At 69.1% G+C, this 114,180-nt stretch carries 103 protein-coding genes and 2 pseudogenes (2 of these 105 cut by a window edge); 50 read left to right on the top strand and 55 right to left on the bottom strand.

Annotated features, from left to right (window positions below; translation table 11 throughout):
• The 4 genes from T333_RS21315 to T333_RS21330 all read right to left on the bottom strand — a co-directional run.
• On the bottom strand, positions 1–836 hold the 5' portion of the coding sequence (locus T333_RS21315; RefSeq protein WP_496425773.1) for a DUF1254 domain-containing protein. Its footprint begins 556 nt before the window's first position; only the first 836 of its 1,392 coding nucleotides appear in the window; its start codon is at positions 834–836; the stop codon falls past the left edge of the window.
• 253 nt (positions 837–1,089) lie between these two features.
• On the bottom strand, positions 1,090–2,043 hold the full coding sequence (locus T333_RS21320) for a 3-hydroxyacyl-CoA dehydrogenase (protein WP_496425585.1): 954 nt from the start codon (positions 2,041–2,043) through the stop codon (positions 1,090–1,092).
• Between the two features lie 82 nt (positions 2,044–2,125).
• Positions 2,126–2,977, bottom strand: coding sequence for an alpha/beta fold hydrolase (locus T333_RS21325; protein ID WP_496425586.1), 852 nt, complete (start codon positions 2,975–2,977; stop codon positions 2,126–2,128).
• Positions 2,974–4,494: a flavin-containing monooxygenase gene (locus T333_RS21330; protein WP_496425587.1), complete on the bottom strand. Its 1,521-nt coding sequence runs from the start codon at positions 4,492–4,494 to the stop codon at positions 2,974–2,976. Before T333_RS21330 ends, T333_RS21325 begins: the two co-directional genes overlap by 4 nt.
• A 141-nt stretch (positions 4,495–4,635) precedes the next feature.
• Here T333_RS21330 and T333_RS21335 point away from each other — a divergent pair, with 141 nt between their 5' ends.
• The 7 genes from T333_RS21335 to T333_RS21365 all read left to right on the top strand — a co-directional run bounded on the left by T333_RS21335 (position 4,636) and on the right by T333_RS21365 (position 10,450).
• Entirely contained in the window at positions 4,636–5,862 is a 1,227-nt protein-coding gene (locus T333_RS21335; RefSeq protein WP_496425588.1) for a PucR family transcriptional regulator, read from the top strand.
• Positions 5,863–5,975: 113 nt separating this feature from the next.
• Entirely contained in the window at positions 5,976–6,623 is a 648-nt protein-coding gene (locus T333_RS21340; RefSeq protein ID WP_355002908.1) for a response regulator, read from the top strand.
• Positions 6,624–6,913: 290 nt separating this feature from the next.
• Complete coding sequence (locus tag T333_RS21345) at positions 6,914–7,384, top strand: CBS domain-containing protein (RefSeq protein WP_355002907.1); 471 nt, start codon at positions 6,914–6,916, stop codon at positions 7,382–7,384.
• A gap of 263 nt (positions 7,385–7,647) precedes the next feature.
• Positions 7,648–8,292, top strand: a complete 645-nt coding sequence (yczE, locus tag T333_RS21350; protein ID WP_355002906.1) for a membrane protein YczE — start codon at positions 7,648–7,650, stop codon at positions 8,290–8,292.
• A gap of 139 nt (positions 8,293–8,431) precedes the next feature.
• Positions 8,432–8,644: a hypothetical protein gene (locus T333_RS21355; RefSeq protein WP_355002905.1), complete on the top strand. Its 213-nt coding sequence runs from the start codon at positions 8,432–8,434 to the stop codon at positions 8,642–8,644.
• 60 nt (positions 8,645–8,704) lie between these two features.
• Positions 8,705–9,652, top strand: a complete 948-nt coding sequence (locus T333_RS21360; protein WP_355002904.1) for a GlxA family transcriptional regulator — start codon at positions 8,705–8,707, stop codon at positions 9,650–9,652.
• A gap of 63 nt (positions 9,653–9,715) precedes the next feature.
• On the top strand, positions 9,716–10,450 hold the full coding sequence (locus T333_RS21365) for an HD domain-containing protein (RefSeq protein ID WP_357249875.1): 735 nt from the start codon (positions 9,716–9,718) through the stop codon (positions 10,448–10,450).
• Here T333_RS21365 and T333_RS21370 read toward each other — a convergent pair.
• Complete coding sequence (locus tag T333_RS21370; protein WP_496425589.1) at positions 10,447–11,211, bottom strand: siderophore-interacting protein; 765 nt, start codon at positions 11,209–11,211, stop codon at positions 10,447–10,449. The genes T333_RS21365 and T333_RS21370 overlap by 4 nt on opposite strands.
• Positions 11,212–11,345: 134 nt before the next feature.
• Between T333_RS21370 and T333_RS21375 the strand changes: the two genes are divergently transcribed.
• Entirely contained in the window at positions 11,346–12,173 is an 828-nt protein-coding gene (locus T333_RS21375; protein ID WP_496425590.1) for an NADPH-dependent oxidoreductase, read from the top strand.
• Between the two features lie 6 nt (positions 12,174–12,179).
• Here T333_RS21375 and T333_RS21380 read toward each other — a convergent pair whose 3' ends face one another.
• From T333_RS21380 to T333_RS21390, 3 genes are all read right to left on the bottom strand, one after another.
• Complete coding sequence (locus T333_RS21380; protein ID WP_496425591.1) at positions 12,180–13,172, bottom strand: LLM class flavin-dependent oxidoreductase; 993 nt, start codon at positions 13,170–13,172, stop codon at positions 12,180–12,182.
• A 65-nt stretch (positions 13,173–13,237) separates the two neighbouring features.
• Positions 13,238–14,422 carry a serine hydrolase domain-containing protein gene (locus tag T333_RS21385; protein WP_496425592.1) on the bottom strand — a complete coding sequence of 395 codons (1,185 nt, stop codon included), beginning with the start codon at positions 14,420–14,422 and terminating at the stop codon, positions 13,238–13,240.
• Complete coding sequence (locus T333_RS21390; protein ID WP_496425593.1) at positions 14,415–15,107, bottom strand: TetR/AcrR family transcriptional regulator; 693 nt, start codon at positions 15,105–15,107, stop codon at positions 14,415–14,417. Before T333_RS21390 ends, T333_RS21385 begins: the two co-directional genes overlap by 8 nt.
• A gap of 165 nt (positions 15,108–15,272) precedes the next feature.
• On the opposite strand from T333_RS21390, the gene T333_RS21395 reads away from it, so the two are divergent.
• From T333_RS21395 to T333_RS21405, 3 genes are all read left to right on the top strand, one after another.
• A complete protein-coding gene (locus T333_RS21395) occupies positions 15,273–16,712 on the top strand; it encodes an amino acid permease (protein ID WP_496425594.1) in 1,440 nt (479 codons plus the stop codon).
• Between the two features lie 132 nt (positions 16,713–16,844).
• Complete coding sequence (locus T333_RS21400) at positions 16,845–17,054, top strand: hypothetical protein (RefSeq protein WP_355002896.1); 210 nt, start codon at positions 16,845–16,847, stop codon at positions 17,052–17,054.
• A 123-nt stretch (positions 17,055–17,177) separates the two neighbouring features.
• Positions 17,178–17,804, top strand: coding sequence for a hypothetical protein (locus tag T333_RS21405; RefSeq protein ID WP_496425595.1), 627 nt, complete (start codon positions 17,178–17,180; stop codon positions 17,802–17,804).
• A gap of 10 nt (positions 17,805–17,814) precedes the next feature.
• Here the strand turns inward: T333_RS21405 and T333_RS21410 are convergent, their stop codons facing one another.
• Positions 17,815–19,230 (bottom strand): MDR family MFS transporter, encoded by a 1,416-nt coding sequence (locus tag T333_RS21410; protein ID WP_496425596.1) that lies wholly within the window; start codon positions 19,228–19,230, stop codon positions 17,815–17,817.
• 165 nt (positions 19,231–19,395) lie between these two features.
• On the opposite strand from T333_RS21410, the gene T333_RS21415 reads away from it, so the two are divergent.
• The 4 genes from T333_RS21415 (at position 19,396) to T333_RS21430 (ending at position 22,758) form a co-directional block, all read left to right on the top strand.
• Positions 19,396–19,698 carry a hypothetical protein gene (locus tag T333_RS21415; protein WP_355002893.1) on the top strand — a complete coding sequence of 101 codons (303 nt, stop codon included), beginning with the start codon at positions 19,396–19,398 and terminating at the stop codon, positions 19,696–19,698.
• A 309-nt stretch (positions 19,699–20,007) separates the two neighbouring features.
• Positions 20,008–20,331, top strand: coding sequence for a hypothetical protein (locus T333_RS21420; RefSeq protein WP_355002892.1), 324 nt, complete (start codon positions 20,008–20,010; stop codon positions 20,329–20,331).
• Positions 20,328–21,632 (top strand): hypothetical protein, encoded by a 1,305-nt coding sequence (locus T333_RS21425; protein WP_496425597.1) that lies wholly within the window; start codon positions 20,328–20,330, stop codon positions 21,630–21,632. The genes T333_RS21420 and T333_RS21425 overlap by 4 nt, the downstream gene beginning before the upstream one ends.
• Complete coding sequence (locus T333_RS21430) at positions 21,619–22,758, top strand: DUF8176 domain-containing protein (protein WP_496425598.1); 1,140 nt, start codon at positions 21,619–21,621, stop codon at positions 22,756–22,758. Before T333_RS21425 ends, T333_RS21430 begins: the two co-directional genes overlap by 14 nt.
• Positions 22,759–22,764: 6 nt before the next feature.
• On the opposite strand, the gene T333_RS21435 is transcribed toward T333_RS21430, so the two are convergent.
• Both T333_RS21435 and aztA read right to left on the bottom strand, forming a co-directional pair.
• Entirely contained in the window at positions 22,765–23,562 is a 798-nt protein-coding gene (locus T333_RS21435; RefSeq protein WP_496425774.1) for an APH(3'') family aminoglycoside O-phosphotransferase, read from the bottom strand.
• Positions 23,563–23,584: 22 nt separating this feature from the next.
• Positions 23,585–24,295, bottom strand: a complete 711-nt coding sequence (gene aztA / locus T333_RS21440; RefSeq protein ID WP_496425599.1) for a zinc ABC transporter ATP-binding protein AztA — start codon at positions 24,293–24,295, stop codon at positions 23,585–23,587.
• A 39-nt stretch (positions 24,296–24,334) separates the two neighbouring features.
• On the opposite strand from aztA, the gene aztB reads away from it, so the two are divergent.
• Genes aztB through aztD form a run of 3 tightly spaced genes read left to right on the top strand, consistent with a single transcriptional unit; the run spans position 24,335 to position 28,415 of the window.
• Positions 24,335–26,314: a zinc ABC transporter permease AztB gene (aztB, locus tag T333_RS21445; protein ID WP_496425600.1), complete on the top strand. Its 1,980-nt coding sequence runs from the start codon at positions 24,335–24,337 to the stop codon at positions 26,312–26,314.
• Positions 26,311–27,222 carry a zinc ABC transporter substrate-binding protein AztC gene (gene aztC / locus T333_RS21450; RefSeq protein ID WP_496425601.1) on the top strand — a complete coding sequence of 304 codons (912 nt, stop codon included), beginning with the start codon at positions 26,311–26,313 and terminating at the stop codon, positions 27,220–27,222. The genes aztB and aztC overlap by 4 nt, the downstream gene beginning before the upstream one ends.
• A 32-nt stretch (positions 27,223–27,254) precedes the next feature.
• On the top strand, positions 27,255–28,415 hold the full coding sequence (aztD, locus tag T333_RS21455) for a zinc metallochaperone AztD (protein WP_496425602.1): 1,161 nt from the start codon (positions 27,255–27,257) through the stop codon (positions 28,413–28,415).
• 92 nt (positions 28,416–28,507) lie between these two features.
• Here aztD and T333_RS21460 read toward each other — a convergent pair whose 3' ends face one another.
• A complete protein-coding gene (locus tag T333_RS21460) occupies positions 28,508–29,011 on the bottom strand; it encodes an ArsI/CadI family heavy metal resistance metalloenzyme (RefSeq protein ID WP_355002884.1) in 504 nt (167 codons plus the stop codon).
• A 100-nt stretch (positions 29,012–29,111) separates the two neighbouring features.
• Here T333_RS21460 and T333_RS21465 point away from each other — a divergent pair, with 100 nt between their 5' ends.
• Together T333_RS21465 and T333_RS21470 are read left to right on the top strand one after the other, a co-directional pair.
• Positions 29,112–29,471, top strand: coding sequence for an Rv2640c family ArsR-like transcriptional regulator (locus T333_RS21465; protein WP_355002883.1), 360 nt, complete (start codon positions 29,112–29,114; stop codon positions 29,469–29,471).
• Positions 29,472–29,653: 182 nt separating this feature from the next.
• Positions 29,654–29,980, top strand: coding sequence for a CU044_2847 family protein (locus T333_RS21470; protein WP_357249827.1), 327 nt, complete (start codon positions 29,654–29,656; stop codon positions 29,978–29,980).
• On the opposite strand, the gene T333_RS21475 is transcribed toward T333_RS21470, so the two are convergent.
• From T333_RS21475 to T333_RS21495, 5 genes are all read right to left on the bottom strand, one after another.
• Positions 29,954–31,954: a glycosyltransferase gene (locus T333_RS21475; protein ID WP_357249824.1), complete on the bottom strand. Its 2,001-nt coding sequence runs from the start codon at positions 31,952–31,954 to the stop codon at positions 29,954–29,956. The genes T333_RS21470 and T333_RS21475 overlap by 27 nt on opposite strands.
• The gene (locus T333_RS21480; protein ID WP_496425603.1) at positions 31,954–34,998 is read right to left on the bottom strand and encodes a trypsin-like peptidase domain-containing protein; all 3,045 of its coding nucleotides are present in this window, start codon (positions 34,996–34,998) and stop codon (positions 31,954–31,956) included. The genes T333_RS21475 and T333_RS21480 overlap by 1 nt, the downstream gene beginning before the upstream one ends.
• Positions 34,995–36,008 carry a glycosyltransferase gene (locus tag T333_RS21485; RefSeq protein WP_496425604.1) on the bottom strand — a complete coding sequence of 338 codons (1,014 nt, stop codon included), beginning with the start codon at positions 36,006–36,008 and terminating at the stop codon, positions 34,995–34,997. The genes T333_RS21480 and T333_RS21485 overlap by 4 nt, the downstream gene beginning before the upstream one ends.
• A 115-nt stretch (positions 36,009–36,123) precedes the next feature.
• Positions 36,124–36,873 (bottom strand): LGFP repeat-containing protein, encoded by a 750-nt coding sequence (locus T333_RS21490; RefSeq protein ID WP_496425605.1) that lies wholly within the window; start codon positions 36,871–36,873, stop codon positions 36,124–36,126.
• Between the two features lie 370 nt (positions 36,874–37,243).
• Positions 37,244–38,245, bottom strand: coding sequence for an Acg family FMN-binding oxidoreductase (locus tag T333_RS21495; RefSeq protein ID WP_496425606.1), 1,002 nt, complete (start codon positions 38,243–38,245; stop codon positions 37,244–37,246).
• Between the two features lie 139 nt (positions 38,246–38,384).
• Here T333_RS21495 and T333_RS21500 point away from each other — a divergent pair, with 139 nt between their 5' ends.
• The gene (locus T333_RS21500; protein WP_496425607.1) at positions 38,385–39,791 is read left to right on the top strand and encodes an amidohydrolase family protein; all 1,407 of its coding nucleotides are present in this window, start codon (positions 38,385–38,387) and stop codon (positions 39,789–39,791) included.
• A 10-nt stretch (positions 39,792–39,801) separates the two neighbouring features.
• Complete coding sequence (locus T333_RS21505; RefSeq protein WP_496425608.1) at positions 39,802–40,749, top strand: antibiotic biosynthesis monooxygenase; 948 nt, start codon at positions 39,802–39,804, stop codon at positions 40,747–40,749.
• A 13-nt stretch (positions 40,750–40,762) separates the two neighbouring features.
• Here T333_RS21505 and T333_RS21510 read toward each other — a convergent pair whose 3' ends face one another.
• Both T333_RS21510 and T333_RS21515 read right to left on the bottom strand, forming a co-directional pair.
• Positions 40,763–41,116 (bottom strand): hypothetical protein, encoded by a 354-nt coding sequence (locus T333_RS21510; RefSeq protein WP_355002875.1) that lies wholly within the window; start codon positions 41,114–41,116, stop codon positions 40,763–40,765.
• Positions 41,117–41,200: 84 nt separating this feature from the next.
• Positions 41,201–41,347: a hypothetical protein gene (locus T333_RS21515; protein ID WP_355002874.1), complete on the bottom strand. Its 147-nt coding sequence runs from the start codon at positions 41,345–41,347 to the stop codon at positions 41,201–41,203.
• 286 nt (positions 41,348–41,633) lie between these two features.
• On the opposite strand from T333_RS21515, the gene T333_RS21520 reads away from it, so the two are divergent.
• The 10 genes and pseudogenes from T333_RS21520 to T333_RS21565 all read left to right on the top strand — a co-directional run bounded on the left by T333_RS21520 (position 41,634) and on the right by T333_RS21565 (position 50,289).
• The gene (locus T333_RS21520) at positions 41,634–41,915 is read left to right on the top strand and encodes a hypothetical protein (protein ID WP_355002873.1); all 282 of its coding nucleotides are present in this window, start codon (positions 41,634–41,636) and stop codon (positions 41,913–41,915) included.
• A 142-nt stretch (positions 41,916–42,057) separates the two neighbouring features.
• Entirely contained in the window at positions 42,058–42,474 is a 417-nt protein-coding gene (locus tag T333_RS21525; RefSeq protein WP_496425609.1) for an organic hydroperoxide resistance protein, read from the top strand.
• A 118-nt stretch (positions 42,475–42,592) separates the two neighbouring features.
• The gene (locus T333_RS21530) at positions 42,593–43,012 is read left to right on the top strand and encodes a VOC family protein (protein WP_355002872.1); all 420 of its coding nucleotides are present in this window, start codon (positions 42,593–42,595) and stop codon (positions 43,010–43,012) included.
• Between the two features lie 44 nt (positions 43,013–43,056).
• On the top strand, positions 43,057–43,854 hold the full coding sequence (locus T333_RS21535) for an SDR family NAD(P)-dependent oxidoreductase (protein WP_355002871.1): 798 nt from the start codon (positions 43,057–43,059) through the stop codon (positions 43,852–43,854).
• 7 nt (positions 43,855–43,861) lie between these two features.
• Positions 43,862–45,184 (top strand): APC family permease, encoded by a 1,323-nt coding sequence (locus T333_RS21540; RefSeq protein ID WP_496425610.1) that lies wholly within the window; start codon positions 43,862–43,864, stop codon positions 45,182–45,184.
• A 159-nt stretch (positions 45,185–45,343) separates the two neighbouring features.
• A complete protein-coding gene (gene gnd, locus T333_RS21545; RefSeq protein ID WP_355002869.1) occupies positions 45,344–46,789 on the top strand; it encodes an NADP-dependent phosphogluconate dehydrogenase in 1,446 nt (481 codons plus the stop codon).
• A 107-nt stretch (positions 46,790–46,896) separates the two neighbouring features.
• Positions 46,897–47,817 (top strand): NAD-dependent epimerase/dehydratase family protein, encoded by a 921-nt coding sequence (locus T333_RS21550; protein ID WP_496425611.1) that lies wholly within the window; start codon positions 46,897–46,899, stop codon positions 47,815–47,817.
• Positions 47,818–47,976: 159 nt separating this feature from the next.
• A pseudogene (locus tag T333_RS21555) lies at positions 47,977–48,234 on the top strand (phosphotransferase family protein); the annotation flags it as partial.
• Positions 48,235–48,242: 8 nt separating this feature from the next.
• The gene (locus T333_RS21560) at positions 48,243–49,514 is read left to right on the top strand and encodes an acyl-CoA dehydrogenase family protein (protein ID WP_355002866.1); all 1,272 of its coding nucleotides are present in this window, start codon (positions 48,243–48,245) and stop codon (positions 49,512–49,514) included.
• Between the two features lie 274 nt (positions 49,515–49,788).
• On the top strand, positions 49,789–50,289 hold the full coding sequence (locus T333_RS21565; RefSeq protein WP_355002865.1) for a MarR family winged helix-turn-helix transcriptional regulator: 501 nt from the start codon (positions 49,789–49,791) through the stop codon (positions 50,287–50,289).
• 303 nt (positions 50,290–50,592) lie between these two features.
• On the opposite strand, the gene T333_RS21570 is transcribed toward T333_RS21565, so the two are convergent.
• From T333_RS21570 to T333_RS21620, 11 genes and pseudogenes are all read right to left on the bottom strand, one after another.
• Positions 50,593–53,307 carry a fumarate reductase/succinate dehydrogenase flavoprotein subunit gene (locus tag T333_RS21570; RefSeq protein ID WP_496425612.1) on the bottom strand — a complete coding sequence of 905 codons (2,715 nt, stop codon included), beginning with the start codon at positions 53,305–53,307 and terminating at the stop codon, positions 50,593–50,595.
• On the bottom strand, positions 53,304–54,068 hold the full coding sequence (locus T333_RS21575) for an ABC transporter ATP-binding protein (protein WP_496425613.1): 765 nt from the start codon (positions 54,066–54,068) through the stop codon (positions 53,304–53,306). Before T333_RS21575 ends, T333_RS21570 begins: the two co-directional genes overlap by 4 nt.
• Entirely contained in the window at positions 54,065–54,898 is an 834-nt protein-coding gene (locus T333_RS21580) for an ABC transporter permease (RefSeq protein ID WP_496425614.1), read from the bottom strand. Before T333_RS21580 ends, T333_RS21575 begins: the two co-directional genes overlap by 4 nt.
• Positions 54,895–56,322 carry an ABC transporter substrate-binding protein gene (locus tag T333_RS21585; RefSeq protein WP_496425615.1) on the bottom strand — a complete coding sequence of 476 codons (1,428 nt, stop codon included), beginning with the start codon at positions 56,320–56,322 and terminating at the stop codon, positions 54,895–54,897. Before T333_RS21585 ends, T333_RS21580 begins: the two co-directional genes overlap by 4 nt.
• Before the next feature lie 13 nt (positions 56,323–56,335).
• Positions 56,336–56,563 (bottom strand): 4Fe-4S dicluster domain-containing protein, encoded by a 228-nt coding sequence (locus T333_RS21590; RefSeq protein ID WP_355002860.1) that lies wholly within the window; start codon positions 56,561–56,563, stop codon positions 56,336–56,338.
• A complete protein-coding gene (locus T333_RS21595; protein WP_496425616.1) occupies positions 56,564–57,319 on the bottom strand; it encodes a GntR family transcriptional regulator in 756 nt (251 codons plus the stop codon).
• A 220-nt stretch (positions 57,320–57,539) separates the two neighbouring features.
• Complete coding sequence (locus T333_RS21600) at positions 57,540–59,336, bottom strand: acyl-CoA dehydrogenase (RefSeq protein WP_496425617.1); 1,797 nt, start codon at positions 59,334–59,336, stop codon at positions 57,540–57,542.
• Positions 59,337–59,443: 107 nt separating this feature from the next.
• Positions 59,444–60,163, bottom strand: a pseudogene (locus T333_RS21605) (3'(2'),5'-bisphosphate nucleotidase CysQ); the annotation flags it as partial.
• Entirely contained in the window at positions 60,160–62,001 is a 1,842-nt protein-coding gene (gene cysC / locus T333_RS21610) for an adenylyl-sulfate kinase (protein ID WP_496425618.1), read from the bottom strand. The pseudogene T333_RS21605 and the gene cysC, both read right to left, overlap by 4 nt.
• Positions 62,001–62,933 (bottom strand): sulfate adenylyltransferase subunit CysD, encoded by a 933-nt coding sequence (gene cysD / locus T333_RS21615; RefSeq protein ID WP_496425619.1) that lies wholly within the window; start codon positions 62,931–62,933, stop codon positions 62,001–62,003. The genes cysC and cysD overlap by 1 nt, the downstream gene beginning before the upstream one ends.
• 32 nt (positions 62,934–62,965) lie before the next feature.
• Positions 62,966–63,874 (bottom strand): helix-turn-helix domain-containing protein, encoded by a 909-nt coding sequence (locus T333_RS21620; RefSeq protein WP_496425620.1) that lies wholly within the window; start codon positions 63,872–63,874, stop codon positions 62,966–62,968.
• Positions 63,875–63,958: 84 nt separating this feature from the next.
• On the opposite strand from T333_RS21620, the gene T333_RS21625 reads away from it, so the two are divergent.
• From T333_RS21625 to T333_RS21645, 5 genes are all read left to right on the top strand, one after another.
• Positions 63,959–65,122, top strand: coding sequence for a hypothetical protein (locus T333_RS21625; RefSeq protein ID WP_357249767.1), 1,164 nt, complete (start codon positions 63,959–63,961; stop codon positions 65,120–65,122).
• Positions 65,122–65,898: an SDR family oxidoreductase gene (locus T333_RS21630; RefSeq protein ID WP_496425621.1), complete on the top strand. Its 777-nt coding sequence runs from the start codon at positions 65,122–65,124 to the stop codon at positions 65,896–65,898. Before T333_RS21625 ends, T333_RS21630 begins: the two co-directional genes overlap by 1 nt.
• A 17-nt stretch (positions 65,899–65,915) precedes the next feature.
• The gene (locus T333_RS21635) at positions 65,916–67,079 is read left to right on the top strand and encodes a sulfotransferase family protein (RefSeq protein WP_496425622.1); all 1,164 of its coding nucleotides are present in this window, start codon (positions 65,916–65,918) and stop codon (positions 67,077–67,079) included.
• Positions 67,080–67,468: 389 nt separating this feature from the next.
• Positions 67,469–67,981: a DUF2199 domain-containing protein gene (locus T333_RS21640; protein WP_496425623.1), complete on the top strand. Its 513-nt coding sequence runs from the start codon at positions 67,469–67,471 to the stop codon at positions 67,979–67,981.
• 171 nt (positions 67,982–68,152) lie between these two features.
• A complete protein-coding gene (locus tag T333_RS21645) occupies positions 68,153–69,616 on the top strand; it encodes a flavin-containing monooxygenase (RefSeq protein ID WP_496425624.1) in 1,464 nt (487 codons plus the stop codon).
• A gap of 7 nt (positions 69,617–69,623) precedes the next feature.
• On the opposite strand, the gene T333_RS21650 is transcribed toward T333_RS21645, so the two are convergent.
• A complete protein-coding gene (locus T333_RS21650) occupies positions 69,624–70,331 on the bottom strand; it encodes a PaaI family thioesterase (RefSeq protein WP_496425625.1) in 708 nt (235 codons plus the stop codon).
• A 220-nt stretch (positions 70,332–70,551) separates the two neighbouring features.
• On the opposite strand from T333_RS21650, the gene T333_RS21655 reads away from it, so the two are divergent.
• Positions 70,552–71,205, top strand: a complete 654-nt coding sequence (locus T333_RS21655) for an HAD family hydrolase (protein ID WP_355002849.1) — start codon at positions 70,552–70,554, stop codon at positions 71,203–71,205.
• Positions 71,206–71,217: 12 nt separating this feature from the next.
• On the opposite strand, the gene T333_RS21660 is transcribed toward T333_RS21655, so the two are convergent.
• Positions 71,218–71,811 (bottom strand): TetR/AcrR family transcriptional regulator, encoded by a 594-nt coding sequence (locus tag T333_RS21660; protein WP_355002848.1) that lies wholly within the window; start codon positions 71,809–71,811, stop codon positions 71,218–71,220.
• A gap of 21 nt (positions 71,812–71,832) precedes the next feature.
• Here T333_RS21660 and T333_RS21665 point away from each other — a divergent pair, with 21 nt between their 5' ends.
• Both T333_RS21665 and T333_RS21670 read left to right on the top strand, forming a co-directional pair.
• Positions 71,833–72,201 (top strand): hypothetical protein, encoded by a 369-nt coding sequence (locus T333_RS21665; RefSeq protein WP_496425626.1) that lies wholly within the window; start codon positions 71,833–71,835, stop codon positions 72,199–72,201.
• Entirely contained in the window at positions 72,198–72,704 is a 507-nt protein-coding gene (locus tag T333_RS21670; RefSeq protein ID WP_357249748.1) for a hypothetical protein, read from the top strand. The genes T333_RS21665 and T333_RS21670 overlap by 4 nt, the downstream gene beginning before the upstream one ends.
• Before the next feature lie 158 nt (positions 72,705–72,862).
• Here T333_RS21670 and T333_RS21675 read toward each other — a convergent pair whose 3' ends face one another.
• Both T333_RS21675 and T333_RS21680 read right to left on the bottom strand, forming a co-directional pair.
• On the bottom strand, positions 72,863–73,666 hold the full coding sequence (locus T333_RS21675; RefSeq protein WP_496425627.1) for an ABC transporter ATP-binding protein: 804 nt from the start codon (positions 73,664–73,666) through the stop codon (positions 72,863–72,865).
• Positions 73,667–73,689: 23 nt separating this feature from the next.
• A complete protein-coding gene (locus tag T333_RS21680) occupies positions 73,690–74,361 on the bottom strand; it encodes a FadR/GntR family transcriptional regulator (RefSeq protein WP_355002844.1) in 672 nt (223 codons plus the stop codon).
• Positions 74,362–74,621: 260 nt separating this feature from the next.
• Between T333_RS21680 and T333_RS21685 the strand changes: the two genes are divergently transcribed.
• Positions 74,622–76,301 (top strand): 2-isopropylmalate synthase, encoded by a 1,680-nt coding sequence (locus T333_RS21685; protein WP_496425775.1) that lies wholly within the window; start codon positions 74,622–74,624, stop codon positions 76,299–76,301.
• A gap of 58 nt (positions 76,302–76,359) precedes the next feature.
• The gene (locus T333_RS21690) at positions 76,360–78,645 is read left to right on the top strand and encodes a LuxR C-terminal-related transcriptional regulator (protein WP_496425628.1); all 2,286 of its coding nucleotides are present in this window, start codon (positions 76,360–76,362) and stop codon (positions 78,643–78,645) included.
• A 93-nt stretch (positions 78,646–78,738) separates the two neighbouring features.
• On the opposite strand, the gene T333_RS21695 is transcribed toward T333_RS21690, so the two are convergent.
• The 4 genes from T333_RS21695 to T333_RS21710 form a co-directional block, all read right to left on the bottom strand.
• Complete coding sequence (locus tag T333_RS21695) at positions 78,739–79,260, bottom strand: DinB family protein (RefSeq protein WP_355002841.1); 522 nt, start codon at positions 79,258–79,260, stop codon at positions 78,739–78,741.
• 85 nt (positions 79,261–79,345) lie between these two features.
• Positions 79,346–80,200 carry an alpha/beta fold hydrolase gene (locus tag T333_RS21700; protein WP_496425629.1) on the bottom strand — a complete coding sequence of 285 codons (855 nt, stop codon included), beginning with the start codon at positions 80,198–80,200 and terminating at the stop codon, positions 79,346–79,348.
• Positions 80,201–80,202: 2 nt separating this feature from the next.
• Positions 80,203–81,369: a 3-hydroxy-9,10-secoandrosta-1,3,5(10)-triene-9,17-dione monooxygenase oxygenase subunit gene (hsaA, locus tag T333_RS21705; RefSeq protein ID WP_357249731.1), complete on the bottom strand. Its 1,167-nt coding sequence runs from the start codon at positions 81,367–81,369 to the stop codon at positions 80,203–80,205.
• 140 nt (positions 81,370–81,509) lie between these two features.
• Positions 81,510–83,003, bottom strand: coding sequence for an FAD-dependent oxidoreductase (locus tag T333_RS21710; RefSeq protein ID WP_496425630.1), 1,494 nt, complete (start codon positions 83,001–83,003; stop codon positions 81,510–81,512).
• 164 nt (positions 83,004–83,167) lie between these two features.
• Between T333_RS21710 and T333_RS21715 the strand changes: the two genes are divergently transcribed.
• Positions 83,168–85,591: a PEP-utilizing enzyme gene (locus tag T333_RS21715; RefSeq protein ID WP_496425631.1), complete on the top strand. Its 2,424-nt coding sequence runs from the start codon at positions 83,168–83,170 to the stop codon at positions 85,589–85,591.
• Between the two features lie 41 nt (positions 85,592–85,632).
• Positions 85,633–86,556 carry a tyrosine-protein phosphatase gene (locus T333_RS21720; protein WP_496425632.1) on the top strand — a complete coding sequence of 308 codons (924 nt, stop codon included), beginning with the start codon at positions 85,633–85,635 and terminating at the stop codon, positions 86,554–86,556.
• Between the two features lie 68 nt (positions 86,557–86,624).
• Here the strand turns inward: T333_RS21720 and T333_RS21725 are convergent, their stop codons facing one another.
• Positions 86,625–86,963, bottom strand: coding sequence for an MmcQ/YjbR family DNA-binding protein (locus tag T333_RS21725; RefSeq protein WP_496425633.1), 339 nt, complete (start codon positions 86,961–86,963; stop codon positions 86,625–86,627).
• 184 nt (positions 86,964–87,147) lie between these two features.
• On the opposite strand from T333_RS21725, the gene T333_RS21730 reads away from it, so the two are divergent.
• Positions 87,148–88,572, top strand: coding sequence for a DUF1254 domain-containing protein (locus T333_RS21730; RefSeq protein WP_357249715.1), 1,425 nt, complete (start codon positions 87,148–87,150; stop codon positions 88,570–88,572).
• Between the two features lie 10 nt (positions 88,573–88,582).
• Here T333_RS21730 and T333_RS21735 read toward each other — a convergent pair whose 3' ends face one another.
• On the bottom strand, positions 88,583–89,173 hold the full coding sequence (locus T333_RS21735) for a TetR/AcrR family transcriptional regulator (RefSeq protein ID WP_496425634.1): 591 nt from the start codon (positions 89,171–89,173) through the stop codon (positions 88,583–88,585).
• A gap of 152 nt (positions 89,174–89,325) precedes the next feature.
• Between T333_RS21735 and T333_RS21740 the strand changes: the two genes are divergently transcribed.
• Complete coding sequence (locus tag T333_RS21740) at positions 89,326–90,117, top strand: hypothetical protein (RefSeq protein WP_496425635.1); 792 nt, start codon at positions 89,326–89,328, stop codon at positions 90,115–90,117.
• Positions 90,118–90,169: 52 nt separating this feature from the next.
• Here T333_RS21740 and T333_RS21745 read toward each other — a convergent pair whose 3' ends face one another.
• From T333_RS21745 to T333_RS21755, 3 genes are all read right to left on the bottom strand, one after another.
• Positions 90,170–90,814, bottom strand: a complete 645-nt coding sequence (locus T333_RS21745) for a hypothetical protein (RefSeq protein WP_496425636.1) — start codon at positions 90,812–90,814, stop codon at positions 90,170–90,172.
• A gap of 1,165 nt (positions 90,815–91,979) precedes the next feature.
• Positions 91,980–92,126: a YxiG-like protein gene (locus T333_RS21750; protein ID WP_496425637.1), complete on the bottom strand. Its 147-nt coding sequence runs from the start codon at positions 92,124–92,126 to the stop codon at positions 91,980–91,982.
• A gap of 40 nt (positions 92,127–92,166) precedes the next feature.
• Positions 92,167–92,808 carry a hypothetical protein gene (locus T333_RS21755; RefSeq protein ID WP_496425638.1) on the bottom strand — a complete coding sequence of 214 codons (642 nt, stop codon included), beginning with the start codon at positions 92,806–92,808 and terminating at the stop codon, positions 92,167–92,169.
• A gap of 339 nt (positions 92,809–93,147) precedes the next feature.
• Here T333_RS21755 and T333_RS21760 point away from each other — a divergent pair, with 339 nt between their 5' ends.
• A complete protein-coding gene (locus tag T333_RS21760) occupies positions 93,148–94,143 on the top strand; it encodes an extracellular catalytic domain type 1 short-chain-length polyhydroxyalkanoate depolymerase (protein ID WP_496425639.1) in 996 nt (331 codons plus the stop codon).
• 84 nt (positions 94,144–94,227) lie between these two features.
• On the opposite strand, the gene T333_RS21765 is transcribed toward T333_RS21760, so the two are convergent.
• The gene (locus T333_RS21765; protein ID WP_496425640.1) at positions 94,228–94,818 is read right to left on the bottom strand and encodes a hypothetical protein; all 591 of its coding nucleotides are present in this window, start codon (positions 94,816–94,818) and stop codon (positions 94,228–94,230) included.
• Between the two features lie 90 nt (positions 94,819–94,908).
• Between T333_RS21765 and T333_RS21770 the strand changes: the two genes are divergently transcribed.
• On the top strand, positions 94,909–95,655 hold the full coding sequence (locus tag T333_RS21770; RefSeq protein WP_496425641.1) for a hypothetical protein: 747 nt from the start codon (positions 94,909–94,911) through the stop codon (positions 95,653–95,655).
• A gap of 104 nt (positions 95,656–95,759) precedes the next feature.
• On the opposite strand, the gene T333_RS21775 is transcribed toward T333_RS21770, so the two are convergent.
• Positions 95,760–97,625 carry a GMC oxidoreductase gene (locus T333_RS21775; protein ID WP_496425642.1) on the bottom strand — a complete coding sequence of 622 codons (1,866 nt, stop codon included), beginning with the start codon at positions 97,623–97,625 and terminating at the stop codon, positions 95,760–95,762.
• Positions 97,626–97,909: 284 nt separating this feature from the next.
• Here T333_RS21775 and T333_RS21780 point away from each other — a divergent pair, with 284 nt between their 5' ends.
• The gene (locus T333_RS21780; RefSeq protein WP_496425643.1) at positions 97,910–100,303 is read left to right on the top strand and encodes a tetratricopeptide repeat protein; all 2,394 of its coding nucleotides are present in this window, start codon (positions 97,910–97,912) and stop codon (positions 100,301–100,303) included.
• A gap of 86 nt (positions 100,304–100,389) precedes the next feature.
• Here T333_RS21780 and xylB read toward each other — a convergent pair whose 3' ends face one another.
• Both xylB and T333_RS21790 read right to left on the bottom strand, forming a co-directional pair.
• Entirely contained in the window at positions 100,390–101,787 is a 1,398-nt protein-coding gene (gene xylB, locus T333_RS21785; RefSeq protein WP_496425644.1) for a xylulokinase, read from the bottom strand.
• A complete protein-coding gene (locus T333_RS21790) occupies positions 101,784–102,788 on the bottom strand; it encodes a zinc-dependent alcohol dehydrogenase family protein (protein WP_496425645.1) in 1,005 nt (334 codons plus the stop codon). The genes xylB and T333_RS21790 overlap by 4 nt, the downstream gene beginning before the upstream one ends.
• A 77-nt stretch (positions 102,789–102,865) precedes the next feature.
• Between T333_RS21790 and T333_RS21795 the strand changes: the two genes are divergently transcribed.
• Positions 102,866–103,318 (top strand): hypothetical protein, encoded by a 453-nt coding sequence (locus T333_RS21795; protein WP_496425646.1) that lies wholly within the window; start codon positions 102,866–102,868, stop codon positions 103,316–103,318.
• On the opposite strand, the gene T333_RS21800 is transcribed toward T333_RS21795, so the two are convergent.
• From T333_RS21800 to T333_RS21835, 8 genes are all read right to left on the bottom strand, one after another.
• Positions 103,309–104,325: a glycoside hydrolase family 172 protein gene (locus tag T333_RS21800; RefSeq protein WP_496425647.1), complete on the bottom strand. Its 1,017-nt coding sequence runs from the start codon at positions 104,323–104,325 to the stop codon at positions 103,309–103,311. The genes T333_RS21795 and T333_RS21800 overlap by 10 nt on opposite strands.
• Entirely contained in the window at positions 104,322–104,774 is a 453-nt protein-coding gene (locus T333_RS21805; protein WP_496425776.1) for a thioredoxin family protein, read from the bottom strand. Before T333_RS21805 ends, T333_RS21800 begins: the two co-directional genes overlap by 4 nt.
• 63 nt (positions 104,775–104,837) lie before the next feature.
• Complete coding sequence (locus T333_RS21810; protein WP_496425648.1) at positions 104,838–106,322, bottom strand: FGGY-family carbohydrate kinase; 1,485 nt, start codon at positions 106,320–106,322, stop codon at positions 104,838–104,840.
• Between the two features lie 25 nt (positions 106,323–106,347).
• On the bottom strand, positions 106,348–107,766 hold the full coding sequence (locus tag T333_RS21815; protein ID WP_496425649.1) for an L-fucose/L-arabinose isomerase family protein: 1,419 nt from the start codon (positions 107,764–107,766) through the stop codon (positions 106,348–106,350).
• Positions 107,767–107,888: 122 nt separating this feature from the next.
• Positions 107,889–108,770 (bottom strand): glycoside hydrolase family protein, encoded by an 882-nt coding sequence (locus T333_RS21820; RefSeq protein ID WP_496425650.1) that lies wholly within the window; start codon positions 108,768–108,770, stop codon positions 107,889–107,891.
• 195 nt (positions 108,771–108,965) lie between these two features.
• Positions 108,966–109,730 (bottom strand): tyrosine-protein phosphatase, encoded by a 765-nt coding sequence (locus tag T333_RS21825; protein WP_496425651.1) that lies wholly within the window; start codon positions 109,728–109,730, stop codon positions 108,966–108,968.
• 5 nt (positions 109,731–109,735) lie between these two features.
• A complete protein-coding gene (locus T333_RS21830) occupies positions 109,736–111,985 on the bottom strand; it encodes a pyruvate, phosphate dikinase (RefSeq protein ID WP_496425652.1) in 2,250 nt (749 codons plus the stop codon).
• 264 nt (positions 111,986–112,249) lie between these two features.
• Positions 112,250–114,180, bottom strand: partial view of an ATP-binding cassette domain-containing protein gene (locus tag T333_RS21835; RefSeq protein ID WP_496425653.1) — the 3' portion only. It continues 349 nt past the right edge of the window; only the last 1,931 of its 2,280 coding nucleotides appear in the window; the start codon falls outside the window, past its right edge — the gene reads right to left on this strand; the stop codon is at positions 112,250–112,252.

Consider the following 114,180-nt stretch of genomic DNA (forward strand, 5'->3'; position numbering starts at 1 on the left):
TGCGGTGCGTCGGCGATGGCTTTGGTCACCGCCGGATCGAGTGTGGTGGCGTCGAAGTCCCGGCCGGGCACGATGCCCAGCTCGCCCAGTGTGGCGAGCATCGCGGCGTCGTCGGAGGACGGCGGGTTGGTCGCGAGCAGGTCGGCGAACAGTTCGAAGAAGGACGTCCCGTCCAGCGCGTTGACTTGATCGCGGACGGCGGTCTTCATGTCGACCGCCGGGTCGACCGTGCCGAGCGGCGGAGTGTACGGCTGCCCATAGGACGACAGCGGCACCGCGGTGATCCGGTCCTGCAACGCATGCACGGCCGCGTAGTCCTCGGGGGTACCGGTGGAGTAGATACGACCGAGTAGCCACACCATGTCGGTCGGCGACTTGTACTCGGTGACACCGGCGGGCAGGGTGCCTTTCCAGTTCGGCCCCGTGATCGCGAAGGTTTGGGCCCTGGTGCCGGTGGTGCGGCTGCCCGGAGAGGCGAACACGTTGGTCCAGCCGTCGAGCATCGGCAACAGGTAGTAACGGTCACCCATATCGGGCACGCTGACGATCCACGGTTCCTTGGCTACATCGAACCATGCCGTGGTGTACAGGGTGTCGGCGTTGGGGGCGGTGACACCCCGGAATTGCGCGTCCGGATATTCGCGTTTGCGGACGAATTGCCCCTGCGGGGCGTGGCTGCCGTCGGGAGACGCGACGTTGGTGAACCCCCGCCGGGTGTACTCCATCGTCACCAGCGGGTACGCGTAGGTGTAGGCATCGACAGCCGCCGCCGCGAGCTCGGCAGCGGAGCGCTCGCCCGTCTCGGTGCTGTCACTCTTGCCGCACGCGGAAAGCATGCCGACGAGCAGAGCGAGGACGGCGACTACACTCGCCAGGTTTCTGCCCGTCACGCCGTTTACCTTCCTCGTGCCGTGCGGCCCACGTTTTCGAGGGACTCGGCGAACCGGATCGGGGCGTACGACGCGCTCACCGGCTGGTGCGAGGGTTGGCACTGTCTTCGTCGACATTGTCGGAGTACCTCTCGATCGAGAATGGGTCGGGACGAGGTGATGGGGTTGGCTGGTCGCCGCAGCCGTCCTGACGTCGCTGCTAGGTGAGCCGAGCGCGAGTGGCGATTTCGACGGCGTCGGAGATGTCGGGGACGGCAAGAAATCCGGGATCGCTGTAGGCGGGGTCGGGGTAGCTGTAGTAACCCCGGCCGGTCTGTATGCCGAGCAGGCCCCGGTCGAGGAAGTTCTGCGCGAGATAGTCGGCGTTGGCGATCATTTGCCGATCCCCGTGTACGCCGCCCCAATAACGCATCACGTCGTGCGCGGTCTTCATGCCGACAACGTCGAGCATCGCCATCGGGCCGCGCGAAGCTCCCGGATTCGCGATCAGGAACGATCGGTCGACGTCTTCCGGGGTGGCGACGCCGTTGGTGACCAACGTTTGTGCGGCGTGCAGCAGTGGCACGAACCAGGTGTTGAGGACGTAGCCGTTCTGTTCCTTGCCGACTGGTATCGGCAGCATCCCGATCTCGATCGCGTATTCGGTGATCGCGACCAGTGTGCTGTCGGCCGTGCCGGGGTGCGCCATGACCTCGGCGACATTGAGTGCCCAGATCAGATTGGCGAAGTGCAGCGCGCAGTACTTGTCGGGACGGCCGGTGGCCTCGGCGAAATCGCGTGGCAGCAGGGTCGAGGAGTTCGTAGCGATGAGCGTGTGCTGATCCAGCAAACCCGCCATATCGCGATACACCTGGGTCTTGACTTCGGGGATCTCGGGGACGGCTTCGATCACCAGATCCTTGGCGGACACCGCCGAGGCGAGGCTGGTCGTGTAGGTCAGCCGCGCGCGAGTGTCGGCGATGTCGCTCTCCGACGCGCCGACCTCGGCGAGGTAGATCGCCGCGTACTGCTCATGAGCGACCAGGCATCGGTCCAGCGCCTCCTGGGAAATGTCGTAGACGACAACGGTTTTCCCTTTGAAGGCCGAGTGCCAGGCTATCTGCCCGCCGAGTACTCCGGCGCCGAGCACCGCGACTTCGTCGAGAACGGACATAGGTATTCCCTTCGGTTGATTGGTTGTGATTTCACTGCGGTGGAGCGGCGCTACCGGGCCTGGTCGGCGGGATCGGGTGCGGTCAGCGATTGGTAGTGCGGGCGAGGAAGTCCAGCACCAGTGCGGCGAACTCGTCCGGGCACTCGATCTGCGGCATGTGGCCGATTCCCTCGAACAGGAAGGTCTCGGCGTGCGGGATCAATCGGCGGGCCGCTGTCAGGTGATGCGCGGGAAGGATCCGATCGCGATCTCCCCAGACGATCATGGTGGGGCGGGGATGCGCGGCCACCTCCGCCATCAGCTCGGCTCGCCACTCGGCTCTGACTCCCCGACCGGTCGCGAGCGCATGCGCTGTCTCGTGCATGACGGTGCCACGGTCGGGTTGGCGGGCTATGGCGAGGGCGTGGTCGATTCGCTCCCTGGTCGCGAACGACGGATCGGCGAAGATGGCGCGTTCGGTCAAGACGGCGGCGGCGCGGGTGGTGCGGCGAGTGGCGATCCTGCCGATGCGCGGCAGGGCCAGAAGTCTGAGCAGGGCGGTGACCTCCGAGCCGAAGGCCGCGCTGTCGACGAGAACCAGGCTCGCCACGCGTTCGGGGCGAGACGCGAGCAGCCGCAACGCGACCGCACCACCGAGCGAATTCCCGATGACGTGCACCGGCCGCCGCTCACCCAAGGTGTCGAGCAGGTCGGCCACCCCGCGTGCGAGCACCGGTAGCGTCATGGGCTCGTGTGGACGGTCGGAGAATCCGAAGCCGGGGAGATCGACCGCGATCACCCGGTGGGCACCGCCCAACCGCTGGAATTGGGGCGCCCAATCCTCCAGACTGCGCCCGATGCCGTGCAGCAAGAGAACGGGCGGGTTGTCGGGATCGCCGTCGACGCGGACGCGGGTGCGCAGGCCGTCGACGGTGAGATAGGCGGGCGTGCTCATGCGATCGCTGCTGCCTCGGTGGCCGGGCCGTCCGCCGCGGCGCGTGCCGTGGTGAAACGCAATGCCGGATGCTCCACCGGAGCGTTGCGCAACCGGGCGCGATCGGCGGCGTAGCTGGGCGCGAGCTTCCACGGTCCGTCCGAGCCGTGCTGTGGGAACAGCCGCACCGAGCGTCGCATGTAGCCGGCGGCCATGTCGAACAGCGGTCGCCGCGGCGTGGCCGGGTCCCCGAGCGGGGTGACGGCGGTGTAGCCGTGGCGATCCATGTGGGCGAGCATCCGGCACAGATGGTCACAGACCAGGTCGACCTTCAGCGTCCACGACGCGTTGGTGTACCCGATGGCGAAGGCGAAGTTCGGGACGCCTGCGAGCATCATGCCCTTGTAGACGAGGCTGTCGTGGATGTCGATCTGTCGTCCGTCGACATGGAGCTCGATCCCGCCGAATGCCAGCAATCGCAGGCCGGTGGCCGTGACGACGACGTCGGCCTCGAGTTCGGTGCCCGACTCGAGCAGAAGTCCCCGCGGGGTGAACCGCGCGATGCGATCGGTGACGACCGACGCCTCGCCCCGCGAGATCGCCGTGAACAGGTCGGAGTCGGGGACCATGCACATCCGCTGATCCCACGGGTCGTAGGTCGGGCTGAAGTGCGTGTCGACCGCGTACCCGGCGGGCAGGGCGCGGGCGTTGAGACCGCGGATCAGGCGCCGGACCAGGGCCGGGTAGCGCCGGCTGCCGTGGTAGATCAGCGACTGGCGGGCGGTGTTCATCCGGCGCGTGATCCGGTAGGCGACGGTGTCCGGAAGCAGGCGTCGCAATGCGTTGGCGATCGGGTCGCGGCGCGGGACCGGCACGACATAGGACGGGGAGCGCTGCAGCATCGTGACGTGGGCGGCGCGGTCCGCCATCGCCGGGACGAGCGTCACGGCTGTCGCGCCGCTACCGATGACGACGACCTTCTTGCCGGAATAGTCGAGATCTCGCGGCCACTGCTGAGGATGAACGATCAGACCGCCGAAGTCCTCGGTGCCCTCGAATCGCGGTGTGTACCCGCCGGAATGGTCGTAGTAACCGGCGGCGCTGAACAAGACGTCGCAGGTGACGTCGAACTGCTCGCCGTCGCTGGTGCGCCGCAGGGTGACCGTCCACCGGGCGTCCTCGGACGCGAAGTCCGCGCGTAACACCTTGTGCCCCAGGTGGATCCGGCGAGCGAGATCGTTCTCGGCGACCGCCTCGTGCAGGTAGTCGAGGATCTCGTCCGCGTCGGCGATCGCGTTGTCGCTGGTCCACGGCTTGAACTCGTATCCGAAGGTGTGCAGATCGGAGTCCGACCGGATGCCCGGATAACGGAACAGGTCCCAGGTCCCACCGATCGCGTCGCGACCGTCGACGATCGCGAACGTCCGCCCCGGTTGCTCGGTCGCCAGATAGCGGCCCATGCCGATGCCGGAGATTCCGGCGCCGACGACCAACACGTCGACGTGGTCGAACTCTGCTGTGACGGGAAAGCGAAGCATCGGTGAACTCCGTGGTTGTTTCGGTAGGTGATCCGTCAAACAGAATCCTGTGACTGGGCTCACTGTCGGAAGGGCGATCAGCACCAGATTCATCGATATGTGGTGCTATCCGCACCATCGACGACGTCGTACGATGGCCGCATGTCCTGGCCAGAACCGTCCGAACGCGTGTGTGAGTTGATCAGCCGATGCGCTCAGGCCGCCCTGAACGCCGCACCGGAGTGGATCACCGACATGGACAACGCGACGCTGTCGGCGGTGAACATGCGAGCGTTCGCCGACGACCCCGAGCTACGTGCCACGGTGAGTCGGCTGAACCGCGCCAACCTCCTGCACTGGGTGACGGCGAACATCCGCGATCCGGGGATGCCGGTGTCGCCCAACCTCGATCCCGAACCCCTGCGTATCGCCCGGGACCTGGTGCGCCGCGGACTCAACGAGTCGACGCTGGACGCCTATCGGATGGGCCAGAACACCGCATGGCGGAAGTGGATGGCCCTCGCTTTCGAAGCGACGTCCGACCACGAGGAGTTGTGCGAACTGCTCGACGTTTCCGCCCGGTCGGTGTTCGGGTTCCTCGACACGACGATCGCCGCCGTTTGGGCACAGATGCGGCTCGAGCGCGAGGAGCTGACCCGCGGCAACCACGCCGAGCGACGCGAGACCGTCGCGCTGATCCTCGACGGCGCCCCCATCACGCGTCAGCGCGCCGAGGCCCGCCTCGGCTACAACCTCGATCAGCACCACACCGCGGCCGTCGTCTGGAACCCCGACCCCACCGCCGATCCGGGTGACCTGGAACGCGCCGCCGAAGCCCTCGCCCGCGCGGCCGGAGCCTCGCGTCCGCTGACCGTGATCGCCAGCGCCGCGACCCTGTGGGTCTGGATTCCCGGCCCCCACGCCCCCGACCCGAGCCGATTACAGGCGGCGATGGAGACGATCCCGGCGGTCCGCGTCGCCATCGGTCCCCTCGGACAAGGGCTCGACGGTTTCCGGCGCAGCCACCTGGACGCGCTGACCACCCAGCGCATGGTGGCGCGCCTGCATTCAGCGCAACGCGTGGTCAGTTTCGAGGCAGTTCAAATGGTTTCCCTGCTCACCCAGGACGCCGACCACGCCGACGAATTCGTCCGGAACACCCTGGGAGACCTCGCCTTCGCCGATCCGGATCTGCGCGCGAGCGTGCTGGTCTTCATCCAGGAACGATGCAACGCCGCACGCGCCGCGGCACGCCTGTACACGCACCGCAACACGCTGTTGCGTCGACTCGCCCGTGCCCAAGAGCTCCTCCCGCGACCACTGGACGACAACGTCGTGTCCGTCGCGGTGGCGCTCGAGGTGCTGAACTGGCGCGGGGCAGGCGTCTGACCCGACGCCCGGCTGGCTCGAGGGCCTTCGGTAACCAGGCCGAGGTCCACCTTCGGCCCGATCCGGCGGATAGCTTCGTACGCTGAGAGCATGGCTGGTGGAGGTGGATGGACATGATCAAGGTGTTCTTGGTGGACGATCACCACATCGTGCGGCGCGGGGTGGCCGATTTGATCGGCGCCGAGTCCGATATGGACGTTGTGGGGGAGGCGGGCAGTATCTCCCAGGCATTGGCGCGGATTCCGGCGTTGCAGCCGGATGTCGCGGTGCTGGATGTGCGGTTGCCCGACGGTAATGGCATCGAGTTGTGTCGTGAGTTGCTCGATCAGCGGCCGGAGTTGCGGTGTTTGATGTTGACCTCGTTCACCGACGAGCAGGCCATGCTGGACGCGATTTTGGCCGGTGCCAGTGGCTATGTGGTCAAGGACATCGGAACGACGGACCTGGTGGATGCGATCCGGGATGTCGGTGCGGGCAAATCGCTGCTGGACAATCGGGCCGCGGCCGCGTTGATGGCGAAGTTGCGTGAGGAGGCCGAGGCCAAGTCGGGTCCGCTGGCGGGGCTGACCGATCAGGAGCGTGTTCTGCTGGGGTTGCTCGGCGAGGGGTTGACCAACCGGCAGATCGCGCAACGAATGTTCTTGGCGGAGAAGACGGTGAAGAACTATGTGTCGCGGCTGCTGACGAAGCTGGGTGTGGAGCGGCGTACCCAGGCCGCTGTGCTGGCGTCGAAGCTGAACCCGCCCGCCAACCGGGACTGAACGCGGACCTATCAGGCCGCTGCGAGCCGACTGCGATGCCAGTCGACCATCATCGGGGATGCTTGCGGATACCAGCCAGCTACGGGCTTCCGATCCGCTCGATGTGAAACGACCATGCGCGCCCCGCACCGGCATACGGGCTGGTCGGCACCGGGGACCGCATGCGCTCCGGAACAACGCCGTCCGCGACCGGTGAGTACCCGATTCGGGGGTATGCCCTATCGAGGTCCTGGGCACCGCGACCTGCGGACTGCCTGTCTACATCTCGAGGCAAAGAAGGGAGACCTGCGATGACGACCGCGCAGATGATCATGCACTCCGAAGTGGCCTGTCTCAACGTGCGCGACACCATGCAGACCGCGGCTCAGCGGATGCACCAACTGGATGTGGGCGCGCTGCCGATCTGCGACGGGGAAGGTCGTCCAGTCGGCATAGTCACGGATCGTGACATCGTCGTGAAGTGCATAGCCCTCGGCCAGACCCCGCGGACCACGACGGCCGGTGAGCTGGCTCAGGGCGCGGAAGCACTGCACACCATCGACGCGGGTGCGGATATCGGCGACGCGCTCGCGCTCATGGAGCGCTACCAGATCCGGCGGCTGCCGGTGACCGAGCGCGGCCGCCTCGTCGGCATCATCACCGAAGCCGACCTGGCGCGCCGCATGCCCGATCAAACGGTCGGCGAGTTCGTCGAAGCGGTGTGCGCGCAGCATCTTCCGGCCGCGACTTCCGACACCACCGACCAACGCGACGCACCGTAGCGACTGGCGTCAACGGTCATCGGCGTGCGTCTCGAGCCGGGCGCCCCGGCTCCGCTGAGTCGATCCCGGAAGTGTCGCGCTGCCCGGCGCATCACACATCCGGGCGACGGCGCGCAGGCTCTGTGCGCGGCCTACACCAACCCGCGGCAGTTCGGGGAGCGCGCGCGGGGTGATTTGGTGGACTGGTAGTACGGGACACATAGTGGGCCAGTTATTGGCGACTGGCTCTGTTTTTCCAGGCCAGTGATCGTCATGCTGAGCCAATGCTTTTTCGGCGGTTGGTCGCGCTCTACAGCGGATTGTGGATGTACGGGTTCTCCATGGCGGTGATGGTGCGCGCCGGGCTCGGGCTCGACCCGTGGGACGTCTTCCATCAGGGCGTCGCCGAGCACGTCCCGCTCAGCTTCGGCGCGGTGACCGCGGTGACCGGCGCGGTGGTTCTGCTCGCCTGGATTCCGTTGCGGCAGCGCCCCGGGCTCGGCACGGTCAGCAACATCGTGGTGATCGGGTTGTCGGTGGACGTCGGGCTGTGGCTGTTGCCCACGTGGGAGTCACTGCCGGTGCGGATCGCCGCCATGCTCGCGGCCGTCGTGCTCAACGCCGCCGCCACCGTCGCCTACATCGGCGCGGGCATGGGCCCCGGCCCGCGCGATGGCCTGATGACTGGCCTGGTTCGCCGCACCGGCTGGTCCGTCCGGACGATCCGCACCACCATCGAGGTGACGGTGCTCGTCACCGGCTGGCTCCTCGGCGGCAGCGTCGGCCTCGGCACCCTCGTCTACGCCTTCGGCATCGGCCCGCTGATCCAACTGATGATCCCCGCCGTCGACCGCCACCTCCCCGGCTTCCGCACCGTCCATCGCCCCGCGCAGAGCCCGATAGGCGAACCCGCCGCAGTGGATCGCTGAGGGTTCGCCGGTCGAACCGATTCGGCGGGTTCGGCCTCGGCCGACGAGTTCAACCCCGGATGGCTGGCGCAGGTGGCGTCGACTTCCTCTGCGCGAGAATCGCTTTCGGCGTGTGGTCACGCGAGGATGGGGTGGCGGCGTGACGGATGCGGTAGTTGTCGATCGGTTCGGCAATGGGCTGGAGACAGCGTGCGCGGACGGGCGGCCGATCGCCTTCGTGTGCGGCGACATCTACCGCGGGGGCTGCGACAAGATCGCCGAACCGCCGGGATGGCTGCACGCCGACGAATGGATCGACTGGCACGGACGCTATCGGGGCCCGCACCTGGAAGCCGAACGAGACAGGGCCTAGGTCCGGATCCGAGGGTTACGTGTCCTTGTGGACAGGCACGCCCCCGCCCAGACTGGCTGTATGGAACAGGACCGGGGCGACGTGGTGGTGGCGATCGCGGAGGGCGTGCTGCTGCTCGACGTCGCCGGACCCGTGCAGGTCCTGCACTGGGCGGGGCATCGGGTCCGATTCGCCTCGCCGGACGGCGCGCCGGTGCGCGCCGATGTCGGCGTGCCGCTCGGAGTCGAGGGCTCGATCGACGAACTCGCCTCGCACGCCGACACCCTGCTCGTGCCGGGCTACGCGGTCGACGGTCCACTGCCACCGGCCCTGGTGCGATCGGTCGGCGCCGCCGCGCCGAGCGCGCGCCGCGTGGCGTCGGTCTGCACCGGCGCCCTCGTGCTCGCCGAGGCGGGTCTGCTGGACGGACGGCGGGCGACCACGCACTGGCTGGCGTGTGCCGAACTGGCGCAACGATTTCCGCGCGTCGCCGTGCAACCGGACGCGATCTACGTGCGCGACGGCCGGATCGTCACCTCCGCGGGTGTGAGCGCGGGCATCGACATGGCGCTGGCGCTGGTCGAGGAGGATCACGGGGCCGAGGCGGCGCGCTCGATCGCCAAGCACCTCGTGGTCTTCCTGCGCCGCCCGGGCGGCCAGTCGCAGTTCAGCCTGCACACCGGCATCGCGACGCCGCGGGCGGGCGGACTGCGCGCGGCGGTGGATTCCGTCGTCGCCGACCCCGCGGCCGACCACAGCCTGGCGGCGCTCGCGGCGCGCGCCGCGGTGAGCGAACGTCACCTGACCAGGCTGTTCCGCAAGGAAATCGGCATGACCCCGGCCCAGTACGTGGAGCGGGCCCGGATCGAGTCGGCCCAGCGCCTGCTGGAGGCGGGCGACGACGGCGTGGCGACCGTCGCACGCCGCAGCGGTCTCGGCTCCGAGGAGACCATGCGACGCACCTTCCTCAAACGGCTCGGCGTCACGCCGACCGACTACCGCAACAGATTCCGCGCCGCAGCGCGCTGAATCCCCATCCGTGCGCCGTATTTCGCGGCGCGACGGCGTATTTCATCGAACCAGGGGAGACCCATGTCCATGTCACGTCGCACCGCCCTCGGCGCCGCTTCGGCGGCCGTCGCGTTCGCGTGGTCCGCCGATCACGCGCTGGCACAGGCGGATCCGCTCGCGCTGCCGTCCACGCCGCTGGCACGCAAGGCGAGCGAGTTGATCGACCGCGAGCTGGCGCCGCACCTGCGCAATCACAGCGTGCGCGGCTTTCTGTTCTCCCGCGCCGTCGCGGCCCAGCACGGTCTCGCGCCCGGTACCGGCTACGACGAGGAGCTGATGTATCTGATCTGCGCGCTGCACGACATCGGCCTCGGTGAGATCGCCAACGGCGACCAGCGTTTCGAGGTCGACGGCGCGGACTACGCCGCCCGCTTCCTGGAGGACAACGGCGTCACCGACGACCGGGTCGACGACGTGTGGGATGCGATCGCCGCGCACACCTCGGGCCTCAGCGATTCGCCCGTCTACCGACGCCGACGCCGACCGGAGATCTGGATCGCGGTGGAGGGCATCGGCCTGGACATCGGCGCAAGTCCGGCCGATTTTCCACCCGGCTACGCCGACCTGGTGCACGCGCGCTACCCCAGGCTCGGCGGCAGCCGGGCACTCGCCGACTCCGTCGAAACACAGGCGCTGGCGAATCCGCGCAAGGCGCCGCCCGGCTCGCTGCCGGGCGAAATCCTCCGGCAGCGGCATCCGGAGCTGCCCTACCTGACTTGGGACGCGATCCTTGCCATGAGCGGTTGGGGAGACTAGGCGCGCGCCGACCCGACCGTCTCCTTGGCGGCCAGATCGGCTTTCCACTCGCGGAAACCCTCTTCGGTCCGGCCCCTGCGCCAGTAGCCCGAGATCGACGCGGCCCACTCCGCGGGCACCTGCCGTTCCCTGCGGATGTAGCGGCGCAGGTCGTGCATCACCGCCTGCGCCTCACCGTGGATGAACACCTGGACCTGGCCGTCCCGCCACGGCGTGGCCCGCACGGTTTCGGCGAGCAGTTCGCCCGCCGGCCGCGCGCCGCGGTGCAGCCAGGTGAGCTCGACGCCCCCGGGCTTGTCCAGCTCGAGCTCGTCGTCCGGTCCCGACACCTCGACGAAGGCGTGGCCGACGGCATCGTCGGCCATCGCCTCCAGCGCGACCGCGATCGCGGGCAAAGCCGCCTCGTCGCCGGCGAGCAGGTGCCAGTCCGCGTCGGCGCGCGGCGAGTACGCCCCGCCGGGGCCGTAGGCGTCGATGGTCTCACCGGGCTGCACCGAGGCCGCCCAGGGGCCCGCGATGCCCTCGGAACCGTGGAAGACGAAGTCCGCGGCGAGCACTCCGGCCTCGACGTCCACCGAACGGACGGTGTAGGTGCGCAGCACCTCGACGCCGTCGCGCGGGAAGATGAACTTGACGTAGGAGTCGGTGCACTCGCTGGGCTGGAACGCGGCGAAGCCCGGTCCACCGAAGTGGACGCGGACCAGATGCGGGGTCAGCCATTCGGTACGCAGCACGGTGAGGGTAGTGCGGGGGCGTGCCAAGGTAACCTCCCGGAGAGTAGGTATTTAGGTATGCCTTACCAACCGTACATGTCCTTCCGGAGTGCCGGAGTGCTGTTCGGCTCACAGTGAGGGTTACCGCAGACGCGCCGCCGATTCGTCGCCAGGATGAGGGCATGACCCAGATCGCGCCGACACCGACCGATGCCCTGCGCCAGCGCTACCGCGACGCGGCCCCGGTCGAACCCGCCCAGTGGAATCCGGTCCTGCGGGTGCTGCACGAACATCGGTCGGTGCGCCGCTACCTGCCCGATCCGGTGTCGGACGACACGCTGCGGCTGCTGATCTCCGCCGCGCAGTCTGCGCCGACCTCGTCCAACCTCCAGGTGTGGAGCGTGATCGCGGTCCGCGACGAAGCGCGCAAGGCCCGCCTTGCCGCGCTGGCGGGCGGGCAGGCGCACATCGAGCAGGCGCCGGTGCTGCTGGTGTGGACCGCCGACTTCGCCAGGCTGCGCCAGCTCGCCGACGACCGCGACGCCCCACTGGACGGCGCGGACTACCTCGAATCCAGCTACGTCGGTTTCATCGATGCCGCACTCGCCGCGCAGAACGCGGTCGTCGCGGCGGAATCGCTCGGGCTCGGCACCGTCTACATCGGTGCGCTGCGCAACAAGCCCGAACAGGTCGCCGCCGAATTGCGCCTGCCGCCACAGGTTTTCGCGGTGTTCGGCTTGGTGGTCGGCCATCCGGACCCGGTCGAGCAGGCCGCGGTGAAGCCGCGCTTGCCGCAGGCCGCGGTGCTGCACCACGAAACCTACGAGCTGGCGGACCAGCGCGAGCACGTCGCGCGGTACGAGGAACGGATCGCCGAGTTCTACGCCGAGCAGGGGCTCGCGCACTCCTGGACCGAGCGCGTGCTGGACCGTCTGGCCTCGGCCCGGAGCTTGAACGGCCGCGACCGGCTGCGCGAGGCGCTGGCCGGTCACGGTTTCCCGTTGCACTGAAAGCCGTCAAACAGCAGCGGCTTTGGCGATCAGCTCGAAGGAGCGGGCGCGGTCCTCGATGTCGTAGACGAGGGTGTTGAGCATCAGCTCGTCGGCTTCGGTGCGCCGCAGCAGATCGTCGAGTTGACCGCGCACCGTCTCCGGCGAGCCCATCACCTGACCGGCGCGACGCTGTTCGATGAAGTGACTTTCCCGCTCGGAGGGACGGAAAGCCGCGGCCTCCTCCGGCGTGGGCAACGCCCGCGGCCGCCCGGACATCAGGGACAGGAAGGCCAGATCGCGCGGACGCGCCATGGCGTCGGCCTGTTCGTCGGTGTCGGCGCAGATCGCCGAGAAGGCCACCATGGCGTACGGCTGCTCGAGATGCTCGGAGGGCCGGAAGCTGTTGCGGTACAGCGCGAGCGCGGCCTCGGTGTTGTTCGGGCTGATGTGGTGGGCGAAGGCGAAACGCACACCGAGCACCGCCGCCACCTGCGCGCTGTACCCGCTGGAACCGAGCAACCAGATCTCCGGCTCCGCGCCGCGGCCCGGCGTCGCGGTGATGCCGCCGGGACCCGCGCCGCGGAAGTACCGCAGCAGATCGGCCAGCTCGCTGGGAAACGATTCCGCCGACAGTCCCTCGCTGGTGCGCCGCAGCGCCAGCGCGGTGGCCTGGTCGGTGCCGGGCGCGCGGCCGATGCCGAGATCGATCCGGCCCGGGTGCAGGGCGTCGAGGGTGCCGAACTGCTCGGCCACCACGAGCGGCGCGTGGTTGGGCAGCATGACCCCGCCCGAACCCACCCGGATCGCCGTTGTCGCCGCCGCCAAGTGCGCGATGACCACGCTCGGCGAGGAGCTGGCGATGCCCGGCATGTTGTGGTGCTCGGCCACCCAGAACCGTCGATAGCCCAAGGCCTCGGTCCGCCGCGCCAGTTCCGTGGTGGCGGCCAGCGCCTCGCCGGGGCTCGCGCCGGTCTGCACGGGCGCGAGGTCCAGGACGGACAGCGGGACGTCGATCATGCGGCTCCTCCGAAGTAGACGGCCAACTGCAGAACGCCCCGCGTCACCGACATATTTCCGGCGCGTCAGCCCGCGGCGGCGAGGGCGCGGAAGACCGCGATCGTCTCCGCTTCGTCCTGGGTGGTGCCGTGGTCGCTGAGCTTGACGATGACCGTGCGGCTCGGCGGGTCGACGTAGATGTACTGGCCATAGACGCCGATGGCCATGAGATCGGGTTCGGCGCCCGTCGGGTGCCACCACTGCGCGCCGTAGCCCCAGTCGATGACGGGCAGCGGCGCGGGCGTGGAGATCCGCTCGATCCACGCCGGCGGGATCACCTGGGTCGCGCCGACCCGGCCGCCGTCGAGCACCAGCTGACCGATCTTGGCGAAGTCGCGAGCGGTGGCGTTGAGGCAGCAGAACGCCTTCTCCTGTCCGCCCGCCCTGTCGAGATTCCACAGCGCGTCGTCCTCGGCGCCGATCGGAGCCCAGATCTGTTGGGCGAGAAGCTCACCGAGCGGCTTGCCTGCGACCTTGGCCAGCGACATGCCGAGCAGCTGGGTGTCCACACTGCGGTAATCGCCGCGGCTACCCGGTGCGAACCGCAGGGCGCGGTGGTCGCTGACGAAATCGGCCAGGTCCTCGGTGAGATACATGCGTGCCGTACCGGTCAGCGGCCAGTACGGGTTGTAGTTCTCGGAGACGTCGACGCCGGAGGCCATGTCCAGCAGCTGACGGATGGTGATGGTGTCGTACTCGGTGCCGTTGGCGAGCTCGGGCAGGATGTCGACGAGCCGGTCCTCCTCGCGCAGCTCGCCCGCTTCGACGGCGCGGCCGATCAGCAGGGACACAACGGATTTCGCCACCGACCAGGAAGACTGCTTGGTCGTCGGCCCGACGCCGGAGCGGTACCACTCGGTGGTCAGCTTGCCGTCACGCACCACCAGGAACGAGTTGGTGCCGGTGGCCGCGAGGAATTCCGCGACCGGAACGCGAGAACCCTTCCACGGCACCGTGTCCGGCAGCGGCGCCGGTGCGGCGGGGAAGGGGCGCGGGGTCGGTGCGGCCGGGACGGTCCGGCTCTCGAACAGGCCGCCCTGCGTGGATGGGGGATCGCTCAGCAATTGCACGAGCGTGGTCGGCCCCGGAATGCGCAGCAGCGGCGTGGCGGCGAAGACGGCGCCGATCGCCACGGCCACGAGCACACCGAGGGCCAGGACGATCCGCGGCGCGTAACGGCGCAGCCGGGAGGGGGTGGGCTGGTCAGTCATGAGAATCGTTCCGCTCGTTGGTGTTCGACAGGGTGCGCGCGTCGACCGCGGTCCAGAAAGCCTCGATCATGGTGTCCAGCACCGCGTCCGGCCCGACGTCGGCCAGCCGCGCGGAGTATTCGGCGATGCCCGGATACTCCTCGGCGCCGAGGGCGAGATACTCACGCGTCCAAGCCCTTTCATCTGCGTCGCGGACCTTCTGCGGCAACACCGCGTAACCCGCGCTGACACCGGCGTAGGACAAGACGCTGACGGCGAGCATGCGCTGGTAGCGGACCACGTCGTCGGGGGAGAGGCCGAGCTCGGCCAACGCCGTGAGCATCATGTCGACCACCGCGAACTCGCCGGGCCCCCTCGTCGTGCGCGAGGCGATCGCCGAGCCGACGTACGGGTGCCCCACGAAGACCGCCACGACCGCCCTGGCCAGCGCCTCCAGCCGAGCCTTGGGATCGAGCCCGGCGGGCACCTGTTCGTAGGCGAGGGTCAGCAGCCGGTCGCCGACGGCGCGCAGGAGCGCGTCTTTGTCCGCGAAGTGCCGCCACACGGCGGAGCGGTCGACGCCGAGTTCCTCGCCGAGCGCGCGGCCGGTGAGCCCGTCGGGACGCCCGCGCGCCGCGATCCGCACCGCCGCCGCCACGATGCGATCCCTGGTCAGCCGGGTCGGTCGAGCGCTGTTGTCCGGCATGGTCACCCTCTCGTCACCGCTGTTGTCATCATTGATGACATCGATGGTGACAGAGGTTGGGCAAGCGGGCAACAGCGACTTCGGGCGGACCGTGCCCGTCGGCGGCTCGGCGGCCGCCGGTACCGTGACGTGCTGATCTTTCGGATGAGGGAAGGACCGCAATTCATGACAGGCTCCGACCGTCGGCTACCAGCGGACGCGGCGGTCTCCGACTCGGCGGCACCGGGCGAGGAGGGCTACTCGCGCGGCCTGAACCCGCGCACGATCCAGATGATCGCGATCGGCGGCGCCATCGGCACCGGCCTGTTCTACGGCGCGGGCGGCGCCATCGAACAGGCGGGCCCGGCGCTGATCCTGGCCTATCTGGCCGCGGGCTTGGCGATCTTCGTGATCATGCGCGCGCTCGGCGAGCTGCTCACCTACCGCCCGGTCTCCGGCAGCTTCGCCGAATACGCGCACGAGTTCCTCGGCCGCTTCGCCGGTTTCGTGACCGGCTGGACCTACTGGGCGGTGTGGGTCGCGACCTGCATGGCCGAGATCACCGTCGCGGGCAAGTACGTGCAGTACTGGTTCGACATCGATCCGTGGATCACCGCGCTGGTGGTGCTGGCGGTGATGTTCGCGGCCAACATGATCTCGGTGCGGCTGTTCGGCGAGGGCGAGTTCTGGTTCTCCGCCATCAAGGTCACCGCGATCCTGGCCATGATCGGCATCGGCATCGGCGTGCTGGTCTTCGGCATCGGCCGCGCGACCGACCCGACGGTGACCAACCTGTGGGCCGACGGCGGCGTGTTCCCGAACGGCTTCGGCCAGTCCCTGCTCGTGCTGCAGATCGTGCTGTTCGCCTACGTCGGCGTCGAGCTGGTCGGCGTGACCGCGGGCGAGGCGCGCGACCCGCGCACCACACTGCGCAAGGCGATCAACACCCTGCCCTTCCGCATCGGCCTGTTCTACGTCGGCGCGCTGCTGGTCATCATGTCGGTGGCGAGCTGGCGGTCCTTCCACGCGGGCAAGAGCCCGTTCGTGGAGGTGTTCGAGCAGATCGGCATCCCGGCCGCCGCGGGCATCATCAACTTCGTGCTGCTCACCGCGGCGCTCTCGTCGTGCAACTCCGGGATCTACTCCACCGGCCGCATGCTGCGCAGCCTGTCGCTGCGCCAGGAAGCGCCCGCCCGGTTCGGCGAGCTGAGCGGACGCTCGGTGCCCTACGTCGGCATCACCGCCTCGGCCGCGGCGATGGTCATCGGCGTGGTGGTCAACGTGATCTCGCCGGACAAGGCATTCGCCTACATCACCTCGGTCTCGACCATCGGCATCATCTTCGTCTGGGGCATGATCCTGGTCTGCCATCTGCTCTACCGCGCGAAGGTCGCCCGCGGCCTGCTGCCCGCCAGCGACTACCGGCTGCCCGGAGCGCCGGTGACCTCGATCGTGGCGCTCGCCTTCCTGGGTCTCGTCGTGGTGCTGCTGTTCTGGACCGAGAGCGGCCGCACCGCGATCGTCGTCGGCGCGGTGTGGGCGGTGCTGGTGTGTGGCGGCTACCTGGTGATGGAGAAGCTCGGCGGCGGCGCCCGCGAGAAGGAAAAGGTCTCGGTCGGCCAGTAGGCACTTTCCGTCCTGAATCGGAACGATCGCTCCGGGCCCGCACCGCGCGGGGCGATCCGCATTTCGGCACCTGTTCGCTACCGTTGATCGAAGGTTCGCAAGTCCGATTCCGTCCGACGCACGGAGGTAGCGATGGCGCAGAAGACGCTGGCCGAACTGATAGACGGTGATCTGCCCCCGGCCATCGCGGCGCTGCCGCCGGACCGTCAGGCGGAGCTGGCCGAGACCGTCGAGCGCGCGGAGCACAAGGAGTTCTACGACCTTCAGGCGGCGGCGAACTCTCTGCTCGATCTGGTGCCGCGGATGCTGCGCGGCGCGGTGAAGAAGGCGGTGCGGATGTGACCGCCGCGGCCACCGACCCGCAGCTGATCAAGCTGGCCAGGACGTTGCGAGTCCCGGTGGACGATCTCGGATATCTGGCCGAGGTGCCCGACGCGGATCTGCGCCTTTTTGCAGGTCGCCGACATGCTCTTCGACCACCAGTCTGTCGGGCTGCGCCGAATCGCGGGCGCCGCCAAGATCATTCCGACGCCCATCCTCGCGAAGCTGGTCGGCCACCACCACAACGCGCTGCTCGCCGCCAAGATGTCGGCGGTGCTCGACCCCGGACACGCGGTGGAGGTGGCCAAACGCCTGCCCGCCGACTTCCTCGCCGACATCGCCGCCCAGCTCGACGCCCGGCGCGCGGCGACCATCATCGCCGGGCTGCCCTCGGCCACGGTCGCGGACGTCGCCGAGGTACTTGCCGAGCGCGCCGACTGGATCACCCTGGGCGACCTGATGGCCTCGGTCTCCGACGACGCGGCGCGCGTCACCGCGGCGGCGCTGGACGGCCTCGCGCTGACCCGCACGGCGTTCCTGGTCGACGAAGTCGCGCAGCTCGAACGCTTCGTCGGCCTGGTGCCGGAGCCGAAACTCGCGGACATGCTGCGCGCCACCGCCGACCACGACCTGTGGGCCGAGTTCCACACCACCTTGACCGCGCTCTCTCCGGACGCCGTCGAGTCCGTGCGCGCGGCGGCGGCCGGTTTGCCCGGGGCGCAGCGTGATCGCGCTCTGGCCGAGATCGAAGGCCGCCGCGCCGCGGAGTGACCGCCGAAGTTCAGATCGTGCCGTCGGCGCGGCGGCTCGGCATCATGGCCGAGGCCACCAGCATGACCGCCGCCATCACCGCCACGGTCACGAAGACCAGATGCACTGCCGGGGCGAGGACGTCCGGTGCGGGGTGGTCGGTCTCGCCGACCCGGGAGTTGACGATCGCGCCGAACACCGCGACGCCCACGGCGCTGCCGATCGAGCGGGCGAACATGTTGGCCGAGGTCACCACCCCGCGCTCATGCCATTCCGCGCTGGTCTGCGCGGCGATCAGGGTCGGCGTCGCGACCAGGCCCATGCCGGTGCCGATCACGAAACAGGACGCGGCGATCTGCCACAGCGTGGAGTGCTCGTCGATGAGCAGAGTGGACGCGGCTCCCAGCGTCGCGAGCCCGCTGCCGATCAGCGCGCTGCCGCGAAAGCCGATGCGCAGGTACACCTTTCCCGCCTGGGAGGCCGCCAGCGGCCAGCCGAGGGTGAGCGCGCCGACGGTGAGTCCCGCGACCAGCGCGCCGGTACCGAGCACGCCCTGGGTGAAGGCCGGCACATAGGAGGTCAGGCCGATCAGCACCGCGCCGATCAGCACCGACACCAGGCTGCTCGCCACCACTACCCGGCGGGTGAAGACCCACAGCGGCAGAATCGGATTCGTCGCGCGTCGCTCCACGAGCGCGAAGAGGACGAGCACCAGCCCGCCGCCCGCGAAGATGCCGATGCTCGCGGGGGAGGACCACGCCCACGCCTGCCCGCCCTCGAGCAGGCCGAGGATGAGAGCGCCCGCGCCCAGCGTCAGCAGTCCCGCGCCGAGATAGTCGATGTCCTGGCTGCGCCGCACCGAGTCCTCGCGGAAGCTGCGCACCAGCATCCAGGCGGCGATCGCGGAGAGCGGCAGGTTGATCAGGAAGATCCAGCGCCAGCTGACGAAGTCGGCGAAGACGCCGCCCAGCAGCGGACCCGCCACCGAGGACATCGCCCACACGCTGGCCAGATAGCCCTGGACCCGCGCCCGCTCGGTGAGCGTGTACAGGTCGCCCGCGATCACCATGGTCATCGGCTGGATGGCGCCCGCGCCGATGCCCTGCACCGCGCGGAAGACGATCAGTGCGACCATGCTGCTCGCCAACCCGCACAGCAGCGAACCCAGCGCGAACACCGCGATGCCGAACATGATCACCGGCTTGCGTCCGACCGTGTCGGCGAGCTTGCCGTAGATCGGCACCGTCACCGCCTGCGCGAGCAGATAGATCGAGAACAGCCAAGGGAACTGGGCGAACCCGCCGAGGCTGTCGGTGATGGACAGCACCGCGGTGGCGATGATGGTCGAATCGAGGGCGACGAGTCCGGTCGCCAGCATCAGCGAGCCGAGGATCGCTCCGCGTTCGGACCGGAGCCCGATGGCCGACTGCGCTGTCTCGGTCGCCACCGGCGGCCCCTTTCGTTCGTTCGACTAACCATCTTCATCGAACGTATCGCCACCTCGGCTATTCCCGCATGGAATTTTCTCGCGCCTTGGGGCGCCTCATCTTCACTAGGCTGGCGGGGCGCTCGGCTTCCGCCGCGGCGCGGGCCACGGAACGAAGGGGCGGAAATGTCACTGCTGGAACAATTCGGCGCGACGCGGCCGGGCGACGCGAGTGCTCTCGTCTATGGAACCCCGCAGGAGACTCCCGATGGGTCGGTCATCGTCACGGTCGCCAGGGCCGGTGGGCTTCTCCGGTCGGCCGCGCGACCGGTCGGCGTGTACGTCGTGAAGGACGGCCAGGCCACCTGGACGCCCGCCGTCGACGCCACTCGGATCGCGCTGTTCGGCCAGGCGATCGGCCTGGTGTCGGCGACGCTCGCCCTGCTCGCCATCGTGCGGCGCCCGCCGTGGCCGGACCTGTCCCGCTGAGACCGCGACCTGCTTCGGGAAAGACCCAGGTCGCCTGTCGTGGAAAGCGTTCCAGCTGTGCGGCATCCGACCCGCCGCGCCGCTGATTGCAAGACAGACCGACGATCTCGGGGCGAGTCGTGCGACTATTGGACGAAGGTCGCGAACCGGGCGGGCGCACATCATCGGTGATGGGCACACCCGCACGGCACGGCCAGGCGGTGCCGCCGGTGTTTCGTGGTGATCCGGCGCAGGTGTCGGACCCGGCCAGTAAGCTCGGCTCAACCGTGATGCGACAGCGAGAGTTTGGTTTTCCGTGAAGGGGGAACGATGGACACGCTGAAGCTCGACCCGGCGGCAATGGCCGCCTACACCGCGATAGCGGAGACCGTGGCGCAGCAGTTGGCGCAGGCCTCGGCCGCCGCGTCCGGTGCGGTGAACCCGCAGAAGCTCGACGCCGATCTCGGCATGGTCGGCGCGGAGTTCGTGGCGCGGTTCACCGCCGCGGTGTCCGAGCACACCCAGGCATTGTCCACCGCGGGCCAGCTGGTGGCCGCCTACGGTCAGGTGCTGCGCGGTTACGATGCCGCCATGCGGACCGGTGACGCGGAGACCGCGGCCGCTCTGGCGAAGACCGGGGAGGAGCTGGCATGAGGCGGCTCAGCGGTCGACGCCGACGGCGACCCACCGAGCAGACCAGCACCGACACGCTGCCGGTCGTCAGCAACGATCCGACCTCGGACCCGCCGATCGTCGCGGCGCTCGTGCAGCCGATGCTCTCGTTGCGCGCCACCCTCGGCACCGGCGCCACCCTGCCCGACCGCGCGATCACCGGCGCGCTGTCCGCGGCGTCCACGCACGCCGCCGATTCCGAAGGCCCGCACCGAGACGGTCTGTACGCGCTGGAGTCCACCTGGACCTCGCGCGGCGCGGACGCCGCCGTGCCCGCGCTGCGCACCACCCAGACCGAGATCGGCGAGATCACCGATCGCGGCCCCGCCTACCTGTCGGTGCTCGGCGACGCCCAGGCCACCAGTGCACGCGCCGCGCGCCGGGTGGATCAGATCATCGCCGACTTCCGCCGGGACGCGCGGGTGATCCTCGGCAACGCGACCGCCGCGCCCGACACCGACGCGGTCATCGAGCGCGCGGCCCAGGCGCTGCGCGACGCGATCGCCACGGTCGGCACCGCGCGCACCGAGATGAACGACCACACCCGCCGTTTGGACGAGATGGGCCCGCTCACCGTCACGCAGCCCGGCGGCATCGGCGGCACGAGTCAGCCGTCCCTCGGCGGCACCGCCACGACCACGGTTCCCGGCACCACGGTGCAGGGCCAGCCGCTGGACCCGCAGCAGGCCGCCCAGCTGCACCTCCAGCAGCAGCTCATCTCGGCGGGCGTGCAGCTCGGGACCGCGGCCATCTCGGCGGGCGTCGACATCGGCACGCACCTCATCGACAAGATCGTCGAGGTCGGCACGCACGCCATGGACACCGTCGCCGCCTCGGCGGACAAGGCGATCGACAAGGCGATCCCGGAGCTGATCAACCCGGGCAGCACCACGAACGGCAACGGCGGCGGCACGTCCGGCACCCCATCGAAGGTGATCGACTTCGGCGGCGGCTCGACGCCGTCGAATCCGGCGCAGAACTCGACCGGACCGAGCGCGAAGCCGGATGCGCCGAAGCCGGAGGCCAGGCCCGCGCCGCCCGCTTCGATCATCCCGCCCACGCCCGCGCCGCAGGACGCGCCGCCGCCCAAGCCGGCGCCGGAACCGACCGGGCCGCCCGGCACGCACGGCGGCGTCGCGATGCCGCCGCCGATCGGCGGCGATCAGGACCGCAGGCCGCGCGACGGCCAGCTCGGAGTCACGGTGCCCGCGGCCGCGATGATCCCCGAATCGGTCACCGTCCCAGCCGCCGTGATCGGCGACTTCGGCGATGACGCGCCCTGACCAGGGCCCGTCGAACAAGGAGCAGGGACAGCCGAATCCGTTCGACACGGGTCTGCCGATGTTGCGCTTGCCCGCGCCTCCCACGGGCAAGCGTCGACGGCGGCGGCCCGCGGGACGTCGACCCGGGTCGACTTACAGCGCGCCGCTGCGCGCACCGGAGCCGCCGCGGATACCCGAGCCGCACGTATCCGAGCCACCGAGCGTTTCCGAACCGCCGCACGTATCCGGACTGCCGCTGGTTTCCGGATCGCCGCGCACACCGGAACAGGCCTACCCGCTGGAGCCGCCCGCCGCGCCGCCGGTACGGAAGCCGCAGCGCCGGATGGGCGAGTGGGCCGAATGGCTCGACCCGCCGACACGCGCCGAGGAATTCCCCGAGCAGCCGACGGTCGAGATCCGGGTACCGGTAGACAACGAGCCGGAACCGGATCGCCGCACCGACGACAGCAACACGTTCGTGCCCGCGATCATCGACCGCACCGGCGGCAATCCCGGTCCCGCGCTGCGCCGTCCGCGTCCGCGTCCGCAGGAACAGCGACCCGAACGGGGCAACAGGATCATCGCTGTGCTGATCGTCCTCGGTCTGCTCGTCGGGGTCGGCTCGATCGTCTGGGCGGTGTTGCCCAGCTCGGGAACGCGCACCGTGACGGCGCCGACCAGCTCCGTCCCCGCGGCCGACGACGCACCGGCGCCCGCGTCACCTACCCCGACGGGACCCGACTCCCCCACGGCGGTAGCGACTCCCGGGTGCGAACAGCGCCGCACCGGTGATGTCGTCTCGGGCACCGGCATCGGCGGCACCACCGACGGACCCTCGGCGATCCTCGCCTTCGAACGCGCCTACTACGTGCAACGTTCGGGTCCGGCGGCGCGCGCCGTCGTCGCCGCGGACGCGACGGTTCCGCCCGCCGAGCAGATCCAGCGCGGCATCGACCAGGTGCCGGTCGGGACCCGTTACTGCGTCCAGATCACCCGCACCGCCGTCGGCGCGGGAGATGGGCAGTCGCACTGGGAAGTCCGGCTCACCCAGCAGTATCCGGGTCAGCAGCCGAAGACCTTCACCCAGATCATCACCACCAAGACCGTCACCGGCCGCACCCTGATCACCGGCATCTCGATGGCCTGATTCGCCTCACCCCCAGGTGAGCGGGTCGAGGTGGAGATAGAAGCGCTGCCGGTCGGCGTCGAGGTCGATGCCGTAGCGCTCGGCGAAGCGCCGATCGGCGTCCAGGGCGCTTCGCTCGTCCGGCCACACTTCCCGTGAATTGGCAAGCAGCAGTGCTATGTCGACGTACGGATCGGCCACGCCGAGACGGCCGAGGTCGAGGAATCCCGTGACCGACAAGGTGTTCGGGTCGAGGACGATGTTCGGCAGACACAGATCCCCGTGGCACACCACGTATTCCGCGGCCTCCTGCGCGATCCGCACGTCCAGCTGAGCGCGTAGCCGCGCCAGGAGGACCCGCGTCGGTATGTCCAGCTGTTCCTCGGGCAGGAATTCCGGATTCACCGCGTCGCGGGCAACCACGTCCTCGGCCTTGGCGAACATCTTGGTGACGCCGCGTTCGAACGGACAAGTGTCCGTGGGTATTTCGTGCAGCGTGCGCACGGTCTCGGTGATCGATGGCCAGGCGGCGGACAGCTCCTCGGCGGACACGCGGGCTGCGGGCACGCCGTATACGGCCGTGGTCACCAGGCAGGCGGCCTCGCCGGTGCGTCGCCACAAGACCGGATGCGGCCCGGGAAGGCCCTGGCCGCTGAACCACTCGACCCGGTCGCACTCCTCGCGCAGTTCGGTCACCAACTCCTCAGCGACGCATTTCGCGTACCGCGAGCCGTCGGCGGCGCGGAACACGGCGGCCCCGGACTCCCCACCCTCGACCGGCTCCCACTCGGTGTCGGTCGGGAGAACGGAGCGGAATCGAGTCAGCGCGTCGGACACTGTATCGACGTTAGCAGCGCGCTCGAGGCGCGGAACCGAGCGCGAGGGCCGACGCCGGATCGCCCTCGGCGAGCAGCCTGCCGTTCTCCAATAGCAGGCAATGGCCGCCGCGCAGCGCCTCGTCGCGCTGGTGGGTGGCGTGCACGACGGTGACGCCGCGGTCGGCGACGTCTTCGAGCAGATCCGTGATCCGTTGCCGCGCTTCGGTATCCAGCCCGCTGGTGGGCTCGTCGAGGAGCAGTAGGTCGGCCTCCTTGGCCAGCGCCTGCGCCAGCAGCGCCCGCTGTCGCTGCCCGCCGGAGAGTGTGTCGAGGCGTCGGTCGGCCAGGTCGGCGATGTCCATGCGCGCCAGGCATTCCGCGACGACCGCGCGATCCGTTCGCCGCAGTCGCCGCCACGGTCCGCGGTGCGCCCACCGTCCCATGGCGACCGTCTCCCGCACCGTGATCGGCAGCGTCGCGGGCACCGCGCTGTGCTGCACGACGAACGCGGTCCGCCGGATGCCCGGTCGCTCGATGGTCCCCGCCAGCGGTTTCAGCACCCCGGCGAGCGCCGCGAGCAGCGTCGACTTGCCGGAGCCGTTGTGCCCCAGCACCACAGTGATCCGGCCCGCCGGGATGGTGGCGGTGACATCCGCCAGTGCGGCCCGGCCGCGGTAGCCCGCCGACAATCCGGCCAGTCGCAGGTCCGCTCGGTTCACACTGTGTCTCCCGTCACTCATTTTGAAATGATAACCGTTTTCATTCTATGGTGTCGCCTCATGGAGTGGTTGATCGCCCCGTTCGAGGTGTCGTTCGTGCAGCGGGCTCTCTGGGGCGGCTTGCTCGTCTCGTGCCTGTGCGCCATCGCCGGCACCTGGGTCGTGGTGCGCGGCATGGCTTTTCTGGCCGACGCGATGGCGCACGGTATGTTGCCCGGCATCGCGATCGCGGCACTGCTCGGCGGAAACCTGTTGGTGGGCGCGGCGTTCAGCGCGGGCGCGATGGCGCTCGGGGTATCCGCGCTGACCAGGAACGCACGGCTCTCGGCCGACATCGGCATCGGACTGCTGTTCGTCGGGATGTTGTCGATCGGTGTCGTGATCGTCTCGCGTGCACAGTCTTTCGCCGTCGACCTGACCGGCTTCCTGTTCGGCGACGTGCTGGCGATCCGCGACCGGGATCTGGTCTACCTGGTCGTCGCACTGCTGGGTGCGGCCGCTGTCGCGGTGCTCGGCCACCGGGCGTTCGTGGCGCTGGCCTTCGATCCGCGCACCGCGCATACGCTCGGGCTGCGGCCGAAGGTCGCGCAGGTGGCCCTGGTCGGTCTCATCACGCTCGCCATCGTGGCCTCGTTCCACATCGTCGGCACGTTGCTGGTCTTCGGCTTGCTCATCGCACCGCCCGCCGCGGCGATGTTCTGGGCGCACCGGCTTCCGGTGATCATGGCCGTGGCCGCGCTGCTCGGTGCGCTGGCGACGGTGACCGGACTGCTGATCTCCTGGCACCTCGGTACGGCGGCGGGGGCAACCATCGCCGCCGTCGCGGTGGCGCTGTTCTTCGTGTCCGCGTCGTTCTCCGCGTTGCGGAGTCGAATCCGATTCTCGGGCAAGAAGTTCGGGCCTTTGGCGCTGGTAGCCGTGCTGCCGTTGGCCGGTTGTGGCGCCGATCGGGTTGCCGACGACGCCGAATCGGCGCCGCACGGCTACGTCGAGGGCGCGGAGGAGGCCGCGGAACCGCAGCCGCGACTCGTTCTGGCGGACAGGGAGTCCGGCGCGGTGCGAGTGCTGGACCTGCTCTCGGAGCGGGTCACCGATCTCGCGCCAGCCGCGGGCGTCACCCGCGTAGCGAGCGATGGTCGCTACGCGTATCTGGCCACGCCGGAGGGGATTCGAATCGTCGACACCGGTACCTGGCTGGTGGATCACGGTGACCACGTGCATTACTACAAGGCGCCCATCCGAGACGTCGGCGTGTACTCCGCCGGGCCGGTGATCGCCGCGGCCGCGGACCCGTCGGTGGCCGCGCTCGTGCTCGACAGCGGCGACACCGCGCTGCTGGACCGCGCCGCGCTGGACGCGGGCTCGGTACCCGACCGCGGCGCGCACGCGGGCGGCCTGGCCGTGCCGTCGGGGGAACACACGGTGGTGACCCGCCGGACCGATGGCCGGGTGGAGGTTCGCGGACGTGACGGTGCGGTGGTCGCCGCGGTCGCGGAGCCGTGCCCGGAACCGCGCGGCACGGCGCAGACCCGGATCGGCGTCGTCTTCGGTTGTGCCGACGGCGCTTTGGTGGTGAACGTCCAGGAGGGAAGCGCCACCGCGACCAAGATCGCGTACCCGCGTCCGGTTCCCCAGGCCGAGCGCGCTGTCGAATTCCGGCACCGCCCCGGCAGCGCCACCCTGGCGGCCAGGGCGGGAGAGCGCGGGACGTGGCTGCTCGACGCCCGCCGCAAGACATGGACCTTCGTCGAGACCGGGCCGGTGCTCGCGACGAACACGGCGGGGGAAGGCGCGCCGCTGCTCGCGTTGTCCGCCGACGGCGTGCTGCACGCCTACGACCCCGCGACGGGTACCGAACGCACCCGCAAGCAGCTCGTCGCGCCCGGCTCCGCCGCGGACATCGTGGTCGATTCGAGCCGCGCCTACGTCAACGATCCCGGCGGACGAAAAGTATGGGAGATCGACTACTCGGACTTGCGGACAGCTCGCACCTTCGCGCTCGACATCGCCCCTGCGCTGATGGCGGAGGCGGGCGAATGAGGGCGTCGGCTCACCTCGGGATGCTCCTTGCCGCGGTGCTCGTGCTCGCAGGATGCGTGTCCTCGGGTGCCGAGCGCCGCGAGATCATGGTGACCACGAACATCCTCGGCGATCTGACCGAGGCGATCGTCGGCGACGCCGCCGAGGTGGCGGTGCTCATGCGGCCCGACGCCGACCCGCACTACTTCGCGATCTCGGCGCAGCAAGCCGCGCGGCTGGAGCGGGCCGGGCTCATCGTGCACAACGGTCTCGGGCTGGAGGAAGGCGTGCAGCGCCACGTCGACGCCGCCGCGCACGCCGGTGTCGCGACGGTGGCGGTCGGCGACCAGATCGATCCGTTGCGCTATCGCCCCGAGGTCGGCGCCGACCGCCCCGACCCGCACTTCTGGACCGATCCGCTGCGCGTCCGCCGCGCCGTCGAGATCATCCGCGACGAGGTGATCGCGCACGTCGCGGGCGTGGACGCCGCGGCGATCCGCGCGCGGGCCGAGCGCTACCTCGGCGAACTCGATCGGCTCGACCGGTGGATGACCGAGCGGTTCGCCGCCATCCCGGCCGAACGGCGCAAGCTGGTCACGAACCATCACGTATTCGGTTATCTCGCAGAGCGTTACGGCTTCCAGGTGATCGGCGCCGTGATTCCGGGCGGCACCACGCTCGCCTCCCCGAGCCCGTCGGATCTGGCCGGACTCGCCGAAGCCGTGCGCGGCGCGGGAGTCGGCGCGATCTTCGCCGACTCCGCCCAGCCCGACCGACTCGCCCGCGTACTCGCCGAACAGGCCGGGCTGCACGTCCGAGTCGTCCCGCTGTACTCCGAATCGCTCACCGCGCCGGGCGGCGGCGCCGAGACCTACCTGGAGATGATGCGCGCCAACACCGAGGCGATCACCCGCGGACTGGCCCCATGAACGCAGAGTTGGAACGAAAAAGGGAGCACCACATGCACTTTCGGCCACGGAACGGCACCGCGCTCGCGCTGTCCGGTCTGCTCACCGCGGCGCTCGCGCTGGCCGGATGCGGCTCGGACCAGGACGAGCCCGCGGGCAAGCGGATCGCCGAGCCCATCGCGGTCACCTACGACGGCGGCATCCACGTGCTCGACGGCGCGACACTCGAATTGCGCGGCAGCACAGCGCTCGACGGCTTCAACCGCCTCAACCCGGCGGGCGACGACCGGCATCTGATGGTGTCGCACAAAGACGGGTTCCGCGTCTACGACGCCGTCGCGGCCGAGTTCACCGAGATCGAATTCCCCGGCGCCGAACCGGGTCACGTGGTCCAGCACGCCGGGCGGACGGTGCTGTTCGCCGACGGTACCGGCGAAGTCACCTCCTTCGACCCGGCGCGCCTGGCCGACGGAAAGCCCGCCACCGAGGTCTACAAGTCGGCCGCGCCGCACCACGGCGTCGCCATCGAGCTGGCCGACGGGTCGCTGGTCGTCACGCTCGGCACCAAGGAGAAGCGCACCGGTATCGCGGTGCTCGACGCCCAGCGCAAGGAGATCGCCCGCAACGAGGACTGCCCCGGCGTGCACGGCGAGGCAACCGCCGCGGGCGACACCGTGGTCGTCGGCTGCCAGACCGGCGCGCTGGTCTACCGCGGCGGCGTCATCACCAAGGTGGCGAGCCCGACACCCTACGGCCGCATCGGCAACCAGGCGGGCAGCCCGGAATCGACCATCGTGCTCGGCGACTACAAGAAGGACAAGGACGCGGAACTCGAACGGCCGCAGCAGGTCTCGCTGATCGACACGGCCGCCGGCACCCTGCGCCTGGTCGACATCGGCACCAGCTACACATTCCGTTCGCTCGGCCGCGGCCCGCAGGGCGAGGCGTTGGTGCTCGGCACCGACGGCCGCATCCACGTCATCGATCCGGTCGCGGGCACGGTCACCCGCACCATCCCGGTCATCGACTCCTGGCAGGAGCCGTTGAAGTGGCAGCAGGCCCGCCCGGCCCTGTTCGTCCGCGGCGGCGTCGCCTACGTCTCCGATCCCGCCACCAAGAAGGTGCACCGCGTCGACCTCGCCACGGGCGCGGTCACCGCGTCGGCCACCCTGCCGGACAGCCCGAACGAGTTGAGCGGCGTGCTGGCGCACTGAGCCGTACTCGCGGCAGCGTCGTGGGCGCGAGTGCGCGGTAAGGCCCGGATTCCGGCCGTCATGAGGGGAGGCCGGATCCGGGCAACGCAGGGTCATCCGCAGCAGGCGGCGCCCGACGCGACGGCATCCCGCTTGGCGGACGTGCCGCAGCACGCGCCCTCGGCGACCGCCTCCTCGGTGGTGCCGCAGCACGGTTCCTCGCTCGCGGATCGCGGTGCGGCGCCGAAGGTTTCGCTGTCCGCGAGCACCGTGTAGACCTCCCACCGTTCGGTGTCCGGCGCGGTCACCCAGACCTTGTCCTGGGTGGCGAAACAACACGTCGTCGCCATCTCCTCCTCGGTGAACACGCCCGCGTCCGAGAGTCGCGCGATCTCGGCGTGCACTCGCTCCGAGGATTCCACCTCGACGCCGAGGTGGTTGACGCTGCCGCCGTGGCCGGGGTTCTCCAGGAGCACCAATTTCAGCGGGGGCTCGGCGATGGCGAAGTTCGCGTAACCGGGCTTGCGCTTGGCGGGCTCGGTGGCGAACAGGGTCGAGTAGAACGTCACCGCCCGATCGAGATCGTCGACGTTGAGGGCGAGTTGGATGCGAGACATGACGGACACCTCCACTTGTAAGACATATATCGAAGAACTTCCGACCTGAAGTCTCGTCCCATTTTCGACATATGTCAACAAGGTGCGTAGGATTGGTCGCATGCCGAAGGCTCTGCCCGTGATCGATATGTCCGCTCCCGTCTGCTGCGCACCTGTCGCCGCGGGGCCGATCGACGACGCTGCCGCGCTGGAGGTGGCTCTGCGGCTCAAGGCGATCGCGGACCCGGTGCGGGTCAAACTGATGTCGCTGCTGCTGACCACCACGGCGGGCGAGCGGAACACCGGCGACCTCGCCGCCGTGGTCGGCCTCGCCGAATCCACCGTCAGCCACCACCTCGGCCAGCTGAAGAAGGCGGGCCTGATCGAATCCGAACGCCGCGGCATGAACATCTACCACCGCGCGCGGCGAGAGGCGCTGTCGGCGCTGTGCGTCGTGCTGGACCCGAACTGCTGCACGTAGTCGCGGTTGGCGACCGTCTTCGACGCGTTCATGCGTTCAGCGCGGGCGTCCTACTCTGCGTGCGGCGGTCGTGGTGGAGAACGGCGAGCCAGCCGGTTGTCATCGTGCCGACCACCGAGCAAGCCGCACGGTCGTGTCCGCATCGGCTGCGGGCGAAACAACGGGCGGCGATACTTGTCGGCATGACTGACAACGGCGATATTCGCGTCGAGATCGTGCCGCCGCCTGGATACGCGGGGGATCTCGGTCCCTCCGATCTGGTGGACAAGTTCGGTGATCGGGTGGGAGAACTGGGGGAGGCGTTGGCGGGTATCGCGTCTCGACTGCGCGAGAGCCTCGCGAGTCAGCTCGACGAGCCGTCCGAGGGCGGATGGCAGTTGTCCGAAGCGAGTCTGCAGTTCTCGCTGAACTTGGAATCCGAGGTCGGTGTCATCATCTCGAGGGCGAAGGCGGGCAGCACCTTTCAGGCGAGTCTGACCTGGTCACGGCGCGACAACGCCGTCGGGTAACCGGTCTGCCGGGTGCTGCTCGCGCTGCAGCATGACCGAAGTGCTCGGCTCATAACCCGTTTTCCACATGTCGACCAGGATCAGCAGTAGTGCGGTGAGTCGCGCGGGCGTGAGTGCGCCCGCGTGCTTGCTCACCAGGTATTGAACGAGTTCGTTGCGCATCCCGTTGCTGTGCTGGAACGACATGGATTCGGCGTGGCGTCGGTAGAGCTGGCCGACGATGGGTAGGACATCGGACGCATAGCCGGAAAGATCCATGCGCAGTTGTAGCTCCCAGTCTTCGAACGCCGGCAGGTTCTCGTCGTAGCCGCCGACCTCATCGAGTGCCCGCTTGCGATAGAGCACCATGGATTTGAGGTGCGTGTGCAGGACGAGGTTGAGCTCGGGAACCATGCCCGCCGGGACGTAGACGAGGTCGAGGAGTCCCGAGTAGCGGACATAGCCACCCACGTAGCCGAGTGTGTCATCGCTCCGCATGGCGGCGACGGCGGCGGACAGGAAGCCGGGACGAATCCGGTCGTCGGCGTCCAAGACGAGCACGAGATCCCCTCGGCTGCTGCGGATTCCGGTATTCCTAGCGGCCGAGAGGCCTCGATTCGGCTGCCGGATCTTCGTCACGCCGGACATGTCGTCCAGCACCGCGGCGGTCTCCGGGTCGGTCGATCCGTCGTCGACTACGACGATTTCCACATCCGCATAACCGGATTCGCGTACCGACGCCACCGCCGCGGGCAGAAATCGGCCATAGTTGTACAGCGGAATGACCACGGAGACCAGCCCGGTCGGCGTCGGCAATCGTGCTGGCGGCGACGCCGAATGATAAGCGGCGGTGAGACTTTCCGCGATCTGAGCGCAGGCGTGATCGGTGCGGACGGCCGCGCGTGCGGCAGATCCGAGTCGTGCGGCGGCCTCCGCGTCCAGCATCGCGTCGATGATCGCCGCGGCGAGCGCGTCGGCATCGCGGACGGCGACGATACGTCCGGTTCGGTCGTCGTCGACGAAACCCACGCCGACACTGTCGTCGGGAACGATGAGAGGGCAGCCGACGCTCATGGCCCACAACGCATCTGCCGGTGTACTCGCGGAACCCGCGGCCAGCACGCAGAGCATCGCTGACTGTTCCCGAACGGCGTCCGGGTGCATCGGCCCGGCGAAGGTCACGGCCCGGCGCAACTCCGCCGACAGGCGGGCATGGGTGTGCCGCCAATAGGACCTACCGACCGGATCGGTAGGGGTATCGCTGCCACGTAACACCAAGCGCGCGTCGGGTATTCGCGCCACAACGAGCTCCATTGCCCGCATCATCGTATCGATACCCGCTCCAGGGCAGAGTGTTCCGAGCCAGAGAATCGTGCCCGAGGCCCGCCAAGCGATACGGCGGTTCCCCGGATCGAGATCCGGCAGGGCAGGCGGGTACGCCCGGACCCGGCCACCGTGGTCGGTGTCGAGCCGGGTCGCGTTGCCGCCGCAGGTCAACACGAGATCCGCGTGCCGCCGCGTGTACCGCTCGGCGAACGTGGTCAGTTCCCTGTGGAATGTCGCTGGTCGCTGAACCTGGGGACCGTCGCTCGCGCTCGCCCAGGGGTGTCGCGACACCACGATGCGGCTGGTGTGGAACTGTCCGAGCAGCCGATGGGCGCGCAGCACCGTCAGCCCCTCACCACCGGCGTCGAGAAAGTCGATCACATCGAGCGGCGAACCCTCGTGGAGCAGCCGTAGCGTGTCGTACACCCGATCCGCGTAGGACTGCTCGTCGGTGAAATACCAATGCCCTTCTCGCTCCGGCAGCGTCGGTTGCCAGTGCAGCCCAACGATATTCCGCAGCATTCGCGTCCACGGCGCCGCGAGCCGTTCGCTGATCAGGTGTACCTCGTGGCCGTGCCGCGCCATGGCGGCGGCCACGGCGAAGACGTGGGCGTCCGGACCCGTCATCGTGCCGATGGCGAGGTCACGGCATACGTATGCGATACGCATTATCCCCCCTTCGCGACCGCGTCGTCGAGGATCGGACGCAGCCAGACCGGGAAGTACCCGGGACCGGCTCGGTCGATCAACAACTCCGCGATGCGTCGTACTTCCGTCCAGTCGGATGCCGATTCGTCGTCCGATCGCAGCGTGGCGAGCCACCGTCGCGTCCGCAGCAACCAGGGTTGGTCGTCGAGTTCCTCGAACATCGCCGCGGCCGAGGTGAATCCGGACAACGCTTCGTCCGCGTTCCCGGCGCGGAGCCGGGTCAGCGCCGTGCCGTACCGCAGTCTCGCCTTCATGCGGTCCTCGCCGGTCGCGTCGTACATCTCGTTCGCACGCGCGTATTCCGCCAGTGCGGCGGGAAAGTCGCCGAGCGCACGCAACGCGCTGCCCCGCGTGCGCCACACCTGCGCGCGGCCGAGATCGTCGTCGCTGTCGTCGAAGATGCGTTCGCATGCGGGCAGGGCCGCGAGCACCTCCGGCCACCGCCGCTGATGCCCGAGCAAGCGCGCCTTGAACAGGTCGACGATCCCGGTCCACCTGGCGTCGCCGGCCTTCACGCACAGCGGCCTCGCCTCGTCCAGGTCGGCTGCGGCCTCGGTGAGGCGGCCCAGCTGCAGATGCAGCACCGATCGGGTGTGCAGTCCGCGTCCGCAGGCGGAATTGTCGTCATGAGCACGGAAAATCGGCAGGCACAGTCGAAGATTGGCGTCGGCGGCGGCCAGCCAGCCCTGGTCCCGGAGGACGACGGCGTAGTTCTGTCGAGTGGAGGCGAGCACCAGTTCGTCGTCTCCGCCGGTGAAGAGGTCTATGCACTGCTCGAGCAGCGGCTTGGCCACGGCCAGCCTGCCTCGGTCTCGTTCGACCACGGCGAGGCTGAGTGTGGCGCGTGCCTGACGGTCGGACATCCCCAGTTCGGTGTAGCGGTCGATGACGTCGTGTAGCCCCGCGACCGCTTCCGCGTAGGCGCCTTTGCCCATGTAGTAGCCGGTGTAGGAGTAGAGGACCCCGGTCTCGGCCACGGTATCGGCGGCCGCGCGGCTGGCGCGGAGAGCCAGATCCTTCATTTCCAGCGATTCCTCGCCGTGGCGCTGCGCGACGAACAGACCGTTCAGCACGTCGACGAGACCCCAGACGTAGGGCCACAGTTCATCGTCGTAAGCCTGGCGTGCGGCGGCGACCAACCCGGGACGCTCATCGGCGAACCACTCCGCGGCACTGATGCTCCGGGTCGACGAGAGTATCTCGGCGGGCGGACGCCACACGATCGGCACGGACTCGGCGAGAAAGAGATCCTTGCCCGGCCCGAGTGACGCCATCGCCTCGAGCAGTAGCGTCAGGTATCCGCTGAACAGCCGGCTTCTGCTCTGCGACCGTTCGTGATCGGAAAGGCGCTCGGCCGCTTTCTCGCTCGCGTACACCCGTAACAGGTCGTGGCAGCGGAATCGGTGACCACCGGTGAGATCCAATCGGGCAAAGGCGACCAGTTGCGCGTCGACGAGTTCGTCGAGCAGTTCCTCCGCGTCGAACAACGGAATGTCCAGCAAACCGGCGAGCGTCCAGGCGGGAAAGTCGGGAGCGCGAATCGCGCCGAGCGCCGCGAACGCGGTCGCGAGTTCGGTATCGAGCGCTGTGTAGCTGCTGTCGAAGCTCGCGCGCACCGCGAGATCGTCGACAGCCAGTACCGACAATCGGCGGCGCTCGTCGGCCAGCCGGCCGGCGAGGTGCGCGATGGTCCAATGCGGACGGGATCGCAGCTGAGCCGCGGCGATCCGGATCGCCAGCGGCAGATTGCCGCACAGACGCGCGACCTCCTCGATGCCCGCGCGATCGGTGGCCCGACGATCGGCGCCGAGCATCGCCGCGAGCAGATCGGTTGCGTCCTCGGGAGACAGCGTGCCCAGCGGCACTGTGATCGCATCGTCTATGGCTCCCATCGGCCGCCGCGACGTGACGAGGACGCGGCAGCTCGATGTGTGCGGAAGCAGCGCCCGCACCTGCGCCGCGGAACTCGCGTTGTCGAGGACGATCAGGGCTCGCTTGCCGGACAGCAGGTTTCGGTATTGCTCGGTGCGCGCTTCCACGGTGCCCGCCACCGCGTCGGCGGGCAAGCCGAGCGCGACGAGTAGTCGTTCGAGCGCATCGGCGACGGCGATCGGTCGTTGATCCGCACCGCGCAAGTCGATGTGCAGGCGGGCGTCCGGAACCGCGTCGGCGACGAGATGGGCGATGTGGATGGCGAGCGCGGACTTGCCGACCCCGGGTTGGCCATGGATGGCGACGATCGGCGCGGCGCCCGGCGCGGTCAGCGCGGCGACCAGTTCTTCGGTCTCCGCGCTGCGTCCGGTGAATTCGCGCCGGTCCGGCGGTAGAGCCGTCTGACGACCCGCGGCCGACGCGCCGATGACCAGGCCGGGTACGGCGACTCCCGTGGCGTCCAGTACCGGTGCCGCGCCGACGGAGTCGAGCGACGCCCGGATCGCCGCGAGTGGACAGGCGAATACGATGCCGCCGACACCGCGCTCGGGCGCGTCCGGATTCGGCGGGTTGTACCTGATCAGTCCGATCACGCCGGGTGCACTGCCCGCGAATACCGGCGATCCGGAGAAGCCGCCGAGGGCGAGGCCGCCGACCGCCTGTTCGGCGTAAAGCTGAATCGCCGGTACGCCACGCAATTGCCCGTCCACCGCGGTGATCGTCCCGGACACAGTGACGCGGCCCAGATCGGACAGGCTGGCCGGAAAACCCGTCGCACGCCAGAATCGTGCGGTCACCTGGGTCGCCAACGGGAGCGGATCGATGAGATCCGGCCTGGCCTCGTCGAGCCGGAGCACGGCGCAGTCGGCGGCTGGATCACCCGCGGCGAATCGTGCGGTGAGGGCGGTATCGCCGATATTCCACACTGTCTGCGGGAAATGTATTTCGCCGGTCCGGCGATCGCCGACGCAGTGAAAGGCCGTCACCAATGTCGAGTGGTCGACGGCGAACGCCGTGCCGAGAAACCGCTCCCGCGGTCCCGCGCTCAGCAGTCGTCCCACCGACTCGCTCATGCCGCCCCCGCCAGTGCGCGAAAATGTCGAACCGGGTCGAACCGGGCGAGCCCCAGTTCTCGCACCGGTGTGGCCTTCAGGGTGGCGGCCTCCTCGATCGCATTCGCGAGAACCGTCGCCGCTGTCGCGTCGCACGCGCCGGGATCCACGGCGGCGATGCGGCCGGAGGAGCCACACAACGCGGCTTCGGCGCACGTCCCGCCACGCCAGGCGAGTGCGGCGACCGGCGTACCCGCACGTAATGATTCACCGAATACCGCCGCGCCGGCCTCGACATAGTCGCGGGCGCAGGTATATACGAACACCCGGCCCTCGCGGAACGCTGCCGTTTTCGCGGCGCCGCCGAGTTCACCGACGAATTCGACGTGCTCGGCGGCGAACAGTTCCCGGTGTTGCCGGACGTAGGATTCGTCGAATACGGGCCCGGCGATGCGTATTCGCCTGCCGAGCAGGCGTGCGGCCAGAATCGCAAGGTGCGGTGCTTTCACGGGCTCGATGCGGCCCACCCAGACCAGATCGGAGCCGTCGACGGCCGACGGCTCGTCTGCCTCCAGATCGAGGTGCACCGCCAATTCCGCCCGTGGACGCTGTCCCGCGTAGCGCACCATCATTTCCGGCGAATAGCAGTACAACCGTGATCGGCGACCGTCGAACGTGCCGTCGGGCTGCGGTTTGTCGGCGCCGTGCTGAAATGCCACCACGGCACAATCCAGTGTTTCCCACGTGTGCCGCCACGTGGGCATGGCCGGGTATTCGTGCCATGCCACGAGCAGGTCGTATCCCGTGGCGCGCAATTCGGCTCGGCCTGGGCCGCTGAGCATTTCGAGTCGGGTCGGCCGAACGGTCCAGTCGTCCGCGAGTTCGCCGCGCCACTGCGGGCCGATCAGATGCACCGTGGCCCCCGCGCGGCGCGCGCCGACCGCCGCCGCCCACAGCCAGCGTTCGATGCCCGCATAGCCGGTCGGCGGAAATGCGTACTTGCTCGGAAAATCGCAGACGCCGACCAGCATGCGATCAAGATTAGTTCACGGGCGGGTCCGGGCAAGCCGGATCGGCGTGAAACCTGTAGCGCGAGAAACGATCTGCGCGGGACCGTGGGCCGGTAGTTCGTCGGGTCGCCTCGGCTCAAGGCAGCCAGGTGATCCGGCCGCCTTGGAAGTCTTGGGCTTTGCCACCTTCGTAGTCGTACTCCTCGCCGGTGGGGTAGCCGTAGCGGCCGTTCTCCGCGCCCGCGCGGACCCAGTCGTCGCGGATGGCGCCCCAGACGGCGTGCGCGCCGGTGCGCGGGGACCAGTAGACGGCGCCGCCGGTGAAGAGGTTGTAGCGGCCGTTGCCCGCGGAGGTGGCTTCGTCGGTGATGGGGAAGCCGAGGGCGCCGCTTTCCCAGCCGAGCGCGCCCCACTTGTCGCGGATGGCGCCGCCGACCTGATGGGAGTCGGTGCCGAGCGACCAGTAGATGGATCCGCCCTGGAAGTGGTTGAAGCGGCCGGGCCCGCCGGGCGTGGCGAGTTCCCCGGTGACGGGGTAGCCGAGCACGCCGTTCTCCGAGCCGAGCGCGCCCCACTTCTTCCGGATCGAGCCGCCGATCCCGTGCGCGCCGACCTCGGGATGCCAGTAGATGGCGACATCGCGCTCGAAGGTCTGGTAGCGGCCGCCGCGACCGGCGTCGAGTTCGGGGGAGACCGGGTCGCCGAAGACGGCGGGCCCGCCCGCTTGGTCGTATTCGACCTCGATGGCGCCCCCGACCTCGAAGGCGCCGATCGGGCGCGCGGTGGCGGCGCCGATGCCGGCGGTGAGCGCGACCGCCAGCGCGGCGGTGACGAGCGCGCCGCGACGGGAAGCGGACGGGCGGGTGATGCGACGTTGCCGAGCCAAGTGAACTCCCTGACAGGTGGGTACCGGATGGCGGACCGGGAGCGCGACGCGCCCGGCGCTGACGTGCGAAGACAGCCTACTGGGCGGCACGGGACCAGATCCGTCCCCGGCCTGCGCACGGCCGGAGAAAGTGACGGCACACGGGCACCGGACCGCCGGTGCCGGTGTCGTCATCGACACGAGGTCCATCGGCGATCCGCGCTCGGTCGTTAGCGGACTGCGCGATCTCGTCCGCTTCGTCCTGTTCCGGTCGATGCCTCGGCGGTCACGGCTCGCACGGGCACCTCGTCCGATTCTCGTATTCGACACTTCGACGGTCGTGGTACACGTCGGAGCTTGGCCGAGTCCCGGTGGGAATCCGCGCCGAGGCTTACGTGGTGGTGACGGTCAGGATGTCCTCGATCGGCAAACGCGGCGTCGGCGGCATGGGATCGGGCTCCGGCGCGGAGCCGACCCGGACGACGACCTGGGGTCGCAGGTGGTGGGGTAGCAGTCCGGCGATCACGCGGCGCGCCGCGGGCAGCTCGGTGATGTGGGTGAGCGGGCAGGTCGAGAGTCCGGCGCCGGTGCATTCCAGCAGCACCGCCGACAGCGCCTCGCCGGTCCGCAACCAGTGCGCGGGCGAGTCCTCGGCCGAGCTCAGCGTCAGCAGCCGGGCCCGATCCTCGGGCGTCGCGCGGCGGGTGGTCCCCGGTGCGGTGGGGAAGTCGCGGCGCACGGGCACGCGTCCGGCCTCGGCCGCGGTGGCGAGCGCGGTCGGCGGAATGCCCTCGGGGAGATCGAAATGCCCGGTCCACCAGCGCAATTCGCTCTGATACGGCTTGTCGTAGCGGCGCAACGCCTCGGCCTGATCGGAGGCGGCGGCGAGCCGCTCGCGCACCGAGCCGGGCAGATCGTCGAGGGTGACTTCGCACGTTCGCGCCACTTCGGTGACGCCGGGCAGCAGCGCGTCCCAGCCCTCGGGTTCGTCCATCGGGAGCCGGTCGGAGTACCTGCGACCGATGACTTTGGCCTGCGTGCGAATGCGTTCGGGCGGGTCGGACCAAGGCCGGAAGGCCAGCGCGGCCAGATAACGCGGCCGCGCTGGATCGGGCAGGCGCACGACGTCGGTGTGCCAGCCGTTCGCGGCGAAGGCGGTCCTGGTGTGGTGCAGCATGGCGCCGCAGCTGATCACCTGCTGGCGACCGTCCGGGTCGGCCATCGGCAGCGACCGATCGGGATCGCTGTGCAGGTGCAGCCGCTTGCCGTCGAAGATCAGGCGCCAAGGCTGGGAGTTGTGCAGGGAGGGAGCGCGGCGAGCGATCTGCAGCGCGGCGGCGACGGCCGATGCGTCGGGAACTGCAGATCCGGCACGAGCGTTTTCTGCGGTCATGCCTATCGAGTATGGCACGAGGTGACCGGCTGTTTGCGGACCCGTTGCGGTGGGCGGCGAACAGTGACCGAGCCGCAGGTAGGCGCGCCTTTTCTGGGAATCGCCGATATGGCGCCGTCCGCTGTGTTGTGCTCGACTCGTGAGCCAAGTGCACTTGGGGCACATCTTTCACGTCGCCGGGCGCCCCACCGTCCAGAACGCGGCGGACGCGCTGGTCTCCGTGCCGGACGGCGCGTTGGTCGTCGGTGACGACGGTCGGATCGCCTCCTGCGGCGGCCGCGACGAGATTCCCGCCGAATTTCGCGGTGCGGACGAATTCGACCACCGCCCAGGCTTCTTGCTTCCCGGTTTCGTCGACGCGCACATCCATTTCCCGCAAACCTTCGCCGGTGACGCCTACGGTGGCGGCCAGCTGCTCGAATGGCTGACGCTGTGCATGTATCCCGCGGAATCCCGGCTCGCCGATCCGATGTACGCACAGCGGGCGGCCGTCGAATTCTGTGCCAGGCGCATCGCCGTGGGCACCACCGCCGCGATGGTGTTCGGGTCGGCCTTCCCGCACGCGCAGGACGCGCTGTTCGGCGAGACGCGCCGCCGGGGGCTGCGCATGGTCGGTGGTCGCGGTATTCAGACCACGGGGGAGGAGGAGTCGGTCGCACCGCTGTTGACCTCCGAGGACGAGGCGATCCAGTTGACCAAGGCGGAGATCGACACCTGGCACGCCGCCGACACCGGCGACGTCGACACCGCTTTGCTGCACGTGGCGATCGTGCCCCGCTTCTCGCTGTCGGTGACCCGCGAGACGCTGCACAACCTCGGTGAGCTCTACGACTCGGTGCGCGGTCGCGGCGTCTATTTCCACAGCCACCTGAACGAGAACAACCGCCCCGGCACCGGCGAGGTGGACAGCACCAAGCAGGCGTACCAAGTGGATTCGTACCTCGACACCTACGACGGCAAGTTCCTGCCCGGCTCGCAGGTCGGCGGCAAGAGCCTGCTCGGCAGGCGCAGCATTCTCGCGCACTGCGTGCACTGTCAGGACGCGGAACTGCGGCGGCTGAAGCAGACCGGCAGTTCGATCGCGCACTGTCCGGTGTCCCAGCAGTTCCTCGGCTCGGGGACGATGCCATGGAAGCGGACGATCGCCTCCGGCGTCACGGTGGCGGCGGGCACCGACTACGGCGGCGGCGACGAATGGTCGATTCCGCGGGTGCTCGCGGCGGCGTTCAAGGTGCACATCTCCGAATCGGGCGCGGACGGTGTGTCGATGCATCCGGCCGAGATGTTGTTCACCGGAACGCTGGCCGGTGCGCGGGCCCTCGACATGGAGAACCGCTTCGGGAACTTCGATCTCGGCAAGGAAGCCGACTTCGTCGTGGTCGACCCGGCGCGCGAACAGGCGCTGGAAAGCGCACTGGCGCAAGGGATCCGGTCCGACCACCCGATCCTGGCGCGCGATCAGACGCTGTTCGCGTTGCTGATGGGAATGGGCGAGGCGGCGGTCGCGCAGGTCTACGTCCAGGGTCGCCGCATCGACGACCGTTAGCGGACCGCCGATGAACGCCACCGCCGTCACGGTCTTCCACCGCCCACCGGACGCCGAGTCCTTCGAAGCCTGGCTGGATTGGATGGGCGAAACCGCCTTCGCCGCAGAGGGATTCGTGGAGTGCTGTCGTGCGGTGAGCGACGATCCCGCGCTGGAACCCGGATTCAGCGTCACCTTCCGCTCCGAGGCGCTGGTGAACGAATTCCTGGACTCGGCGGCGAGATCCCGGGTGCTCGCCGAGGGCGAAGCGCTCGGAATCCAGCGGAAGAGCTCGGATCTGGTCATCGTCGAGGGTGAGTTGCCGCCGCCGGGTGTCGGGATGTTCCACCACAGCGTGGCCGACGGTAAGGCCGCCGATTTCGTTGCGGCGGAAGCGGAATTGGTCACTTTGAGCGCCACGTTCCCCGGATTCGAGGGCGTCGCGCTGTTCTGTCGCGGCGACACCGGCCGGTGGTTCTCGGTGCTCCGATTCCGCACCGCGCAGCATTTGTCGGACTGGATGCGCTCGGAGCAGCGGGCCGCGGCCCTGCCCGCACTGCGCGCCGAACTGACCGAGGATTTCTCGGTTGTCGCGCACACCACGCCGTTCGGATCCACGCTGCGCACCGTCGACGGGCGGACGCGGGTGACGCCCACCTGGAAGATCGCGATGCTGGTGCTTCTCGTGCTCTATCCGACAGTGATGACGCTGTCCCGTTTCCTCGGCCCGGTGCTCGACGAGAACGGAGCGCCGCCCTGGCTGGCGATGTGGTTGAGCCAGATCGTGAGCGTCGCGCTGATGAGCTACATCCTCTCGCCCGCGGTCGCGGCCTGTTTCCGGCGCTGGCTCGATCCGGTCGACGGCGCGGGATGGCGGATCAGCGCGCTTGGCGCCGCCATAGTCGTCGTCCTATACGCACTGACGTTGCTGCTGTTCGCCACGGTGAAATGGCTGCACTACTGGGACTACAACCGTTGAGCGTGCCCGCGTGTCACTGGGACATTGCGGTGCCGCCGATCGAGACGTAGACCAGCATCACCATGAACAGGAACCAGCCCGCGCCCTGCCAGATCGGCCAGACCCGGCCCTGCCGCCAGCGCAGATAGGTGATCACGAACGCGCCGATCCCACCGGCCAGCAGGATGACGGCGGGGACGAGCAGGACCGCGATGCCCGAGGCGGCATCGCACAGCAGGGGACCGGACAGGCACTCGTCCCGCCCGGCGGCCCAGACCGCGGCAACCAGAGCGACGAGTGCGGTCGTACCGAGAATCGCGAGGTCGTAGCGGACGGCCTGGCGTAACCCCTCCGGATCGGACCAGCGCTTCTCGACATCGTTCACCATCCGGCTCACCTCCGCTCGCGGTCACGGGAGTCGGCGACACCCGTGACCGGAGTTGCCGGACCGGCCGGTCTCAAACGCGAGCGGTCAGCGCGTGGCCGACAGATCCGGCGGGTCGGTGTGGTGATGACGCATTTCGAACCAGTAGGTGGCGAACACCGTGCCGTAGGCGGCAACGACGACGGACGCGGTCACAACGAGCATCAGCAACAGCAGTGGAAGCAGAAAAGCCATGTGCCCTCCCCGGAATTGGTGTGAGGTCGGCGTCGAACAGGGACGGCGCCGCGTCGCGCCCGTGCCCTTTCTTCCATCCCCCTGCACCCTTCGAATCCTAGAACTGCGGGGCTCATGTGGCACGGGTGAACAGCTGTGAGTCGGGTCATGCCGATTTCGGTGTGTCTGCCACATCACATGATCTTGCTGAGGTTGAATTGAACAGGTCGACGAGTTTTTCGAAGTAACGCGCCCTCGTGAAGACGAATCCCCAGCATCACCTCAGCATCCGCGAAGGAGCATGACAGTGAGCACGATCCTCTGCGCGCTACACGACACAGTCCTCGCGCAGGTGAGTAATCCGACCCCGGAAGCGCCGCCGCTGGCGGACAAGCTCATGCAGATGGGTCGGTACTTCACCTGGCTGGTCCAGCTGTCCGGGATCACCGCCATCACCTACGGCGGTGGCCGTTTCGCCTGGGAGAAGTGGAACGGCGGCGGTTTGCAGTCGCCGAAGATGATCGCCAGCGCGATGGCGGGAGGTGCTGTCGCCACGAGCGCGGGGACGATCATGAACGCGGTGATCTAGCCGCCGGAAGGGTCGCGCACCGCGGACGGAACCGACTCCGCCCGCGGTGTGCGACCCTTTTCACATCGCTTATTAGTTGTGCGCAACTTAGTTGCTCGCTACTGTTCATGGGGCACGGCAGGTTCTCCCAGAAAGGCACCCCATGAACACCCTCTACACCGCACAGGCCACCGCGACCGGCGCCGGACGCGGCGGACAGGTCCGCTCCTCCGACCAGGCGCTCGACCTCGAACTGAGCGTGCCGAAGGAGCTCGGCGGCGCGGGTGGCGCGGGCACCAACCCCGAGCAGCTGTTCGCCGCGGGATACGCCGCGTGCTTCCACAGCGCGCTGCAGCTGGTCGCCCGCCGCGAGAAGGTGAAGATCGCGGACTCCTCGGTGACCGGCGCGGTGGGCATCGGCCCGAGCGGCGACGGTTTCGGCCTGGCCGTCACCCTCACCATCGACCTGCCCGGCCTCGAGTCCGGTGTGGCGCGCTCGCTGGTCGACGCGGCGCACCAGGTCTGCCCGTACTCCAATGCCACCCGAGGCAACATCGACGTCGAGCTGGTCGTCGCCTGAATCCGCAAGTCCGCGAAGTAGATTCGAAGCGCCTGAGCCCCGCTCGCGCCCGCACCGGTTTGTCCGGTGCGCGCGGCGGGTAGGTGAGAAGCGTCCCCTACCGGCGAAGGAGGCGCTCATGACATCGGACAGCACGGTGGCGACCGAGGTGGCGGCGGATACCGCGGTCGGACGGCTGCGCAGCGTGGTGCTGGACTGCCCGGAGCCGCGCGAGCTCGCGAAGTTCTACGCCGCGCTGCTCGGCGGGGTGGTCATCGACGAGGAGGACGAGGACGACACCTGGGTGGTCGTCGTCGACCCCGACGGCAGGCGCCTGGCCTTCCAGACCGCACCGCGCTACAAGCCGCCGCGCTTCCCGGATCCGGAAGCGTCCCAGCAGATCCACCTCGACATCCTGGTCGACGACATCGACGTCGCCGAGACCAAGGCGCTGGCGCTCGGCGCGCGTCCGGTGCAGGCCAGCGACGACGACCGGTTCCGCGTCTACGCCGACCCGGTCGGGCACCCTTTCTGCCTGGTCTGGTCGCACGGCCGATGAGGCCGTGTCGGATACAACTCGCGCGGCGTGGGTAGGCGGGCGGTATGACCCAGACACGCCCCCTCGCCCTTGTCACCGGAGCTTCCAGCGGAATCGGCCTGGAACTCGCGAAGCAGTTCGTGGAACACGGTTACGACGTCGTGGTGGCCGCGGAGGACGCGGCCATCGAGACCGCCGCCGATCAGGTGCGCCGGCCCGGCGTGGAAGTCCGCGCGGTGCAAGTGGATCTGCGCACGCCCGAAGGCGTGGAGCGGCTCTACTCGGCGGCGACCATGGACGAGCGGCCGCTCGACGCCGTCGCGTTGAACGCGGGCGTCGGCCGCGGCGGCGACTTCGTGGCGACCGACCTCGACGACGAACTCGACATCATCGCCCTCAACGTGCGCTCGACGGTGCACTTGGCCAAGCTCGTGCTCGGCGACATGGTGCGGCGCGACACCGGCAAACTGCTGTTCACGTCCTCGATCGCGGCGACGATGCCCGGCGCGAAGCAGGCGGTGTACAACGCGTCGAAGTCGTTCGTGCAGTCCTTCGCCGAGGCGCTGCGCGAAGAGACGCGCGGCACCGGCATCACGGTCACCGCGCTGATGCCGGGTCCGACCGACACCGACTTCTTCCGCAGGGCCAAGATGCTGGAGACCGTGGTCGGCAAGGGACCCAAGGACGACCCCGCCGACGTGGCGCGCCAAGGCGTCGAGGCGTTGCTGCGCGGCGACCAGAAGGTGGCGGCCGCCTCGCTGGGCACCAAGGTGCTGACGACGATCAATCACGTCCTCCCCGATTCGGTGAAGGCCGCGGCCAACCGCGTCGCCTCGGCGGCTCCGCTGCCGCACCGGCACTGAGCCGTCCATGGCCGTCGCGTTGAACCGCGTCGTCCGCACGCCCCTGCTGTACTTCTTCATCCTCGGCGACGTGCTCGGCGCGGGGGTGTACGTGTTGATCGGCGAGATCGCGGGGGCGTCGGGCGGCGCGCTCTGGCTGCCGCTGCTCACCGCGCTCGTGCTGGCCTGCCTCACCGCGGGCTCCTACGCCGAGCTGGCCACCAAATACCCGAGGGCGGGCGGCTCGGCGCACTACGTGACTCGGGCGCTCGGTCCGGCGGCGGGCACCTTCGTCGGATTCTGCATGCTCGCCGCGGGCGTCGTCTCTGTTGGCGCGTTGGCCAGGGGGTTCGCGTCCGACTACCTCGCCGCGCTGGTGACCTTGCCGACCCTCGCCGTTGTGGTGGTCTTTCTGTCCGCCCTCGCCGCGCTGAATCTGCGCGGCATCAAGGAGTCGCTCGGCGCGAACGTGGTCGCCACCGCGATCGAACTCGGTGGCCTCCTGCTCGTCATCGGCCTCGGTGCCTGGGTGCTGCTGCGCGGCGACGGCGACCCGAGCAGGCTCACCCAGGTGGAGACGGCCGAGCGAGGAGCGGTCGGCGCGGTGCTCGCGGGCGCGGTGCTCGCGTACTACTCGTTCGTCGGCTTCGAGACCTCGGTGAATCTGGCCGAGGAGGTGCGCGATCCGCGCCGCACCTATCCGCGGGCGCTGTTCGGCGCGCTGCTCACCGCGGGCGCGGTGTACGTGCTGCTCGGTGCGGTCGCGGGAGCTGTCGTGCCCACCGAGGTTCTCGCCGAATCCAGCGGCCCGCTGCTGGAGGTGGTCCGGGTGGCGGGCGGCGTGCCGGAGCGCCTGTTCGCGGTGATCGCGCTCGTCGCCGTGGCGAACGGCGCCCTGCTGACCGGCATCATGGCCTCGCGGCTGGCTTACGGCATGGGGCGCGACGGTCTGCTGCCCGCCGCGCTGGCCAGGGTGTTGCCCGGCCGCCGCACGCCGTGGGTAGCGATCCTCACCACCACCGCCGTGTCGCTGGCGCTCGCGCTGACCGGTGAGGTGGGATCGCTCGCCGAGACGCTGGTGCTGTTGCTGCTCGTCGTCTTCACCGCGGTCAATGCCGCCGTGCTGATCCTGCGCCGGGAGCCGGTCGACGCCGAGCACTTCCAGGTGCCGGTGGTGGTGCCTTGGCTGGGCCTCGCGTCGTGTCTGTTCCTGTTCACCCGCATCGGCGCGGAGGTGTGGTTGCGCGGGGCGATCCTGCTCGGGCTCGGGTTGCTGCTCGGCGTCGTCAACGCGTTCCGTTCGCGTTCGACGAGTGGGCCGGAATCCGCGGACGAGCCGACGCGGGTATGAGCTACAGGGCATGCCGCGTCCCACCCGTGTCCGCGCTGCCGACCGGCCATCCAGTAGCTTGGCACGCAGGATGGCCGCGGTTCGAAGGAGCCGACGAGGCCGCCGCGGAACCAGTTTCCGCACACCCCACCGGACCTGACGAACGAAGAGAGCTGATCGATGCCGACCTCTGAAGCGCGTGCACACATCGGTGTTACCGGCCTGGCTGTCATGGGCAGCAACATCGCCCGCAACTTCGCCAGGCACGGTTACACGGTCGCGCTGCACAACCGTTCTGTCGCCAAGACCGACGCGCTGCTCGCCGAGCACGGCGGCGACGGCGATTTCGTGCGCACCGAGACCATCGAGGAGTTCGTCGCCGCGCTGGAGAAGCCGCGCCGCGTGCTGATCATGGTCAAGGCGGGCGACGCGACCGACGCCGTCATCGAGGAACTCGCTTCCGCGATGGAGCCGGGCGACATCATCATCGACGGCGGCAACGCGCTCTACACCGACACCATCCGCCGCGAAGCCGCCATGCGCGAGCGCGGGCTGAACTTCGTCGGCGCGGGCATCTCCGGCGGCGAGGAGGGCGCGCTCAACGGTCCGGCGATCATGCCGGGCGGCCCGAAGGAGTCCTACGAATCCCTCGGCCCGCTGCTGGAGTCGATCGCCGCGCAGGTCGACGGCACCCCGTGCTGCACCCACATCGGACCCGATGGTTCCGGGCACTTCGTCAAGATGGTGCACAACGGCATCGAGTACGCCGACATGCAGCTCATCGGCGAGGCCTACCACCTGTTCCGCGACGCGCTCGGCTTCGACGCCAAGCAGATCGCGGACGTGTTCACCCAGTGGAACTCCGGTGATCTGGAGAGCTACCTCGTCGAGATCACCGCCGAGGTGCTCGCGCAGGTGGATGCCAAGACCGGTCGCCCGCTGGTCGATGTCATCGTGGACGCCGCCGAGCAGAAGGGCACCGGCCGCTGGACGGTCAAGTCCGCGCTCGATCTCGGTGTGCCGGTGACCGGTATCGCCGAGGCGGTTTTCGCCAGGGCGCTGTCCGGTTCCCGCGCCCAGCGCAAGGCCGCGGTCGGCCTCGCGTCCGGCACGCTGGCCGAAAAGCCCACGGACGTCGAGCAATTCACCGAGGACATCCGCCAGGCGCTCTACGCCTCGAAGGTCGTCGCCTACGCGCAAGGCTTCGATCAGATCGCCGCGGGCAGCGCCGAATACAACTGGGACCTGCACCCCGGTGATCTGGCGACGATCTGGCGCGGCGGCTGCATCATCCGGGCCCGGTTCCTGAACCGGATCAAGGAGGCCTACGACCAGGATCCCGCCTTGCCGAGCCTCATTCTCGCCCCGTACTTCCGCGAGGCGATCGAGACGGCCATCGACAGCTGGCGGCGCGTGGTGTCCACCGCGACCCTGCTCGGCATCCCGGTCCCGGCCTTCGCGTCCTCGCTGTCGTACTACGACGCGCTGCGCGCCGAGCGGCTGCCCGCGGCGCTCACCCAGGGCCAGCGCGACTTCTTCGGCGCGCACACCTACGAGCGCATCGACGCCGAGGGCAAGTTCCACACGCTGTGGAGCGGTGACCGCAGCGAGGTGTCCGCGGGCTGACCCCGGGAGCGCGGTCTCCCGACCGTGTTTCGCGCCACATCGCATCACAAAGCCTTCGGCTCGCTCGTCCAAGTCGGTGAAAGCCACCGGGCGACAAGGAGGACGAAATGCGGGTACTACTGGCGGGCGCGACCGGCGCGATCGGGCGGCCGCTCATCCGGGCACTGGCCGACGGCGGTCACGAGGTGCTCGCCGTCGCGCGAAACCCGAAGAGCGACGAGACGATTCGCGAACTCGGCGCCGAACCGATCACCGCGGACGTGATGGATCGAGCGGGGCTGCTGCGCGCGCTGCGCGGCCGCTCCGCCGACGCCGTGCTGCACCAGGCGACCGCGCTGAAGAGCGCGGGTCGCAAGGTGACCGACGATGATCCCACGAATGCTTTGCGCCGCACCGGGACCGCGAATCTGCTCGCGGCCGCTGACCAGCTCGGGGCTGGCCGGTTCCTCACCCAATCGCTGATCACCGGGTACGGGTACGTCGACCACGGCACCCGGCGGGTCACCGAGGACGACCCGTTCGGGATCGAGGACGGCGGATACGCCGATCCGGTGATCGCGGGCTGCCGCGCCACCGAGGAGCAGGTGTTCGCCGCGGACCTGGACGGTATCTCGTTGCGCTACGGGCTCTTCTACGGTCCCGCCGCCTTCAGCGACCTGTTCGCCGGACTGCTGCGCAAACGCGTTCCGCTGGTTCCGCTGGGCGGTGGCGGGGTGATCAGCTGGATCCACGTCGCCGACGCGGCGGCCGCGACCGTCGCCGCGCTGGAGCGCGGAAAGGCGGGCCACGCCTACAACATCGTCGACGACGAACCGATCACCTGGCGGCAATTCCTCGACACCGTCGCGGCCGCGCACGGCACCCCGCGCGCCATCGCCATGCCGACCTGGCTCCTCCGCTTGGCCGTGCCCTACCTGGGCTGCCTGATGTCGGACACCACGCTGCGCGTCGACAACACCAAGGCGAAGCGGGAGCTGGGATGGGCACCGGTGTATCGCTCGGTGGCGGAGGGTCTCGCGCGGGTGTGACAGCGAAACGAGTGTTGTCCTAGCACACTCGCGATGAGAGTATGTCTCCCTACATCTCTCATCGCCTCGCGGGCGGGTGAGCGCGCCGAAAGGACCGAGGATGCCGCAGTACCGACCCTCCGCACCGGAACTGCTCACGGCATTGGCCGAGCTACTCGAGGAGGCGTTGCTCCCCGAACTGCCCGAGGGCCTGCGTCATTCGGCACCGCCTACGAGCGTGCGGGCGGCGCTTTCGACCTCGACCGGTTCCGCTGGTGGAAGATGGCGTCGACGGTCGCGTGGGGCGTCCTGCTCGCCAAGCAAGCGGCCGCGTATCTCAGCGGCGAGACCCGCGACATCGTGATGGCCGCCAGCGGCAGGCGAGTGTCGGAAATCGAATGGGACCTGCTGATGCAGATCCGACCGGCGGCTGCTTAGGAGCATCGATGGATTTCGAACTGCCCGAGGAACTTCGGAGCTACCTGCGCGAACTCGACGAGTTCATCGAGGATCAGATCGTTCCGCTCGAACAGGCCGACGACAACATGCGCTTCTTCGACCACCGCCGCGAGGACGCGCGCACCGATTGGCACCGGGGCGGGCTGCCCAGCGCGGAGTGGGAGGCGCTGCTGGCCGAGGCACGCCGCCGCGCGGACGCGGCCGGTCACTTCCGCTATCCGTTTCCCGCCCGATACGGTGGCCGGGACGGCACCGATCTCGGCATGGCCGTCATCCGTGAGCATTTGGCGCGCCGCGGACTCGGCTTGCACTGCGATCTACAGAACGAGCACGCGATCGTCGGCAACAACGTCGGTTTGCTGCTGATGCTCGAATACGGATCGCCCGCGCAGCAGGCCGAGTGGGTCGACGAATTGGCGGCGGGCACGAAGATGTTCGCCTTCGGCATCACCGAACCCGAGCACGGGTCCGACGCGACGCACATGGAGACCGTCGCGGTGCGCCGCGGTGACACGTGGGTGATCAACGGCGAGAAGACATGGAACACCGGAATTCACACCGCGGCAGCCGATTTGATTTTCGCTCGGACGTCGGGCGAACCCGGCGACAGCGCGGGCATCACGGCTTTCCTCGTTCCCGCCACGACGCCCGGATTCCGGATCGAGGAGTATCTCTGGACGTTCAACATGCCGACCGATCACGCGCGCGTGACCCTGACCGATGTCGAGGTGCCCGACAGCGCGGTGTTCGGTGAGGTCGGCCGCGGGCTCGCCGTCGTGCAGCATTTCTTCAACGAGAACCGGATTCGGCAGGCCGCGTCGAGTTTGGGTGCGGCCCAGTACTGCATCGACGAGTCGGTCGAGTACGCCAAGCGGCGCAAGCCTTTCGGGGTGCCGTTGGCTCGCAATCAGGCGGTCCAGTTCCCGCTCGTCGAATTGCACACGCAATGCGAGATGCTGCGCGCGCTGATCTACAAGACCGCGTGGTCGATGGACCGCTACGGCACGTTCGCGGTCTCCGAGCAGGTGTCGATGTGCAATTACTGGGCGAACAGACTGTGCTGTGAGGCCGCCGACCGAGCCATGCAGATCCACGGCGGCATGGGCTATTCCCGGCACACACCCTTCGAACACATCTACCGTCACCACCGCCGCTACCGGATCACCGAAGGCGCGGAGGAGATCCAGATGCGCAGGGTGGCCGGTTACCTGTTCGGCTTCATGGACCGGGCTCGGCCCAAGGGCGTCGGACGCGACTGATCGGGGTCGTCCGCGGCGCGCGCACCCTGCTCGCACTCCTCGATGTTCTCGGCGGCGGTCCGGATCCGCGCGACCGCGCTCGCTGTCAATTTACTGCCGCACATGTGCGCCCCCTTCGTTCTTCCGGGATGGATCGATGATGACCGGAAGATCGTGCTCGCACACCGCCTTGCCACTGCCCATGACACGGATGGTGTGAATCGGCCGGTCCGCGAACGGAGATCGAGAGCGTCGAGGACCCGCCCGGTGCGGCCGGGATGCGTACAGTGCGAATATGCCCGAAGAAGCGCATCCCGGCGCGGTCGAGGCCGCCGCCGCGGGCACCGAAGACGTGCTCTCGCTCGCGGCCCAACTGTGCTTTGCCCTCTACTCGACCTCGCGCTCGATGACCGCGGCCTACCGGCCCTACCTGGACGCCATGCAGGTGACCTACCCGCAGTACCTGACGCTGCTCGCCCTCTGGGAGACCCCCGGCATCACCATGAAACAGCTCGCCGACCGGCTCCGACTCGACTACGGAACCGTCTCCCCGCTCGTGCAACGGCTACAGAACCGCGGCCTGGTCGAGAGCGTCCGCAGTTCCCGCGACCGCAGGGCGGTGCACCTCCGCGCCACCCCGGCGGGTCTCGCCCTGGAACAACAGGCCAGGCAGATGATCGGCGCGGTCATGGAAGAGGTCGGCTACCCCCTCGAAACGGTGACCGCCCTGCGCGACCAGGTCACCGCCCTCGGCACCCGCCTCGACACCGTCGTCGCCGAACGCGACAAGCGGTAGGCGGGATCGCCGCGCCGGTGCCGGGGCAGCGGAGATCGCCACCGGCATCGGCGCCGCGCGCCGCGTTCGAATGGTTACCGCCGCGCGGAAACGGTCGCCGCTCCAGCACGAATCCGACGGTGCAGACGAATGCCTACGGGGCGGGGCGGCGGAATGGGCGTGGCCCGAGCCGACGCTGGCCGCACGTCATGGTCCACGCCGCGCGCGGACCAGAACGGGCGGTGGACGCCGTGCCGGGCTGGTTCGGCATCACCGCGCGCAAGCGGTGGGAGGGGGTTGCCGAGCGGTGGGTACAGAGGGCGATCACGCGTCGACCGCCCGGCGGGCGTAGGCGCGGACGTCGGCGTCGGTGTCGTCGATCGCGCGTTCGAGGGCGTCGCGGGCGGATTCGGTCGTGCGCCAGGTGCTCAGGGAGAGGACCGCGGCCTTGCGGACGTCCAAGTGCGGGTCGAGCAAGGCCTCGGCGAGCAGGGGAACCGCGAGGTCGGGTGCGGCGCCCGCCAGGCCGCGGGCCGTGCCGACCCGGACCTGCCAGGCCGAATCACGCAGCGCGCCGGAGAGATTGGCGGCGTCGTCGGAGTCCGCGCCGAGTGCGGCGAAGGCAGTGAGCGCCGCCGCGCGGACCAGCGGATCGCGGTCGGTGGACAGTGCGCGGATGACGTCGACGCCGCCGTCGCCGATGGCGGCCAGGCCGTTGGCGACCGCGATGCGCACTTCGCGGTTCGGGTCGTCGGCCAAGGCGGCGACCCCGGTGCGATCGTCGAGGGAGACCAGCGCGCGCACCGCCTCGATGCGCACCCGATGGTCGGCGTCACCAGACGCCGCGCCGAACTGCGCCGCGCTGCCCCCGCGCAGAGCGCGCAGCAGGTCGACGACGGTGGCGCGCACCAGCGGGTCGGCGGAGTTCAGGTGTTCGGGCAGTCCGGCCGCGTCGGGCAACATCTCCACCAGTTCCCGCAGAGCTTCGGCGGCTACCCGCCGCACCGACGCGGCCGTGTCGCCGAGCGCGTCTGCGAGGGCGGCCGCGAACCCGTCCGGTGTGTGCTCGGTCAGCACCGAGATCGCCGCGGCCCGCACACCGGCGTCGTCATCGGCGAGGTAACTCGAAAGATCGTGAAGTGCAGGCGAATCCAAGGCGAGCAGGGTGACCAGCCTGGGCGAAGGGGGAGTGGCGGGAGACGAGGTGACGACCACCGTGTCCTCGCGCTGGGGCGGCCTTCCGGATCGCAGTTCGGGCTGTTCGACGCCGACGATGGTGGGATCGGTCGACGGCACGTCGTCCAGTCCTGGTACGGGAACCAGATACGGCGCGACGGGCCGCTTGAGGAACTCCATCTCCCCGTTCGCGTCCTTGCGCAGATTCAGGTGGTAGCGCCAGGCGTTGTCGTCGCGCTCGGGTAGGTCGTCGCGCTCGTGGTAGAGGCCCCACCGGGATTCGGTGCGGGTCAGCGAACTGCGTGCCGCCATTTCCGCGCAATCCCGGATGAACGAGACCTCCACCGCGCGCATCAGCTCGTGCGGGGTGCGCGCCCCGATGTCCTCGACCTCCGCGCGCATCCGCTCGAACGTCTCCACCGCGATGGACAACTTGGTGGCCGTTTTCGGCGGCGCCACATAGTCGTTCACGAACCGGCGCAGCTTGTATTCGACCTGGGGCTGCGGCGGACCGTCCGGCTGACGCAGCGGCCGGTAGACGAGCTCGTGCGCGGCGGCCAGCTGGTCCTCGGGAAGCTCCTGCGGCGCATCGAGTTCCGCGAGCGTCGAAGCGGCGTGCGCGCCCGCGAGGTCGCCGTAGACGAACGCGCCGATCATGTAGTTGTGCGGCACGCAGGCCAGGTCGCCCGCCGCGTACAGGCCGGGCACGGTGGTGCGAGCGTGCTCGTCCACCCACACGCCGGAGGCGGAATGCCCACTGCACAAGCCGATCTCGGAGATGTGCATCTCGATGTCATGGGTGCGGTAGTCGTGGCCGCGGTTGGCGTGGAAGGTGCCGCGAGTGGGGCGTTCGGTGGTGTGCAGGATGCCCTCGAGCGTGGACAGCGTCTCGTCGGGCAGGTGCGAGACCTTCAAATAGATCGGCCCGCGCGCGGATTCGATCTCACGCTTGACCTCCGCCATCATCTGACCCGACCAGTAGTCGGAGTCCACGAACCGCTCACCCTCGGCGTTGACCTGATAGCCGCCGAACGGATTCGCGACGTAGGCGCAGGCGGGTCCGTTGTAATCCTTGATGAGCGGGTTGATCTGGAAGCACTCGATACCGGAGAGCTCCGCGCCCGCGTGGTAGGCCATGGCGTAACCGTCGCCCGCGTTGGTCGGGTTCTCGTAGGTGCCGTACAGGTAGCCGCTGGCGGGCAGCCCGAGGCGGCCGCACGGCCCGGTCGCCAGGATCACCGCTTTGGCGCCGACAGCGACGAATTCCCCGGTGCGCGTGTTCAGCGCCGCGGCGCCGACCGCGCGTCCCTCGGCGGTCAGCACCCGAACGGGCATGAGCCGGTTCTCGATCCGGATCTTCTCGCGCATTTTGCGTTGGCGCAGCACGCGATACAGCGCCTTCTTGACGTCCTTGCCCTCCGGCATCGGCAGCACGTACGACCCGGAGCGGTGCACCCGGCGCACCGCGTACTCGCCGTACTCGTCCTTCTCGAACTTCACGCCGTAGCGCTCCAGCCGCTGCACCATCGCGAAGCCGCGGGTCGCGGTCTGGTAGACGGTGCGCTGGTCGACGATTCCGTCGTTGGCCCTGGTGATCTCGGCGACGTAGTCCTCCGGCGTCGCCTTGCCGGGGATCACCGCGTTGTTCACCCCGTCCATGCCCATGGCCAGCGCGCCGGAATGGCGCACGTGCGCCTTCTCCAGCAGTAGCACGTTCGCGCCGTGTTCGGCGGCGGTGAGTGCGGCCATGGTTCCCGCGGTGCCGCCACCGATCACCAGCACATCGCAGTCGAGCCGGATTCGTTCGGACAGCTCGGGAATGGGCGTACCTCCGCCTCCGCTCCGGCCGGGCGCGTTGTTCATAGTTTCTCCAGGATCTCGTCCCGCACGGCCTGCCGGTCCACCGACCGGCGCGGAGCGGGGACCTCGACGACGGCGCGCAACGCGGCGGAACGCTCGTCGTGCCCGCCGAGCACGGCGATGCGGTCGCCGAGCAGCAGGGCCTCGTCGAGGTCGTGGGTGACGAAGACGATGGTGGTGGGATGGGCCCGCCAAGTGTCGATCAGCAGCCGCTGCATGGTGGCCCTGGTCTGGGTGTCCAGCGCGCCGAACGGCTCGTCCATCAGCACGGCGCGCGGCGCCCCGGCGAGGCTGCGCGCCAATTGAACTCGCTGCCGCATGCCACCGGAGAGGTCGCGCGGCAGGTAGTCGGCGTAGCCGGTCAGCCCGACCTCGGTGACCCAGCGCTGCGCGAGCGCCTTGCGTTCGGCGCGTGGCGTGCCGCGCAGGTGCAGCGCGAGTTCGATGTTCTGGCGTGCGGTGCGCCACGGCAGCAGCGCGTCGTCCTGGAACACCAGGGCGCGATCGGCCGACGGCCCGGTGACCGTGGACCCGTCCGCGCGCACCGTCCCCGCGTCGGGACTGCGCAGCCCGGCGATGGCGCGCAGCAGCGTCGACTTGCCGCAGCCGGATTTGCCGACCACGACGAGGATTTCGCCCGCGGCGATGTCCAGGTCGAGCCGGTCGACGACGATGCGGGAGCCGTAGGCGATCCGCACGCCGTCGAGGGTGAGCCGCATGCCCACGGTGGCGGGAGCGGCGGGAGCCCTTGTCGTGGTGGTCATTCCGCAACCTTCCTGGGCAGCCAGCGGGTGATCCGGCGACCGGCCAACTCCACGAGGCTGGAGGTGGCGAAGCCGAGCACACCGATGGTGATCATGCCGACGAACACCGCCGGATAGTCGACGATGGTGTAGGCCTGCCAGGTGCGGTAGCCGACGCCGAGCCGCCCGGAGATCATCTCCGCGGAGATGAGGCAGATCCAGGCGACGCCCATGCCGACCGAGAGGCCGCTGAACACCCCCGGCAGGATGCCGGGAAACACCACGCGCACCAACACATCTCGCCTCGAGGCGCCGAGTGTGCGCACGGCGTCCTCCCAGATCGTCGGCAGTGCGCGCACCGCGTGCCTGGTGCTGACCAGGACGGGGAACAGCGACGCGGTGAAGGTGATGAAGACGATGCCGGACTCGTCGCTGGGAAACAGCAGGATCGCCACCGGCACCAGCGCGATCGCCGGGATCGGGCGGATCAGCTCGGTGAGCGTGCCGAAGACGTCGGCCAGCAGCCGGGAACGCCCGAGCCCGATGCCCGCGAGCACGCCCACCACCGCGGCCAGCCCGAAACCGGTGACGATGCGGATCAGCGACTGGGCGATATCCAAGTAGTACTGGTCCTTGCCGAGGTGCTCGCCGAACTCCGCCACGATCTCGGTCACCGTCGGCAGCGAGTCGAACCGCAGCCCGGCCCGCACCTCGTTGACGGTGAGCAGCTGCCACAACCCGACCGCCGCGAGCACCGAGGCGACGCGGAGGGCCCGCGAACCCCACTCGGAAGCGCCGCGCCCCTTCGCGGTCTCCTCCTCGGTGACCGCGGCGACGGCCACGGCGGTCATCCGCGGACTTCCGTGACGGCCTGGTCGTAGGAGACCGGCGTGGCGGTGGGATGGGTCTGCCGGTAGCGCTGGGCGGCGGCCTGCGTGGTGAAGGGCAGGTACTTCGCGCCGTCGCGCAACCACACCGCCTTGTCGGCGAACCAGCGGGTGCCCAGCTCGGCGTCGGGAACGTAGACCGCGCGGATCACCTTGCCCTGGGCCTTGGCGGCCTGCACGGCGCGCAGCAGGCAGGTGGGGTCGGCCGCGGGCTGCGGCCGGTCGGCGCCGTCCACCCACAGTTCACCGGCCAGCGCCGGGTCGGCGACCGCGGTGCCGCAGACGGGGTCGGTGCCGGTGATGGCGCTCGGGTTGGCGGTCGAGGCCAGCGCCCGGTCGTAGTCGGGCTGACCCGTCTCGGCGAAGGTCTTGCGCAGAGGCGCCGCGTCGACGAAACCGTCCACGTTCAGTTCGGCGAAGTCGCCGATCGACTTCAGGTACGGCACATCGCCTTTCAACGCGGTGATCAGGTTCGGCTTGAGGGTGGTGTCGAAATGCGTTCCGCCGGGGCCGTTGTAGAGATAGACGACTTCCTGTGGCAGACCGGAGCCCTCCGCGACGATCCTGGCGGCCTCGAAGGGGCGCTCGTTGAGGAACTTGGTGGCATCGAGCTGCGCGGCGAGGAAGGCCTGCAATACCTCCGGATGCTCGGCGCTGTACGAGCGGCGCGCGACGACGCCGTGGAAGGTGGGCACGTTCAGTTCGGCGCCGTCGTAGAGCAGCTTGGCCTTGTTCTGGAAGACGAGCAGTCCGGGCCAGGCGACGAATTGCGACAGCGCGCCGACCTGATGCGACTCCAGCGCGGTCGCACCGACCTGCGGCTGCTGGTTGAGCACCTCGACGCCCTTGGCCGGATCGATGCCCGCCCGCGACAGCGCCTGCACGAGCGTGCCGTGGCCCGCCGAGCCGACGCTCGCCGAGATCTTCTGGCCCGCAAGGTCGGTGATCACGCGCGCTGGCGAATCATTGGGCACCACAACCATGTTCAGCGCGCCCTTGGGGTTGTAACCCGTGACCGACACCAGCGCGGTTTCGGCGCGTTCGTTGGCCTGGGTGCGAGATCCGTTGATCAGCAACGGATAATCGCCCATGGACCCGATGTCGATCTTCTCGGCCACCATCTGCGCGGTGATCGGCGCGCCGGTGTCGTAGTCCTGCCACTCCACCTGATACTTCGCGCCGCCGTTGTCGGTGATCTGGCGCAGCCGCTGTTCGAGATAACCCTGGGCGCGCAGCAGCGTGCCCGCGGTGACGGTGTTGATGGTCTTGGACTGATAGCCGACGACCACCTTGACGGTGCCCGCGGGGGCGTCGTTCGAGTTCTCCAGTGAGCAGCCCGCGGCGGCGAGTGCGGCGGCGAGCAGGACGGGGACGAGACGTGCTTTCATGTGACTTTCCAGATCAGCGGAGCAGATAGGGCATGTTGACGGTGACCGCGCCGGTCGGGCAGCGAGCCGCGCAGGGGCCGCAGTACCAGCACTCGTCCACGTGCATGTAGGCCTTGCCGTTGTCGGGGTTGATCGCCAGCGAGTCGAGCGGGCAGATCTCCACGCACAGGGTGCAGCCCTCGATGCACAGCGATTCGTCGATGGTGACGGGGATGTCGGCGCGCTGGTTCGCGAGTGCCATCTATCGGACCTTCCATTGGGGTGTGCCGCGGGACAGACTGCCGCGCATGGTGATTCGGTCGCCGCGCATGCGGATGTACTCCAGGTCGACCGGCCTGCCGTCGTCGAGGCGGGTCAGCCGCTCGAGCATCAGCAGCGGGGCGCCGTCGGGCGTGTCGAGCGTGGAGGCGGTGTGCGGGTCGGCGGCGATCGCCTCCAGCGCCAGATCGGCGTGGCCGAGCGAGCGGCCGCTGATCTTCTCCAGCAACACGAAGATGTCGGTGTTCTCGAGGTCGTTGGCGAGCACTTCGGCGCCGATGTCGGGGACCAGGTAGGTCAGGTCCAGGCTCAGCGGCCGGTCCGCGAGGTAGCGCAGCCGCTCCAGATAGACGACCCGCTCGCCGGGTTCGAGACCGAGCCTGCGGGCGACCGCGGGCGGCGCGGTGATGTGTTGGGCGGTGCGCACCTCGTTGCGCACCGTGCCGTGGCCCTTGAGGGTCTCCTGAAGTCCCAGCAGTTCGTCGAGGCCGTGGTCGTACTTGCGGGTTCCCACCCGGGTGCCGACCTTGGGGGCGCGGTCGATCAGGCCCTCGTCCTTGAGCAGGGCCAGGGCCTCGCGCACGGTGTTGCGTGACGCGGAATGCTCTGTGGCGAGCTGCTGTTCGGTGGGCAGCACCTCGTCGAACGCGCCCGCGTGGATCTGGTGGCGCAGCACGTCGGCGACGCGGCGCGCCTGATCGGCGCGCAGCTGCCGCACCGGAGCCGGTTCCGCACCCATCCGTTCCGCCTCTCTCTCGCTGACCTGCACGGACAGCGACGATAGACGCGAAAAGGGGCCTCGAGATCCAGCTCGCGCACCGCGCGAATCAAGGGATGTTTCTTCGCCAGCGGTGACGGGCGCCGACCAGGGGAAACAGGGCGGCTACGGGCCATTGCGCCACCCTGTTTCCCGGGCTCGGGTTTCGATCACGCGGATTCGAATGATCGATCGAGCGCGCTCAGAACCAGTCGTCGCGCATTTCCAGCGTGGTGCGGTCGAGCGCGTCGAGCAGGTCCAGCTGCGGACCGGTCTTGGGCAGCTCGTAGCGGAAGAAGTAGCGGGCCGCCGCGCGCTTGCCTTCGTAGAAGTCGCCCTCGTGGTCGGCCGCGGCCACCATCTGCTCCAGCCAGATCCAGGCGACCACGATGTGGCCGAACGCCTCCAGGTAGATGGTCGAGTTCGCCATCGCCGCGGCCGGGTCGCCCGCGGCGAACATGCCCGCGGTGACGAGCAGCAGGCGCTGCCAGGACGAGTCGAGTTCCACCGCGAATTCCTCGGCGTCGCCGCCCTTTTCGGTGGCCGCCTCGATGGTCGCCGCGATGCGTTCGCCGAGCAGGCGCAGCGAGGCGCCCTCGTACTGGATCACCTTGCGGCCCAGCAGGTCCAAGCCCTGGATGCCGTGGGTGCCCTCGTGGATCGGGTTGAGGCGATTGTCGCGGTAGTGCTGTTCGACGTCGTACTCGCGGGTGTAGCCGTAGCCGCCGTGCACCTGGATGGCGAGGCTGTTGGCCTCCAGACACCACTGCGAGGGCCAGCTCTTCGCCACGCCGGTCAGGATTTCCAGCAGCAGCGTGTGCTCGCGGGTGGTCTGCGCGTCGGCGGCGGTGCGTTGCAGGTCGACCAGCCGGTTGCAGTAGAGCAGAAGCGCCAGCGCGCCCTCGACATAGGCTTTCTGCGCCAACAGCATTCGCCGCACGTCGGCGTGCTCGACGATCGGGATCTGCGGCGCGGCGGGATCCTTGGCGGTCACCGCGCGGCCCTGCTGCCGCTGCCTGGCGTATTCCACGGACTTGAGGTAGCCGGTGTAGCCGAGCGCGGTCGCGCCGAGGCCGACGCCGAGCCGCGCCTCGTTCATCATGTGGAACATGTAGGACAGCCCGCGGTGCGGTTCGCCGACCAGGTAGCCCACCGCGCCCGCCGCGCCGCCGGGGGTGTGCCCGCCCTCGCCGAAGTTGAGCACCGTGTTGGTGGTGCCGCGGTAGCCCATCTTGTGGTTGAGCCCGGCCAGCACGACATCGTTGCGCTCGCCCAGCGTGCCGTCCTCGCGCACCAGGAACTTGGGCACGACGAACAGCGAGATGCCCTTGGTGCCCGCCGGAGCGCCCGGGATCTTGGCCAGCACCAGGTGCACGATGTTCTCGGTGAGCTCGTGATCGCCGCCGGAGATCCACATCTTCGACCCGAACAGCCGGTAGCTGCCGTCGTCCTGCGGCTCGGCGCGGGTCACGATGTCGGCCAGCGACGATCCGGCCTGTGGCTCGGACAGGCACATGGTTCCGGTGAACCTGCCCTCCACCATGGGCCGCACGAAGCGCTCGATCTGTTCCGCGGAACCGTGCGCGGCGAGCAGGTTGGCGTTGCCGACGGTCAGGAACAGGTAACCGGTGGTGCCGACGTTGGCGGCCTGGAACCAGCTGAACCCGGCGGCCTCCACCGCGGCGGGCAGTTGCAGGCCGCCGATCTGCTCGTCCATGCCCGCGCCGACGAGGTTGGCCTTGGTGAATGCCTCGACGGCCGTCTTCACCTCGGGGATGATCGTCACCCGCTCGCCGTCGAAGGTCGGCTCGTTGCTGTCGTTGCGCTTGTTGTGCGGCGCGAAGTACCGGGTGGCGATATCCTCACAGAGATCGAGGAAGCCGTCGAAGGTCTCCCTGGAATGCTCCTCGAAACGGGGGAGCGCGGTCAGTTCCTCGACCCGCAGCCATTCGTAGAGCAGGAAGTCGAGATCTCTCCGGGAGATCAGATTCGAGCGCACGGCCATCCTCTCGCGACGTCACTGCCGGGGCGCGGAACGGCCCCGGGGCATTTGATACGTTACTATCAATTTGTCGCGAATGGACAGGGCTATCCGGATCCGGCCGCGGCCACCGCGTCCAGGAGCGGGGTTCGCCACGCCGCGCGGCAGATCAGCAGATCCGGGAGATAGGGGCGGGGCCGGTTGTACTCGAGCGGGCTGCCGTCGACGCGCGAGGCGTGCAGCCCCGCGGCCAGCGCGACGCCGACGGGCGCGGCGGAATCCCATTCGTACTGGCCGCCCGCGTGCAGGTAGGCGTCGGCTTCCCCGCGCACCACCGCCATGGCCTTGGCCCCCGCCGAACCCATCGGGACCAGCGTCGCCCCGACGGCGTCGGCCACCTCGCGCGCCCACGCGGGTGGTCGCGAGTCGCTCACCAACAGCCGTGGCTCGTCCCGTGCGGGGTCGTTCGAACTCGGTTGGTCGCTGACGTGCACCTTGCCCAGCGCGGGCTGCGCGACTGCCGCGGCGGTGATGCCGCGATCGCGCTCCCACAGCGCGACGTGCACGGCCCAGTCCGAGCGGCCGGGCATGGCGTATTCGCGGGTGCCGTCGAGCGGATCGATGATCCACACCCGGTCGGCGGTGAGCCTGCGCGGGTCGTCCGCGGATTCCTCGGAGAGGACCGCGTCCCCGGGCCGAGCCGCGGCCAGTTCGGTGAGCAGGAAGTCGTTGGACAGCGCGTCGCCGCGCGCCCCGAGATCGGGCAAGCCTTCCTCGCGCAGGGCACTCAGCAGGCTTCCGGCGCGGTCGGCGAGATCGGCGGCGAGACGGGCATCGGTGATCATGGCCGGTCCAGATTGTCCAGCAGGGCGAGAACGGTCGCGGCCATGGCGGCCGGATCGCCGTCGGCGGGACGCAGCGCCACGTCCGGCGCGGTGGGCGCCTCGTACGGGTCGTCGATGCCGGTGAAGCCGCGAATCTCACCAGCCCTCGCCTTGGCGTACATCCCCTTCGGATCGCGCGCCTCGCAGATCTCCAGCGGCGTGTCGACGAACACCTCGACGAACGGGATCCCCGCCGACTCGTGCGCGGCGCGTACCCGGTCGCGGTCGGCGCGATACGGACTGATCAGCGAAACCACCGCCACCACACCGGCTTCGGCGAACAGCCGGGCAACCTCACCGACGCGGCGGATGTTCTCGACCCGATCCTCGGCGGAGAAACCCAGATCGGCGTTCAGGCCGTGGCGCAGGTTGTCGCCGTCCAGCAGGAAGGCGGGGCGCCCCGACGCCACCAGCCGCCGCTCCAATTCGACGGCGACTGTGGACTTTCCGGATCCGGACAGTCCCGTCAGCCAGACAGTCGCCCCGCGGGTCGCGCGCTCGTCGCGCTCCACCGCGGTCGAGTGCCAGACCACCCGGGAAGCGGGCAGCGTCGCGCCGGTGATCATCCCCGCCGCGACCGTGTTGTTCGTCGCCTCGTCCACCAGGATGAAGCTGCCGGTGGACCGGTTGCGGCGGTAGGGGTCGAAAAGCAGCGGCTGGCGGGTGCGCAGCTGAATGCGTCCGATCTCGTTGAGCGACAACGATTCCGCGTGCTCGTCGCGGTGCAGGGTATTGACGTCGAGCCGGTAGTCCAGGCTGCGGACCTCGGCGGTCGCCGCGCGGGTGGTGTGGCGGACCGAGTACGTCGCGCCGGGGGTCAGTGCGGAGTCCTCGGCGAACCAGCACACCATCGCGTCGATGTCGCGGCCGACCTGTGGTCGATTGGCCGGGCGGCAGATCAGATCGCCGCGCGAGATGTCGATTTCGTCGGCGAGTTGCATGGTGACCGCCTGCGGCGGAAAGGCTTCGGCCACCGCGACGCCGCCGGGACCCCAGATCGCCTCGACCGTGGTGGTGAAACCCGAAGGCAGCACGGCCACTTCGTCGCCGGGCTTGAACACACCGCCCGCCACGGTGCCCGCGTACCCCCGGAAATCCTGGGCGTGGCTGCGGGTCACGTACTGCACGGGGAAGCGCGCGTCGATGAGATTGCGGTCGGAGGCGATGTGCAGATCCTCCAGATGGTGCAGCAGGGGAGTGCCCTCGTACCACGGCATGCTCGCGCCGCGGTGCACGATGTTGTCGCCCTGGAGCGCCGAGACCGGGAAGAAGGACAGATCGGCGACCTCGAGCTTGGTGGCGAAACCGGCGAATTCCTCGCGGATCTCGGTGAAACGCTCCTGGGACCAGTCGACCAGATCCATCTTGTTCACACACAGCACCAGGTGCGGGATCCCGAGCAGGCTGGCGAGGAAGGCGTGGCGGCGGGTCTGCTCGACGACGCCCTTGCGCGCGTCGACCAGGATGAGCGCCACATCGGCGGTGGACGCGCCGGTCACCATGTTGCGGGTGTACTGGATGTGGCCCGGGGTGTCGGCGATGATGAACTTGCGCCGCGGCGTGGCGAAGTAGCGGTGCGCCACGTCGATGGTGATGCCCTGTTCGCGCTCCGCGCGCAGACCATCGGTGAGCAGCGCGAGGTCGGGGTACTCGTCGCCGCGCTCGCGGCTGGTGCGCTCCACGGCGGCGAGCTGATCGGTGAAGATCGTCTTGGAGTCGTAGAGCAGACGGCCGATCAGGGTCGACTTGCCGTCGTCGACGCTGCCCGCGGTGGCGAGACGCAGCAGGGTGGTGGCCATCAGAAGTACCCTTCTCGTTTGCGATCTTCCATGCCCGCCTCGGAGATGCGGTCGTCGGCGCGGGTGGCGCCGCGTTCGGTGACCCGCGCGGCGGCGACCTCGGTGACCACCTCTTCGGGGGTCGCGGCGGTGGATTCCACGCATCCGGTGCACGTCGCGTCGCCGACGGTGCGGAAGCGCACGGTCGCCTCGTAGGGCTGTTCGCCGTCGAGCAGGCTCAGGAACCTGGTGTGCGCCAACAGCATTCCGTCGCGCTGCACGACGGGGCGGCGGTGCGCGTAGTACAGCGGAGGGAGTTCGATCCGCTCGGCCGCGATGTAGCTCCAGATGTCGAGCTCGGTCCAGTTGGAGAGCGGGAACACCCGGATGTGCTCACCGGGCCGGTGCCTGCCGTTGTACAGGTTCCACAGCTCGGGACGCTGGGCGCGCGGCTCCCACTGGCCGTATTCGTCGCGGAAGCTGAAGACCCGCTCCTTGGCGCGGGCCTTCTCCTCGTCGCGGCGGGCGCCGCCGAAGACCGCGTCGAAGCGGCCCTCGCGAATGCTGCGCAGCAGGGTGCCGGTCTGTAGGCGGTTGCGCGAGGCGCGCGGACCGGTGTCCTCCACGACCCGGCCCGCGTCGATGTCGTCCTGCACCCGGCCCACGATCAGCCGCAGACCGAGGCGCTCGACAGTGCGATCGCGGAACTCGATGACCTCGTCGAAATTATGTCCGGTGTCGATGTGCAACACCGGGAACGGCAGCGGCGCGGGCCAGAAGGCCTTGGCCGCCAGATGCAGCATCACCACCGAATCCTTGCCGCCGGAGAAGAGCAGCACCGGGCGTTCGAAGGTGGCTGCCACTTCACGGAATATGTGCGCCGACTCGGCCTCGAGCGCGTCCAGATGAGGCAGCTCGTAGGTGCTCGCCGTCGACTTCGCGTACTGGCTCACGCCCCAAAACTAGAACACGTTTCGGTGTGCGGTCAACGGTTCGATCGCACCGCGGTTGCGACTTCGACGGGTTTGCGGCCGCCCGACGCATTCGTCACCGCGTCCGCCGCGGCCACCAAAGCCGCTCCGCGCCGGGCGATCTCGGCCCCCGTGATGGACGCGCCGACGTACATCGTGAGCACCATGTTCTGCCTGCCGTCGCCGCCGTAGGTCGGCGCGGCGAGCAGGCTCACCGGGTGCTCCTTGCGCGGGCGCAGATCGGCGCCGAGATACACCCGCTCGCCCAAGCTGGTGACCAGCTCGCCGACCAGTTCGCGCAGCTCGTCGGGCAGATCGCGGGCGGCGACGCCAGCCAGCAGCGAGTACAGCCGCCGCCCCGCCGCGGTGAGGCTCTCGACCAGGTAGCCGCGCTCGCGGCACTCGGCGACCACCTGGCGCAACCGCGCCTCGTCCTGCTGGAGTGGGACGGTCGGCGGGGTGGCGAGCCACGCGTCGAACGCGGCGTCGGTGTCCCACAGCACGTACATCAGGCCGACGGGCGGCGCGAAGTGGTACGACGCGCCCATCTTCACCATCCCGGGGCCCGTGCTCTCCAGTACCGAGATCCGGTCCCCGACCACCGCCGACGCGGTGCAGGTCGTGCGGTACCTGGCGCTGAGTTCGGCCAGCTCGCCACGGGCGATGGCCGAAATCGCGAAGCTGTCCTGGGCGACCCGGCCGGCCGCGATCAGGGCGGGTCCGAGGCCGTAGACGTGCGTGTGCGGGTCGCGCACCAGGTATCCGCCCGCGGTCAGCTCGGTGAGAATGCCCAGGCAGGTGGGCTTGGCCATGTCCAGTTCGCGGGCCAGCTCGGAGAGCCCGAAGCGCTTGCCGCGCTGCTCGACGAGGAAATCCAGCAGCTGGACCACCCGTTCGGTGGGGGCGGATCGGCGCGCGACCATGGACAACTCCTAGAACACGTTCTAATCTTGCTCGTATCGAAATGTACCAGAGCGGTACATATTTGGACCACCCGGGAGAGCCTCTTGCTGACCCAGCCGTTCGCGGACGCGATCGCCGCCGCCGAGCAGATCATCACCGAAGCGCCACATATCCGAACCGAACAGGATCTCGTCGAGGGCTACGACTACCTGGCGGGCAGCATTCGCGCGGCCTTGCAGATGGCGTGGGCCTACGAGCGGGACTTTCCGTTCTTCGTCCAGTCGACCGGCCCGTACACCAAGATGGGCCTGGACAATCCCGACACCCTGTACTTCCACTCCTACCTGCGCCCGGACGCGGAATACCTGGTCACCGGTACCCGCGGCACCACAAGGGACCTGAGCTTCCAGGTGCTCAACGGCAACTACTCGCCGGTGGACGTGCCCGACAGTGAGACCGCCTTCGACGACCGGGCCTTGGACGTCGCCCCCGACGGCACCTATGAGCTGCGGCTCGGACCGGGTGAGGCGCGCCCCGGTTATGTCCATCTCGCGCCCGACTCGGCGATGCTGGTGGTGCGCGAGGTGTTCAGCGACTGGTCCACCGAGAAGCCGGGCACCCTGCGCATCCAGCGGGTCGACACGATCGGTGATGCGCCGCCGCCGCTGACCAAGGATCTGCTGACCAAGCGCTACGGGATCGCGGGCAAGATGCTGCTGTCGCGGCTGAAGACGTTCCTTGCCTTCCCGGAGTGGTTCTACCTCAACCTGCCGGTGAACACGATGACCGAACCGAGGTCCACGCCCGGCGGGCTGACCACTCAGTTCTCCTCGGCGGGGCACTACGAACTCGCCGACGACCAGGTCATGATCATCACGGTGCCCAAGTCGGACGCGCCCTACCAGGGATTCCAGCTGGGCAGCATGTGGTACCTGTCGCTGGACTACATCAACCACCAGACCAGCCTCACCGCCGACCAGGCGCGCGTCGATCCGGACGGGATGATCCGGCTGGTGGTCAGCGAGCGCGACCCCGGGCTGGCCAACTGGATCGAGCGCACCGGGCACGCCAGGGGCTATCTCCAGTTCCGCTGGCAGCGGCTCTCCAGGGATCTGAAACCCGAGGATGGTCCGGCGGTGGAGATCGTGGAGTTCGACGAATTGTCCACGCGGTTGCCGTATTACGAGCGGGCGCGCGTGACACCGGAGGAGTGGAAGGCAAGGATCGCGGCCCGTCAGGTCGCCGTCGCGGAGAGGATGCTCGGCTGATGTTGTTGCAGGACAAGGTGGTTGTGGTCTCGGGTGTGGGGCCGGGGCTCGGCAAAGCCATCGCGGTGCAGGCGGCCAAGGCGGGCGCGGACGTGGTGCTTGCCTCGCGCACCGAATCGCGGCTGACGGAGGTCGCCAAGGAGATCGCCGAGATCGGCAGGCGCGCGGTGGTGGTGCCCACCGACATCAATGACGAAGCTGCGGTGACCAACCTCGTCGAGACCGCGGCCAGCGCCTTCGGCCGGGTCGACACGCTGGTGAACAACGCCTTCGCGATTCCGCCGCTGGCGGATCTGGCCGAGGTGGATCTCGATCAGGTCCGCGCGGGTTTCGAGACGAACGTGCTGGCCGCGCTGCGCCTGACCCGGTTGTTCATTCCCGCGCTCACCGAGACGAAAGGCTCGGTGGTGATGATCAATTCGGCGGTGCTGCGCCACTCGCGGCGCACCTTCGGCCCGTACAAGATGGCCAAGTCCAGCCTGCTCGCGCTCGCCCAGAGCCTGGCGACCGAGCTGGGACCCAAGGGCATTCGGGTGAATTCGGTCGCCCCCGGCTACATCTGGGCCGACAACCTGAAGTGGTACTTCAACTACCTGGCCCAGCAGCGCGGCATCACCCCGGAGGAGGTCTACGCCGAGACCGCCTCGACCATCGATCTGCGCAAGCTGCCCGAGCCGGACGAGATCGCCGACGCCGTCGTGTTCTTCGCCTCGCCACTGGCGCGCGCGATCACCGGCGCGTGTCTGGACGTCAACGGCGGCGAGTACCACCACTGATGAGGAGCGAGCAGAGCATGATCGGCAGGGACGATGTCGGCAGCGTCGAGGATCTGCACGCGTCGGCGACCAAGGTGGTCGGGCTCGACGACTTCGGTGACGACGGCTATCGCGAAGGGCTGCAAGTACTTCTGGAGTCCTATGCCAAGGATGCGGAGCTGACGCCGTTCGGCAACAAGGTCAACCGCGCCTTTCTGCGCGGCGCGCTGATCGCCAGGCTGCTCAGCGAGAACGCCTGGCAGCGCCACCCCGAACACGCGAAGGTGGCGATCGAACGGCCCATCTTCGTGACGGGTCTGCCGCGCTCGGGCACCACGGCCGTGCACCGGCTGCTCAACGCCGACCCCGCGCACCAGGGCTTGGAGATGTGGCTCACCGAGATGCCGCAGCCACGACCGCCGCGCGAGACCTGGGCCGACAATCCGGTGTATCAGCGGATCGAGGCGGCGTTCGAGAAGCACCACGTGGAACATCCGGAATTCATGGGCGTGCACCACATCTCGGCCGATCAGGTGGAGGAGTGCTGGCAGCTGCTGCGGCAGTCGGCGATGTCGGTGTCCTACGAATGTCTGGCCTATCTGCCGGGGTATTCGGAATGGCTGGCGGGACGCGACTGGACCGACGCCTACCGCAGACACCGCCGCAACCTGCAACTGATCGGGCTGCCGGACGCGAATCGCCGCTGGGTGCTGAAGAACCCGAGCCACCTGTTCGCGTTGGACGCCATCTTCGAGGTGTACCCGGACGCGCTGATCATCCAGATGCACCGCGACCCGCGCACCATCATCGCGTCGGTGTGCAGCCTCAACGAGCAGGCCTCGGCGGGATGGTCGGAGAAGTTCCGCGGTCCCGTGGTCGGCCGGACGCAGCTGGATCTGTGGGCGCGCGGCGCGCAGCGATTCCTGCGAGACCGAAAGCGGCACAACGCCGCTCAGTTCATCGACGTGTACTACGACGATTTCGTGGCCGACCCGATCGGCACGGTGGGCTCGGTCTACCGCCACTTCGACATTCCGCTGAGCCCGGAGGCCGAGGCGGCGATGGCGGCGTTGCACACCGAGAGCACGTCCGGGGCGGCGCGTCCCTCGCACCGGTACTCGCTGGACGATTTCGGCCTCACGGCGGATCAGGTCGACGAACGGTTCGGTGAGTACCGGGCGGTGCACTTCCCAGGTCGCTGACGGGGTTTCTCCGGTCGGCGGTACGGTCGACCGGCGAATCCGACACGCACCGCAAAGTTGCACCGCATGCAATTACGGCAGAGAAGTACGGTAGGTCTGCGAATCAAGCTGTGGCGCAGTGCTTTTCACCTTCGGGCTCCGGATTCCATTCTGGATAAGATATCCGGCGCACACTTGCACCAAGTGCAATCCATGCGTGATGTCATCGTCGGTGGCCGCGTGTACCACGACCGTACCGCCTCGATGGCCCACCTGCCACCGTTGAAACGCGTGTCCGCATCTCGAGTCTTGCGCGTACTGCGTTCCGACACGTAGCCGGCAGCAAGGATCCCGATCGGGTCGTGGCTCAGCGAGGACTCCTCGACCTCTCGGTTTCTATGCTGTAGGGCATGTCAACGGATCTGGGGTTTCTCTGCTCATGCTGCGGCCAGGAACACGATGGACTGCCCTTCGGCTACGGCACGGTCGCACCCGCCTACTGGAATGAGGACCTCGAAGGCAGCCCGAACAGCGTCCTCGGTGGCGAGCACTGCGTCATCGGCGGGGAACACTTCTTCATCCGGGCTCGCCTGATCCTGCCGATCGTGGACTCGGACAACGACTTCGAATGGGAGGTATGGGTTTCACTGAGCAAGTCCAACTTCGACCGTGCGACGGAGTTGTGGGACAGCCCGGACCGAGTGCAGGAGCCGCCCTATTTCGGTTGGCTGTCCACCGAGCTACCCACCTACGAACCGACGACCCTGAACTCGAGGACCAAGTTGCACAGCCAGCCCGTCGGTGTTCGTCCGACGGTGGAACTGGAACCCACCGACCACCCGTTGGCCCTGGAACAGCGAACCGGCATCACACTCGCCCGCGTGCGAGCCATCGCTGAACAGCTACTTCACCCTCGACAATAACGACCACCGTGGAACCCGAGCTCGACGCTTGCCGCAGCCGACGTGGCGGCGCCGTTGTCCTGGCGAATCGGCTTCCCGTCGTCTCGAGACCTTTCACCGGGCCGCCGCGCGTCATAACGTTGAGTTATGGCAGCAACGCCGCGACTGCCGTCCGGCCGAACGGAGAGCCGAATGAGCGCGGACCGCGAGCCCGCGGTCGCGGTGATCGGTGCGGGTATGTCGGGCATCTGTATGGCGATCACTCTGCTGCGCGCGGGTTTTCGCGATGTCACGATCTTCGAGAAGTCCGATCGCTTCGGCGGTACCTGGCGTGAGAACACCTATCCCGGGTTGACCTGCGATGTGCCGTCGCGGTTCTACCAGTTCCGCTTCGCGAAGAACCCCGACTGGTCGCGATTCTTCGCGCCGGGAGCCGAGATCGAGGAGTACTTCACGCGCGTGGCGCGCGAGTACGGGCTGCCGGGCAGGACCCGGTTCGGCACGGAGGTGTGCGGCGCGGAGTTCGACAACGGGCGATGGACGGTGACGACCGCTGACGGCGCATGCGAGCGCTATGACTTCGTGTTGTGCGCTACCGGCATCCTCCACCATCCGCGCACGCCGAATCTGCCCGGCTTGGACGACTTCGCGGGCTCGGCCTTCCATTCCGCGCGCTGGGACCATACCGTCGAGCTGGCGGGTAAGCGCGTCGGCGTGCTCGGCACCGGCTCCACGGGCGTGCAGATCGTCACCGATCTGGCCGGAAAAGCGCAGCGGCTGATCATGTTCCAGCGCACGGCGCAGTGGGTCGCGCCGCTGCCGAACCGCCGCTACTCCCGGTTCACCCGGGCCGCGCACCGGCGCTTCCCGATGCTCGACGAGCTCGGCTACGCGGTGACCCACCGGATCTTCGAGTTCCTGATGGGCGCGCTCATCGAGCCGGGACCGAAGCGCGAGATGGTCGGCCGACTGTGCCGGGCCAATCTTCGCTCGGTGCGCGATCCCGCCCTGCGCGCCGCGCTGACACCGGAGTACGAGCCGATGTGCAAGCGGCTGGTGATCTCCGGCGGCTTCTACCGCGCGGTGCAGCGGCCCGACGTGGAGGTGGTGACCAGCGCCGTCGATCACATCGTGCCGCGCGGCGTCGTCACGGCCGACGGTCGCGTGCACGACCTGGACGTGCTGGTGCTCGCGACCGGCTTCGACGCGCACGCGTTCATGCGCCCGATGGGCCTCGTCGGCGCGGACGGCCGGACGCTGGACCAGGCCTGGGCGGACGGCCCCCGGGCCTTCGAAACCGTCGCGCTGCCGGGCTTTCCGAACATGTTCCTGCTGATCGGACCGCACAGCCCGGTGGGGAACTATCCGCTCACCCTCATCGCCGAGACCCAAGCCGAGCACATCCTCGGCTGGATTCGTCGCTGGCAGGCGGGAGAATTCGACACCGTCGAACCGACCGAGGCCGCCACCGAGCGCTACTACGCGCGACTGCGCGCCGCGCTGCCCAAGACGGTGTGGGCCACCGGCTGCCAGAGCTGGTACCTCGGCAAGGACGGCAACCCGGAACTGTGGCCGTGGACACCCGCCCGCCACCGCGCGCTCATGCAGCGACCGCCGGACCCGGCCAATTACCGCTTCGCGGGCGCGCGAAGCTGAGCGGTGACTACTGCTGGCCCGGCTTCAGGACGATGAACAGGCCATTGGCCTCCGCGCACAGCCGGTCGCCGTCGTGCAGGGTGGCGCGCACGTAGACCTTGCGCCCCTCCTGGCGCTCGGCCCACGCGTGCAGCCGTAGTTCGGTGTTCAACGGGGTGATCGAGCGGTAGTCGACGGTGAGCGAGGCGGTGCGGGTGACGGCGCCCGCGTGCACCGCGGCCGCCATGCCGAGCAGATCGTCGAAGCCGATCGCGATCTGGCCGCCGTGCGCTGCCCGGTTGCCGCCCAGGTGGTAGGTGCGGAACGTGATACGCGCCTCGACGCCGTCGCGGTCCGCCCGGTCCACCACGAACGGCGGCAGCGTGATGTTGCCCCGGCCGGGCAGGTCGACCCGGGTCCAGGTGGGCGCGGACCACTCGTCGACGACGGCGGCGTCGAGCTTGTCGTTGAGCTCCTTGAGGATGGCGATGGTCTCCAGCGCCAGCTCGTCGGTCGGCGAGGACAACCGCGCTCGGTCCATCAGGCCGCGCACCTGCTCGATGAAGGCGCCGTAGTGCGGCCCGCCGCGGGAGATGTCGACGTCCTGGTTCGCGGCGTCGATCAGCTCGGTCATCGGCCGGAATCCGCCCTCGTGGTGCTCCTCGGTCGGTAGCTGGTGCTGTTCGGTCGGCAGCTGCTCGCTCGGCAGCGCGTCGCCGGCCCGCTGTTCGTTCATGAGAACAAGTTATCGGTTGCCCGTCGGATGCTCCCGCGGCGGGGGCGGCGCCGCGGGCGGTCCGGTTCCGGCGGCCCCCGGCCGTGACCGGAATCCGCTGCCCCTACGCTGGGTAGTCGATCACCCATCAGGTCTACCGATACACCACGCGAGCTCGGCGCGGCCGGTCCGTGACCACCCTGCGGTCGTGCCCTCGCGAACGGCGAAAGGCGTTGCACCGATGCGTATTACGGCAGTCGTGTTCGATATGGACGGCGTGCTGATCGATTCCGAGCCGGTCTGGGAGCGGGTGCGGCGCGAGTACGTCGCCGAGAAGGGCGGTCGCTGGCTACCGGACACGCAGAAGCGACTGATGGGCATGAGCACGGGGGAGTGGTCGGAGTACCTCAGCGGCGAACTCGGGGTCGGCGAGCCGCCCGAACGCGTGGCCGACGACGTCATCGAGCGAATGGCCGCGCAGTACGACCGGAGTGTGCCGCTGTTGCCCGGCGCGGTCTCCGCGGTGCAGCGGATGAGCGAGAACTGGCCGCTCGGGGTGGCCAGCTCCTCGCCGAGAACGCTGATCGACACCGTGCTCGGGCGTACGGGGCTGATCGAGTTCTTCGACGTGACGTTCTCCACCGAGGAGGTCGACCGTGGCAAACCCGCGCCGGACGTGTACGTGGCGGTCGCGGGATTCCTGCGCAAGAAGTCGACCGACTGTGCGGCCGTGGAGGATTCGAGCAACGGGTTGCGCGCCGCGCACGCCGCGGGCATGCGGGTGATCGCCGCGCCGCGACCGGAGTATCCCCTCGACCCCGACGCGCGGGCGCTGGCCGATCAGGTCATCGACGGGCTCGACGAACTCACCCCGGCGCTGGTCGCGGGGAACTGAGCGAACCGCCGGTCAGCGGCGGTACGACTCGAGCAGGGTGCGGGCGGCCGCGGCCAGGTCGTCGTCCAGCCAGTCCGGCAGCGTGGGCGCGTGCGCGTGCCTGCGCAGCGCGGCATACGGCAGGTCGACGACCGCGCGGCTGACCGCGTCGATCTCCCGGTGCCCGTCCGCGCCGAGCAACTCGAGGGTGACGCGGCGCAGCTGCTCGAACAACCGGGCATTCATGGCCTCGAGCCGGGCGTGGAACTCGTCGTCCGGTCCGCCGTCGAGCAGGTCGCGCGGGCGCAGCTCGAGCAGCAGCCGGGCGTCCTCGGGCAGTTCACGACCGAAGCGAATGGCGGCACCGGCCATGGCCACACCCGCCTCGACGGCGTCGGCGTGGTTCGCGGCCGCCAAGGTCCGCTGCTGGAAGCGGTCCAGCGACCGAAACCAGACCGCGGTGAGCACGCCGTTGCGGTTGCCGAAGCGGTGGTACAGCGTGCCGACCGGCGCGCCGCTGGCCTTGGCGATGGCCGCCACGCTCGCCGCGCGGGGGCCGTCGGCGAGCACGAGAGCGCGTGCTGCGTCGAGGATCACATCGGTGTCGTGCTTGCGGGGTGGCGCCATCTACTAGTACGTTCCTTCTATATGGAGCGATTGTCCTATATCGACCAGCATGCCAGAGAAGTCGACGCGAATCGCGATCGGACCTGGAAAGCGCTGCTGAAAGTCGTCTGCACGGACCCGCACGACCCCGCCACGGTGCCCTCCGGATTCGTGCTGGACGCCGCCGAGGAACCGGCCCGGTTCGCGATGAGCGGGCAGCATTGGTTCTCCCGCTACGAGCTGATCTTCGAACTCGAGGACGAGGGGCAGAGCCGAACTAAGGTGCTAGCCACGAGCAGGGCGGATTTTCCCGGTCTGCACGGCAAGATCTATCGCGCGCTGGTGATCGGCAGCGGTGGCCACGCCTTCGTGGTGCGGCGAATGCTCGGCCGAATCGCGGCCACGGCATGATCCGCGGAACGCGCTGGGGCGCAACCGAAGCCGAAGTCGACGACTCCCTGCCCTGCGACGAGCTGGAACCCACCGGGCTGCAAGCGGATCGGGCCATCAGCATCGCCGCGCCGCCGACGGTGGTGTACCGCTGGCTGTGTCAATTGCGGGTCGCCCCATACAGTTACGACCTGCTGGACAACTGGGGGCGCCGCAGTCCGCGCGAACGCGACCCGCACCTCACCGAACTCGAGATCGGCCAGGAGTTCATGTCGGTCTTCCGGCTCGACTCGTTCGTCCTCGGCCGCCACATCACGCTCGTCTCCGGGCGGATCGCCGTCACCTATGCCGTGCGCCCGGAGGGCGCGGGCACTCGGCTCGTGGTCCGTGCGCGTTTCGGTACACCGCCGATCGTCGACCGGCTGCTCGCCTTCGGCGACGTCTTCATGACCCGCAAGCAACTGCTCACTTTGCGCGAGCTGGCCGAGGCCGAAGCCCGGCGGGCGGTCACCGGGCCCGAGTGAACGGAACGCGGCGGCGAAAATTGTTCAGCGCCGCCGCTCCGCGGCTGGCTCGCGCCAAGGCGTGGAACTGCCAGCTGTCATGGAGCACGCGACCCGCCTGGTCGTCACGACGATGACGGGCCTGGCGCCGGGGCGGGCACGTTCGGCGCGGTGAGCGGTCAGGACGTGAAAGTGCGCAACGGATCGACCTCGGCCCGCGCGGTCCAGCGCCCGCGGTCGTAGGCGACTTCGACGGGGTGGTCGAACGTCGTGGACACAGTGTCGGTGGTCAGGATCTCCCGGGCGGGGCCCGCGGCGACGGTGCGCCCCTCGGCGATGAGCAGGGCGTGGGTCGTGCTGGTCGGCAGCTCCTCGAGGTGGTGGGTGACCAGCACCGAGGCGACCTCGGGGTGAGTGCGGTCGAGGTTGTCGATCGTCTCCAGCAGTTGCTCGCGCGCGGCCACGTCGAGACCGGTGGTCGGCTCGTCGAACAGCAGCAGCCGGGGTTCGGCGATGAGCGCGCGGGCGATGAGCGTGCGCCCGCGCTCGCCTTGTGACAGGGTCGGCCAGGCGTTGTCGCCCTTACCCTTCAGTCCGACCGACTCGATCATGGCGTCGGCCCTGCGCACCTGTTCGGCGGTGGGCGTCCAGCGCATCGGGATGTCGATGGTCGCGGTGAGGCCGGTGAGCACGACCTCGCGGATGGTGAGCGGGTAGCGCAGCGGATGTCGCGGGTTCACGTGCCCGATCGCGTGGCGCAGCGCGGCCAGTTCGACCCGCCCCATCCGTTCGCCGAAGATGCGCACCGTGCCCGAGGTCGGGAAGGTGACGGCGCCGCAGAAGCCGAGCAGGGTGCTCTTGCCCGCGCCGTTGGGGCCGAGCAGCGCCCAGTGTTCGCCCGCGCGCACGGTGAGCGAGATGCCGTCGATGATCTGCTTGCCCTCGCGGCGGAAGGTCACGTCGGTCAGCTGGAGCACGGTCACGAATGTTTCCTCCCTCGGAACGATCACGAGAACGCCGCTTTCAGGGCGGTGAGATGGGCGCGGCTGAATTCGGATGCGGCCGTGGGGTTTCGGTGCGCGATGGCGTCGACCAACCGGATGTGCGCCTCGTGGTCCTCGGGTTCGGAGGGCACGGGGCGGATCCTGAGCATGTCGATCATGGCCTGGCGCAGGCGCGGCAGGAAGGTGTCGAAGAGCTGGGTCAGCACGTCGTTGTGCGCGGCGACGATGACGGCGCGGTGAAACGCCATGTCGGCGTCGACGTGCTCGTCGACCGGTTCGCCTCGGGACTCCCGTGCCGCCAGGGCGCGGCGGATCGCGCGGAGGTCGGCGGGGGTGCGCCGGGCGGCGGCTAGCGCGGCGGCCTCGGCTTCGATGGCGATCCTGGCCTCGATCACCGACGCGATGGCGGCGCGGCGCAGCACCGCGTCCCACTCCTCGGTCACATCCAACGCGGTGACGAACACTCCCGCGCCTTGGCGACTGTCCAGCACGCCCTTGCCCGCCAGTTCTCGGATGGCCTCGCGCAGCGTGGAGCGGCCGACGCCGAGCTGCGCGGCCAGGGTCGTCTCGCCGGGAAGCCGGTGCCCGAGCGGCCATTCGCCCGCGCGGACGCGGGCGAGCAACAACTCGGCCGCCTGCGCGGCGAGCGGGTGGCGGCGGACCTGCGAGACCATCCGAACCTCTCTACTTGTCTGAGGAGTTGTGTAGAGTCTAGCCATCATGACGCGCATGCTTCTGCTTAGCCGCCACGGCGGGGCCTGATTCGACCGGCCGCCCGCCGTGGGGCTTCGTCGTGGCCGGTCACTTTTCCTATGCGCAGGCCGTATCGGCCGGAAAGCAGACCATGACAACGCGCGTTTTCCCCACCATCCACACCCCCGCGGGCCCCGTCGCCGACGATGCGCCGCACTGGAACAGGCAGCGGCGCTCGACGATGCCGTCGCACCGCTACCGGCCCGTCCACGAACGCGTGGAAGTGCCTCTGACACAACGTGATTGGCCGAACGCGCGAATCACTACGGCCCCCCTCTGGGTTCCGGTGGATTTGCGCGACGGCAACCAGGCGCTCGCCGAGCCGATGGACCCCGAACGTAAGCGGCGCTTCTTCGAGTTGCTCGTCGCCATGGGCTACAAGGAGATCGAGGTCGGCTATCCCTCGGCCTCCCAGACCGATTTCGATTTCGTCCGGCTGCTGGCCGAGACCGATCTCGCGCCCGAGGACGTGACCATCGTCGTCTTCACCCCGGCCCGCCGCGACCTCATCGAGCGCACGGTGGAGTCGGTGCGCGGCTTGCGCAACGAGGTCGTCGTGCACATGTACACGGCCACCGCGCCGACCTGGCGGGAGGTGGTGCTCGGCAAGGACCGCGACGCGCTGCGCGAGCTGATCCTGGCGGGCGGACGCGACGTGCTCGAGTTCGCCGGTGATCTGCCGTCGGTGCGGTTCGAGTTCTCGCCGGAGGTGTTCAACCTGACCGAACCCGATTTCGTGCTCGATCTGTGCGACCGGATGACGACCCTGTGGGACGCCACCCCGCAACGACCCGTGGTGCTGAACCTGCCCGCGACCGTGGAGGTGGCCACCCCGAACGTGTACGCCGACCAGATCGAGTACATGCACCGCAACCTGGCCCGCCGCGAGAGCGTGATCCTCTCGGTGCACCCGCACAACGACCGCGGCACCGGCGTCGCCTGCGCGGAGTTGGCGGTGCTGGCGGGCGCGCAGCGGGTGGAGGGCTGCGTCTTCGGCAACGGTGAGCGCACCGGCAATGTCGACCTGGCCACGCTGGCGCTGAACCTGCACGCGCAGGGCATCGATCCGATGATCGATTTCTCCGACGTGGACGAGATCGCCCGCACGGTCGAGTACTGCACCCGCATGCCCATCCACGAACGACACCCCTACGTCGGCGCCTTGGTGCACACCGCCTTCTCCGGCACCCACCAGGACGCGATCAAGAAGGGCATGGCCGAACACCGCGCCCGCGCCGCGGCGACCGGACGACCGGAGCGCGAGATCGACTGGTGGGTACCGTATCTGCCGATCGACCCGGCCGATCTCGGCCGTTCCTACGACGCCGTCGTCCGGGTCAACTCGCAATCCGGCAAGGGCGGCATCGCCTACCTGCTGCACACCGAGTACGGCCTCGACCTGCCACGGCGGTTGCAGATCGAGTTCGCCCGCCGCGTCCAGGCGCACGCCGACGACACCGGCCTGGAGATCACCGCGGCCGAACTGCACGAGCTGTTCACCGCCGCGTACCTGGACGACCCGCGACCCGCGCCGGTGGTGCTGAAGGAATGGCGCGCCGGCGCCGCGAGCACGGACATCACGCTCACGGTCGACGGCGCGACGTCGACCACCCAGCACCGTGACGTCGGGCCGGTCGAAGCGCTCACCGAGGCGCTCGCCGCGGCGGGGCTGCCGGTGCGGGTGCTCGGCCTGACTCAGCATTCGATCGGCGCGGGCAGCGACAGCAGTGCGATCACCTATCTGGAATACCGGGTGGGCGAGCGGTCCGGTTGGAGCTGTAGCCGCGCCGACTCGGTGCTCGAGGCCTCGCTCGCGGCGGTGGTCCGTGCCGCGAACCGGGCGGCATCGTCCGCCGAATAGCGGCAAAACGCCCGCCGTGTCGGCCGTACGTGCGAAGGTATTCGGCGTGGTGCGGCACGTGACAGGAAACCTCCCCGCGGAGGTGACGAGCTTCGTCGGACGCGGTGATGAACTCGCCGCGGCGAAGCGACTGCTGGCCACCACGCGGCTGCTCACCCTGACCGGGCCGGGCGGTGTCGGCAAGACCCGGCTGTCACGGCGGGTGGGGGAGTCGGTGCGGCGGGCGTTCCCCGACGGCGTGTGGCTGGTCGAGGTGGCTCACGTCCAGGAGGGGGATCTGGTGGCGTTGAGCGTCGCGCAGGCACTCGGCCTGCGCGACGACACCAGCGCGCCGCTCGCGGGGCTCACCGAGTTCCTCGCCGACAAGAACCTGCTGCTCATCCTGGACAACTGCGAACACCTGATCGACGCTTGCGCGGCGCTGGTGAACAGGTTGATCCCGGCCACCACCGGGGTACGGATCCTGGCGACCAGCAGGGAGCCGCTCGGCGTGGACGGCGAGCAGGTCATGCCGGTCTCGCCGCTGCCCGTCCCGGCGGCCGACGAACTGACCGGGGAGATCGCCGCGGGCGAGAGCGAAGCGCTGCGCCTGCTCATCGATCGCGCTGCGGCGGCCAATCCCGAATTCCGGGTCAGCGCGGCCAATCTCGGTGTCCTCGCGGCGATCTGCCGCCGCCTCGAGGGTATCCCGCTGGCGTTGGAGCTGGCGGCGCTGCGGCTGCGGATGTTCACACCGGACCAAGTGCTGGCCCGCCTCGACGACGCCATGCGGCTGCTCACCACGGGCCTGCGCACCGCGCCGCGCCGCCAGCAGACCCTCGAAGCCGCGATCAGCTGGAGCTACGACCTGTGCACGCCCGACGAGCAGCGGCTGTGGGAGCAGCTCGCGGTGTTCGCGGGCGGCTTCGACCTGGACGCGGCCGAAGCGGTGTGCGTCGTCGATCCGCCCGACGCGCTGGTCGACGCGCTGACCGGACTCGTCGAGAAGTCGGTGCTCGGGCACCGGCACGACAGCGACGGCAGCGGTCGCTACACCATGCTCGAGCCGCTGCGGCAGTTCGCGCTGGCCAAGCTGGCCGCCGCCGGAGACGAACGGGCCGTGCGCATCCGCCACCGCGACCACTACCACCGCATCGCCCGCCGGGGCCGCACCGCCTATTGGGGCGGCGAGGACGTCGCCTGGTTCCGCGACGTCACCAGGGAGCACGCGAATATGCGTGCGGCCCTTCAGTTCTCGCTGTCCGATCCGGACGGCGCGCACCGTGCGCTGGAGATCGCGACCGAGCTTCGTCCGTTCTGGGAGCACTACCGGTTCCTGCTGGAGGGCTACCGCTGGCTGGTGGAGGCGATCGGAAAGGACAAGGCGCACACGGTCGATCGGGCCCGAGCACTGGCGGCCGCGTCGGTGATCGCGGCCATGCTGTCGGACAACGCCGAGGCCACGCGTTACGCACGCGAATGCGTCGAGCTGGCCGCCGAACTCGACGCCGCCGAGGTCCTGGTCGAGGCGACGTTGCTCTCGGCGCTGCTGACCTTCACCGAGAACGATCCGCATCGCGCGCTGGAGATCGCGCTGACCGCGGCCGAGCGCGCCAGCGAGGTCGGCCACCACGGCACCGAGATGGAGAGCTTCGCCTTCGCCTATGTGTGCGCGCTGGTGCTCGAGGACGAGCGCGCCGACGTCATCGCCGAACGTTTCCTGGCCAAGACCGCCGAACACGGTTCGCATCTGCTCGGCGGGCTCGCGTACTGGGCTGTGGGCACGAATCATTGGCGGCGCGGCGAGCCGGAGAGCGCCGCGGGCGACCTGCGGCGCGCCGTCGAGCAATTCCGGCTGTTCGACCGATGTGTCTGGACCGCTTCGGGATTCGACGGCCTGGCCTGGGTGTCGGCCACCGAGGGGGACCGGGTGCGGGCGGCGCGCCTGATGGGCGCGGCGGCCACAGTGCGACGCGGCAGCACCCAAAGACTCGCGCACGCGATGACCGAGGTGGTCGGCGACAAGGTGCGCGACCAGGTGCATCGGGCCATGGGGGACAAGGAGTTTCGCGCCGCGTTCGACAGCGGAGCCGCGCTCGGCACCGACGAGGCGGTGCGCTACGCGCTGGGTACGGCGCCGCTCGTCGTCGAACGGGCGCCGAAACCCGCTGCGGCCGACGTGCTCACGCGCCGGGAGAAGGATGTGGCCAAGCTGGTCGCCGCGGGATACAGCAACAAGCGCATCGCGGCCGAACTGGTGATTTCGGTCCGCACGGCGGAAAGCCACGTCGACCACATCATGACCAAACTCGGATTCGAGTCACGGACTCGGATCGCGGGCTGGGTCGCCGAGCATTTGCCCTGAATCACCACTCGCCGAGGCATTGTGCGGCGCGGCGATCCGAGCTGTGCCGAGGCGATGTGCCTGGAGCGATGTGTGCGAGCCCGAGCCGCGCTGTCAGTCGCCGATGCGGTCATCGATTTGTTCGCGCAGCAGATCGGCGTGGCCGTTGTGGCGGGCGTACTCCTCGATCATGTGCACATACACCCAGCGCAGGCTGAAAGTGGTGTCGGGAACCGGGCGAGCGAAGGTGTGCGTCAAGGGCAGATCGGCGACGGCGGCGTCGGCGGCGCGCACCTCGCGGTGATATGTGGCGAAGGCATCCGCGGGGTCGGCGTCGGCGATGTCGTCGAAATCGCCGTCGGGGTTGTCCTCGGAACAGTAGAGATAGTCCAGCGGCACGCCCGCCGCGGCGATGCGGAACCACCCGCGCTCGACCTCGCTCAGGTGCCGGACCAATCCGAGCAGCGACAGGCGCGACGGGGCGAGTGGGCGCGAGCGCAGCTGTTCGGCGTCCAATCCGGCGCATTTCCAGAGCAGGGTCTGCCGGTGCCGGTCGAGCCAGCTCTGCAGCAGGGGGCGCTCGTCGGCGACGAACAGGGTCGGCGTCCGCTCGATCTCGGGGGCGGTCCACGTCATGGGCCGAGGCTATCGCCCCGCGAGAGAGAACGCCTTTCGATTTTCGGTGCGGGCGGCTCGTGTGGGCACGCCCGCACCGTCCGGCCTACAGACCGTGCTGGAGGAAATCGGTGACGGCGCGTTCGAAGGCCGCCTTGCGTTCGATCTGCACCCAGTGTCCGCAGCGCCCGAACAGCCGCAAATCGACGTTCGGCAGCTGCCGTGAGGGCAGCAGCGCGCCCTCGACAGGGGTCACTCGATCGTCGCGACCCCACAGCATCAGCACCTCGTTGCGCAGACCGCGCAGCCGCGCCCAGAGCGGAACCCGTTCCGCCAGTGCGGGATCGGCGAACGTCGCGTACGCGTCGCGGAGGGCGGCGATAGCCGCGGGTTCGGCCGCGGCGGCCAGGCGCGCGTCCACGAGCTCGTCGGTGAGGATCCGCTCGTCGAAGACCATGGTGCGCAACCAGGACAGCACCCGCTCGCGCGTCGGGTCGGCGGTGAAGTCGAGCAGCCGCCGAATGCCTTCGGAGGGTTCGGGACCCAGCACGTTGACGCCGACCCCGCCCGGCGCCATCAGTACCAGCCGGTCGACCCGTGTCGGGTGCTCGAGGGCGAAGAGGGTGGCCACCGCACCGCCCATCGAGTTGCCCAGCACATGCGCGCTCGGCAGTTCCAAGCTGTCCAGCAGGCCGAGCACCGCGTCGGCCGCGATGCGAAGATAGTTGCGGTCGTACGTTTCCGGGCGCGCGCTGGCGCCGAAGCCCGGCTGGTCGAGGACCAGGCAGCGGAAGTGCTCGGACAGCGTCGCGAGATTGCCGCCGAAGTTGGCCCAGCCCGATACGCCTGGGCCGGAGCCGTGCAGCAGCACCAGCGGCGGACCCGAACCCGCCTCGTGGTAGCGGAGTTTCAGTCCGTCGACATCCACCCAGCGGGTGGTGTCCGCCGCGGTGAGCGCCACGGTCACACCATCCGATCTTCGACCGTCAGGCCGAACTCGCCGCGGCCGAACATGGCCAGCGCGCGCTCCACGTCGTTGATGACGTGCACGCTGCCCGCGTGCGCGTCGCGCCAATGCCGTTCGATGGCGTTCGGCTTGCGGATCGAATGCCCGCCGGAGTTGTCGAAGAGCAGCTCGATCGCCTGGATCGCCCGCTCGGTGCCGCGCACCTGGTCGCGGCGGGTGCGCAGGCGCACCTCGTCCGGAATCGGTTCGCCCGCTTCGGCATAGCGCAGCTGCTCGCCGATGTTGCGCTCCATCTGCAGGATCGCGGCGTCGATCTCGGAGGCGGCGCGCGCGACCCGGACGTGGGCGAAGGCATCCTCGGCCACCTTCTGGCCGCCGTAGGACAGCCGCACCCGTTCGCGCATCCGCTCGATGTGGGCCTCGTACGCCCCCTGCGCGGCGCCGATGATCGGCGCGGTGATGGTGTTGGAGAAGACGCCCGCGAAGGGAATCTTGTACAGCGCGGCGGGATTCGCCTCTTGGCCGGGTCCGCGCAGCTGCGACTGCTCGGTGGCGCTGTAGGCGCGGTGGTGCGGCACGAACGCCTTCTCGATGACGATGTCGTTGCTTCCGGTGCCGGACAGGCCGACCACGTGCCAGACGTCGTCGATGACGTAGTCCGCGCGCGGCACCAGGATCGTCAGGTAGTCGCTCGGCTTGCCGTTCTCGTCGGGGGCGAGCGCGCCGAGGAACGCCCACTGCGCGTGGTCGCAGCCGGAGGAGAAGCTCCACCGCCCGCTCACCTCGTAGCCGCCCTCGACCGGGGTGAGCAGGCCCGTCGGCGCGTACGACGAGGAGATCAGCGTGTCGGGATCGGCGCCCCACACCTCCTCCTGCGCCGCCAGCGGGAACAGCGCCAGCTGCCACGGGTGCACGCCGAGCACCGAGGACACCCAGCCGGTCGACGGGCACGCCGAGGCGATCGTGCGGATCACCTCGTAGAAGGCCACGGGGGAGGACTCGTCACCACCGAACCGGGCGGGCTGCAGCATCCGGAACACGCCTGCCTCGGTCAGCTCCCGGACGCTCTGCACCGGAACCCGCCGCTGCGCGTCGGTGTCCGTGGCTCGTTCGCGGATCGCCGGAAGCAGGTCCCGGACCCGATCGAGCACCTTGTTGGTCATGACGGGTGTCCTCCTGTGTTTCGTCGGGCAGGGAACCGCCTGCGCGGCCCCGCCATGGTGGTGACGGTAGGGCCGTCCGCCCCTCGTCCGGTGGGGTCAGTCCCGGTGATCGGAACCGTGTGAGCTGGAGTTCCCCGCACTCAGCGGGCGGCGGCGCGGCCCGCGAGACGGCCGAAGAACGTGCCGTCGCCGAGGGAGGTGCCGCTGATGTAGCCCTCACCGTGCAGGCCGGAGCTGGCGCGTCCGGCGGCGAACAGGCCGGGGATCGGCGTGCCGCCGAGATCGAGCACCTCCCCGTCCACGGTGGTGTGCAGGCCGCCGAGGGTGAACACCGACGCGCCGGTGCCGCGCCGGTCGCCGGTCTCCGCGGGCGGGCGCACACCGGCGCGCACGTCGATGGCGGCCAGTGGTGGGGTCAGCGGACGCAGCCAGCGCGGCGCCTTGTGGAAGTCGGGATCCGTTCCGCGCGCGGCGAATGCGTTGTATCGCGCGATGGTCGCGGCGAGCGCGCCGGGCGGCGTGCCGAGCAGCTGTTCGAGTTCCGCGGCGGTCTCGGCGACGTGGGTGGGACGCACGCCCCAGCGCTGCGGTTCGGGCACCGCCTCGTAGGCCTGTTCGTCCAGCACCACCCAGACGTCCATGTCCTGCCGGAACAGCGCGGCCTGACCGATACGGCCGGGATAGGTGTCCTCGTTGACGAAACGCGCGCCGCGGCCGTTGACGACCATGCCGCGAGCCGCGAAACCGGGAATCAACGCGATGCCGACCTGGCCCGCGGACATGTGGCGCACCGCCGCGCCCACTGCCTGCGCCATCCGGATGCCGCCGCCGTCGTCGGTGCCCGCGCTGACCTTCGTGTGGTGCAGCAGCCGCGGGGCGTGCGCGGCCAGCATCCGGTCGTCGTCGACGAAGCCGCCCGTGGTGAGCACGACGCCGCGCCGCGCGCGCACGGTGAACTCGCGGCCGTAGCGGCGCGCCACGACGCCGGTGATCGTGCCGTCCTCGGCGCGGATCAGATTAGTCGCGTAGCTGTCGAATCGCGCTTGCGCACCGGCATTCTCGGCTGCCGCGGTGAGCACCTCCATCAGCAGTCGGCCGCCGAAATCGTTGGCGGCGGGCCGGTGCCCGCGCGGGGCGGGCGTCGCGAGTTCGGTGAAAGGCCAGCTGTTCTCGCCGAGCCACATGAGTCCGTCGTCGGTCGGCGGCACCCAGGCGGGCGCGTCCCACAGGCTCGGCTTGAACGGCACGCCGCGCGCGACGAGCCAATGGAAGTGCGCGACGCTGTCGGCGCAGTAGCGTTCGATCTTCGCCTCGTCCGCGCCGGGGCCGAGCGCGGCGCGCAGGAACGCCGCCATCTGCTCGGGGGTGTCGGTGAAGCCGCAGGCCTGCTGGATGGGTGTGCCGCCGCCGAGGTAGATCTCGCCGCCCGACATCGCCGACGCGCCGCCGGGCCCGCCCGAGCGTTCCAGCACCAGCACCCGCGCGCCGGCCTCGGCCGCCTCGAAAGCCGCTGCGGCTCCGGCACATCCGTAGCCGACGACGAGGACGTCCGTGTCGATGTCGTAGGCGCCGACCTCCGCCGCCGCCGCCCGCGGTGCGACCGACCGGGCCGCCGCGCCCAGAGTTTCCCTCATACCTGCGACGGTCGCCCCTCGCCTGGCGCCCGGGCACCGGTCATCTCGGTGGCCGATAGGCCCCTCCCGCTCAGTGGGACTGAACCGGATGGGGCGGTCACGCACTGGCAAAGGTGTGTGAACGGCGTCACGTTTGTGGGTGGCGCAGTGAGGAGAGGATATCGATGCGGGTCCTGATCACCGGAATCACCGAACCGAGCGGTCGGGCGGTGGCGCGCATGCTGTTGGCCGCCGGGCACGACGTGGCCGGTCTGGATCGCCGGTGGCACCGCTTCGTCGACCCCCGCGTGCGGTTCACCGCGGGTGATCCGGCCGACGTCGCGGCCTGCGCCCGTGCCGTCGCGGGGTGCGACACCGTCGTCCACCTGGCCGGTCCCGCCGTCGGCGCGGTGGCCGCGGCGGCGCGGGACGCCGGTGCGCGCGTGGTGGTTCCGGTCGTCGCGGGGGCGCGCTCGGCCGGTGTGCCGGAATCCGAAGTCGCCGAGCGCCTTCGGGCATCGGGAGCCGACCACCTGCTGATCCGCACCGCGCTGGTCGCCGGTCGCCGCATCGGTCACGAGACGCGGCGCGCGCTCGAACCGATCCTCGGCGCCAAGTCCGGTGGCGGCTTCCAGCTGCTGCACAGCGACGATCTGGACCGCTTCTTGGTGCTCGCGGCGACCTCGCCGCGGCTCGGCGTCGTCGAGCTCGCCGCGCCGGGCCTGGTGAGCACCGACGAAGTGCGCGCGATGATGCGCGCCGCCAAGGTGCGCTACTCCGCCTGGGTGCCGGGCTGGTCTGCGCGCAGGCCGTTACTGAATTCCACGGCGGCGCAGGAGGACTGGGGCTTCCGCTGCGGCTGGAGCGCTGCCGAGACGGCGGCCGATCTGGTGCGCGGACTGGTCGGGCGCAAGCCGTCGGGCGGTTCCTTCCGAACACGCAGTGGCGCGATTCCGTTGCCCTCGCACGTGATTCCCTCGCGTGCCGCCACCTCGGACCGGCACCGCTTGGTCGACGTCGCGCCCGAGGGCCTCGAGGGCGAGTTCGACGACCGCGTCGACCCGCGCTATCCGGTGCACACCGCGACCAACACCTCCGAGGCGCTGCCCGGCCCGATGACGCCACTCACCATCGACCTGCACGCGGGCGCCATCCGGCTCGCCAACGAGGCGATGGGCACCATGATCGCGCTCGACGGAATCGCCTTGGAGCACTGGACGAGCCGGGTGACCACCGTGCTCGGCCACCACATCTACATCAACGCCTCGATCGGCGTGCTCGCCGCCGAGAACATGCCGGGCTGGGACGAGGAGAGCATCCGTCGTGACGCCTACGGCAACATCCCCGACGAGATCCCGCTCCAGCCGCACGGGAAGCCGCCGATGCCAACGGGTCTGGCGAGCACCGCGGCCACCGCGCGGGCCACGTCCCGGGTCATCGCCACCGCCCGCCGCTTCGCCGCTACCGCCGAACTGATCAACGCCGCCTCGCACACCGAGGCGCTGACCGCCGAACAGATCGCCGAACTCACCGACGAGCAACTGCACGTGCGCGCGCTGCTCTGGCGCGACCGGCTGCACCAGGCCTGGCAGGCGGCCTCCATCGGCGTCATGATGACCGGCGCGGCCACTGCCGTGCACGCCCGCGGCAAGAACGCGGGCGAAGTCCCGATCGACCTGAACCGGCTGGAGTCGGCCAAGCCCATGCTCGCGGTGGAACGGCTCGCCGCCCTCTGCCGGGCCGACTCGGCGCTGCTCGAGGTCGCGGGCACAGGTGACGTCGCAGCGGCGCGTGCCGCCTCGCCCGCGTTCGCCGCGGCGCTGGACGAGGAACTGGCGCGCATCGGCCACCGCGGCCCCGGCGAATGCGAGTTGATCAACCCGACCTTCGGCGACCGTCCCTCGTTGCTGGTCACCGCTGCCGCGCGGGCCGCCCAAATGCCCGCGCCCACACGCGAACCCATGGACGCCGCGCCGAGCCGCACCGCCCGGATGGCGGCGGGCGCCACGGTCGCCAGGGAACGGGCCCGCGACGCCGTCGTCCGCATCACACACTGCCTGCGTATGGCGGTGCGGGAACGCGCCGACCGGCTCATCGCCTCCGGCAAGCTGCGCGAGGTCGACGACGTCTGCTACCTGAGCCTGGACGAAATCTTCTGTCTCCCTGCGGATGCGGCCGAACGGGTCGAGCGCCGCCGCGCCGAGCGCAAACGCCTGCGCGACATCCGGATGCCCGATGTCGTTGCCGGACAGTGGGAACCGGTCGCCGACGCGGGCGCGCTCGCCGCCGACGAGAGCCTCACCGGTATCGGTGTGTGCCCCGGCGTGGTGGAAGGCACCGTGAAGCTGGTGCTTTCGCTCGACGACGACATCGAACCCGGGGACATCCTGGTCGCCTCGGTGACCGATACCGGACACACCGCGATGTTCGCCTACGCCGCCGCGGTGGTCACCGACATCGGCGGTTCCGCCTCGCACGCGGCCATCGTGGCGCGCGAATTCGGCATCCCCTGCGTGGTGGACACCAAGACCGCGACCACCAGCCTGTCCGACGGGCAGCGCGTGCGGGTCGACGGCGCGGCTGGCACGGTGACGCTGCTCGCCGGCTGACCACGAAAAGCTCTGTCCTGTAACGAAAGGAAACCACCCCCGTGACCATTTCACGCGCTCTGCGCGGCGTCGTAGCGGCCTCGGCCGCGGTACTCCTCGGCGTCTTGCCGGTCACCGTCGCGCCCGCGCTCGCGGGTCCGGCTGTCCCCGTCCTCGAATCGCCGGGCAAGGCCGACCGCCCGATGGGCTTGGCGCACGCGCCCAACGCCCGCGACATCGGCGGCTACCCGGCCAAGCGCGGCAACCGCGTCGCCAACGGCGTCGTCTACCGCACTGACGCGCTCGCCAAACTCGACGCGGGTGAGCAGCAGAAGCTGGTGGAGCTCGGCATCACCCAGGTGATCGACTTCCGCAGCCCCACCGAGGCGGGCCGCGATCCCGACAAGCTCCCGTCCGGCATCCGCCGCACCGAGCTGCCGGTCTACGACCCCGCCAACGACTTCTTCCTCATGGTGTCCGGGCTGATCCAGGCCGGCCCGGCCAAGCAGCAGGAGGTGCTCGGCGACGGCAAGGCCGCCGAGATCATGCGCACCTACTACCGCTGGTTCGTCACCGACCCGACCGCGCGCGGCCAGTTCGCCACCGCGTTCCGCGAGATCGCGGGCGCCCAAGGCGCGGTGCTCTACCACTGCACCGCGGGCAAGGACCGCACCGGCTGGATGACCGCCATCCTGATGAGCGCGCTCGATGTGCCGAAGGGCCAGATCTACAACGACTTCCTGGAGTCCAACGACAACCTCGCCGCGGGCAACAAGCACCTGCTGGACGCCCTCGTCCAGCAGGGGCTCGTCCAGGATCGGGCGCTTTGGGAGCCGATCGTCGGCGTCGACCGCAGCTTCCTCGACGCCGCCTTCGACCAGGTCCAGCAGTCCTACGGTTCCTTCGATCGCTTCCTGAGCGAGGGACTCGGCATCGACAACGCGACCCTCGAAGCGGTGCGGTCCAAGCTGCTCACCAGGCACTGAGAAAGTCGCTGATCGGCTTCGAGATCGAGGAGCGCCGCCGCCCGGCATCGGCTGGGCGGCGCCGTCGTTCACTCCGCGTCGTCGAGCAGGTGCCGCGGCGCGGCCTGCCGCCACGAGTCGAGCACGATGGCTTCCAGCTCCTCCCGGTCGTCGAGCGCCGCGAGCCGCACCCGAATCCACGGATTGTTCGCCTCGTGCGCCGCGATCCAGAACTTCTCCGGCTCCGCCACCACCAGCTCGTCCCGATCGACCGCGGGGCAGCGCACCGCCATCGACGTCTCGTTCTCCGGCAACGTCAGGAACAACTTCCCCGCCACCCGGAAAATCGGCATCCCCCAAGCGAACTGCTCGCTCGTCTCCGCCAATGACAAGGCATAGGTACGGACATCGTCCCCGGTGGCACTCATGCCCGGAATCCTTCCAGGCGTCACCGACATCCGGCGGGCCACCGGGGCTGCACGCGCTGTCGCGAATTCTCCGCCGGTTCTCGGTCGGCTTTGTTAGCGTCTATTCGCTGACGATTGCCGGTTGTGTGCTAGACGGAGTGTCGTGTGACGTGCCAGTGCTGTCGACGAATCGTTGGAGGCGTCCGTGTCGGATGGATTCGGTGTGGTCAACCGTCGTTCACTCCTCGGAATCGGTGTGACGCTCGCGGCGGGCGTCGCGTTGAGCGCATGCGATTCCGACGAGCAGAGCAGTGGAACTACCGCGACGACCGGCACGTCGCCGTCGGATGATCCGACGGCGGTGGCGGCCGACGCCTACGTGTTCGGTTACCCGCTCGTGTTGATGGACGCGACACGCGCCGCGGCGGGCCCACCGAACATTTTCATCCACGCTGATCAGTTGCCGACACCCGACGACCGGTTGGTGGTCCGGGTGAATCTCGACACGCTCTATTCGCAGGCGTGGCTGGATCTGCGGCCCGAGCCGCTGGTGCTACAGGTCCCCGAGATGGAGCCGGATCGTTACTGGCTGATGCAGATACTCGACGCCTGGACCAACACGGTGCACAATCCGAGCAGCGTGCGGCCCGACGTGCAATCGGGGCAGCAGACTCCGCCGTTCACCTACCTGCTGACCGGGCCGGAGTGGTCCGGTGAGGTTCCCTCCGGCATGACGCGGTTGACGATGCCCACCAATACCGTCTGGGTGATCGGCCGCGTGCAAGTCGACGGCGACGCCGACATCGCCGCGGTGCGGGCGATTCAGGAGAAGATGAAACTCGCGCCGTTGAGCGTCTGGCAGGCCGACCCCGGCCTCGCCACCCCGAGCATTGTCGCCGACGAGAGCCGGCTGTCGGCCAACCCGTCCCGCGAGGTCGCCGACATGGACGGGCCGAGTTTCTTCGCCGTGCTCTCCGCGCTGATGACGGCCAATCCGCCCACCCCGGACGACGAACCCGCCGTGCGTCGTTTCGCGACCCTCGGCATCACCCCGGGCGGCACACCGACTGCCGACGCGGGCGTTCTCGACGCGGGCGTACAGGCAGGCAAGAAGCAGATCGCCGATTTTCGGGACCCGGGGAGCCACAACGCCAACGGCTGGAAGTACTCCACCGACCTCGGCGACTACGGAACGAACTATCCGCTGCGCGCCAGCACCTCGTACTTCGCCCTCGGCGCGAATCTCCCCGAGGACGCGCTGTATCCGACCTTCACCGGCACGGCCGACACGGACGGTGCCGCCCAGCGATTCCGGCTGCATTTCTCCGCCGACCAACTCCCGCCGGTCGACGCGTTCTGGTCCATCACCGCCTACGGCGCCGACAGCTTCCTGATCCCGAACCCGGCGAACATCTACTTCGTCGGCCATCAGATCCCGATCACGAAGAACGCCGACGGATCGGCCGACATCGCCGTGCAGAACGCCGACCCGGGGCCCGCGGTGCCCGCCGGCAACTGGCTGCCGATCCCCGCCGCCGGAAAGTTCTCACTGACCATGCGCCTCTACGCCCCGAAAACCGAAGCGGTCGAGGGGAAATGGGAACCGCCCGCGCTCGAGAAGGTCTCCTGAGCGCGTGTCGTCATTTCGACGCGCTGTACAGAGTCAGGGTGTGGTCGATGCAGCGGGTGACGAAGGCGCTGTCGAGGGGTTGGTCGCTGACCAGGAGACGGAAATACAGTGGGGCGGAGAGGGTTTCGAGGACCTCACGGGGGTCCACCTCGTCAGATAGTTCGCCACGGTCGACGGCCCTGCCGATGACGTGAGAGGTCCGTTCGAAGCGCTCGTTCCAGAAGCGGTGGCGCGCGGCGGCCACGCCCTGGTCGGCGGACAGAGCGATGGTGGTGCCGAGCAGTCGCGCGATGCCGGGGCGGGTTATCAGGTCTGAGATCTGCTCGGCGAGCTGTTGGAGATCTCCGCGCAGAGTTCCGGTGTCGGGTGCGGGATTGCCCACGGCCGCCATCTCGGTGACCGCCTCGGCGATCAGGGCGGTGCGGGTGCCCCAGCGTCGATAGATCGTTGTCTCGGCGACACCGGCTCGGGCGGCGACGTCGCCGATGGTCAAACCCTCGATGCCGTGTTCGACGACCTGATCCAGGGTCGCGGTGAGTACGGCTTCCCGCACTCGAGCGGAGCGTCCCCCGGTCCGCTTGCGCGGAACCGGTGGCGTCACGGGTGGCTCGTTCTCGGGATCGTGTCCGCGCTGGTTCATGGCCCTGTCCACTCGACTAAAAGCTATTTCGATTTGCGTTTAGTCGATACTAGCTCCCATACTTAAAGCCAGAATCGGTAGCGTTAATCCAGGGCTGGAGAGGCAGGACCACCATGGTCGAGTCCATCGAAATTCGTGCGATCGTGGGCGAGGAAGCGGTCTCGCGCGAACAGGTGCGGGCCTGGGAATCACGCCGGGCCGACGCGGTGCTGAAGAAGTTCGCCGCACGCGTGGGACGTCGCGGTATCGCCGAACTCATGCCCGACCGCGCCCTCGATGAGTTGCGCGGCGCTCCTCTCGACGTGCGGCGATCCGCGTTGACGACGCTGAAGACGCGGCTGGGTCATGCCGGTGTCTACGCGATGGTCGGGCGCGAGCTGGCTCTTTCCGAGCGGATGACTCGGATCGGTGTCGCCGCGAGCCGGGGGCGGACCAAACACGCCATCACTCGTCTGGAAGTACCGGGCTTCTCCGTCGAGCGGTTCGCCGCGTGGTTCGACAATCTGACCGCTGCCAACGCCGAAACCGACATGATCGATGCCTGCCCCGACCACTACCTGTTGCGCGGCCTGCCCGACGGACGTCAGGAAGTCGTCGAAACAACCGGAGGATCACCGGCGGTGTCGCGGTTTCTCATCGACTACGCGAAGACCGAGAGCCTCACCATCCCGATCGATCCCGGCTACCCCATCCAGATCGCGGGCCAAGCCCTGCTCGACGACGGTGTTGTCATCGGCGGTGTGCGCCATCAGTTCCGTGATCGCGACGGCACACTCGAGGCCCTGCTGACCGTGCAATTCCCGGCCAGCGTGCCCGCCAGGCTCATTCGCCAACACCAGTGGCATCTGGCGGTGGAGTTCAGCAATTGGATGATCGCGGCGGCGCCGGTCGCGGCCACGTCGTGAGGACGACGCGGACAACGCGGTAGCCGAATCTCCGTCCTTCGAGTCGACCGGCTCAGTGATGCGACACCGGTCGGGGCAAACCGCCGGACGGCGATGTGGGAGCCGGTCCGGGCTGGTTGCGAAGTAGCGGGATCGGCCGTCGCAGATCGACCACGTTCGCCACCTTGAATACGCGTTCCCGCTTCATGATCGGCCCGACTTCCGGCGCGCCGAGCGACACGGTCACGGTGCAGTCACCGGGGCCCAAAGCCAAGAGCATGCCATTGCGAACGATGGCCACGAGTGGCTGAACAAGCACTGCCACACCGAGTTCCAGCGAGAATTCGCCGACCGGGTTCTCACCGACGACGACCTCCAGGCGCGGGCAGCAGGTTCGGGTGACTTCGTGTGCGGACAACTCGACCCGCTCGACTCCGCCCGCGCGGGTTCGCAGCGCAGCGTCGCGCAGCCGTTCGTAGCGGCGCCACCCCGCGACCGCGATCCCGCCGAGGTCGATGTCGAGCAGCCCGTCGACCGTCCTGACCACCTCACCCAGCGCCGTGGACCGCAGGCCCGCCGCGACCACCGGCGCTCGCCGCAGCGCCAGCTCCTCGACACCGCTCGTACGCAGGCGCCTGGCCAGCTCGTCTTCGACGACCTCACGGGCTACGCCGCCGAACAGCGCCAGCCGAGCCGTGATCGTTGCCGGACTCGTCATCGCGGAACCTCCCTTACCTGTAGCCGCGGCTCGCCTACGGTCAGCCGAACTCGTACCGCTGGTGCGTCGGCGGGCCCGGCGACCTCGCGAACGTGGATAGACGGCCTCATATCCCCGACCTGCACACGAACCTGCGGCGGAAGCGCATCGCGGGTGTGCTCGGGCGATGAACGGCCAGGACGTCCGCGCCGCCGATGCGTGACTAGCGCCGCCCCACCGAGTGCCAAGAGGAACGCGCCGAGGCCCAGCGCGTCGGCGAGGCGACTGTCCTGCTTCTCTGTGCCGTCCGGCAGAGTGGTCGGCGAACTCGTAGCGCTTGTCGAATCGACCAACGATTCAGTGATGGTCGTGACGCTCGGACCCGCCGTCGTGGGCAGTGTCGTGACGATCTGCGCGGGGAGAATCTCGATCGCCGTTCTCCGTTCCACACGGTCGTACGAGCTCGCGGCGCAGCCGACCCGAATCGTCTGACCGCCGAGTGCGGCCCCCTCGGATACGGCGATGCGAATACCGAACGAACGGTCGCCGACCTGCGTGTCCACCGATTCGGACCAGCTCGGGGAGACGCGCACCGCTGCACAAGGCCAGCCGGAACCCTGCACGAAGATCTGGGTGCCGCGCTCGGCGGTCGCGGGCGCCGTCAGAGTCGGATCGTAGACAGGATCGGAAGTCGTCGGCGGGATCGTCGGCGTGGGCGGAGGTACGACCGAGGTAGAACTCGTCGGCGGGACAGGGGAGGTTTCGACAGGGGAGGTTTCACAGCATCCGGACTGTTCCGTCGGCGATACGGGCGCGTCGGTAGTGGGCGTCGCCGCAGCCGTCGGCGCCAGACCGACCCCGATCGCCCCCGCCGCCGTCACGGCGACGAGGAACGCTCGCGCCCCGCTTGTCATCACCACCTCCGCAACCCGGATCGTCCATGCTCGATCCGTGCTCGAGGTCAAGCCTTCGCCGCTCGCGACACGCCGACGCGAGTAATCGACTACTTGTTTCGAACAGCTGCCAGACCCGTCCAGCAATCGCAGTGCAACCGAGTGCCGGGGGCTGCCGATCCGCTGCAGCTGTGCGAGTCGCTTCCTGTTGTCGAACTGACCGGCCCGCTCTCAGGGCGCGTGGACGCAGCTCTCGCCGCAGTGACGCCGACGATTCGCGGCAGGCACGAACGTCATTGCCGGGATTCCGCATCGGTGCTGTCCTCATCCGGCACAACGAAGGGCGCGAGTCCCGCTTCGACGGAATCGACCTGAAGGTCCGCGAAGACCACGGTGAGGTTGTGTCCGTTCGTCTCGATCCGCACCTCGTAGAAGGGCAAGCCGCGTGAACGTCCGTCGCGGACTACTTCGTGCGCGTGTCTACTGCGCCGCTGAGGTGGGTGTGGCCGTCGGCGTGGCAGACGATGTGGCGGCCTCGGACGTGGTTGTGGGCGGCTGCGTCGTGGTGGTTGTGCTGGTGGGGTTGGGGCTGACGGTGGGGCGAATCGGGTCGGGGCACTCGCCTTCTCGCACGCCGATGCTGTTGATCTCGTCTTCGGATCGGGGATCGCCCGTGTAGTCGATTCGGTTCGTGCACTCCACGTAGTCGCCCGTGCCGCAGTTCTCGGTGCTGCAGTTGTCGGTGCCGGGTGCGCCGCAGTAGATGGCGCCGCAGTTGTCGGTGCCGCCGATGTTGCCGCAGTTCTCGGTGCTGCAGTTGTCCAGGGGCGCGCCACAGTAGATCGCGCCGCAGTTGTCCGTGCCGGGCGCGTTCGGCTGTGGCGAGTTGGCGTTGGGCTGGGCCTGCCCGGGGTTGCCTGACCCCGCCTGCGGCCCGTCCTGTCCTTGCACCCCACCCGGATTGCCCGGCGCCGCAGTCGAACTCGTCGGCGTCTCCGTCTTCGTCGCGCTGACCGCGGACTTGGTCACCGTGCTCGACGCCGACGCACCGGAGTCCGACTCTTCCGACGTACACGACGCCACCACCAGCACCAGCGCCAGCGCGGTCAGCAGCACACCCATCGCCGCCCGCAACCGCCTACCCACCCACGTCATCCGCACTCTTCTCCTCGCTCTGCCACTGCAGCGTACCCGGGCAGGGTACTTCCTCGAATTCCCAAGGAGACCGTAGTTTTCGGGGCAACGTGCAATCGCCACGGCCAGGTATAAGCTCTCGGGCGGCGTTGCGGCCGACGCGGCCGATGTGGGTTCGGCGCGGAAAATCGGTGGCTGGGCAATGGAACGGTTACTCGTTCCGGTGACGTGGCCCGCCGATCACGGGCCGCCCCATTTGGAGTGGTTATCCTTCAGATGGAGCCGGTGCTCGGCAGAGCCCGATCCCGCATCGAAGGATCGCCCGAGGTGCGAGTCGTTGGTGCTTTCGTGTGGGGAGTGCAGTTGATCGACCGCGTCATCTCTCGGAATCGGCTGGCGGCCATGGTCGCCGTGCTGCTCGCCTCGGGTCTGGCCGTCCTCGGTAGTCCGCGCGCGTCCGCGGCCGATATCGCCGAGCGCAGCTACACCAACGCGGCGGGCACCCGCAGCTACTACCTGCATGTGCCGCCGGGTGACACGGCAGGCAAACCCCTGATGATCTACCTGCACGGCTGCACCGACCCCGAAGCGCAATTGGCCGACAACGGCTTCTCGCTGACCAGGATCGCCGACGAGCTCGGTTTCGTCCTCGCGTACCCGATCCAGACCAGGGAGGCCAACGAACGCTGGTGCTGGAATTGGTTCGATCCCGCCAACCAGGAGCGCGACACCGGTGAGCCCTCGATCGTCGCCGGCATCACCGAAACCCTGATCCAGGAGTTCGGGATCGACCGCGCCCGCGTCTACGTCGGCGGCTACTCCGCGGGCGGCGGTATGAGCACCGCCATGGCGGCCGCGTATCCGGATCTGTACGCCGCCATCGCCCCGATGGCGGGTGGACCGCACGGCATGAGCCTGCAGCCGCCCGGAGCGGATCTCACCGGCGCCACCATCGTCGCGTCGATGGGCCCGCGGGCCCGCCCGGTCCCGGCCTTCTTCCTGCAAGACCTCGCGGATCAGACCAGCCTCTACCCGATCGGCCGTGCCAACATCCTGCAGTGGCTCGGCGCCGACCGGCTGGCGGGCAACCTCACCCTCGCCGACACGCCGACCGCGGTCACCACCACCGCGGATCCGGTCCCCGCGACCATCGAGCACTACATCGAAAGCGACTGTGAGCTAGCACAATTCGTCACACCCCTCGGACCGGACCATATCGGCGGCGGTCTGCTCATGCAGTCACCGTCGGGACTCACCTTGCAGCGCCGGATGATGAACTTCCTTATGGCACACCGACTCACCGGTCCCCAGAAGGCCTGCTGAGGGCAACGGCCCGATGCGTCCAGCGTTTCGGAAAGTCCAGGGAGTCAGTGCTTCGGAGATGGAGCGGCCTGGGCACCGATTCGATCAGGGTCCGTATCCGAATCGCTTGGATCGCAGCGGAATTCGGTCGACGACCGCTATCACGCTGCCGTACTGATCGGTTCGGCCCACGACGAGCTCGTCGAAGCGGAAGTCGAACGCTCGGAAGTCTCGGAGCGGCGGAAAAGTCAACTCGGGGACGCGGGCGTAGGCGGCCAACGTGATATGCGGTCGGTATAGATCACCGAACAACTTGTACCCGGCTGTCCGTTCATAGCGGTTCTCCAGCTCCGAGGCCCCGGATTCTTCCGGATCCCCGCTCGGCGTCCAGAGGCCGTTCGCGACCTCTGCGACTCGACGTTGCAGTGATTCCAGAATCGTCGACTTGTTGTACCCGATTTCCAGGTACCCGTTCGCGGACAATGTGAGGCCGAAGGCGGAAGCGTGCACAGGGCCCTCGATCGACAATCTGTTCAGGTGATCGAGATAGGAGTCGATATTCGTCGTTGCGAACTGGGACATGAATATTGTCAGATGCGGATGGCGGGATGTACCATCGACGTGAAAAAGTTGCCCAGCTGCGTTCAGTGATTGGGCAAGATCGAGGATCTTGCCCACTGTATGCGCATCGGGCATAGCGCATACATTGATCGCCTGAGTTGTGTCACGCATTGTGGGTAAAAACTTTACCATCGCCGCGCGGTCGGTGTCCAGCGGAGGTGTGTATTGGAGATCGTGGGGGTTATCCTCGGATTCATTGGTCTTCAGCCTGTACTCGCCCTTCTCTACGAGCGGGTGATTCGCGGTTTCGGTGTGCGAAGGCTCATCGATTTCGACTCCAGTCAAAAGTGTCGCGTCGATATCGTCTGCACGACCGGCGCGAGCGCGCCGTCGAGGTGGGGTACTTCGGCCGCACACAGAACGCTGGCCCCCGAAGGGGAGGTTCGCGGCTTGGCCGCTGTGGGCACAGCCTTGGGAAAATGGTATCCGCGCAAGGACTTTCGAGTAGAGATGTCCGCGCGGCTGGCCAGCCAATGTGATCACGATCTGGTCGTGCTCGGCGGGCCGGATGCCAACGAGTGTGCACGCAATGTCTTGACTTGGCCGAGCCTCGCGTCGCTGGTTTCGATCGATGCTTCGAACAGCACGGTACGAATCGGTGGTTTCTCCGAAGTGAATTATCGACACGAGTTCTTCGACGGGCGCCCGACTCGTGATCTCTGTGTCGTCATATGCTCGCGCAATGCCTGGTCGGCGAATTCGAAGAAACGGCTCTTTTGTTTCGCTGGCCTCACCACGTACGGCACGGGAGCTGCGCCGCAGTTGTTCTTGGACAGGATCGGTGAGAAGGGTTTCGACCGTCGACAGAAGAAGGCGATCCGCAAGAGCGTCGTGACGCTGATGGTGTTCTCCGCGCATTTCAACAACGGCTACCTGCAGGGTGGTCGGTTGATCCATTTCGAGTCGCACTGATCCGGTGGCAATGTATTACTCGGCTCGCCGACCGGACCACAACGCGACCGGCCACTGAACACTCCGACGAATACGGGCGTCGTTGTTGTGGCCGGCTCGGTACGTCAGACGATCGACTGCGCAGCGCGCAGCGCGTTCGCGGTGATCGTCAGACTCGGGTTCACTCCCGCCGACATGGGCAGAGAGCTGCTGTCGGTCACCCAAAGGTTCGCCAGACCGCGGAATTTGCAGTGCTCATCGAGCGGCGATGTCTTCGGGTCGATTCCCATACGCAGCGTGCCGACGGCATGCGAGAACGTACGCACCCGGTGCGTATAGGAGAAAGTCGCGCCCGTCTTCTCGAGCACTGCGCGGGCCCGCCTGGTAAGCGTGCCGATGGCGAGCTCGTCGCGCGCCGAGTAGCTCGTATCGATAACGAGCTGAGGCAACCCGTAGGTGTCCCGCGTGGCCCAGTCGACGCGGACGCCGTTCTCCCGGCGCGGTTGATCCTCGGCGATACACAGCAGACCGGTCAACTGTTCGGTCATAGCGCCGAGCACGCGCTTCGTCCCCACCGGAAGATACGCCCGAACGAGTGGTCGCGGCGGGGTCATGATCTGTTGGACGCTGCCGAGTTTGGCCAACGGCCGTGCGGCGTTCGGATCGCCGAAGTACCAGTCGTGCAATGCGAGTTGCTTGTGGAAGCGGCGCTCCGGGTCGGGACGTCGTGGAAACACTCCATAGACCATGGCGTTCGCGTGGCGCATCAGATAGCGGCCGACGGCGGCACGCGCCGGTGACAACTTGTCGAGTTCCGATGCCAGCACGAGATGAGGCGAGCCCAGAGCGCCTGCGGCGAGTACGAATCGGTCGGCCTCGACGGCGACTCGTTCGGGCTTGTCGCGGTGCACCACCAGGGCGTGTCGCACCCGGTCACGGTCCGCGACCAAGCGGACAGCGACACTTCTGGTCCACAACGTCAGCCCACGCTGCAGCAGCGGCGCGATGATCCTCGTCGCGACGTCGTTCTTCGCAGAGATCGCGCACGCGTAGGTGTCGCAGGTCCGGCAGGCTACGCAGCCGGCCTGTGTTGTCGTCGCGGTGTAGTTGATCGCGAGCGGCAGACGGAACGGTGAAAGGCCCATCGAGCCGGACGCGTCCGCCAATTGCCTCGAAATGGGCGCCAGTCGACCGGGGGAATGGGGGAACGGTCGTGACCGTCGCGGCGCGGTCAGGTCTCCGCTGTCGTCGCCGCTGACGCCGAACAGTTCCTCGGCCTCCCCGTAGAACGGCTCGATGCTGTCGTAGTCGAATGGCCATGCGGCAGCGGAGGTCGACACGATCTCGGGATCGCCGGTGAAGTCTTTCTCACGAAACCGTATCGCGACGCAGCCGTAGTACACCGACGGCCCTCCAACGCATGCGTAGCTGCCGATTCTCGTACCGTGCCCGCCACGTTCGCAGCGATACGGGATGTCCATCGCGTAGCTCGGTGTCATCTCGAGCGTTGCCTCGTGTCGCCAGGAGGCCGGGCCTCGGTCGACCCAGTCGCCTCGCTCGATCATCAGTACCCGTGCACCAGCGTTGATCAGCCGATACGCGACCATTGCTCCGCCGAATCCGCTACCGACGACGACCACATCGAACTTCGCGCGTGCAGAGGATTCGACCATGTTCAGCTGTCCGTCTCGATGAAAAGAATGGTGCGAGAAGCGTTTTGCGGGCCTGGCTACCGTTGGTGGGGCCAGATGGCCGGATCGCAGCGGCAGGCGTAGAAAGGCCACCCGAGGGTCTTGACCGAGCCCGAGTAGGCGAAAGCCCAGAAGCGGCATCCGCTGTTGTTGCCGCAGATTCGCAACATGTCCCGTTCGAAGCGGTCGTTGCAGGTGAAGAAGTCGGCGGAATGGTAGTGATAGCACGCGTCGTGCTGGTTGCAGGCAGAACGAAAGCTCGGTCCACCGAAAGGCCTGTCCCCCAAGGGGGAACTGCATCCATTCGGCTGCCAGGCGACCGGTGCCGCAGGGGTCGGGTGCGGCTGAGCAGCTGCCTCCGGGCTCGCGGCCAGCACCATCCCCACGGCGAGAACCAATCCGGCCAGCAGCGCGGTGATTCGACCGAGAAGGTACTTTCCGTCTACACCGCTACTTACGGTGCAGCTACCCCGCCGTCGTAATGCGTCGATCGTTGTTCGCACTGCTCTGCTCCCCTTCGGGTCTTGGCCGCCGCTGATCGGTTGGCGACAATGGATGCGCTTGGCAACTGCCAATTTTGAGTAGTGCGGACGGCGAACAGGAGGGGTTGCGCTATGCCAGTCGAACCGCAACGCGCAACATCGTCACGGCGCGAAACAGGTGGCAGCACGCCCCGAAAGCCACTATCGGGAGATGCCGGTCCTGCGACGCCGACGCCACGCCAGGCATTCGGTCTCGAACTCAAACGGTGGCGTGAGCGGCGGGGGATTTCCCAGGAGAAGCTCGGCGAACTCATCCATCGCGACAAGTCGGTTGTCAGCCGCATCGAGGCGGGCAAGCGACCGGTTTCCCCGGAGTTCGCCGCGGCGTGCGAGAAAGTGCTCCGCACCGGCGGCGCCTTGCTCGAAGCGATTCCGCAGCCACCGGTCAGCGCCGCACGGACGGTGTCACTCGCGGAGCTCGGCTTACCACCGGCCCCTCTGCTCGTCGGTCGCGACACCGAGGTATCCGCGATGATCGCGGCGCTGTCGCCGAGAGAACGTCGGGAAAGGACGGCGCAAGTCGGCGTCGTCCGAGGTATGGCGGGCGTCGGCAAAACTGCTGTTGCTCTTCGCGCGGCCCACGAACTGTCTTCGACGTTCCCAGACGGTTGCGTCTACCGGGATCTCGGCGGCGATACGGTCGGCCTGAGACCGACGCGCGGCGAAGACCTCTTGGAGTGGCTCCTTCGCCACCTGCAGGTCGACGGCAAGACGATGCCCGCGACCGTGGCCGAACGCGCGGCGCTCTACCAGGGGCGGATGCGAGGGAAACGAATTCTGTTGGTGCTGGACAATGTCAGAAGCACCGATCAGGTCGAACAAGCCATCCCGTCCGCACCCGAGTGCGCGGTGATCATCACCACTCGCCACCGGCTCGCGGCTCTGGATGCGGCTCTGCACATCGACCTCCCTCCGCTGCGACGCCACGACGCACAGAATCTGTTGCGGGAATTGGTGCCGCCGGAGAATCCGGCGGGTGAGCCGCGCGATGATCGTGATGTCGAGCAGGTCGTCGAGCGATGCGGCGATCTGCCGCTCGCGATTCACGTTGCGGCAGGGATGTATCGGCGTAAGCCGCATCTCGGTCTGAGCGGCGTGCGTGAACACCTCACAGCGCGACCCGGTGGTCTTCGCGCGCTGACGGACGGGGAGCGGAGCGTGGATGTGGTTCTGCGCGCCGCGCTCGGAGAGCTGGGCGAGCCGGAACGCCGCACGTTCCGGCTCCTGTCGTTGCATCCCGGGCAAAGGTTCACACCGGCGGCGGTCGCGGCCCTCGGCGATACCTCGGTAGTCGAGGCCGAGCGCCAACTCGACAAGCTGTGGGACGTGCACCTTCTCACACCTGGCGGCGGGGAGCGCTACGGTATGCACGATTTGCTTCGTGATTTGGGCACCCACGAGTTGGCGGCCGTGGTGTCGTCGGACGAGCGTGATGCTGCGTCGAGGCGACTCACCGAGCTCTATATCGGTCTCGCCGATGCCGCGGACAGCGTCGTCGCGCCGCACCGCAATCGGATGCCGTTGCCCGACCACTTGCACCGCTTCGAGCGGGTGAGCCCGATGGCCGACGCGACGTCGGCGCTCGAATGGTTCGAAGAAGAGGAGACCGCGCTGGTCTCGTTGGTCCGATCGGCATTCGAACGCTGCGACGACGAGTATTGTTGGCACTTGGCGCATATCCTGCGCGGATACTTCTTCCTCACTTGCCGCTTCGAACCGTGGATCTCGACCCACGAATACGCACTCGAATGCGCGCGCCGCTCCGGAAACATCTGGTGGGAGGCAACCACCCGGAACAACCTCGGACTGGCCTACGCGATGCGCGGGGACCTGGAACCGGCGTCCCACCAGTACGAGCTGGCGCTCGAGCTCTTCACCGAACTCGACGACGAGGTGAGCGCCAGCCACACCCTGGGGCATCAGGCGTGGATCCACCACCTGGAAGGGGACTACGTCGCCTCGGTCGACAAGGGCAGGACTGCGCTGGCGGTATACCGCCGGACGTCACTGCGCCGAAACGCGGCGATCATGCTGCGTGAGATCGCCGGATCTCTGGCGTCCCTGCGCCGCATGCCGGAGGCGTCCAGCCATCTCGAATCGGCGATCGCCGAATTTCGTTCTCTCGGGCTGGATCTCGATCTGGCAATGGCCCTCAATACCCTCGCGGAGGTGCATCTTCGGTCCGACGATGTCGACGCGGCGGAAGCTCGGTTCCATGAGGCCGCAGGCGTCGCCCGGATGTGTGGCAGCTGCGCCGAGGAGGCCCGTGCCTTCCGCGGACTCGGCGATACGGCGATCGTTCAGGGACGGCGGGGCGAGGCTTACGCACACTGGTCGTCTGCGCTGACGCTGCTGGACGACCTCGACCTTCCCGGTGCCGTGGAAGTCCGAGCTCACCTGGATGAGATGTCCGTGCACTACCCGGAAACGAGTTGACTCCAGGGGGTGCGTGAAAGTGCAGGCCTTGTGTTGTGTCCGACGAATTGGACAGGGGCGCGGCGCGACTTGGCCCTGGGCACCGCTCAACCGTAGAGGGCGTCCCTGGCGCGGGCATAAGTGTCGCGGATGGCCTGCCCCGTGGCCGCGCCCGCCGCGGAGACGTGGATTTCCACGGCCCTGCGGCTCGGCCACCGCGGAGGAGCGGGCGTGCCCGCGAGGGCCCAGGCGGCTTGGCGGGCCGCGCCGAGGGCGACGTATTCCTCGGGTTCGGGGATCGTGATGGGACGGCCGAGGATCTGCGCGGCGATCGCGCGGACGAGGGAGGAGCGGGCGGCGCCGCCGATGAGGAGGATGCAGCGCGGTGCGATGCCGGTGGCGACGAGGCGGTCGAGGGCGTCGGCCAGGTTGCAGAGCATGCCCTCGTAGGTGGCGCGGGCCAGGTGCCAGGGATGCATGGTACGTGGACGCAGACCGTGCAGACTGCCCGCCGCGTGCGGCAGGTTCGGGGTGCGTTCGCCCGTGAGGTAGGGGAGCAGGACGAGTCCATCGGCCCCCGGGGGAGCCTGGGCCGCAAGGGCTTCCAGTCCGGCCAGGTCGACACCGAGAAGTCGCGCGGAGGCGGTGAGCACGCGCGCCGCGTTGAGCGTGCAGACCAGCGGGAGGAACGAACCGGTCGCGTCGGCGAACCCCGCGATGGCGCCGGAGGGGTCGGCGCTGGGAGCGCTGCCGCGCGCGTAGACGGTGCCGCTGGTGCCGAGGGACATCACGACGTCGCCGGGCTCGAGGCCCAATCCCAATGCGGCACCGGCATTGTCGCCGGTGCCCGCCGCGACCAGTGCGCCCGCGGCGGTGCGGCCCGCGGATTCGGCGGGCCCGAGCACCCTCGGCAGCAGCGGTGTTCGCCCACGGAAAGCGAGAGATACCAGATCTTCTCGGTAGCTCTCCGCCGCGGGCGACCAGTAGCCGGTGCCCGAGGCGTCGCCGCGGTCGGTGACGGGTTCGGCGTCGCGGCCGCGCAGCCGCCAGGTCAGATAGTCGTGCGGCAGCAGGATTCGCCGGGCCCGGTCGGCCAGATCGGGTTCGTGATCGGCGAACCAGCGCAACTTCGTGACGGTGAACGCGGCGACCGGCACGCTGCCCACGGCATCGGCCCACGCGCTCGGACCGCCGAACTCGCGAACGAGGTCCTCGGCCGCCGCTGCCGAGCGAATATCGTTCCACAGCAGCGCGTCTCGGAGCGGCACGCCGTCGGCGTCCAGCGCCACCATGCCGTGCTGTTGCCCGGCCACCGCGATCGCGTCGACCCGATCGAGCAGCCCGTCGCCCGCGGCGCGCAGCGCGTCCCACCAGGCCTCGGCGGGCACCGCGGTGCCGTCGGGATGCGGTGCGGCGCCTCGCTCGAGCACCGCACCGGTCGCCGCGTCGCAGACGACGATCTTGCACGACTGGGTGGAGCTGTCCACCCCGGCCACCCGCGTCATCCGGACCGGTCCGGTCGGATCTGGATCTTGCGACCCACGCCCTCGCGGAAAGCCGTGAGCGCGTCGGCGAATTCGTCGAGCGCGAAGCCGTGGGTGATCATGGTGTCGGCGTCGATCACGCCCTTGCCCATCAACTCCACCGCTCGTCCGAAACTGTGCAGCACCGCCATCGAACCGACGATGGTGATCTCGTCGTTGTAGACCCGGAACGGGGAGAAGGCGGCGGTCGCCGCGCCGGGCGCGACGCCGAACTGCTGATACACCCCGCCGCGCCGGACCCGGGTCAAGCCGTCCTCGATCGCGGGGATCGCGCCGGTGCAATCGATGACGACCTCCCATCCCTGCGGACGGTCGAAGCTCTCGGCCTCGGTCTTGACCGCGTCCGCGCCGAGTTTCTCGGCCACCGTGAGCCGCGCGGTGTTCAGATCGACGACCGACACCGACGCCGCGCCCGCCACCCGCGCCAACTGGAGCATCAACAGCCCCATCGTGCCCGCGCCGTAGAGCAGATAGTGGGCGCCGAGCGCACGCGGCAGCACGTCGAAGGCGTGCACCGCGCAGGACAGCGGCTCCACCAGCGCGCCGTGGCTCAGTGAGACCGAGTCCGGCAGGCGGTGGCAGTTGGCGGCGGGCACCGCGACGTACTCGGCCATCGCCCCGTCCACCGTGTCGCCGATCGCGCCCCAGCGCTCGCACAGATTGCCGCGGCCGATCGCGCAGTAGTGGCAAGCCCCGCAGAACAGCGAGGGATCCACCGCGACCCGATCGCCCGTCGCGACGCCCACCACCTCGTTGCCGACGGCGACCACCTCGCCCGCGAACTCGTGCCCCGGCACGATCGGATACGGCGTCGGCGGGAACTCGCCGTCCACGATGTGCGCGTCGGTGCCGCAGATACCCACCGCGGCGACACGCACCACCACCGCGCCGGGACCGGGGACCGGATCCGGCACGGTCTGCACGGACCAACGACCTGGCGTCTCGATGACCACCGCGCGCATCCCTCTACCTTGCACCCGGAGCGTCGTGCGGCGTCGCATTTCGCGTATTCGCGCTCGCGATCGGGCAGACTGACCCGGTGCGTGAGGACCCGAGTCGACCAGCCGACGATCCCGACCCGACCCAGGTTCGGACCGAGTTCGGCGCGGCGGTTCCCCAGCATCCGTTCCTGGAACTCGCCAGGGGCACAGGAGACTGGATCCGGGCTCGCCGCCTACCCGACGGAATATACGAACTCCAACACCGCGGCGGTGAAGATCCGCGCAGCTTCGAGCTCTACACCTCCGATCACTGTCTGGTCCGCGACCTGCTGTGCGCCTGGCTCGACGACGCTCCGGGATGGTCCGAGGCCGCGGTCTGGTCTCCGGTCGATCCGGCGATCGAGGAACTCGAACGGGTGCGCAGCGAATTGTCCGGGCTGCTCGGCGGTTTGACGATGCTCGACGACCTCGGGGCGGGACTGGATCTGGCGCTGGCGCGCGCCGACGAGCTGATGGGCGATCTGGACGCCGCCGCGCTGGATCAGTCCTGATACCACCATGCGGTGGTGGCGATCTCGGCGCGTTCCAGCGGCAGGTAGGTCCCCGGATCCGACCAGCCGAGCGCCTGCACGGTGACGCGCAGCTCGCTGTGGAAGCAGATCGGGTCGCGCACGTGCCACCGGTACATGCCGAACCGCTGGTCGGCCTCGTAGCATCGGTCGGGCGGAAGCACCTGGGGCAGGCCGAGATACGGCGTCGAGTAGGTGCGGTAGCGGCCGTCGATGTCGAAGTTCCACGCGCCGCCGAAGTAGTCCTCGGTGCCGGTGCCGCAGATGCTCGGGTGGTCGGTGTCGCCGTCGAGATAGAACTTCAGCTCGCCCTCGCCCCACCACCCCGGGTCGCCGGGCCGGATGGCGAGATAGGTGCCCACGTAACGCCCGCGCCCGGTGACGCCGTCGAGGACGGTGTGCACTGCGGGGTTCCCCAGCGGTGCGCTGCGGCGCCACGTGGTGTGCAGGTAACCGGCCTCGTCGGGCACGTCCTCTTCGGTGTAGGTGATCTGGTAGTAGACGGGCACCGCCCGGTCGGAGCCGTTGTGCAACGTGATCCGCGCGCCTCGGCGAAAAGGCATGGGCCAGTAGCTGTTCAGGCCGCCCGCCGGGGCAACCACGATCATCTCCGAGTTCACCAGTGCGAGCTCGTCCCACGCGTTGCAGAAGAAGTCGCCGAGCGGCAGCCGGACGGCGGGTCGCGCCGCGTCGTCCCAGTGCATACGCAGGGTCAGCTCGCGCAGTGCGGTGCGGTCGGTCGTCAGCCAGAAGTGGCGAATCACTCCCGGGCCGAGCACGTCGGCCAGGAGCGCGGTGTCGCCGGGCTCGAGCAGGATCGACGGCGAGACCTTCCATCCGACGCCCAGATCACGGGCGGCGTGTGCGCCGGTGCCATCGGTCGCGCGGGCCCCCATGCCGGGCGCGCCGGTGGGATTCTCCGCGCTGATCGACCGGGTACGCGCGGCATCGAGCCGCCACAATTCCGATGGCGACCCGGCCGCGGTCACAGCCCGGGCCAGCCGTACTGGACGGGTCCGCGCGCCGGTCCGGCCATGCGGGCGGATCCGCCCACGGACGCCGCCACGGGCTCGGCCTGCTGCGGGGAGCCGCCTTGCGCGGCCATCTCGCGGCGGACCTGATCCATGTCCAGCCAGCGCACCTGCTGCACGACCTCCTCGAGATCGGCGGCGGGCAGGAATCCGGCCTCGGAGTACACCAGCAGGCCCTCGCGGAAGGCCATCAGCGTCGGATACCGGTCGACCTGCGCCATCGCGGTCAGCGCCACTTCGGCCTCGGTGTCGACCTTGCCGTGCACGATGTCGGGATGCTGATCGGACGACGCCTCGTACACGGGCGCGAAGTGGCGGCACGGGCCGCACCAGCCCGCCCACCAGTCGATCAGCACGATGTGGTTGCCGTTGACGACTTGGTGAAAGTTCTGCTCTGTCAAGGTCACTGTGGGCAATTCGGGTCCTCCCTGCCGGTTCTGCCTCATGCATCCTGACACGACGTCCGAGGATCAGGAAGGCGGGTGCGCCCGGCGTTGCTCGGCCGCCAGGAAATGCGCGATCTCGGCCGTCGCGGTGTAGAGCTCGCGATAGCGCCGGTAGTACGGCTCGTAGCCGGCGGTGTGCGCCGGATCAGGGACGACGGTGTCGGCCACCGGGTTCCACGCCGAGGTGTCGAGACCGGCCGCGGTGGCAGCCAGCATGGCGTCGCCCAGGCACGCGCCGATGGTATCGGCGGGCAGCTGCTGGGGTAGTCCGGTGACCTCGGAGACGATCCGCGTCCACAGTCCGCCCTTGGTGCCGCCGCCGACGGCGACCAGCCGCCGCGCCTGCCCGCCCGCCTCGGTCATCGCCTCCAGGTTGTGCCGGACGCCGTAGGCGATCGACTCCAGCGCCGCGCGGTACAACTCGGCGCGGCCGTGGCGCAACGTCAGCCCCGCCACGACGCCGCGCGCGTCGGGATCGAACAGCGGGGTGCGCTCGCCCGCGAAATAGGGGAGCGCCAGCAGCCCGCGGCTGCCCGCGGGCACCGCTGCGGCCTCGGTCACCAGCTCGGTGTAGTCGCCGCCGACCAGATCGCGCAGCCATTCGGTGACCGCGCCGGAGGTGGCCATGCCCGCCGCGAGAGTGTATGTGCCCGGCCATGTTCCACAGGTTCCCCAGAGGCCCGGATGCGGGACCGGCTCGGTCAGCACCTGCACCAGGAACATGGTGGTGCCGTACATGATCATGGCGTCGCCGGGCGCGCGCACGCCGACGCTCTCGGCTTCGGCCCAGGCGTCGATGGTTCCGGTGGTGACCGGAAGACCCGCGGGCAGGCCCGTCGCCGCGGCGGCCGCCGTGCTCACCCGGCCGACGATCTCGGTGGGCCAGGCCAGTTCGGGCAGCGCCAATCCGGGCGCGACCGCCTCGGCCCAGTCCGCCGCCCACTCCCGCTTGCGTAGATCGTAGAGCGGCACGCACTGGCTGGCGGATTGGTGATCGAGCACGTATCGGCCCGTGAGGCGGTGCACGAGAAAGGAACTCGCCATCAGCAGCAGCTCGGTACGGTCGGCCACTTGCGGTTCGTGCCGCCTCAGCCAGCGGAGTTTGGGTCCGACCGCCTGACTCGTCAGCGGCGAACCGGCTCGCTCCAGTACGGCGTCAGCACCGAATTCCGCGTTCAGTTCGGCGATTTCGGCCGTTGCGCGAGTGTCGACGCCGTAGAGGACGGCAGGCCGCAACGGATTTCCGGCGCCGTCGGCGGGCAGCATGCACGGCCCGATACCGGACACCGCGAGACCGTCGATGCCGGTCACGCCCGCCGCCACCAGCTCGGTGGTGATCGCGATGAAATCCGACCACCACACCGTCTCCGCGTCGTGCTCCACCCACCCCGGACGCGGCGTCGAGACGGCATGGGCGCGTTCGGCTCTCGCGACCACCGTGCCGTCCGCGCGCACCAGCACGCCCTTGGAGGCCGAGGTGCCGATATCGATGCCGAGGAACACGCTCACCACCCTTCCTGGTGACCGGGCGCGGTCATCGCGGGTCGCGGGTGAACTCGTCGAGCGTGACGCCGAGCAACTCACAGGTCGCACGCACCGCCGCACGGTGGTCGCCCGGCACACCGTGAATGTGGTTGGCGCCGAAGCGGGACAGGAAATCCTCGGCGCGCGCGTCGAGCCGGGCGAACGCGTGCGGCCACTCCCTGGTGGACTGTTTCATCAGCGATTCGTTGGTCTGCTCGTCGTAGGTCTCGAACTCGCCGAGCATCAGCTGCATTCGGTAGTCGCCGTCCTTGCGGGTCAGCCGGGCCAGAGTCATCGTGCCCGGCGCGGCGAGGTGGTGCACCGACGCGCCGCCCGCCGGGAAGAAGAACACCTCCGGATAGAGGTGCACCCGGGCGAGGTTCTCCGCCGGATCGGCGCTGCGGGCGGCGAACCAGGTCGCGTGCTGACCGGAATTGCACAGGTCCCAGATGTCGCGATCGGCGTGGTAGTGCCGGACGTCGGCGAACAGCACGGGGGTCCGCGCGAGGTGCTTGAGCAGTTGCATGGTGAGCGCGCCGTCCATGTCGGCCTCGGTGGCGCAGACGTGGGTCTCCTTGGGACCGTTCCAGTCGTAGGGGTCGTTGAGGAACGCCTCGGTGACGTCCATCGTCGCGAAGTACTGGGTGAGCTCCGGCTGGCCCTTGATCCCGGAGAAATCCAGCCGCCACTGCGCGATCAGCTCACGCACGGCCAGGTACGAGCGGATCTGTCGCTCCAGCAGTTCCGGGGTGAGTTTCGCGCCGTCGTAGTGCACGGTGGCGTGGCGTTCCAGCCACTCCCGCGCGGCCTTGGCCTCACCGGCGTCGGCGCGCTCGGCCCCCCGCACGATCTCCCATTGGTCGATCTCCTCGACGTCGATGCCGAACAGCCGCTGCCACTGATCGGTGTTGGCGACGGCGGTGTTCATGCCCATCGGTCGCCCGCCGAAGCGCCCGAAAGTGCTGCCGCGCAACGCCGAGACCGCCGCGGCCGCCGTGGCGCGCACCCCGATCGCCTCGATCAGCGCGGCATCCTCCGGGTCCCCCCACAATCGGGTGTGCGCGCGACCGATCTGATCCAGCGCGCCGCCCGCCGCGAGCATTCCGACCATCCCCGGCTGCACCGGGTCGATGTTCGAGAGCAACAGCAGCGGACCGGGTGTCGCGCCCGCGGCGAGCATGCTGAAGTGCGGGAAAGCCCAGACGGCGTAGTGCAGCACGGTGAGGTCGACGCCCGACGCGGCCACCTGGCGCGCCACCGATCCGGCCAGCGCGTTGTCGCTGATGATGTCCGTGCCGCGCACCACCTCGTGGCCCGCCTCGGTCAGTGCGGCGACGAGACGGTCCTCGGTGGTGCGGATGAAGTCCGCGATGCCGGTGTGCACATAGTCGCGGCCGTCGGAAATGCTGATCACGCCGATACGGGCCATGCCGTTACCTCCCCGAGGGTGGGTGGGCGGATAGTCGACTCGCTCAACAGATACCAGGCGACCCAGCCGGATCGGCGCCTTTTCGGCGTAACGGAGCCGGGATCGTCACAAAGGCACCGGGCTCAGCGCGGCACGGCGATGCCCGCGGGCGGCGGCGGGAAGGTGAGCGGCGCCAGGTGGACACCGCCCTGTCCCCAGCCCGCGCTGCTGACCCACCAGCGGTTCGCGTGCCGGACGACCTCGGCGGCGTGCGCGGCCACGTGCCCGATCTTGTCGCCGATGCGGAAGCGAAACGGGTTGTCGCTGCGGAAGATATCCGTGCCGACGTAGCCGGGCCGCGGGCCGATGAACAGGTACCAGCGGTCGTCGTGGCGCACCACGAACGGCGACTCGGTGTTGCCCGCCTCGGTGCCGATCGTCGGATCGGCGTAGGCGATGTGCCGCTCGCCCCAGCGCCACAGGTCGGTGCTGAGCCGGTAGGCGACCACGTGGTGACCGCCCTCCGGCGCGCTCGTCGCGCAGTAGTACATGGCCCACTTCTCGCCGATGCGCAGCACCATCGGGTCGCGGGCGTCGTAGCCGTCGCGGAACAGCGGCCCGCCGGGCGCGCGCTCCCAGCGGACCAGGTCGGTGGAGGTGGCGAGGTTGATGGCCGCCCGGGTGCGGTCCGGTCCGCCCGACGCGTAGAACATGAAGTACGTTGTGCCGAAACGGATCACGTACGGCGCCCAGAGATGGGTCTCGCCGTGGTATCCGGGATCGACCGTCAGCGCGGGCTCTTGTTTCGTCCACGGGCCGAGCAGATCGGGCGCGGTGGCATGCGCGAACTCGATCTCGTGGAACGGATCGGCGGGCTCGGGGTGGGTGATGCCGAACAGGTGCCATCCGCCATCCCGATCCCGCACGATCGTGTGGTCGTTGATGTACCACGGGTGCGCCGCACCCGCGCTCGGATCGTAGATGTTCGTGAACCGGCCCGCCCGGACCACTTCCCGCGTCGCCATACGACCATGATCCCGCCGCGCCCGGCACGGCGGGATCGGTTGGCGATTAGTTGGCGCGGACGAGGGCGGCTTCCCGGCCACGGCCAGCGGCCGAGCCGCCGACCACTGCCCGGACGAGGCGGAGGTACGCCTGGTCGGGGCCGGACGGCGTCCGTCGGTGGTCCGCGCATTTCCGGAGCGGAGGCGGACGTCCGCCTAGTTCTCGACCAGCACCCGACGCAGTTCGGTCAGCTCGCGGTCGGTGAGGCCGTGGGCGCGCAACCAACCCGCCGCGCCGCCGTGGTCGGCGTGCAGCCGGTTCAGGAACTGGCTCATCACGGTCGGTTCCACCGCGAGGATTCCGGTGCGCACCGGAGGTAGGCCGTGGTACGACGGCAGGGCGTCGAGGCGGGCACGCACCCGTGCCATCCGTTCGCCGGAGAGGGCGTAGTCCGCGGCGATGAACTCCGCGGGCACGCCGACGGCGTCCAGCAGCACCGCGGCGAGCACACCGGTGCGGTCCTTGCCCGCGGCGCAGTGGAAGACCACCGAATGTTGTGAGGTGTCGGTGATCAGCCGGATAGCGGACAAGACGGATTCCACACTGCCGTCCAGTAGTTCGCGATAAAGCGCGACCAGGTCGTAGTGCTTGGCGTCGGGCACGAGGTCGGCGGGGGTGGCCGTGGTGGCGGCCGCCTTGCGCACGGGCAGGTTCACCAGCCGGACGGCCGCGGCCCCGAGCAGGCCGTAGCCCTCCCGCTCGACCTCGTCGGGATTGCGCAGGTCGATCAGCGTGCGCAGGCCCACCTGCCCGGTCAGCAGGATCAGATCGTCCTCGGTCAGATGCTGCGGAGTGCTTGCCCGGTACACCGTGCCGAACCGGGTGACGCCGCCGCCCGACACGGGCAGCCCGCCGAGGTCGCGGACATTGTCGATCTCGGCGAAGTCGACCCATCGCCGCGGGGAACTGTCGGTGTGCATGGCGGTCAGTGGGCCCGGCCCGCCGCGGCCTCGTCGGCGCGGCTGAGCCCACACAGACCGATGAGGTCTTCGTGCAACTCGAACCACACGGTGTGGTAGCTGTCCATGATCGGACGCGCCACCCAGGTGTGGTCGCCGCCGTCGATGCGCTCGACCGCCCGGTCCAAGCGGCCCGCGTACCGGGACAACCGGGGCGCGATCTCGCCGATCCGGCGCACCAGTGGCACGACTTGGCCGTGCACGGTGCGCAGCCGATCCAGCACCGCGGCGTCGTAGGCGGCGTCGGCGTGGTCGTTGACGGTCGCGGCGTCCTTCATCTGCCAGGCGGTGATTATCTCCTTGAGTTCGGCGTTGAACGCGCAGAATTCGTCGTAGGCGGTGGCGATCACGCTGGGATCCACCGTCTGTCGTTCCGCGGCGAGCAGGCGGGTGAGTTCGGCGCGTCCCTCCGGCGTGAGACGCACGCCGACCGGAGTGCTCGCGCACAGACCACGAGCGACGAGATCCGCACAGCGCTCTCCGGTTTCGGTGGCGTCACCCGCCAGGCTGTCCGCGACGGCGTCGGGGGCGACCCGGCCCTTGATGCCGATCAGGCGAAGGAGGTCGAGGTCGGGGGTGGTGTGCTGCTGCGTCCGGCTGCCGCGCGGGGTGGTGTGCGGCAGAGCCTCGTCGGACGCAGGCGAAGTCCCTGCTGTCATGTGTCCATTTTCGGCCGAACCGGTTGCCGGGAAGGCGTTTTCGCCGTCCCGTGTGGCGAGCAGTCCGACCAGTTCGTCCGGATGAACCGCGGCCCAGCGCGCGAGCTGCGCGACGTCCTCGAGCACAGTGTCCTCCACCGCTTTTCCGGTGACCTCGCCAGGCCACACCGCGCCCGCACCGCCATCCACGGTGACCACTCGTCCGGCCAGCGCCGCCACCACGCCCGGCCCGCAGCCGACCACGCACGGCCTGCCCAGTTCCCGGCTGACCAGCGCGGCATGCGAAGTGGCTCCGCCGAGTTCGGTGACGATGGCCCGCGCCGCGATCATGCCGTGCAGGTCGTCGGGACTGGTGGTCGGTCGCGCCAGGACGACGTCTTCGCCTGCGGCGGCGCGGGTTTCGGCCTCGTCGGGATCGGTGACGACGATGCCGGACGCCAGTCCGGGGCAGGCCGACTCGCCGCGGGCCAGCGGCGGCTGATCGGTCTCGATGCCCGAGGCGGGTCGCAGCACGGTGCGCACCTGCTCGGCGTCGACGCGCGACAGCGCCGTCGCCGGATCGATGAGTCCCTCGCCAGCCATGGCGACAGCGGCGCGCACCGCCGCGCGAGCCGACCGCTTCGCGGGCCGCGACTGCAACAGCCACAGCCTGCCGGACTCCACGGTGAATTCGATGTCCTGGATATCGCGGCCGTCCCGTTCCAGCAGGTTCGCGGCGGCGAGCAGCTGCCCGTGCACGTCGGGCATGGTGACCGCGAGGTCGTCCAGCGGTCGCGGGGTGGTGCGGCCGGAGACGACGTCCTCGCCTTGGCCGCCGACCAGCCATTCGCCGAACACGGCGCGCTCACCGGTGTTCGGATTGCGGGTGAACAGCACGCCGGTGCCGGAGAGCGCGTCCAGGTTGCCGAACACCATGGCCTGCACCGTGACCGCGGTCCCGAGATCGTCGGAGACACCGCGGCTGCGGCGATAAGTTCTGGCGCGCGCGGAATCCCAGGATCGAAAGACCGCGGCGACGGCGCCGCGCAGCTGTTCCCACGGATCGCGCGGGACCGTGCCCAGCGGATCGTCGAGCACGATCTCGCGGTACTGCGAGCGGAACCGGCCGTGGGTGTCGGCGGCGTACCCGGGATTGCGCGTCTCGGCGGCGAGCGCGCGCTCGACGTCGTCGTTGATGCCGAGGTTGAGAACCGTGTCCATCATGCCGGGCATGCTCACGGCCGCGCCGGAGCGCACCGACACCAGCAGCGGACGTTCGGTGTCGCCGAAACGTCGGCCGGTGCCGCGCTCCAGCGCCGCGACGCCCGCTCGCACCTGGAGCCAGATCTCCTCGCTGAGAGAGCCGCGCGCGCGGAAGTCGGCCCAGCCCTCGGTCGTGACGGCGAACGCGGGCGGCACCGGCAGGCCGAGCGCCCGCATGTGGTCGACGCTCCACGCCTTGCCTCCGATGCGGTCGCGGCTCAGGCCGCAGGTGCCGTCGAGTTCGGCAACGGACGGTGCGGTGCTCTCCGGGGCGGCGCGTTCGGGTCGCTCCACGGGCTCCACTCCGATCGTCATGTCACTCCTTCTGGGTTCACGTTCTCGACTCACCACCGCGGTCGGCGGGGACGCGGGCCGATGACCGGCGTGCCAGCGGAACGGCACACCGGCGTGCCCGGCGAACGGCACGGGATCGGCGCGACTTTCAGCCTGCCCGCGGGTGTCGGTACGTGCGTACCCGTCGTCCCGGTCAGCAGGACGACATCGGACCTGCCGGGCGCGGCCAGCAGGTCCGATGTCCGTCCCTGCCCGCGCATGGCCGGAGCGAATGCGGAGGTACGCCTATGTCGCGTCGGTCAGGCTGCGGCGCAGGTAGTCCGCGGTGATGGACCGTCGATCCGCCAAGAGCTCCGTCGGCGTCCCGGCGAAGACGATCTCACCGCCGTGCTTGCCGCCGTCCGGCCCCAGGTCGACGATCCAATCGGCCCGCTTGACCACCTCCAGGTCGTGCTCGATGACGATCACCGTGTTGCCCCCGTCCACCAGGCGGTCCAGCAGCGTCACGAGGGTGTCCACGTCGGCCATGTGCAGCCCGGTGGTCGGCTCGTCCAGCACGTACACCCCGCCGCGGCGGTGCAGGTGATCGGCCAGCTTGATGCGCTGCCGTTCGCCGCCGGAGAGCGAGCTCAGCGCGCGGCCGAGGGGGAGGTAGCCGAGGCCGACGTCCGCCAGCGCCCGCAGCGGCGTCAGGATGCGCGCGTCGTCGTGCTCGTGCCAGAACTCCAGCGCCTCGGACGCCGTCATGTCCAGCGCATCGGCGATCGACGCCCCGCGCACCTGGTAGCCGAGCACCTCGGGCCGGTAACGGCGGCCGTGGCAGGTCTGGCACACCGTGGTCACCGGATCCATATAGGCGAGGTCGGTGAAAATGATTCCGGCCCCGCGACACTCGGAGCACGCGCCCGCGGAGTTGAAGCTGAACAGTCCGGGCTTGACGCCGTGCGCTTTGGCGAACAGCTGCCGCAGTTGATCCATGATGCCGAGATATGTCGCGGGACTCGACCGCCGCGAGCCGCCGATGGGCGACTGGTCGACCGCCACCGCGTCCGGATGCGCCGCGAGGAACGCGCCCGACACCAGCGTGCTCTTGCCCGACCCGGCCACCCCGGTCACGGCGGTGAGCACGCCGACCGGAAACCGCGCGGTCACATTCTTCAGGTTGTACCGGTCGGCTCCCGTCACCGCGAGCCAGCCTGCGGGCGTGCGCGGACGCTTGTTGACCGGTCGCGTCTCGCGCAGCCGTTCCCCGGTGAGCGTCCCGGAGGCGCGCAGCTTCTCGACGCTGCCCTGGAAAACCACAGTGCCACCGTCGGCGCCCGCGCCGGGACCCATGTCCACCACGTGATCGGCGACCGCGATGACGTCGGGGGAGTGCTCCACCACCAGCACCGAATTTCCCTTGTCCCGCAACTGGATCAGCAGGTCGTTCAGCCGGTGCACGTCGCGCGGATGCATGCCGACGCTCGGTTCGTCGAAGATGTAGGTCATGCCGGTGAGGCTGGACCCGAGGTGGCGGACGACCTTGAGCCGCTGTGCCTCGCCGCCGGAGAGCGTGGACGTCTCGCGATCGAGGGACAGGTACCCGAGGCCGACGTCCTCGACGCGGCGCAGCCGGGCGATCGCGGCGCCCGCGATGGGCGCGGCCACCGGATCGTCGATCGCGGCGAGCGTCTCGATGAGATCCGACACCTCCATCCGGCCGTAGTCGGCGATGCCGAGTCCGCCGATCCGGCTCGCCAGCGCGGCCGCGTTCAGTCGCGCACCATCGCAGGACGGGCAGATCTGTTCGCTGACCACCGCCATCGCCGCCGCCCGGTTCTTCTCCGAGAGCGCGCTCAGGTCCCGCTTGATGTAGAGCCGGTCGAAGCGTTCCAGCAGGCCCTCGTAGGCGTTGTGGCCCATGGAGCCGGTCTTGTTTAGTCGCGGCACCCGGAAACCGTTGCCGTGCAGGAACAATTGCCACTCCTCGGCGGTGAAGTCGCGCAGCGGCTTGTCCGGATCGAAGAGGCCGGATTCGGCGTAGATCTGCCACTGAAAGGTGCCGACCGCGAAGGGGGAGAAGCGAATCGCTCCCTCGTTCAACGACTTTCCGGCGTCGAGCAGCTTGTCCAGATCCGCGCGCACCACGTGGCCGAGTCCGCCGCACTCCGGGCACATGCCGAGCGGGTCGTTGAACGAATACCGGGTCGCCTCACCGGCGCTCGGCACGCCGT

The sequence above is a fragment of the Nocardia sp. CNS-044 genome (genome assembly GCF_059570515.1).

What these genes read in the sequence shown, in the direction of transcription:
- T333_RS21320 (WP_496425585.1), bottom strand. Translation starts at nt 2,043, where the DNA reads ATGTCCGTTCTCGACGAAGTCGCGGTGCTCGGCGCCGGAGTACTCGGC.
- T333_RS21325 (WP_496425586.1), bottom strand. Translation starts at nt 2,977, where the DNA reads ATGAGCACGCCCGCCTATCTCACCGTCGACGGCCTGCGCACCCGCGTC.
- T333_RS21330 (WP_496425587.1), bottom strand. Translation starts at nt 4,494, where the DNA reads ATGCTTCGCTTTCCCGTCACAGCAGAGTTCGACCACGTCGACGTGTTG.
- T333_RS21335 (WP_496425588.1), top strand. Translation starts at nt 4,636, where the DNA reads ATGTCCTGGCCAGAACCGTCCGAACGCGTGTGTGAGTTGATCAGCCGA.
- T333_RS21340 (WP_355002908.1), top strand. Translation starts at nt 5,976, where the DNA reads ATGATCAAGGTGTTCTTGGTGGACGATCACCACATCGTGCGGCGCGGG.
- T333_RS21345 (WP_355002907.1), top strand. Translation starts at nt 6,914, where the DNA reads ATGACGACCGCGCAGATGATCATGCACTCCGAAGTGGCCTGTCTCAAC.
- yczE (WP_355002906.1), top strand. Translation starts at nt 7,648, where the DNA reads ATGCTTTTTCGGCGGTTGGTCGCGCTCTACAGCGGATTGTGGATGTAC.
- T333_RS21360 (WP_355002904.1), top strand. Translation starts at nt 8,705, where the DNA reads ATGGAACAGGACCGGGGCGACGTGGTGGTGGCGATCGCGGAGGGCGTG.
- T333_RS21365 (WP_357249875.1), top strand. Translation starts at nt 9,716, where the DNA reads ATGTCCATGTCACGTCGCACCGCCCTCGGCGCCGCTTCGGCGGCCGTC.
- T333_RS21375 (WP_496425590.1), top strand. Translation starts at nt 11,346, where the DNA reads ATGACCCAGATCGCGCCGACACCGACCGATGCCCTGCGCCAGCGCTAC.
- T333_RS21380 (WP_496425591.1), bottom strand. Translation starts at nt 13,172, where the DNA reads ATGATCGACGTCCCGCTGTCCGTCCTGGACCTCGCGCCCGTGCAGACC.
- T333_RS21385 (WP_496425592.1), bottom strand. Translation starts at nt 14,422, where the DNA reads ATGACTGACCAGCCCACCCCCTCCCGGCTGCGCCGTTACGCGCCGCGG.
- T333_RS21390 (WP_496425593.1), bottom strand. Translation starts at nt 15,107, where the DNA reads ATGCCGGACAACAGCGCTCGACCGACCCGGCTGACCAGGGATCGCATC.
- T333_RS21395 (WP_496425594.1), top strand. Translation starts at nt 15,273, where the DNA reads ATGACAGGCTCCGACCGTCGGCTACCAGCGGACGCGGCGGTCTCCGAC.
- T333_RS21400 (WP_355002896.1), top strand. Translation starts at nt 16,845, where the DNA reads ATGGCGCAGAAGACGCTGGCCGAACTGATAGACGGTGATCTGCCCCCG.
- T333_RS21405 (WP_496425595.1), top strand. Translation starts at nt 17,178, where the DNA reads ATGCTCTTCGACCACCAGTCTGTCGGGCTGCGCCGAATCGCGGGCGCC.
- T333_RS21415 (WP_355002893.1), top strand. Translation starts at nt 19,396, where the DNA reads ATGTCACTGCTGGAACAATTCGGCGCGACGCGGCCGGGCGACGCGAGT.
- T333_RS21420 (WP_355002892.1), top strand. Translation starts at nt 20,008, where the DNA reads ATGGACACGCTGAAGCTCGACCCGGCGGCAATGGCCGCCTACACCGCG.
- T333_RS21425 (WP_496425597.1), top strand. Translation starts at nt 20,328, where the DNA reads ATGAGGCGGCTCAGCGGTCGACGCCGACGGCGACCCACCGAGCAGACC.
- T333_RS21430 (WP_496425598.1), top strand. Translation starts at nt 21,619, where the DNA reads ATGACGCGCCCTGACCAGGGCCCGTCGAACAAGGAGCAGGGACAGCCG.
- aztA (WP_496425599.1), bottom strand. Translation starts at nt 24,295, where the DNA reads ATGAGTGACGGGAGACACAGTGTGAACCGAGCGGACCTGCGACTGGCC.
- aztB (WP_496425600.1), top strand. Translation starts at nt 24,335, where the DNA reads ATGGAGTGGTTGATCGCCCCGTTCGAGGTGTCGTTCGTGCAGCGGGCT.
- aztC (WP_496425601.1), top strand. Translation starts at nt 26,311, where the DNA reads ATGAGGGCGTCGGCTCACCTCGGGATGCTCCTTGCCGCGGTGCTCGTG.
- aztD (WP_496425602.1), top strand. Translation starts at nt 27,255, where the DNA reads ATGCACTTTCGGCCACGGAACGGCACCGCGCTCGCGCTGTCCGGTCTG.
- T333_RS21460 (WP_355002884.1), bottom strand. Translation starts at nt 29,011, where the DNA reads ATGTCTCGCATCCAACTCGCCCTCAACGTCGACGATCTCGATCGGGCG.
- T333_RS21465 (WP_355002883.1), top strand. Translation starts at nt 29,112, where the DNA reads ATGCCGAAGGCTCTGCCCGTGATCGATATGTCCGCTCCCGTCTGCTGC.
- T333_RS21470 (WP_357249827.1), top strand. Translation starts at nt 29,654, where the DNA reads ATGACTGACAACGGCGATATTCGCGTCGAGATCGTGCCGCCGCCTGGA.
- T333_RS21475 (WP_357249824.1), bottom strand. Translation starts at nt 31,954, where the DNA reads ATGCGTATCGCATACGTATGCCGTGACCTCGCCATCGGCACGATGACG.
- T333_RS21480 (WP_496425603.1), bottom strand. Translation starts at nt 34,998, where the DNA reads ATGAGCGAGTCGGTGGGACGACTGCTGAGCGCGGGACCGCGGGAGCGG.
- T333_RS21485 (WP_496425604.1), bottom strand. Translation starts at nt 36,008, where the DNA reads ATGCTGGTCGGCGTCTGCGATTTTCCGAGCAAGTACGCATTTCCGCCG.
- T333_RS21495 (WP_496425606.1), bottom strand. Translation starts at nt 38,245, where the DNA reads ATGACCGCAGAAAACGCTCGTGCCGGATCTGCAGTTCCCGACGCATCG.
- T333_RS21505 (WP_496425608.1), top strand. Translation starts at nt 39,802, where the DNA reads ATGAACGCCACCGCCGTCACGGTCTTCCACCGCCCACCGGACGCCGAG.
- T333_RS21510 (WP_355002875.1), bottom strand. Translation starts at nt 41,116, where the DNA reads ATGGTGAACGATGTCGAGAAGCGCTGGTCCGATCCGGAGGGGTTACGC.
- T333_RS21515 (WP_355002874.1), bottom strand. Translation starts at nt 41,347, where the DNA reads ATGGCTTTTCTGCTTCCACTGCTGTTGCTGATGCTCGTTGTGACCGCG.
- T333_RS21525 (WP_496425609.1), top strand. Translation starts at nt 42,058, where the DNA reads ATGAACACCCTCTACACCGCACAGGCCACCGCGACCGGCGCCGGACGC.
- T333_RS21530 (WP_355002872.1), top strand. Translation starts at nt 42,593, where the DNA reads ATGACATCGGACAGCACGGTGGCGACCGAGGTGGCGGCGGATACCGCG.
- T333_RS21535 (WP_355002871.1), top strand. Translation starts at nt 43,057, where the DNA reads ATGACCCAGACACGCCCCCTCGCCCTTGTCACCGGAGCTTCCAGCGGA.
- T333_RS21540 (WP_496425610.1), top strand. Translation starts at nt 43,862, where the DNA reads ATGGCCGTCGCGTTGAACCGCGTCGTCCGCACGCCCCTGCTGTACTTC.
- gnd (WP_355002869.1), top strand. Translation starts at nt 45,344, where the DNA reads ATGCCGACCTCTGAAGCGCGTGCACACATCGGTGTTACCGGCCTGGCT.
- T333_RS21550 (WP_496425611.1), top strand. Translation starts at nt 46,897, where the DNA reads ATGCGGGTACTACTGGCGGGCGCGACCGGCGCGATCGGGCGGCCGCTC.
- T333_RS21560 (WP_355002866.1), top strand. Translation starts at nt 48,243, where the DNA reads ATGGATTTCGAACTGCCCGAGGAACTTCGGAGCTACCTGCGCGAACTC.
- T333_RS21565 (WP_355002865.1), top strand. Translation starts at nt 49,789, where the DNA reads ATGCCCGAAGAAGCGCATCCCGGCGCGGTCGAGGCCGCCGCCGCGGGC.
- T333_RS21570 (WP_496425612.1), bottom strand. Translation starts at nt 53,307, where the DNA reads ATGAACAACGCGCCCGGCCGGAGCGGAGGCGGAGGTACGCCCATTCCC.
- T333_RS21575 (WP_496425613.1), bottom strand. Translation starts at nt 54,068, where the DNA reads ATGACCACCACGACAAGGGCTCCCGCCGCTCCCGCCACCGTGGGCATG.
- T333_RS21580 (WP_496425614.1), bottom strand. Translation starts at nt 54,898, where the DNA reads ATGACCGCCGTGGCCGTCGCCGCGGTCACCGAGGAGGAGACCGCGAAG.
- T333_RS21585 (WP_496425615.1), bottom strand. Translation starts at nt 56,322, where the DNA reads ATGAAAGCACGTCTCGTCCCCGTCCTGCTCGCCGCCGCACTCGCCGCC.
- T333_RS21590 (WP_355002860.1), bottom strand. Translation starts at nt 56,563, where the DNA reads ATGGCACTCGCGAACCAGCGCGCCGACATCCCCGTCACCATCGACGAA.
- T333_RS21595 (WP_496425616.1), bottom strand. Translation starts at nt 57,319, where the DNA reads ATGGGTGCGGAACCGGCTCCGGTGCGGCAGCTGCGCGCCGATCAGGCG.
- cysC (WP_496425618.1), bottom strand. Translation starts at nt 62,001, where the DNA reads ATGGCCACCACCCTGCTGCGTCTCGCCACCGCGGGCAGCGTCGACGAC.
- T333_RS21620 (WP_496425620.1), bottom strand. Translation starts at nt 63,874, where the DNA reads ATGGTCGCGCGCCGATCCGCCCCCACCGAACGGGTGGTCCAGCTGCTG.
- T333_RS21630 (WP_496425621.1), top strand. Translation starts at nt 65,122, where the DNA reads ATGTTGTTGCAGGACAAGGTGGTTGTGGTCTCGGGTGTGGGGCCGGGG.
- T333_RS21635 (WP_496425622.1), top strand. Translation starts at nt 65,916, where the DNA reads ATGATCGGCAGGGACGATGTCGGCAGCGTCGAGGATCTGCACGCGTCG.
- T333_RS21640 (WP_496425623.1), top strand. Translation starts at nt 67,469, where the DNA reads ATGTCAACGGATCTGGGGTTTCTCTGCTCATGCTGCGGCCAGGAACAC.
- T333_RS21645 (WP_496425624.1), top strand. Translation starts at nt 68,153, where the DNA reads ATGAGCGCGGACCGCGAGCCCGCGGTCGCGGTGATCGGTGCGGGTATG.
- T333_RS21650 (WP_496425625.1), bottom strand. Translation starts at nt 70,331, where the DNA reads ATGAACGAACAGCGGGCCGGCGACGCGCTGCCGAGCGAGCAGCTGCCG.
- T333_RS21655 (WP_355002849.1), top strand. Translation starts at nt 70,552, where the DNA reads ATGCGTATTACGGCAGTCGTGTTCGATATGGACGGCGTGCTGATCGAT.
- T333_RS21660 (WP_355002848.1), bottom strand. Translation starts at nt 71,811, where the DNA reads ATGGCGCCACCCCGCAAGCACGACACCGATGTGATCCTCGACGCAGCA.
- T333_RS21665 (WP_496425626.1), top strand. Translation starts at nt 71,833, where the DNA reads ATGGAGCGATTGTCCTATATCGACCAGCATGCCAGAGAAGTCGACGCG.
- T333_RS21670 (WP_357249748.1), top strand. Translation starts at nt 72,198, where the DNA reads ATGATCCGCGGAACGCGCTGGGGCGCAACCGAAGCCGAAGTCGACGAC.
- T333_RS21680 (WP_355002844.1), bottom strand. Translation starts at nt 74,361, where the DNA reads ATGGTCTCGCAGGTCCGCCGCCACCCGCTCGCCGCGCAGGCGGCCGAG.
- T333_RS21685 (WP_496425775.1), top strand. Translation starts at nt 74,622, where the DNA reads ATGCCGTCGCACCGCTACCGGCCCGTCCACGAACGCGTGGAAGTGCCT.
- T333_RS21695 (WP_355002841.1), bottom strand. Translation starts at nt 79,260, where the DNA reads ATGACGTGGACCGCCCCCGAGATCGAGCGGACGCCGACCCTGTTCGTC.
- hsaA (WP_357249731.1), bottom strand. Translation starts at nt 81,369, where the DNA reads ATGACCAACAAGGTGCTCGATCGGGTCCGGGACCTGCTTCCGGCGATC.
- T333_RS21710 (WP_496425630.1), bottom strand. Translation starts at nt 83,003, where the DNA reads ATGAGGGAAACTCTGGGCGCGGCGGCCCGGTCGGTCGCACCGCGGGCG.
- T333_RS21715 (WP_496425631.1), top strand. Translation starts at nt 83,168, where the DNA reads ATGCGGGTCCTGATCACCGGAATCACCGAACCGAGCGGTCGGGCGGTG.
- T333_RS21725 (WP_496425633.1), bottom strand. Translation starts at nt 86,963, where the DNA reads ATGAGTGCCACCGGGGACGATGTCCGTACCTATGCCTTGTCATTGGCG.
- T333_RS21740 (WP_496425635.1), top strand. Translation starts at nt 89,326, where the DNA reads ATGGTCGAGTCCATCGAAATTCGTGCGATCGTGGGCGAGGAAGCGGTC.
- T333_RS21745 (WP_496425636.1), bottom strand. Translation starts at nt 90,814, where the DNA reads ATGACGAGTCCGGCAACGATCACGGCTCGGCTGGCGCTGTTCGGCGGC.
- T333_RS21755 (WP_496425638.1), bottom strand. Translation starts at nt 92,808, where the DNA reads ATGGGTGTGCTGCTGACCGCGCTGGCGCTGGTGCTGGTGGTGGCGTCG.
- T333_RS21765 (WP_496425640.1), bottom strand. Translation starts at nt 94,818, where the DNA reads ATGCCCGATGCGCATACAGTGGGCAAGATCCTCGATCTTGCCCAATCA.
- T333_RS21775 (WP_496425642.1), bottom strand. Translation starts at nt 97,625, where the DNA reads ATGCAGTTCCCCCTTGGGGGACAGGCCTTTCGGTGGACCGAGCTTTCG.
- xylB (WP_496425644.1), bottom strand. Translation starts at nt 101,787, where the DNA reads ATGACGCGGGTGGCCGGGGTGGACAGCTCCACCCAGTCGTGCAAGATC.
- T333_RS21790 (WP_496425645.1), bottom strand. Translation starts at nt 102,788, where the DNA reads ATGCGCGCGGTGGTCATCGAGACGCCAGGTCGTTGGTCCGTGCAGACC.
- T333_RS21815 (WP_496425649.1), bottom strand. Translation starts at nt 107,766, where the DNA reads ATGGCCCGTATCGGCGTGATCAGCATTTCCGACGGCCGCGACTATGTG.
- T333_RS21820 (WP_496425650.1), bottom strand. Translation starts at nt 108,770, where the DNA reads ATGGCGACGCGGGAAGTGGTCCGGGCGGGCCGGTTCACGAACATCTAC.
- T333_RS21825 (WP_496425651.1), bottom strand. Translation starts at nt 109,730, where the DNA reads ATGCACACCGACAGTTCCCCGCGGCGATGGGTCGACTTCGCCGAGATC.
- T333_RS21830 (WP_496425652.1), bottom strand. Translation starts at nt 111,985, where the DNA reads ATGACGATCGGAGTGGAGCCCGTGGAGCGACCCGAACGCGCCGCCCCG.